Genomic DNA, 111,226 nt, shown 5'->3' on the forward strand with positions numbered 1-111,226 from the left:
TTTCCCCAATGGGGGGCTTTCCGATTAGCTGAAAAGTTGACTGGTGCGGTCAAGAAGACTCGAACTTCCACGGGCTTTCGCCCACAACGACCTCAACGTTGCGCGTCTACCAATTCCGCCATGACCGCACGTCATTCCGGGATGTTACGGTGATTGCCGTGCCGTCCCGTCGGGGTAGGAGCGGGCCCTTAGCAAAGGGTTGCCCCCCCCGCAAGCGCTCAAATGTCGCGCGCCGCCTTTTGCTGGCGAACTGGGCTTAGCGAGGCTTCCAATGCACCTCGGCGGCGGCGGCGCTGCGAGGCGCGCCAAAGATCGCGGTGTTCACCGTCTCGCTCTCACCGGGGGCCAGAACCGCCTTGGGTGGGGTGGCTTCCTGCGTGTAGACGATGCGATTCTGGGCATCGCGCAGCACGATCAACAGCGCGGGGACGCTTTGCCGGTCGGTGCCGATATTGGTGATGGTGCCACGAATGCTGAAATAGTCATTGCTGCCCGGCATTTGCTGTCGCTCGCGCCCGTTGGCGGGAAACTCCAGTTTCAGATTGGGTTCGGCCAGCGTGCCGCCGATCGGACCAAAAGGCAGGCCTGAGGGCAGGCCGAAATGCGCGACCAGCGCCATCGCGCTCAGCGCTGCGGCGGCAAACAGGATTGCCAGAATGGTCCACAACCGGGCCGGATTGCGACGCGGGCGGCGCGGGGCGTCTGCCTCTTCCTCGGCATAATCGGCATAGGGCTGGATGACATCGGAGGGATGTGTCTCCTCCATGGCGGCCAGCGCGGCGCGCGGCGCAGCCTCATCGGCCTGCGGCTGAGCGTTGATCGCGGTGACGGCCTGTTGCCACAGCGCGTCGGCCTGCGCCTGCACCTCGGCTTCCCGGCCGTTGGCGGTTTCATCAACCGCCGACAGGCGCGGCATCACCGGCGCATCATCCGGCGCCTCGACGGTCTGCGTCCAGTCCTCCTTTTCGGGCGTGCCATAAAGATAGGACTTGTAGGCGGTGCGCTGTGGTGCTGGCCCCTCGGGGGGGGCGACCATTTCGGGCGCGGGCGGTGACACCTCCACTGGCGGCGGCGCAGGCTCGGCCACTGGGGCGGCGGGGGCTTCCTCAGCCGCCTGTGGCGCCACCACGGGAGCTGCCGCCACAGGCGCGGACGCTTCTGCCACCGGCTGGGCCTCGGGCGTCACGGGTGCTGGCGGCGCAGGCTCGGCCCTTGCGGCGGCGGGGGGAAAGATTTCCGGTCCGTCCTGAAACCAGCTGTGCTTGCACTTGGCACAACGAACGGTCCGTCCTTCCACGCCGATGGCGCTATCGGGTACGGCATAGCGTGTTCCGCAGGCGGGGCAGGATATGATCATATGCCCATTGTAAAGCATATCGACAGGCCCCGCGCCAAGTGTTTGTTCATATTTACGTCAGCTTTGTCGCATTTTTCCACCGCCCTTTTGTCTGACGGAATTGCTGTCTATAGTGGGGGTGATGATCGAACGGGCGCTCTGGAAAGACGGTGGCGATGGCGCGGCTTTGGCCCGGGCCGTGTGGCGCGGTGGGCCGCGATGAGCGGGCCCGGCGGCGCGCCAGCCTATGGCGAAATCGCGCAGTTCGAGAATGTCGGCCTGCGCTATGGCCCTGATCGCGAAGTGCTGGCCGATGTGGCCTTCACGCTGTTTTCGGGCAGTTTCTATTTCCTGACCGGAGCCAGCGGCGCGGGGAAAAGCTCGCTGTTGCGGATGTTGTATCTGGCACAACGGCCCACGCGCGGGGCGATTCGCCTGTTTGGGCAGGACGCCATCACCCTCCCACGTGAAGGCTTGCCGGGGCTGCGTCGCCGCATTGGCGTGGTGTTTCAGGACTGCCGTCTGGTGCCGCACCTGTCGGCGTTTGACAATGTGGCGCTGCCGCTGCGTGTGGCGGGCGTGCCGGAAAAGGATATCGCCCGCCCCGTTGCCGACATGCTGGAATGGGTGGGGCTGGCCGACCGCATGGCGGATAAGCCCGCTTCGCTGTCGGGCGGTGAGCAGCAGCGGGTGGGCATTGCCCGCGCGGTGATCGGCCGCCCCGAACTGTTGGTCGCGGACGAGCCGACCGGCAACGTCGATCCCGACATGGCGATCAAGCTGCTCCGCCTGTTCGAGGCGTTGAACCGGCTGGGCACCACTGTGGTGGTTGCCACCCACGATGTGCATCTGCTGAAAAAAGTGCCCGATTCGTTGATCATGCGGCTGGATCGTGGGCGACTGTCCGATCCAACGGGCGCCTTGCGTTATCCCCCGCGCCGGTCTGGCGTGGCCCCTGCCGGAGGGCCTCATGGCGGATAGGGACGAATGGATGCGTGGCGGCCCCGCGCCCCATAACCCACAGGGAACCCCCGCGCCGCAGCGCCATGTGCCGCCCCCGCCGCCCGCCGGGCCTTTGCCGGGGTTGCGCGCGGACGAGGGCTTGCGCGCCTCGGGCGTGCCAAAGGGCGGCGTGCCGGGGGCCGGGCGGCTGTTGCGCTGGCGCGGGATCGGGCGGCTGGATGGCGGGCTGGTGCCACAGGCGCGGCTGTCGGGGCCAACGCCTTGGGTGATTGCGATCATGGTGGCGCTGACGGTGATCGCCGCCGCCATGGGGCTGGTGCTGCGCCATATCGCCGCAGAGGCCGCCGCCGAGCTGACCGGGGGCGTGACGATCCAGATCCTGGATGCCTCGCCCAGCGGGCGGCAGACGCAGGCAGAAGCGGCGCTGCGTGTGCTGCGGGCGCAGGCGGGCGTCGGGCAGGCGCGTCAGGTGCCCCAGGCCGAGGTCGACCGCCTGATCGCCCCTTGGCTGGGCGCGGACACGATGGCCGATCGCGGCGATCAGGACATTGTGCCGGTGCCCGCGCTGATCGACGTGCGGCTGGAGGGGGCGGTGGACGCGCCCCGGCTGAACACCTTGCGCGCGGCGTTGCAACAGGTGGCGCCTGCCGCACGCGTGGATGCTCAGTCCGACTGGCTGGGGCCGGTGTTTGGCGCGATTGAATCGCTGCAATGGCTGGCCGCCGCGGTTGTCGCGCTGTTGGCGTTGGCGCTGGCGGCGGCCGCCGTGCTGGCCACGCGCACAGCCTTGGGCGCGCACCGCGCCACGATCGAGGTCGTCCACCTGATGGGCGGCACCGACAGCCAGATCGCCCGGATCTTTGAGCGCTCCATCGGTTGGGACGCGGCGATTGGCGGCTTGCTGGGCTTTGGCTTTGCGGTGGGGGTGACGCTGTTTCTGGGGCGGGCCTTTGCCGCGCTGGGGGCTGGCTGGCTGGCGGTGGGCGCGTTGCAGTGGAACGACTGGCTGGTGCTGACGCTGGTGCCGATCGCGGCGGCGGTGATTACCATGCTGACCGCGCGCCTGTCGGTGATCGCTGCCTTGCGAAAGATCCTGTGACATGCTGCGCCGCGCTCTTGCGCTGATCCTGCTGGCGTGGGTGCTGGGCTTTGTGCTGTTTGCGGTGACATTGCCGCGCCCGGCGGACGAGCGCCGCACACAGGCGGTCGTCGTGCTGACCGGGGGCGAGGGGCGGATCAACCGCGGCGTTGAGGCATTGCAGCGCCATTGGGCCCGGCGGATGCTGATTTCGGGCGTCGATCCAGAGGTCAAGCCCGGCGAACTGGCGGCCCAGTACGAGGGTGCCGGGGCGTGGATGGGGTGCTGCATCACGCTGGGCTATGACTCGGTCGACACCCGCAGCAACGCGCGCGAAGTGGCTGATTGGGTGCGCGACAACCGCGTGACCTCGATCCGGCTGGTGACGTCCGACTGGCACATGCGCCGCGCCGCATGGGAATTGCGCCAGACATTGCCAGACAGCGTGACAGTGATAGAGGACGCCGTGCCGACGCATCCCAGCTTTGGCGTCCTGATGGGCGAATATGCCAAGCTGCTGGTGCGCCGCGTGTTGCGACTGGGAGGCAAGTAATGAATGGCAAGAGCGCGCCGATGGCGGCGCCCAGCGTGTCCGAACGGGCGCGCAGCATCGCCTTTGCGGTGGCGTTTTATGGTGTGACGGTGCTGATGGCGTTTCCCATCCCGCTGTTGTTGCTGTTCCCGCAGGGGGCGATCAAGTTCTGGTGCGAGGTTTGGTCTGGCGCACAGCGCTGGTGCCTGCGCTGGGTCATGGGCGTGCGCGTGGTGGTCGAGGGCGAATGGCCCGCCGGCCCGGTGCTGGTGGCGTGCAAGCACGAGGCGATGTTCGAGGCGGTGGATATGCCCACGCTGCTGGATTTCCCCGCGATTTTTGCCAAGGTCGAGCTGTTGAACATGCCGTTCTGGGGCAAGGCGGGGCGGGCCTATGGTCTGGTCCCGGTCGAGCGTGATCAGGGCGCCAAGGCGTTGCGCGCGATGGTTTCGGCGGCGCGGTCGTTTTCAGCATCGGGCCGCCCGCTGGTGATCTTTCCCGAAGGCACGCGCGTTACCCATGGCACGCGGCCCGAATTGCAGGCGGGCTTTGCCGGGTTGTACAAGCTGATCGGCTATCCGGTGGTGCCACTGGCGGTGGACAGCGGGCGGTTGCTGCGCGGCTTTTGGAAAAGGCGCGGGGTGGTGACCTATCGCTTTGGCGCGCCGATTGAGCCGGGCCTGCCGCGCGAGGTGATCGAGGCGCGCGTCCATGCCGCGATCAACGCGCTGAACACGAAAGATTAAACCGTCAGGCTGCCCTGTACGCAGGTGACACAGGCGCCGCCGATATGGACGGCGCCATCGGCCTCCACCCGCACCGCCACATGGCCATCGCGGCCCACGGCGCGCCCCTGACGGGCGGTGTAATCCGCGCCGGGGGCGGGCAATAACCCGCGCGCCGCGCGAAAGGCCGCGATGCTGCCATTGCCGCTGCCGCACACCGGGTCCTCGTCGACGCCACAGGACGGCGCAAAGGAGCGGACCTCGATACCGCCCGCGCCGTCATCGCCAAAAACGCTGATGCCGGTGGCGTGCAGGTGGCGTTCCAGCCGGGCGCAGCGGGCAAAATCGGGCGTCAGCGCCAGCACATCGGCGGCCGAATGCAGCGCCGCGACAATCCACACCGCGCCCACATCCACCCGCGCAGGCGCGATGCCGGGGGCCAGACGCGCGCCCAGCGCGCCCTCCAGCGCGGTGATATCGCCATCGGTCAGTCGTGTCAGCGTGGCGGCGGGCATGCGCAGCGACAGGCGGCGGTCGGCGCCCGTTCCGGTGACGCGGATTGGCACCAGACCTTGGCCGCATTCCTGCACCATCACGCCATCGCGCGGGGTGACGATACCGGCCTCCAGCACCGCATGGGCGCTGCCCAATGTCGGATGCCCGGCAAAGGGCAGTTCGGAGCGCGGTGTGAAAATGCGCAGACGATAATCGGCCCCATCCACGCTGGCGGGCAGGACAAAGGTGGTTTCCGACAAGTTGGTCCAGCGCGCGATGGCCTGCATCTGCGCGCTGTCCAGCCCGGCGGCGTCCAGCACCACCGCCACCGGATTACCCAGCAGCGGGCGGGCGGTGAACACATCCACCACCGTATAGGCGCGCGGCGTCATAGCCCGCTCAATCGCGGCCAAAGTTGGCTTGCGCCGTGTCCTGACCCATCTCGACAATGGAGCGGCGGATGGCGCGGGTGCGGGTGAAATGGTCGAACAGCGTCTCGCCATCGCCCTTGCGGATGGCCTTTTGCAACTCGGTCAGATCCTCGGTAAAGCGTTGCAGCATTTCCAGCACCGCTGTTCGGTTTGACAGGAACACATCGCGCCACATGGTGGGGTCGGACGCGGCAATGCGGGTGAAATCGCGGAAACCACCGGCCGAATATTTGATCACCTCGCTCTCGGTCACTTCCTCCAGATCGCGGGCGGTGCCCACGATGGTGTATGCGATCAAGTGCGGCAAATGGCTGGTGACGGCCAGAACGCGGTCGTGGTGGGCCGGATCCATGATCTCGACCCGCGCGCCAATGCCTTCCCACAGGGCGGACAGGCGGGCGACCTTGGCCGCGTCCTCGTCCTGCGCCGGGGTGATGATGCACCAGCGGCCTTGAAACAGGCTGGCAAAGCCCGCATCGGGGCCAGAGTTTTCCGTGCCCGCCACCGGATGTGCCGGGATGACGGTGTGGTTGGGCAGGGCCTCGGCCAAAGCCTTGGCCACCGCCACCTTTGACGAACCCACGTCAGAGATTATCGCCTCTGCCGACAGGCCGGGGGCACAGTCCATCGCGGCCTCGCCCATGGCGCCGGGTGGCACGCACAGGATCACCAGATCAGCGCCCGCTACGGCCTCTTCCGCGCTGTCGGCGACAGTCTGCACCAGACCGCGTTCGGCCGCGCGGCGGCGCGTGGCGCGGTTGCGGTCATAGCCGGTGGTGGCAACGCCGGGCAGATATTCCCCGATCGCCAGCCCGATCGACCCGCCCAGCAGGCCAAGGCCGATGATCGCCACCTTGTGAAACGGCGTGCTCATGCGCGTTCGGCCATCTGGCGGATGGCGGCGGCGATCTCGTCCATTTGGGCGGCGGTGCCGATGGTGATGCGCAGCCCATGCGGCAACCCCTGATTGGGCAGCCAGCGGGTGATATAGCCGTGCTCCATCAGCCCTTCATACACCGTCTGTGCGCTCAGCGCGCCTTCGAACAGGATCAGCACGAAATTGGCCTGCGAGGGCAGGGGGCGGATGCCGTGGTTGCCCATTGCCTCCAGCGCGGCGACAAAGCGGGTGCGCTGCTCCAGATTGTGGGTCCGGCTGGCCTCGACAAAGGCCTGATCGGCAACAGCGGCCAGCGCCATCGCCTGCGCCGTGTTCGACAGGTTGAACGGCCCACGAATACGGTTGAGCGCATCGATGATGTGATCGGCCCCCGTGCCCCAGCCGATCCGCTCACCCGCCAGACCATAGATCTTGGAGAATGTGCGCGTGACCAGCACATTGCCTGCACGTTCCGCCAGCGCCAGCGCGCCATCCTCGTCGGCGGGCGCGACATATTCGCCATAGGCCTGATCCACCACCAGCAGCACGTCCGATGGCAAAGCCGCATGCAGCCGCGCCAGATCGCCCGCAGGCAGGAAGGATCCGGTGGGGTTATTGGGATTGGCCACAAACACCACGCGGGTGCGATCCGTCACCAGCGCCAGCAAAGCATCGACATCGGTGCCATAATCGGCATCCGGCGCGACAATCGGTGTGGCGCCACAGCGGCGCGCGGCGATGTCGTAGACGCTAAAGCCATAGCGGACATAGATGATCTCGTCCCCCGGCCCGGCATAGGCTTGCGCCGCGATATGCAGGATCTCGTCGCTGCCGGTGCCCATGACGATGCGGGCGGCAGGCACACCATGCAGATCGCCCAGCGCCGCGCGCAGGGCGTTGCTGTCGGGATCGGGGTAGAGCGCCGGAGCGGCCGCATCAGCCCGCGCAGCCAAGGCCGCCGCGCTGGTGCCCAGCGGGTTTTCATTGGCCGACAGCTTGGTCAAGGGGCGGCCATCGGCCCCCTTGGACTTGCCAGGGACATAGGCGTGGATCGCGCTGATCCACGGCTTGGGCTGGGGAAAGGGCGTAAGATCGGTGGTGTTGTCCATGATGGCGCGCCATTAGCCCAGACCCGCGCCAATTGACAGAGGCGAGTTGCCCCAAGAAGCTGCGCCAAATCGCCGCAATCAACCGCCAAAACGGGCATGCCGGATTGACACGGGCACTGGCAAAGCCCAATTCGTGCGCCACATGGCCTCCGCTCTGTTCACTTCTGCCAGCCCTTGGCTGGAATTGCCGGACCCTTTGCCGCTGGATGGCGGGCAGAGTCTGGCGAATCTGCGCATCGCGTATGAGACCTATGGCACGCTGAACGCGGCGCGCGACAACGCGATTCTGGTGTGTCACGCCACCACCGGGGATCAGCATCTGGCCAGCCCGCACCCGATCACCGGCAAACCCGGCTGGTGGGACAAGATGGTCGGCCCCGGCAAACCCATCGACACCGACCGGTTCTATGTTTTGTGCCCCAATGTGCTGGGCTCTTGCATGGGCACCACCGGGCCCGGCTCTCTGGCCAGCGATGGCAAGCCCTATGGTCTGCGGTTCCCGGTCATCACCATCCGCGACATGGTGCGCGCCCATGTCGCACTGCTGGCGCAATTGGGGGTCGAGAGCCTGTACGCCGTGATCGGCGGCAGCATGGGGGGCATGCAGGCGCTGTCTTTGGCGGTGAACTGGCCGGGAATGGCGCAGCGGGTGCTGGCGATTGCCTGCACCGCCGCGATGCCGGTGCAGAACATCGCGTTCCAGGAGGTGGGGCGGCAGGCGATCATGGCCGATCCCGACTGGCAGGGCGGCAATTATTACGACAGCGGCCGCGCGCCTGATGCGGGGCTGGCGGTGGCGCGCATGGCCGCGCACATCACCTATCTGTCCGAGGAAACGCTGTCCGAGAAATTCGGCCGCCGGTTGCAGGACCGTTCGGCCAAAAGCTTTGGCTTTGGCGCGGATTTTCAGGTGGAAAGCTATCTGCGCTATCAGGGCAGCAGCTTTACCGGGCGGTTTGACGCCAATTCCTACCTCTATATCACCCGCGCGATGAGCTATTTTGACCTGACCGAGGCGCATGAGGGCCGCTTGGCCGATGTGTTCCGGGGGGTGACCTCGCGCTTCTGTCTGGTCTCGTTCGATACCGACTGGCTGTATCCCACCAGCGAATCGCGGCGGATCGCCCATGCGCTGAATGCCGCTGGCGCGCCGGTCTCGTTCATGGAACTGGCGGCCCCCTTTGGTCATGACAGTTTCCTGCTGGATGTGCCCGCGCTGGACCGGGTGATCGCCGGTTTCCTGTCGCGGTAAGGGGCCGATGATGAACAGTTTTTCCATGCCCTTGCGCCCCGATCTGGCCTTGATCGCCGCCCATGTCGCGCCCGGCTCGCGGGTGCTGGATGTGGGCTGTGGCGATGGTACGCTGATGGCGGCGCTGCGCGATGAACGCGGCTGTGACGCGCGCGGGCTGGAACTGGACGCGCATAATGTGGCCGAATGCGTCGGGCGCGGGCTGTCGGCCATTCAGGGCGATGCCGATACCGATCTGGAGCTGTATCCTGACGCCAGCTTCGATTACGCGATCCTGAGCCAGACGTTGCAGACCACCAAGCACCCCGACCGGGTGCTGGATGAATTGTTGCGCATTGGGCGCCGCGCCTTTGTCAGCTTTCCCAATTTTGCCCATTGGCGGGTGCGGTTGTCGCTGTTGCGGTACGGCCGCATGCCAGTGACCAAGCTGTTGCCGATGGAATGGTACGAAACGCCCAATATCCACCATCTGTCGGTGGCCGATTTCCGGGATTTCGTCGCCAAACGCGATATCCGGGTCGAAGGGGCGTGGTTCCTCTCCAAGGGCGTGCTGACATCGGAATCGCTGGCCAATATCCGCGCTGAACACGCGGTTTTTCTGTTGACGCGCGGCTGACTGGCCGCCGTTTGCCGCGATCGGTCGCATTTGGCGCCCTGATTGCGCGAACCCTGCGTATTTTGCCCCCATCCTAACTTGTCATTCAGGGGTGGCTTCCTAAATTGGTGCGTTGAAAGGACCCCCTTTGATGAACAACGACGACCAGCCCAACGGCACCCCCTGGATGAAGAGCCTGCTTGTATGGGGCGGCATCTTTCTGGCGCTGTTTTTCGTCGTGTCGCTGTACGGCAAGGGTGCCGATGTCGGCGCGCAAAAGATGACCTACTCGGACTTCCGGGCGCGCGTGGCCGATGGTCAGGTCGCCGAGGTCGAGGTGGGCGAACTGCGCATCACCGGCAAGCTGAAGAACAACGAGACGTTCAGCACGGTCCCTGTGCCCAATGACGTGACGTTGCAGCCGCTCTTGCAGCAGCATGGCGTGCGTTACGCGGGCAAGGCGCCCGATGAACCGAACCTGCTGCTGTATATTCTGGTCAATGCGCTGCCGTTTGTCTTGGTGCTGGGCGTGGCGTTCTTTGCCCTGCGTCAGGTGCAAAAGGGCGGCGGCGGCGGCGCCATGGGCTTTGGCAAGTCCAAGGCCAAGCTGTTGACCGAAAAGGCCGGCCGCGTGACCTTCAACGATGTCGCCGGCATCGACGAGGCGCGCGAGGAACTGGAGGAAATCGTTGAGTTTCTGAAGGACCCGGGCCGCTTCGCCAAGCTGGGCGGCCAGATCCCCAAGGGCGCGCTGCTGGTGGGCTCGCCCGGCACCGGCAAGACCTTGCTGGCCCGCGCCATCGCGGGTGAAGCGCAGGTGCCGTTCTTTACCATCAGCGGTTCCGACTTTGTCGAAATGTTCGTGGGCGTGGGCGCAAGCCGCGTGCGCGACATGTTCGAACAGGCCAAGAAGAACGCGCCCTGCATCGTCTTTATCGACGAAATCGACGCGGTGGGCCGCAGCCGTGGCCATGGTCTGGGCAATTCCAACGACGAGCGCGAGCAGACGCTGAACCAGTTGCTGGTGGAAATGGACGGTTTTGAGGCCAACGAGGGCATCATCATCATCGCCGCTACCAACCGCCCTGACGTGCTGGACCCGGCGCTGTTGCGCCCCGGCCGTTTCGACCGTCAGGTGGTCGTTCCCGTCCCCGATATCGAGGGCCGCGAAAAGATCCTGTCGGTGCACATGAAGAAGGTTCCGTTGGCCCCCGATGTCAACCCTCGGGTGATCGCGCGCGGCACGCCGGGCTTTTCGGGCGCGGATCTGGCCAATCTGGTGAACGAGGCCGCGCTGTTGGCCGCCCGCCGGAACAAGCGTCTGGTGGCGATGCAGGAGTTCGAGGACGCCAAGGACAAGGTGATGATGGGGGCGGAACGCCGCTCCATGGTCATGACCGAGGAAGAGAAGAAGATGACCGCCTATCACGAGGCGGGTCACGCGCTGGTTTCGGTCAACGAACCGGCCTCCGATCCCATCCACAAGGCGACGATTATCCCGCGTGGACGCGCGCTGGGCATGGTGATGCGCCTGCCCGAACGCGACAGCTATTCCTATCACCGTGACAAGATGCACGCCAACCTGTCGGTCGCGATGGGCGGCCGCGTGGCCGAAGAGCTGATCTTTGGCTATGACAAGGTGTCGAGCGGCGCGAGCGGCGACATCCAGTACGCCACTGGCCTTGCGCGCAACATGGTCACCAAATGGGGCATGAGCGACAAGCTGGGGCCGTTGCAGTACGAGGACCAGAACGAGGGCTATCTGGGCATGGGCGCCAGCCAGCGCACGTTCGCCTCGGATGAGACGAACAAGCTGATCGATGCCGAAATCCGCATTCTGGTCGACAACGCCCATGTGCGCGCGACCGACATCCTCAAGGCGCAGGAAGACAAGCTGCACGCGCTGGCGCAGGCGTTGCTGGAATATGAAACGCTGACCGGTGACGAGATCAAGCAGGTGGTCGACACCGGCAAGCTGGACCGTCCCGACGCGCCCAGCGGTGTGCCTTTGCCGGCGGCGATCACCGGCGGCAGCGTGCCGCGTGCGGGCCAACGTCCGGCAGGGAGCAGCCCCAGCGCGCTGGGGGTGTGATTACCTGCCATTGCTGATACACAGACGGCCTCGGAGGGGAACCTCCGGGGCCGTTTGGTTATGAGGCATTGGGGGGGGGCATATGGAGGTGTTTATCGCGCGGCCGTCGCGTTGGCGGACGGCGTTGCTGTTGCTGGGCGCGGCGGGCTTTGTCGCGCTGGGGGCGTGGATGCTGGGCGGGCTGGGGCCGGCGCCGGTGATCGAGAACGCCTCTGCGGGAAAGGTATGGTTGGTCAGTTGGGCCGCCGTGCTGTTTTTTGGCCTGTGCGCGGGGGCATTGGCGCGGCGTTTGTTTGACCAGCGCGATGTATTGCGGATTGACGCTGCGGGCATCCTCTATCCGGCATGGTCGGATGAGGTGATCGCGTGGGATGACATCACCGATGTGGGCGAATGGAGCCAACACCGTCAGAGGGTGATCGTCCTGCGCCTGCGTGATCCGGAACGCTATCCGGCCAGTCGCCCGCTGGCCCGCATGACGGCCGGGGTCAATCGCGGGATAATTGGCGGCGACATTGCGATCGGCCTGACCGGCAGCGATGCCAGCCCCGATGCGGCAATGGCGGCGATCTTGCGCCACATTGGATAGGGCGCAGCAAAAAGGGCGGGTTTGCGCCCGCCCTTTCGCATGTTCAGTGACAGGCCATGGGCCGATCAGCCGTCGTAGTCGCCACCCAGCGAGGTGTTGCGCACCGGCGCGGCAGCGGTGATCCGCAGCGCCTCGGCCGACTGCGACAGCGAGCCGATGTCATCGACTTCATCATCGTCATCGGGCAGGACGCGCTGCATCGAAACGATCAGCGATTCCTTGAGGATGCGGGGGACAACGGTTTCTTCGGCAATCTCGCGCAGGGCCACGACGGGGTTTTTATCCCGGTCACGGTCCAGCGTCAGTTCGGCGCCGCCGGAGATCTCACGCGCGCGCTGGGCAGCCAGCAGCACCAGATCAAAGCGGTTAGGCACCTTGTCGACACAATCTTCGACGGTTACGCGCGCCATTCGGGCACTCCGTTACAAATGCGAGGGATTCTCGGGAATGCGCCAGTTATGCACTCGCCCGCCCGATGTCAACCGGGCATGACCATTTCGGGCGCAGTGGCGCGCCGGATCAATCCCCGTCGTCATGGGCATAGGCGGCCAGTTCCTCGGGCGCCAGGTCGCTGAACTTGGTGATCTTGGCCTCAAAGCGCATCCGCACCTTGCCGGTGGAGCCATGACGCTGCTTGGCGATGATCAGTTCGGCCAGACCGAACACGCGCTCCATCTCCTCCTGCCATTTGGCATAGGCGTCGACGATGGGCTGTGGGTCGGTGGCGGTGGGCTGTTTTGGCTCGCGCGATTTGACGTAATAGTCTTCGCGGAACACGAACCAGACCATGTCGGCGTCCTGTTCGATCGAGCCCGATTCGCGCAAGTCCGAGAGCTGCGGGCGCTTGTCCTCGCGTTGTTCCACGGCACGTGAGAGCTGGGACAGGGCGATCACGGGGACATGCAGTTCCTTGGCCAAGGTCTTGAGCCCGCGCGAAATTTCCGAGATTTCGTTGACGCGGTTGTCGGTCGCCTTGCCGCTGCCCTGCAACAGTTGCAAATAGTCGACGATCACCAGCCCGATGCCATGGCGGCGCTGCAACCGGCGGGCACGGGCGCGCAGGCCGGCGATCGTCAGGCCCGGCGTGTCATCGATGAACAGCGGCAATTGCGCCAATCGCTGGCTGGCAAAGGAGAGTGATTGAAAATCCTCGCGGCTGATCTTGCCCATGCGCAGCGCGCTGGACGAGATGCCCGACTGTTCGGCCAGAATACGCGTTGCCAGCTGGTCGGCGCTCATTTCCAGACTGAAGAAGGCGACCCCCGCGCCAATCGACTTTTCGGGCGGCAGGCCCATGTCGCGGTCGGCCAACATGCGGTTGGCGGCATTGAACGCGATATTGGTCGCCAGCGAGGTTTTGCCCATGCCCGGACGCCCCGCCAGAATGATCAAGTCCGAATCATGCAAGCCGCCGATGCGCGCGTTGACACTGTCGAGGCCGGTCGTCTTGCCCGATACATGCCCGCCAGAATTGAACGCCTTTTCAATGCCCTGAATCGCTACGCGGGTGGCCGTGCCAAAGCTTTTGGCCTCGTTGGCCGCACCCGTGCCCTCGGCCACCTTGTACAGGGCCGCCTCGGCGTTCTCGATCTGCTTTTCCGGGTCCACCGCCTCGCTGGTGTCCATCGCGCCGGAAATCAGTTCGCGCCCGACACGCACCAGCTCGCGCAGCATGGCCAGTTCATAGATCTGTTCGGCCAGCACGCGCGGCGCCATCAGGCCCTGACCATCGGCGGTCAGCCGCGCCAGATAGGCCGGGCCGCCCAGCTCGCGCAGGGCCTCGTCCGCCTCGAAATAGGGGCGCAGCGTGACGGGCGTGACCACCGCCTTGCGGTCCATCAGTTGCAGGATCCGCTCGTAGATGCGGCCATGCACCGGCTCAAAGAAATGCGCCGGAGCCAGCGGTTGGCCCAATTCCTCGATCACGCGGTTGTCGATCAGCACCGCGCCCAGAAAAGCGGCCTCGGCCTCGATATTGGCGGGCAATTGCCGCCCGGTAACGCCATCATTGGCAGCAGGTGTGGGGGCGCCATTGCTGGCGGCGGGATGAAGCAAAATCTGTTCGGCCATCCCCCCATAATGCGCGTGCCGCCCCCCCGATGGCAATGGGCGACAGGGCGTGCCCCCCTGTGGATATCGGGGAGTGTTAACCCATCTCCTGCGCCAAACCGCCGCCGATGCGTGCCAAAACGGGCGTTTGCCCTCATCAAACTGCCCACTTGCGGTAGGGACGCGCATTTGCGACATGTGGCCGCCTCATGGCTGATTTGCGCATCTCTCACATCGAATTGGACGAGGCCACCATCCTGTGGCGCAATGCCGATATCGAACAGGAACGGCGCATCGCCATCTTTGACCTGATCGAGGAAAACAGCTTCAAGCCTGAGCGTGCCTTTGCCGCCGGGCATCAGGGGCCGTACCGGCTGCGGCTGTCGGTCAATGACGGGCGGCTGGTGCTGGAAGTGGCCGATGACGCGGGCGCGCCGCTGGAAACGCTGGTGCTGGGGCTGGGCCGGTTCCGCCGTCCGATCCGCGACTATTTCGCCATTTGCGACAGCTATTATCAGGCCATCCGCAAGGCGACGGCGCAGGAGATCGAGACGATCGACATGGCCCGGCGCGGGGTGCACAATGATGCCGCCACGCTGTTGCTGGAACGGCTGGAGGGCAAGGTGGAAACCGACTTTCCCACAGCCCGTCGGCTGTTCACCCTGATTTGCGTGCTGCATATCAAGGGGTAAGCGGCTAGGTCCGTGGGGTTGGCACAGGACGGACGCGACGATTCGGCCGATGCAACACGCAGGAAGGGTGCCTTGACGGGCAGGGCGGGCCGCAGGGTGCGCCCCGATCCTATGGGCACAGGCAGGCATCGCAATACCAGGCATGGCAAAACGGATTTCACGCAAGACGGGCAAAAGCCGATCCACCCGACGTCCCACCGCGCAGGGCGGGCGCAGCCGTGTGCTGGCGGGACTGGCGCTGGTGCTGATGGTGGGCGGGGTGTGGGGCTGGTGGCATCTGCACCACTGGACGCCTGACCGCGCGCGTTTCCCGGTGCAAGGCGTGGAGGTCGGTGCCGATGACGGCGAACTGGACTGGCCCGCGGTCAAGGCGGTTGGGGTGGATTTCGTCTATGTCGATGCCTCGGCAGGGGCGTTCACGCGTGATCCGGCGATGGTGGCCAATCTGGATGGCGCGCGGGGCGTGGGGCTGCAGGTGGGTGCGCTGCACACCTATGACCCGTGTCAGCCCGCCGACCGCCAATCGGCCAATTTCGTCACCGTGGTGCCGCGGGACCGGCGGATGTTGCCGCCGGCGGTCGAATTGGTGCGGTTGGGCGATGACTGCCCGGTCAAGGTGCTGGACGCCGCCGTCATCAGCGAATTGATCGCCTTTATCAACCAGATAGAGGCGCATGCCGGCAAGGCGGTGCTGTTGAAGGTGGGGCCGGCGTTTGAGGCGCGCTATCACATCGCCCGCGCGCTGCCCGAACGCAACCTGTGGCTGACGCGCGACCGGTTCGAGCCGGACTATGCGGGCCGCCCGTGGACCATCTGGACCGCCAACGCCGCGCTGTCCACCAAGGCTACCGACCGGCATTTGCGCTGGCTGGTGGTGCAACCCTGACCCTTGCGGGAGAATGCCCATGGATATCGACCGGGAATCGCTGATCATCGCCGCGCAGGAGGCTTCGGCGCGGGCCTATGCGCCCTATTCGCGGTTTCATGTGGGCGCGGCGCTGGCGTTTGACGATGGCACGGTGATCACCGCCGCCAATGTCGAAAACGCCTCCTATGGCCTGTCGCTATGTGCCGAAACGGTGGCGGTCAGCCAAGCCATGGCGCTGGGCTGGCGCGGGCAATTGGTGGCGGTGGCCGTGGTGGGCGGCACGCCCGATGATGGGGGCGTGGCGATCCCCGGCGCGGCGCCCGTCACGCCCTGCGGCCGCTGCCGTCAGGTGCTGAACGAACTGGCCGCGCTGGGCGGGACGGACCCGGTGATCCATTGCGTCGGGGCAGAGGAGGTGCTCGACTTGCGCCTGTCCGACCTGCTGCCCCGCGCGTTTGGGCCGGCGAATTTGGGATAGGGCCAATCTGGCGTAACCGGCTCAGGCCGGAGGCGTGAAATCCAGACTGCCGCGCCGTTCGACAAACAGCCAGCGCCCGCCTTCGCACACCAGCCGGTCGGCATAACTGCCCACCATCGGCGGTTTGGGCGATTGCGCCGGGATGCCGCCATCGGGCGCGGCGGTGCCGACAAACAACAGGATCTGGCTGGAGGCGGTGGCGCTCAACCCATCTTCGGCCACGTCCACCACGATATTGGCAACGATATGGCGCGCGGCGCGCGGCGGGCGGGCCTTGAAACTGGCGCGGATCGCCTCGCGCCCCTCAACCCAGTCATCGGGCGCGGTCGGGCGGTTCATCCGGCCGTGTTCGGCATAGGTATCAGCCAGTTCATCCCAGCGGTTGGCGTCATTGATCCCGACATAGCCGGTGATCAGGCGGGCGATGGCGTGTTCGGCCAACATGCGCTCGATGTCAGTCATCTTCTTCCCAAGCTTGCATAGGAAACGGGCCCCACCTTGTGGCAGGGCCCGCCTTGCTGTTCAACCTGTGCCTGCTGGCGTTCAGTCCTTGAACCCCTCACGCGCGCGGCTGTTGTCGCACACGATCGGCTGACCGGTCACCGGGTGGTTGTACGGGAAGGGCACGATGTCGGTCGCGGGCCACAGGCGCGGCTGGGGCGAGAGGATGTAGTCGGGGCCCAGCGGGTCTTCGGGGAAGCAGGTGCTGGGCGCGGGGATGAAGTCGATCGGCGTGTGCTGCCAGCCATCGTCAAAGCTGCCATGCCAGAACGGGAAATAGCCCAGACGCTGGATCTTCCACACGCCGTCCTCGCGGACATAGCGGTTGTCGTACAGGCCGCCTTCCCACCACGCGCGGGGGTTGCCTTCGGCGGTGTCGTGCAGGCCCGCCTGCATCATCGAGCGGCCACGCACCGTGGCGGTCGCGCGATCAGCGGCCACGTCGATCACCATCTGCAACTGCGGGTGGTCCAGCAACCAGCCATAGCGCGGGCCATTGTGGTTCTGGGTGAACGTCTTGCGGAAACGGTCGATATACAGGCGGCGCAGGCCTTCCTGGCCCTTGTACACCCCGCCCAGGAACCACACTTCGCCATCGTCGCTGAACAGGTCCAGCGTTTCCTGATACTGCGATTTGTCGATGAAATAGCCATAGGTGTATTGGATGCGGCGGATCTGGTGGATGTCCTGCTGGATGGCCAGCTCGTGCTCCACCTTGTCCAGACGCGCGGCCAGTTCGGCAACGGTCGGTTCAGACATTGATGCTCTCCCTTATGAGCGGCCCGGCGGGTTTGGCCCTGCCGCGACACGCGAATCCTGATTGCTAACAAGCGATAACGTGCCGCCCGGTAAAACCCAAGAAGAAATCAGGATGCCATACAAAATTGCCGCGCCTGTGTTGGCGGGCCATGCCGGGCGTGCCATGCTGGCGGCCGGGGCGAAATTGGCGGGGTCAGCGTTTCACCCCGTGCAATGCGGGCGCAATCGCGGGCGGCTTTGCCACTGCGCGATGATAGACCTGCGGGCAAAAGAGGATCTGAAGGGGACATACCTTTGCGCGCCATAGATTATTTCGATCGCGGCCATGACCGCGATCCCGCCCGCACGGCGATCATCGACGTGGATGCGGGCCTCTCGCTCAGCTTTGCCGAGGTCAAGGCCCTGACCGAGCGGATCGCTGCCGCCCTGCAACGCAACGGCTTTGCCAATCAGGACATGCTGGGGCTGTATGGGCCCAATGACGGGATGCTGCTGGTGGTGCTGTTGGCGCTGTGGCGGGCCAATGGGCAATGGATCCCGGTCAACACCCGCAACGCGCTGGACGCCAATGCGGGGTTCCTGAGCTATGTGCGGTGCAAATGGCTGGTCTACCACTCGTCAAAGGCGGACGAGGTGGCCCAGTTGCGCGCTGCCTGTCCGCATCTGACGCGGTTTGTCTGCCTGGACCGGGCGATGGGGGATGATCCGTCACTGGCCGATTTCATCGCCGATGTGACGCCCGCCGATTTTGTCGAACCGCCGATCAACGAATGGGCGAACAAGGACGAACTGGTGGGCGTGTTCGCCACCGGCGGCACCACCGGCCCGTCCAAGGGCGCCGAAATGCCCAATCTGGCATGGGGCACCATGATCGAGACCGCCAGCGACGCGATGGGCGGGCGCACCGATGATCCGATCGCGCTGGTCCCCGCGCCGATCACCCATGCGGCGGGCCCCATCGCGCTGGCCACCATGAGCTTTGGCGCAACGCAGGTTATCCTGCCCGGTTTTGACGCCGAACGGGTGCTGGCAACGATCGAGCAATACCGCATCAGTCACATGTATCTGCCGCCAACGGCCCTGTATCAATGCCTGTCCAGCCCGGCGATTGGGGCGCATGACTATTCGTCTTTGCGCATCTTCCTGCTGGCGGGCAGCCCGTGCAGCCCGGAAAAGCTGCGTCAGGCGGTGGGCGTATTCGGCCCGGCGATGTGTCAGTCATACGGACAGGTGGAATGCCCGATGATCGTCGCCTGGTTCCCACCCGAAGATGTCGCCCGCTGCGCCTTGCAAGCCCCGGAAAAACTGGCCGCCTGTGGCCGGATCAGCCGCTCGGTGCAGGTGGCGCTGCTGGATGACGAGGGCAACAAGGTGCCCTTGGGCGAGGCGGGCGAGATCTGTGTGCGCGGCGTCATGGTCACGCGTGGCTATTTCGAAAAACCGGCCGAAACCGCCGAGATCCGCAAGTTCGGCTGGCACCATACGGGCGACGTTGGGCGGTTTGATGCCGATGGCTATTTGTATATCGTCGACCGCAAGAAGGACATGGTCGTGACCGGCGGCTTCAACGTCTATACCGCCGAGGTTGAGGGGGCGATCACCGAAATGCCCAGCGTGCGCGAATGCGCGGTGATCGGTATCCCGCACGAGAAATGGGGTGAGGCCGTCCACGCGCTGGTGGTGGGCAGTGGCCTGACCGAGGCCGAGGTGATCGCCCACGCCAAGGCGCGGCTGGGCGGGGTAAAGGCGCCCAAATCGGTGGAATTCGTGCCCGAAATCCCCCGCACCGCCGCGGGCAAGATGGACAAGAAGGCGCTGAAGGCCCGCTATTGGGGAGACGCCGCCAGAATGGTCAACTGACGCATGGTCAATTAAGCCACCGCGCGGCGCGGAAATATGGGGGCGGGTGAGGGATCGCCCGCCCCCTTTTTGCGCCGGTCACACCTTCCAGCGCAAAAGGTGATCTGCCGCTTGGCTCACAACGCGCGGGTGATGTCGGCAATATCGTCCAGCAACGCATGCGGCTGTTGATCGGGGGGCAGGGTGGCCAGCGTCTCGTGCCGCATCAGCCCGGTGGTCAGCCCGATGCCGATCGCCCCACAGCCGCGCGCCATCGCCATTTCCAGCGCCGGGTCATCGCCCACCACCACCACATCCCCGGCCGCGTTCGCGTCCAGTCCCATCGCCGCCAGCGCGGTATCAAACGCGGCCTGCGACGGTTTGCCCAGCACGCGGGCGGGCACATCGGTCAGCGCGGTGATCATCGTGTTGATGGCAAAGGACGAGCCGATTCCGCGCCCATTGGCCGTGGCGAAAAAGGGGACGTGGCTGGCCGTGGTCAGCGCCGCGCCATTCCACACCGCCTCGCACCCTGCCTCCAGATCGGGGAAGGTAAAGCCGCGGAACCATGCGGTATAGACCGCGTCGACCTCGCCCTTGTCGGTGCCTGTCAGCACCTCCAGCCCGCGCGCGGTCAGCGGCTGTTCCACCCCCGGATCGCCCAGCACCCGCACGCGGGTCAGCCCTTGGCGTTCCAGCCAGATCGCGGCCGAGACGGAAGGGGTCATCATCTCGTCGTCAGCCAGATCAAACCCGGCATTGCGCAGCGAGGCGGCATAGGTGGCGGGCGGTTTGGCCGTGCCATTGGTGAACACCCGGAACGGCACCCCGCGCCGCCGCAATGTGGCCAGCAAGTCCACCGCGCCGGGCAGGGGCACATGGCCGCCGCTGGCCTTGTCACCCAGGGCAATCGTGCCATCCATGTCAAAGATGAAGCCGCGCGCCGACGCGATCCGTTCGGCCAAATTCTCAGGCAACATGAGCGCCTCCGTGCAGGGCAATGCGGACGCCGCCGCAATCAATGGCAATATCGCGCGCAGCCGGCCTTGCCGCCAATTCGCGCAGCAGTTTGAACAAGGGCGCCGCCGCCGGATTGTAATGCGATCCCGAAGGGCCAGCGGCGATCATCGCGTCCACCTGTTCCCCCGGCATGACGGCGCGCAGCAGGAATTCCTCTTCCGGCAGGTTCTCACCCCACTTTTTGCGAAGGTCCTTCAGCGTGGGAAAGGTCGGCTCGGCGGCGATTTCGCGGGCGCGGGGGCGGTCCAGAATGGCCGCCTCCACCGCCGGGTCCAGCGGGCTGGTCGGGCGGCCAAACTTGCCCATGACGTAACGCAACACCTCGTCCGAGACCTGTTGGTAGCGGCGCTTGCCGATGACGTTATACAGCGCCTGACTCATCACCATTTGCGGGAAAGGCGTGACCATGATCGGGTGGCCCAGTTCGGCGCGCACCCGTTCCGTCTCCAGCACCACCTCGTCAAAGCGGTGGGCAAGGCCCAGTTCCTCCAACTGACGGCGGGTGGTGGTCATCACCCCGCCCGCGATCTGGTGTTTCAGGAAGCTGGCGTCAAAGGCCTGCGGCGTGCCAGCGGGCAAGCCTTCGGCGCGGGCCAGCGCCCACCAATAGTCGCTCACCTGCTTCAGCGCCTTTTTGTCGGCCACCACACTATGCCCGGCGGCCTCCAGATTGGCGACCATGCGTGACGCTTCGGGCAGGGATGAGCCTTCGCCCAAGGGGCCGATGCCGACATGGACGCAATCGACAATCCCCAGATCGGCGGCGGCCAGACTGGCCAGCCCGCCCTGACCGATGGTGGTATGGGCGTGGATTTCCAGACGTTTGGCGCCAATCGCGGCCTTGACTGCCGGGGCCAGCGTGCGCACCCGCTCGGGGCTCATCAACCCGCCGGGGTCTTTGATATAGAAACAGTCGATGTCGGGGCTGGCCGCCAGTTTGCGCGCGAAATCGGCATAGAACTGATCGGTATGCACCGCCGACAGGGTAAAGGTCAGCGCCCCCATCACCTCGGCATTGCCCTCGCGCTTGACCAGCCGCGCCGCCTCGATCACCGCGTCGGCGTCATGCATCGGGTCCAGCATGATGAATTTGCCGATGCCATTGGCCTGCAACCGGCGATAGACGATCGCCATGAAATCGGGATCGGCCTGTTGCCATGCGATGAAACGCAGCCCGGTGGTGATGAATTGCAGCACCGTGTCGGGCATGGCCGCCCGCATCCGGCGCAGACGCTCCCACGGGTTGTTGCGGGCATAGCGCACCGCCACGGCCATATGCGTCGAACTGGTAAAATCGATCGCGCGAAAGCCGACCCGGTTCACCGCCCCGGCAATCGTCAGCATCTGCGCCGTGTTGAGGCCCGTGGCCCCCCACAGCGACTGGTTGCCATCGCGCATCGACACATCGGTCAGGGTGATTTCGGCCATCAGCGGGCCTCCTGTGTTGCGGCAAAGGCGTCGAAAAAGCGCGTGTCGACCCCGCCTGCGACAAAGCGCGGGTCGGCGGCGATGCGGGCGTGCAGCGGGGCGGTGGTGGCCAGCCCCTCGATCTGCAGCGCGCCCAGCGCCGCCTGCAACCGCGCAACAGCATCGGCGCGGGTGGCGCCATGGACGATCAGTTTGCCCATCAGCGAATCGTAATAGGGCGGGACCACGCCGCCGGTGGCGATATGGGTGTCCACCCGCACCCCCGGCCCGGCCGGCCATGCCGCGCGCCGCGCCGTGCCCGGCGAAGGGCGGAAATCGGCGTCAGCGTCCTCGGCGTTGATGCGCACCTCGATCGCGTGGCCGTGGGGCTGGATCGCGCCCTGTGTCAGCGACAGGCGCGCGCCGCCCGCGATCAGCAATTGCTGCTCGATCAGATCGACGCCGGTGATCGCCTCGGTCACGGGGTGTTCGACCTGAATGCGCGCGTTCATCTCCAGAAAGAAGAAGTCGCCCGTGTCGGCATCCACCAGAAATTCCACCGTCCCCGCCCCGCGATAGCGCAGGTGGCGGGTCAGCGCGACAGCGCTGGCCTCCAGCCCTGCGCGGGTGGCGTCCGGCAATAATGGCGCGGGGGCTTCCTCGACCAGTTTCTGGAACCGGCGCTGGATGCTGCAATCGCGGGTGCCCAGATGGATGGCGTCATGCCCATCGCCCAGCACCTGCACCTCGACATGGCGGCCTGATGCCACAAACCGTTCGACATAGATGCGCGGGTCGCCAAAGCTGGCCTGCGCCTCGGCCATGGCCATGGCGATCATCGCGGAGAGGTCTTCCTCGCGGTCAACCCGCTTCATCCCCTTGCCGCCGCCGCCCGATACCGCCTTCAGCAACACCGGAAACCCGGTCTCACGGGCGCGGGCCAGCGCGTCTTGCGGCGTTGCCGCCTCGCCACCCGGCACCACCGGCAGGCCTGCCTGCTGGCCCACTTGGCGCGCCATCAGCTTGTCGCCCATGGCCTCCAGACTGGACACATCCGGACCGACCAGCGTGATCCCAGCCGCGCTGAGCGCCCGCGAAAAACCCGCGTTCTCCGACAGAAAGCCATAGCCGGGATGGACCGCATCGGCCTTTGCCGCAATGGCGGCGGCCACCACCGCATCGACGTTCAGGTATGACAGCGGCGAAGGGGCGGGGCCGACCAACTGCACCTCGTCCGCCAAACGGGCGGGCAGGCTGGCGGCATCGGCTTCTGACACGCCAAGGATCGTGGTGATCCCCAGCCGTTTGGCCGTGCGCAGCACGCGCAAGGCTATCTCGCCGCGATTGGCGATGAAAAGGCGCCTGATCATGATGGGGGTTTACTCCGCGCGGATGTGCAGAAGCGGCTGTCCCGCCTCCACCATCATGGCATTGGGGGCAAGGATGGCGACCACCACCCCGGCAACACCGGCATGGACCGGGTTCATCAGCTTCATCGTTTCGACAATGCCCACCACCGTTTCCTCGGTCACGGTGTCGCCTTCGGTCACAAAGGGCGCGGCGCCCGGCGCGGGGGCGCGATAGAATGTGCCGGGCAGGGGGGCGGGCACGCCCGTCAGACCTTCGGGCACATCCTGCACCACTGCTGCCGGGGCAGGGGCGGCGGCAGCCGCCGCACCGCCATCGGCAAAGGCCCATTCCTGATGCCAGGGCGCGCCCTCGGCCTCGCCGTCACGCTCCACCCGCAGGCGGAAGGCGCGGGTGGCGATGTCGATCCGGCCATAGGGCGTGCCATCCAGAATGGCGACGATCTCGGCCACGTCGTCGGGGGTGAGTAATGTCTCGCTCATGGTGTCTCTCAGGCGTTCTGCAATTGGCGCTGCGCCAGCAGGGCGCGGGCCTTGGCAATGATCGCGTCGGCAAAGGCGGCATCGTTGAAATGCGCGTCCACCGTGTGGAAATCGACATTGGCGGGCATCACGCCCCGCGCATATTCGGCAAAGGGCGCCGGCAGCGAGGGATCGTGGATATGCCCGGTGGGGCTGTCATGGCTGGACAGGCCGTGCAGTGGGATGAACAGGCTGACCGGCCCCTGCGCCTGTGCGGTGATCGCGGCCAGATGGTCGGCCAGCTTTTTCAGGTCGTCCAGATTGGTGCGCACGGCGGTCAATTGCGGGTTATGCTTGTGATAGCGACGGCCGGGATATTGCGCCTGCGACACCTCGATCGGGCCGCCGATGATGAAATCGGCATTGCCCGGCGCCCAGATGGTGGGCACGCCCTTGGCCATGCCGGCCTTGCCCCGGTCGGGGCCGCCATCGGCCAGCCCGCCAAACAGGTGGTCGATGATTTCCGTGGTCGACAGGTCCAGCACCAAGGCGGGCACCCGGTCATCGGCAATCGCGTCCAGCGTCGGCCCGCCCGCGCCCGAGGAATGGAACACCATCACCTCGCAGCCATCGGCCTCCAACGCCTCGCGGATGCGGCGGGTGCCGGCCTCGGTGGTGCCCAGCGTGGTCATCAGCACCAGCGGCTTGTCATCCACCGCCCCGGCGTCATAGCCGCGCGCCATGCCTGCCACCGCCAGCGCCGCATTGCGATAGACGCCCCGGCTGATGGTGTTGACGCCCGCGATGTCGCACACCGCGTTCATCATGGCGATGTCCTTGACGCCCATGTACGGCTTGGTGAACCCGGACGCCATGGTCGACACGATCAGCTTGGGCAGGCCATAGGGAAAGGACTGCATCAGCGCGCCCGCCAGCGCCGTGCCCATCGAGCCGCCCACCGACAGAATGCCGCTGATCGGATGCTGCGCGGCATAGGCATGGGCGGCCGCGATCGAGCCACGGATCATCTGTTCGTGAATATGGCCCTCGTGGCCCAGCGCGCGGATCGCCTCGATCGTGGTGCCGGCGGCGGCGGCCACATCGTTCGGACCGATTTCCGCGCCGCCCAGATCGCGCCGCACGCTGGGGTCCAGGTGGACCACATCCACGCCCGCCCCTTCCAGCGTCTGGCGCAGGAAACGGGCCTCCACTTCCTTGGTATCCTGCGTGATGATCAGCAATACCCGTGGACGCGCGCCCGGGTTTGCAGCCTTGCTGCCTGTCATCTTGGCCATCCCCTCGTGAATTATGCTTATGCGTTGCGCATGAATTTGCGTTTATTCGTTGTGGGCTTATCTTTTTCATGCCCATCCGGGATTGCCTATCGCAAAACAGCAGGTAGATTTCACGCTGTGAAACCCGGACGCAGTTGCCAAAAACAATCGCTGCGCCAGTATCGCGTGAGGATAAAGGGAGAGGGCGCATGGAACATGCCCGCATGGATACGCCGCCGGCCGTCTTGGCCGAGGTGACGACGCCACGCGCCAGCGTGACGGGGACAACCGGCGCGCGGGTGAAACAGGTGCGCGCGCTGGAACGGGGGCTGGATGTGTTGCTGGCCTTGCGCGAGGCGCCGGGCCATGGGGTCAGCCTGAACGCGCTGCACGCCCGGCTGGGCCTGCCCAAGGCGACATTGCTGCGCCTGTTGCAGACGCTGAGCGCCAAGGGTCTGGTGTGGCGGCGGCTGGCCGATGGGGCGTGGCTGCCCAGCCTGCGCCACGCGCTGGCCCGGCCAGAGGACGCGCTGGTGTCCCTGGCCGAGATCGCCTCGCCGCTGCTGGTGGAATTGTCGAGCAAGGTGGTGTGGCCTTCGGTGATCGCCGTGCCGCGTTACGACCACATGGACATTATCGAGACGAACAGCCCGATGACGCGGTTCGATTTTGCCCATCTGGGGCCGGTGGGGGCCAAATTGTCCTATCTGCACACCGCGACAGGGCGCGCCTATCTGGCGGCCTGTGGCGATGTCGAGCGCGAGGCGATCATCGCCCGCCTGCGCCCGATTGACGCGGACGAGGAGGGGATGCGGATGCTGCACGCGATCATCGCCGACACGCGCGCGCGCGGCTATTCCAACCGTGAACCGCACCACCCATGGGCCGACCGCAACCGCCAGACGGTGCTGCGCGATGGCAAGAGTTCGATGGCGGTTCCGGTGTGCCTGCCCGGTAACGGCACGGGCTGGGGCGGGCGGGGTCAGCCGATCGCCGCGTTGAACATCACATGGCCCACCCGACGCGCCCGTGTGGAAGAGGTGGCCGCCCAACATTTGCAGGCATTGCAAGCCATTGCATCGCGCATCGGGGCCGCCGCATTGGCAGAAGGTTTCACCAGGTGAAACGCGGGGGGCTTGCACCAAGGGGGTGCTTGGCAGACGCTGCGATCTGACAAAGTGTCGCCTGTGGGGCCGATGGCCGGAAAAACAGGCAAAGGGGGAAGGCAATGAAGGCGTGGATCCTGCGCAAGGGCGCGGTTTCGCTCGATTCAATGGAACTGGTCGAGGTGGACACCCCCACCCCCGGCCCGGGCGAGATCCTGATTCGCGTGCGCGCCTGTTCGCTGAACTATCGCGATCAGGCGATCGTGCGCGGGGTCTATCTGGGCGGGCCGGTGGCGCAAGACATCGTGCCTTTGTCCGATGGCGCGGGTGATGTCGTGGCCGTGGGGCCGGGCGTCACGCGCTTTGCGGTGGGCGATCGGGCCTCGGGCATCTTTTTCCAGCATTTTTATGATGGGTTGCCCAATCCGGGCGTAGGGCCGGCGCTGGGCGCGGCAGGCGCGCCGGGGATGCTGGCCGAATATGTCGTCCTGCCCGAACAGGGCGCGGTGCATTGCGCCGCCAGCCTGACCTATGAGCAAGCCGCCTGTCTGCCTTGCGCCGGGGTCACGGCGTGGCACGCGCTGATGGCGGGGCCGCGCCCCGTGTCGGCGGGCGAACATGTGCTGGTGCTGGGCACCGGGGGCGTTTCGCTGTTGGCGCTACAGATTGCCAAGGCGGCGGGCGCCCATGTCATCGCCACCAGCGGCAGCGAGGACAAGCGCGCGCGCGTTGCCGCAATGGGCGCGGACGCGACGATCAATTACCGCGAGACGCCCGAATGGGGCGCAGAAGCGGCCCGCCTGTCGGGCAAGCCCGGCGTTGAACATGTGGTCGAGGTGGGCGGTGCGGGCACGCTGGCGCAATCCATCGCGGCGGTGGGCTTTGCCGGGGAAATCGCGCTGATCGGCGTGCTGACGCGCGAAGGCAACACCAATCCCCACGGCTTGATGTTCAAGGGCGCCAGCATCCGCGGCATCTTTGTCGGATCGCGCGCGATGGCACAGGCGCTGAACGATTTCATCGACATGCACGGCATCCAGCCGGTGGTCGACAAGACTTTCCCCATGGCCGACGCCAAGGCGGCATGGGCCTACCAATCCTCGCCCGACCTGTTCGGCAAGGTGGTGATCACACTGTGAGACACAGATTTTAGCGCCCGGACGGGGCGCATACATACAGGCGAGAGGGCGACAACAGCCCCCGCCGCATTTGGGAGATACAGGATGCAAGAGGCAAGCGTTCCGCTGGCCGATGGGACGCCGCTTGGCTTTGGCCAGCGGGTGGGGCAGGTGATCCAGATGGCCTATGTGGTCAAGGATATCCGCGCGGCGATCGACTGGTGGATCAAGGATGTGGGTGTGGGGCCGTGGTTCCTGCTGGACCATTTCTGGGCGCCCGATCAGGTCTATCGCGGCGCGCCGGCCACGGCCGATGTCACCATCGCCATGGCCTTTGCCGGCAATCTGTGCATCGAACTGATCCAGCCGCTGGATGACAAGCCTTCGGTGTACAAGGAGATCGCCGACAAGCGCGGCTATGGTTTCCACCATGTCGGGATTGGCGTGGCCGATGTTGATGCGGCGCTGCCGGACTATCTGGCGCGGGGCTATACGCTGGCTTTCCGCGCCAATGTGCCGACAGGCGGGGCGGTGGCCTATCTGGACAATGGGGTGAATGATCCGGGCATGCTGGAACTGATCCCGGCGACCAGCGGCATGGACGCGGCTTTCACCAAATTCTGGCAGGCCGGGCAGGGCTGGGACGGGTCTGACCCGATCCGGCCCTTCGTATAAGGAGGCGCGTGATGACCGCGAATTATCGTCGTTCGGGCGCCTATCAGGCCTGGGTGGTCGGGCTGCTCAGCCTGAATTTCGGGATTGTGTTCTTTGACCGCAACGCCCCCAGTTTCCTGATGCCCTTTATCCAGAAAGATCTGGGGTTTGATAATACCGCTGTTGGGCTGCTGTCCTCGGCGCTGTCGCTGACATGGGCGCTTTCGGGGCTGATTGTCGGCGGGCTGTCCGACAAATTGGGCAAGAAAAAGATCGTGGTGGTGGTTGCCTCGATCGCCTTCTGCCTGTGCTCGTTTGTGTCGGGCGCGGCGCATACCTTCCTGATCCTGCTGGCCTCGCGTCTGTTGATGGGCGTGGCCGAAGGCGGCATCATGCCCGTCAGCCACGCGATGATCGTCGCCGAGGTCGAGCCAAAATGGCGCGGCATGGCGATGGGGATTGGCCAGAATCTGGGCTCGAACCTGCTGGGCAGTTTTGTCGCGCCACTGGTGCTGGTGTGGATCGCGCTGACGTGGGACTGGCGCACGGGGTTCTATCTGGCGGCGCTGCCCGGTCTGGTGACGGCGGTGCTGATCTGGATCACGCTGCGCGAACCGCCGGCCGAGGCCGAGCATGAGGAGCATCCCAAGGTCAGCCTGAAGGAAGCTTTTGCCAATCGCAACGTGCTGTTGTGCTCGGCGATTGCGGTGCTGCTGGTGTCCTATCTGGTGGTGTGCTGGGCGTTCATGCCGCTGTTCCTGACCAAGGTGCGCGGGTTTGACGCGGGGACCATGGGCTGGCTGATGGCGACGCTGGGCCTGTCGGCGGGGCTGGGCAGCGCGCTGGTGCCCGCCATTTCCGATGCGGTGGGACGCAAGCCGGTGATGGTGTTCTTCTCGGTGCTGGGGCTGATCCTGCCGCTGGGGGCGATGTATTTCCACGGCAGCCTGTGGGTGCTGGCGGCAATCTTCTTCTTTGGCTGGGGGCTGAACGGGGTGTTCCCGATGTTCATGGCCACGATCCCGGCGGAATCGGTCGATCCCCGGCTGGCCGCGACGCTGACCGGCATGGTCATGGGCACGGGCGAAGTGCTGGGCGGGGTGCTCTCGCCCTTTATCGCGGGGGCGGCGGCGGACCATTACGGTTTGTCGGCACCGTTGTGGATCATGGCCGGGCTGACGACGGTGGCGGCGGTGCTGGCCTTTGGGCTGCGGGAATCGGCGCCAGCGGTATTGGCACGGCGCGCGCAATCGGCCGGTGGCGCTTTGGCCGCCGCGCAATGATGACGGGTTGAGACATGTGCGCCGCCCCGGTGTGGGCGGCGCGGGAGAGCAAAGCCATGAGTCAGATCGAACGCTTCTCTACCGCCGATGTGGCCGATTGTGATCGGCTGGATTTCTGGAACCGGTTGACCGACCAGACCTATCCGGGGACGCTGGTCGACCGGCGGCACGCCCATTTCGAGGCCGAGATGCTGCGCTGGACGCTGGGGGATCTGACGATGATCCGCCCGCGTTCGCGCAGCTCGCTGGTGACGCGCCGCCCGACCGGAGAGCGCAGCGAGCGGGTGGTGTTGCATTTCCAGCATTCCGGCCGGTCGCGCCATGAACAGTTTGGCCGTGCGGCCGAATTGAATGTGGGCGATTTTGTCCTGTCCAGCGCGGACGAGCCCTATCGCATCGACCTGCTGGACCACGAATTCCTGGTGGTGGAATTTCCGCGCGCCGGGCTGGCCGCGCGCCTGCCCAAGCTGGACGATGTGATGTCGCGCCGCATTCCGGGCAATGCGCCTTCCAGCCGGATGCTGCACAGTTTCATCCTGTCACTGTGGCAACAGGGCAACCAGACCCAGGCCGACCCCGAATGGCAGGCGGGCGTGTGCAATGTGTTTCTGGATCTGGTGTCGCTGGCGGTGCGGGGGATGGAGATGCACCAGCCCACCGCCGCCGCGCTGGGCCAGCGGGTGTTGCGCGTGATCGAGACGAAGCTGCATGACCCCACGCTGGGCACCGCCGAACTGGCCGCCGAGGCGGGGGTGTCGGTGCGCACGATCCAGAACCTGTTTGCCGGCATGGGCACCACGCCCAGCGCGTTCATCCTCTCGCGCCGGTTGGAACGCGCGGCCGAGATGCTGGTGGTCAATCCGGTGGCCAGCGTGACGGCCATCGCCTTTGATCTGGGTTTTTCCGATAGCGGGTATTTTGCGCGCTGTTTCCGTCAGCACTTTGGCCTGACGCCTACCCAATATCGCGCGCAGCACTGATGTAAACGCATCCTTATTGTCGTCATTGACAACAAAATACGTGCCGGTTTGTCCGGCGATTGCCAACAGGGCGCCGGTGTCAACGCATCGGCGCCCTGTTTTCATGGTCACAGCACTGTGGCCAGATTGCAGCATTGCCGCAGCAAATTCCATGCTGTGAAATATTGACGCGCCGTTTGCGCCTGTGTCCCACCCGCTTGCGCGCCAGTCCAAGCGGCGGGCCATTGCTCTCCGCTAACACCTGAAAAATCAGACGACACCGGCCCAACGCCGGGTGAATCGGAGAGGGAGAGTAAGAATGAGGACAAAGATTCTCGCTGCCACGGCCATGTCGGTGCTGTTCGCCAGCCCCGCCTTTGCGCAGGCGCAGGGCGGCGCGCCGGCCCCGGCACAAGGTGGCATCGCCGAAATCGTCGTGACCGCGCAAAAGCGTGCGGAAAGCGTGCAGAACGTGCCCATCGCCATTTCGGCCTTTACCGCTACGGCGTTGAAAGAACGCGCTGTTTCGGACGTGTCGGCACTGTCGGGCATTTCGCCCAATGTGACGCTGGACGCCTCGACGCCGTTCTCGGGCTCGACCGCGGTGCTGGGCGCCTCGATCCGTGGCGTGGGTTCTGCCGACTTTGCCTTCAACATCGACCCGGCGGTGGGCGTCTATCTGGATGGCGTCTATCTGGCCCGTTCGGTCGGCGCCAACCAGGACCTGCTGGACGTCGAGCGCATCGAAGTGCTGAAGGGCCCGCAGGGCACGCTGTTTGGCCGTAACACCATCGGTGGCGCGATCAGCATCGTCACGCATGAGCCGGGCAAGGAATTCAAGTTCCAGGGCGATGTCACCACCGGTTCGTTCCACCGCCTGCAGGCGCGCGGCATGATCGACATGCCGATCAACGACCAGCTCAGCTCGTCGGTGACCTTTGGCATCATGAACCGTGACGGCTATCAGCACCGCATTCCGTTCCGCAGTGCGACGCCCTATGTGACGGATGGCTTTACCTCTTTCCCGGCGGCCGGTTATTCGACCGGGTCGAACACGCAGGGCGGTGACAACAGCTGGTCGCTGCGTGGCAAGTTGAAGTGGGATAATGGCAACGGGCTGAAGGCGACCTTTACCGCCGACTATACCCATGTGAACCAGGATTCGACCCCGAACACCGTTCTGGCGACCACCGAAGGCGTTGCCGGGCCTTTTGCCGGTCTGGCTGCCAACAACATTCCGGGCACGGCGCTGGATGTGACCACCGGCTCGTCGGGCTGGCTGTTTGCGGGCCTGTACAACTTCTGTATTTCGGCCACGCCCTCGCAGATCGCGGCGCGCAACGCCGGCAATCTGTGCGGCCCGCGCAGCAGCGTCAACGGCTTTGGCACGCTGGGCGCGCTGGGCGGTGCGACCAACCGTCTGCCGTATAACATGTCGAACGCCTCGACCGGCAATATCGACACCACCTATGCCAACGGCAACAACTTCTCGCGCCTGAATCAGTGGGGTCTCTCGCTGGTGCTCGAAGGTGATGTCGGCATCGGCACGCTCAAGTCGATCAGCTCCTACCGCAAGGTGGACTTTGCCGCTGGCGTCGACCTCGACGGTTCGCCGCTCGAGATGCTGCAGACCAGCTTCCTGGTCAGCCAGTATCAGATGAGCGAGGAGCTGCAGCTGACCGGCACCGCGATGGACGGTCGCCTGAAATATGTGCTGGGCGCCTATGGCTTCAAGGAAGCGGGCGATCTGCATGACTATGTGACCTTTGCCGAGGGCCTGTTGCAGGTTGATGGTCCGGGCCGCGTCAAGACGGTGAACTATGCCGGTTACGGCCAGCTGGACTTCAAGGTCAGCGATCTGCTCAGCCTGACGCTGGGTGGCCGCTATACCCATGAAGACAAGGAATATTACGGCTTCCAGTCGGACGTGAACGGCTTCAACTACAAGCTGTTCAACTGTATGCCGGTGTCGGCCGCCTGCGCCTCGGCGCTGGGCTTCCCGAACCCGTCCTACTCGCTGTTCGATTATTACCCGACCACGCCCACCGCGCAGTCGTTCAACAACTTCAGCCCCAAGGCTGGCATCCAGTTGCGCCCCGCCCGCGATGTGATGATCTATGGCTCGTGGTCGCGCGGCTACAAGACCGGTGGCTGGACGACCCGTCTGTCGAACCCGCTGCCTCTGGCGCCCACCTTTGGCCCTGAACACGCCGAAACCTGGGAGCTGGGCATCAAGTCGACGCTGTTGAACCGCAAGTTGCAGATCAACGCGGCGATCTTCTCGACCAAGTATGACGGCATCCAGTTGAACCAGCAGCAGGGCGTCTCGCCGACGGTGGCCAACCTGGGCGACGCCAGCATCAAGGGCGCCGAACTGGAAGTGACCGCCGCCCCTGGTGGTGGCTTCACCATCCAGGGCAGCATCGCCTATCTGGACGCGCATTACACCTATATCTGCGGTCAGAGCGGCCTGCGCGCCTCGTGCAACAACAACACCGCGTTTGTGGCCAGCAACCCGTTGCAGGCCGGTATCGCGGTCGGTTCGGACCTGCCCAAGGCACCGCATTGGAAAATCAACGTTTCGCCGCGCTACGAAGTGCCGGTGGGCGATGGCAAGGTGGTGTTCCTGGCTGACTGGACCCACACCAGCGAGATGCGCAACGACACCGAAGGCACTTTCCTGCTGAACCGCAAGGCGACCGATATCATCAACGCCTCGGTCACGTGGAAGGCGCCGGGCGGCCGTTATGACATCACCGTGGGCGGCACCAACCTGACCAACGAGCGTTACCTCGTCACGGGTCAGGCGCAGGTGGCCGGCGGCCAGATCTACGGCACCTACAGCCGTCCGGCCGAATGGTATGCCCGCATCGGCGTCAAGTTCTAAGAACCCTGCCTGAACCGGGGCGGCCTGACGGGTCCGTCGCGCCCCGGTTCCCTTTTTCCTGACATTTGCGTGGAGGCCATGATGCCCGAAACCGCCCATTCCGAATTCTGGAAGGATATCAAGCCGGTCGAGAAGGTGTTCCGCGAGGGCGCTTTGCCCGAAGTGTACCACCACAAGATCGCCGAGGGCGACCCGCGCTATTGGGTGCCGATCTCCGAGACCGTCTCGTCCAAGCCTGTGTGGATCAGCCCGGCCAAGAACATGTGGGCCGACGTGCTGATGTGCACCGGTCCCGGCATCGTCAACCGCCACTATCACCCACACCCGATCTGGGCCTACACCATCAGCGGCAAGTGGGCCTATCTGGAGCATGACTGGACCGCGACCGCAGGCGATTTCATCTATGAAACGCCTGGCGAGAGCCACACGCTGGTCTGCTATGACCATCCCGATCCGATGAAGGTGTTCTTTGTCGTGTCCGGCCCGCTGATGTGGCTGGACGAGGATGGCAACACCACCGGCCATTACGATGTGTTCGATTATATCGCCGCCGCCCGCGCGCATTATGACGCGGTGGGTATCGGGGCGGATTATGTCGATACGCTGATCCGTTAAGCACTGACAGGAAAGGGCGCGATCATGGAGAGCTCGCACACGCCCCGCCTGACTGCCGCCGCAACGCCGGGGCGCTATTTGCGCAATGCGTGGTATGTGGCTGGTTGGGCATCGGATCTGGGCAATGATCCGTGGTCGCGCATTTTTCTGGAAGAGCCGGTGGCCCTGTTCCGCGATGCGGAGGGGGTGGCCCATGCGGTCGAGGGGCGCTGTCCGCACCGTTTTGCAGCCCTTGGGCGCGGGCGGGTGGTCGATGGGGCGCTGGAATGCCCCTATCATGGGCTGCGCTTTGACGGGCGGGGGGCCTGTGTCCACAACCCGCAGGGCGAAGGGCGGCTGCCGCACACCGGCTTGCGGTCCTATCCGCTGGTCGAGGCGCACGCGCTGTTGTGGATCTGGATGGGGGCGGCCGATCGCGCCGATCCGGCGCTGATCCCTGATTTTTCATGGCTGAATGACCCGCGCTGGGCGGTGGTGCGTGGCGCCACCCTGGCCGAAGGGCATTACGAGCTGTACACCGACAACATTCTGGACCTGTCCCACGCCAATTTCGTCCATCCGGCGTTGGTGGCCGATGCCTTTACCACCGGACAGCGGCGGTTCTGGCAGGAGGACGGCCAGGTGCATTCCGAATATGTCCAGCATAACGCGCCGCTCTCGGTGGGGTTGGCCCCGCTGTTTGACGCGGCCGGGCACGACATGGATTTCTATGGCCATGTCGAATGGCAGGCGCCGGCGGTCTTGTTCTTTGACTATCGCGCCGGGCGGCCGGGGACCCCGCGTGAGGACTGCCGTTCGCTGCCTTCGTTGCACGCGTTCACGCCCGCCACGGGTGATGAGACGCATTACATCTGGGCCACCGCGCGCGACTTTGCCGTGGACAACGCCGAGGTGAGCGCGGGCATGCTGGGCGCGTTGAAATACGCCTTTGAGGAAGAGGATCTGCCCATGATCCGCGAATGCCACCGCCTGATGAAGGGGCAGGATTTCTGGGCATTGCGGCCTTTGGTGCTGGAAGGCGATGGCGGTGGCGTGCGCGCCCGCCGTGCCTTGCAGCGCCTGATCGAGGCCGAGAACAACGATAACACGGCCGGAGCCGACCTCGCTTTGGCCGGACAACAGGAGGGTTAGCATGAGGAAGAGCGCGTGTGTCGCGCTGGGGCTGGGCGGGGCGGTGATCGCCGCGCTGGCCGCTGGCAGCGCTATGGCCGGGCAGGAGTTGGGGCAGCCGCTGCCGCAACGCGCGCCTGAAAAGGTGTATGCCAGCGTCTGCGGCTATTGCCACGGCACCAATGTCGGCCCGATCATTCTGGGCCGCAAACTGGCCCCCGCGCTGATCAAGACGATGGTGCGCAGCGGGATGAACGGGATGCCCTCGTTCCGCCCCAGCGAGATCAGCGATGCTGAACTGAATGATCTGGCCGTCTGGATTGAAAAGTCCAAGGCCAACCCGAAGGAGAAGGGCAAGTGAGCGGGATCGCAATGGACCGTCGCGGCCTGTTGGGCGCGGGTGTGATGGGCGCGGCGGCGGTGGCCGGCACGGCAATGGCCGGCCCCACTGGTGAGGGCGCGATGCTGGCGCCGGGCGTCTCGCGCGGGGATCTGGCGGGCGCGCTCAAGGCGATGCGCGCCGTGGTGGGCGACCAATGGGTGTCGGGCGATGCGATGGCCGTCCTGCCCTATGCCAAGAATTACCTGCCCGACCCCAGCGGCCGTCACCGTCCGGTGGGCGCGGTGTGCCCCGCCAGTGTTGAGGAAGTACAGGCGATCCTGAAAATCGCCAACCAGTACCGCCAGCCCGTCTGGCCGGTCTCCACCGGAAAGAACATGGGCTATGGCATGACCAGCACGGCGATGCCGGGGCAGGTGGTGCTGGACCTCAAACGGATGAACCGCATCCTGAACGTCGACCCCGAGCTGTGCACCGCGCTGGTCGAGCCGGGCGTGACGTACCAGCAGTTGAAAGACTATCTGGACGAGCACAACATCCCGCTGTGGATCGACGTGCCCACCGTTGGCCCGATCGTTTCGCCGGTGGGCAACACGCTGGACCGGGGCGTGGGCTATACGCCATATGGTGAGCATTTCATGGTCCAGTGCGGCATGGAAGTCGTTCTGGCCAATGGCGAAATCCTGAAAACGGGCATGGGCAGCACCAAGAATCCCAGCGCGTGGCAGGCCTTCAAATGGGGCTATGGTCCCTATCTGGACGGCATCTTCACCCAGTCGAATTTCGGCGTGGTGACCAAGATGGGCATGTGGCTGATGCCCAAGCCGCCGGTCTACAAACCCATGGTCGTGCGCCACAAGAAGGTCGAGGATCTGCCCCGCATCGTCGAGGCGATGCGCCCGATGCGGATCAACAACATCATCCCCAACGTGGTGCTGATGATGTCGGCGGCGTACCAGTTGGCGATGTTCCACCGCCGGAGTGAGGTGACGCAAAGCACCGCGCCCGTCTCGGACGCTGAAGTGGCCAAATTTGCCGCCGCGCATGATCTGGGCATGTGGAACACCTATTTCGCGCTGTACGGCACCGAAGGCATGATCGCCGAAAGCGAGAAGATCGTGCGCGGCGCCTTTGCCGCCATCGACGGCGAGGTGATGACGCAGGAGCAGATGCACGACAACCCGTGGTTCCACCACCACGCCACGCTGATGCAGGGCGGCCTTAGCCTGGAGGAAATCGGGTTGGCCAGGTGGAAGGGCAATGGCGGCGGTCTGGCGTGGTTCGCCCCTGTGGCCCCGGCCAAGGGCAGCGAGACTCAGGGCCAGATCGCATTGGCCAAGCAGATTCTGGGCAAATACGGGTTCGATTACACCAGCGCCTTTGCCATCGGCAGCCGCGAGTTGCACCACATCATCGCGCTGTTGTTCGACAAGTCCGACCCCGAGGAAGAGAAGCGCGCCGATGCCTGTTACCGCGAATTGGTGACCGGCTTTGGCGATCAGGGCTGGGCTTCGTACCGCACGGGCGTGCATGCGATGGATCTGGTGGCGCAGCAATATGGCGCGACCAACCGCGCGGTGAATGACGCGATCAAGGCGGCGCTGGACCCCAACCACATCCTTGCCCCCGGCAAGTCGGGGATCGCCTGATGCGCGCGCGCTGGTGGATGGCCGCGGCGGCGGCGGTGCTGGCGGGGATGCCGGTGGGCGGGGCGCTGGCCCAGCCCGCCCCGGCGGCCACCGTCGCCGCCCCGGTGCAGGCGCCGCTCAAGGTGGAGGTGCTGCGCACCTCGGCCGGCTCGCTCTATGCCAATATCGCGCTGATTTCGGGCGAAAGGGACGCGGTGCTGGTCGATGCGCCCTTCACCATGGCCGATGCGCATCGGGTGGTGGCCATGGTGCTGGACAGTGGCAAGCACCTGACTCACGTGTTTGTCACGCACGACCACCCGGACCATTTCTTTGCGATGGAGGTGATCCGGCAGGCGTTCCCCGATGTGCAGATCGTGGCCCATCCCGTGGTCGTGGCCGATATCTGGAAATCACTGCCGTACAAGGTCAAGCGCTGGAGCCCGATGCTGGGCCCCAACGGCCCGCGCAGCCCCAGCGCGCCCGCCGCGTTGACCAGCGACACGATCCTGCTGGAGGGGCGTGAGTTGAAAGTGATCGGCCCGATGGCGGGCGATCACACCCACGCCACCGCGCTGTGGGCGCCTTCGATCAAGGCGCTGTTTGCCGGCGATCTGGTGTATAACCAGATGTATTTGTGGATGGGCGAACACAGCGCCGCCGACATCGCCGCATGGGGCCGATCATTGGACCAACTGGCCGCGTTGCAGCCTGACATGGTGGTGGCCGGTCATGCCAAGCCGGGGTTGGCCAATGACATTTCGGGCCTGAATTTCAGCCGCGCCTATATCGCGGCGTGGCCGGGGCTGGTGGCCAAATCGCGCAATTCGGCCGAACTGCGCGCGGCGGTGGCCAAACAATTCCCTGATGCGATCGATATTCTGGGCGACTTCCTGCTGGGCAATTCGTCGCGCGTGGCCAAGGGCGAAACGCCGCCTTGGGCTGAATAAGCCATAACATAGAGGATGTTGAGAGATGATGCGCAGGTTTGAGGGCAAGGCCGTGCTGATCACGGGCGGCGCGACGGGCATCGGCCGGGCAACCGCCATCGCCTTTGCCGATGAGGGCGCGGCGGTGATGATCGGCGATGTGGACCCCCGCGCCGAGGAAACGGTGCAGATGATCCTGTCGGCCGGTGGGCAGGCCGCGTTCCGCCACACTGATGTGCGTGACCCGGCGGCGCTGGACGCGCTGGTGGCCGATTGCGTCGAACGCTTTGGACGGATGGATTGCGCGTTCAACAACGCGGGCGTGCTGCCGCCCCAGCGCCCCATCCACGAGGTGACGCAGGACGAGCTGGATCTGGCGATTGATGTTGATTTCAAGGGCGTGTTTTACGCCATGCAGGCCGAAATCCGCCACTTCCTGACCGTGGGCGGCGGGGCCATTGTCAACACCGCCAGCGTTGGCGCGCTGATCGCGGACCCGAACATGAGCGCCTATTGCGCGATGAAACACGCGGTCGCCGGCCTGACCAAGGCGGCGGCGGTGGAATATGCGCAAAAGGGTATCCGCACCAATTGCATCGCGCCCGGCTTTGTCGTGACACCTATGACGCAGCATTGGGCCGACAGCAACGAATTCACCAGCATGTTCTTTGCCAACAACATCTCTGGCCGCGCCGCGCAGCCGCAAGAGATGGCGGGGACCGTGCTGCATCTGTGTTCGGACGGGGCCAGCTTTGTCAACGGCGCGACTTTCGTGATCGATGGCGGGCAGACCGCGCACTGAGACCCCTGATCGGCGCTTGCCAAGTGCCCGATCCCATATATGTATTACTGACAGATTCATGACGCCGCGCCTCACACCCATTCCGCGCGGCAAAGCACTGAACAAATGGAGAGAATGTCATGGCCGTTATGACTGCACCGCCTTCGAGCAAGGCCGAGATCGTTGATGTGAAGTTCGCGCACAAGGCGCTGGTTGACCGGCTGAGCCCGGGTGGCCGCTATATCGACGCGCAGACCGACGTTGACAGCCCGTGGGTGCCTTTTGGCGAAGGCGCGGCGATCAAGCATCTGGCCTTTGACGTGCGTCAGGGGCTGTTTTCGAACATCCTGTGGGTCAAGGGCCCCGGCGTGGTCGGCACCCACCTGCATCGCGGCACGATCACCATGGTCTGCCTGGAGGGCAGCGTGCGCTATCTGGAATATGACTGGACCGCGACGCCGGGCGGTTTGATCCTGGAAGTGCCGGGCGAAAGCCACACGCTGGTCACCGAACACCCCGAGGGCTGCAAACTGTTCGGCTGGATGCAGGGCCCGATCGACTTTTTCGACGATCAGGCCAATTACGTCGAGACCTGCGACGTGTGGTGGTTCATCAACCATTACGAGACCTATTGCCGCGAAAACAACATCCCCATCAACCCCAAGCTGTACGTCTAAGGGGCGGGCGCGATGGGCGTTTTGAACCAATTCGACATCGCGGGTCGCAGCGCCATCGTCACCGGTGGCGCCAGCGGCATCGGCCTTGCCTATGTCGAGACGCTGGCCGAGGCGGGGGTGCGTGTCACGCTGACCGACGTCAACCCGGACGACGCCGCGCGCGAGGGTGAGCGGCTGAAGGGTGAGGGCTTTGACGTGCGCTGGGCGCGGCTGGACGTGTCCGACCGCGCCGAGACGGAAGCCGTCTTTGCCGCGCATGATGCGGCCTATGGCGGGCTGGACATCGCCTTTGCCAATGCGGGCGTGGGGCTGGGGCCGGGGTTCTGGACTCCGGCGGGCCATCGCGCGCCCGATGGCCAGATCGACACGTTCGATCCCGCTTTGTGGGACCGGACCGTGGCGATCAACCTGACCGGCGCCTATAACACCATCCGCTCGTCGGTGGCGCTGATGAAGCGCAACACGGGCGAAAATGGTGGGCGGCGGGGCGGATCGATCGTCTGCACCGCGTCAAACGCGGGGCTGGTGACCGAACCGATCGTGGGCATCCCCTATATGCCGACCAAGGCTGGCGTGCTGCACATGGTCCGCGCGCTGGGGCTGGAGCTGGCCGAATTCGGCATCCGCATCAATGCCATCGCGCCGGGGCCGTTTGTCACCAACATCGGCGGCGGCTGGGTGAAAAAGGACCCTGTCGCGCGCGCCGCGTGGGACGCCATCGTCCCGCTGGGCCGCATGGCCGAGACGGACCAGATCAAGCCTTTGGCCTTGCTGCTGGCGTCTGACGCGTCCAACTATATGACCGGTAGCCATGTCGTGATCGATGGCGGCATGATGCTGGGCCATTTCGGGTAATCAGTGCGGGGGCGCGGCTTGGGTCGCGCCCCCGCCACACAGGAGCTGTTTGTGACCACAACCGTTACCGCCGCCGTTTGCCGTTCGACCGATGCGCCCTTTACGCTGGAAACGCTGACGCTGGACGCGCCGCGCGCCGATGAAGTGCTGGTGAAAATCCACGGCAGCGGCATCTGTCACACCGATCTGGCGGTGCGCGACCGGCAATTGCCGACCCCGTTGCCGATCGTGCTGGGCCATGAGGGCGCCGGTGTGGTCGAGGCCGTTGGCGCCGATGTCACCCATGTCAAGGTGGGCGACCGCGTGCTGATGAGCTTTAACTCCTGCGGCACCTGCCCGTGCTGTCACGATCACAGCCCGACCTATTGCTACAACTTTTTCCCGCATAATTTCATGGGCGCGCGCGCCGATGGCAGCCCCACGCTGCACGCCGGGGACGAGGTGGTGCATGGCAATTTCTTTGGCCAGTCCAGCTTTGCCACCCATGCGCTGGCGACGGCGCGCAATGTGGTGAAAATCCCCGACAGCGCCGCCCATCTCCCACTGCACATGCTTTCGCCGCTGGGCTGTGGCATGATGACGGGCGCGGGCGCGGTGCTGCGCGCGATGCAGGTGCAGGCCGGCATGCCCATCGCCATCTTTGGCGCGGGGGCTGTGGGTCTGGCCGCGGTGATGGCGGCCAAGATCGCCGGGGCCAACCCGATCATCGCGGTCGATCTGCATGAAAACCGTCTGGCGCTGGCGCGTGAACTGGGGGCAACGCACACCTTCAACGGGCGCGAGGACCCGATTGCCCAGATCGCCGCGCTGTGCCCGCAGGGGCTGGCCTATGCCTTTGACAACACGGGCCTGGCCAGCATCATCGAGGGCGTGTTCCCGCTGATCGCGCCCAAGGGTATTCTGGGCATTGTCGGCGCTTCGGCACCCGACGCTATGCTCTCGTTCAACGAGAGTTCGCTGATGGGCGGCGGCAAGCGGGTGATCGGCATTCTGGGCGGCGATTCCGATCTGTTCGGCTTCCTGCCCGAACTGATCGAGCATCATCTGGCCGGGCGCTTCCCATATGACAAGCTGATCCGGGCGTTCCGTTTCGACGACATCAACGCGGCGATCCACGCGGGCGAAAGCGGCGAAGTGGTCAAGCCCGTGCTGATCATGGCGGAGGGCTGATCGGCCATGCGCGCCGTTGTTATGCCCCAAGGTGCGCAGTAATGCGCGCCGTAGTGATGCAAGGCCTGCACCGGCCGCTGACCGTTGACACCTTGCCCGATCCCACACCGGGCGAGGGCGAGGTGGTGGTCAGCGTTGGGCGCTGCGGCATCTGTGGTTCGGACCTGCACATGACCGAGGACCCGGCCTATGGCGCGGGGGCGGGCACGGTGCTGGGGCATGAATTCGCTGGTGAGGTGGTGGCGCTGGGGCGCGGGGTGGAGGGGCTGAAGCTGGGCGACCGGGTGGCCGTCAGCCCGCTCAAATCCTGCGGCCATTGCGACTATTGCCGGCGCGGAGAGGTGCAGTGGTGCGCCCATTTCGGCCTGCAGGGCGGGGGCTATGCCGAATATGCCACCACGCGCCCCAACCAATGCGTGCGCCTGCCCGACAGCGCCAGTCTGGATGACGGCGCGATTATCGAGCCGCTGGCCGTGGCGCTGCATGGGGTGAACCTGTCGGGGATGAAGGCGGGGGACAGGGTGCTGGTTCTGGGCGCCGGGCCGATTGGCCTTGCCGTGGCGTTCTGGGCGCGGCGGCGCGGCGCGCGGGCGGTGGTGGTGCAGGATCTGAGCCTGTATCAGCAGGAGCGTGCGCTGGCGATGGGCGCGACCGGCTATGTCGCCGATCGCGAAGACCCGGTGGGCGCGGCAATCCGCGCCATGGGCGGCCCGGCCGATGTGGTGTTTGAATGCGTGGGCGTACCGGGACTGATCCAGCAGGCGGTGGCGCAGGTGGCCAATCGCGGGCGCATTGTGTTGCTGGGCCTGTGCACGCGGCCCGACAGCCTGAACACCTTTGCCATGCTGCAAAAAGAGGTCACGCTGATCACCAGCGCGTTCTTCTTGCAACAGGAATATGAGGCGGCGCTGGACGCATTGGCCAGCGGCGCGGCGGAGCCCCGCCATCTGGTGACCGACACGATCAGTCTGGACGCCACGCCCGACCGGTTCGAGGCGCTGCGCAAACGCACACACGACTGCAAGGTGCTGATCGCACCGATGGCGTAAGACAGGGGGCGGGGCGCAACACCCGCCCGGCCCCGTTCTTCAATCCAAAGCAGGCATGGCCAACAGCGCGTCCACCGCCGCGCGGCGCGTGGCCTCGAACCGCACCCGCGCCTCGGGCACGGGATCGCCGCTGGCAAAGGCGCCCTCGAACGCGCGGTTGCGGGCGATCAGTTCGTCCAGAAATTCGCCATGCGTCAGGATATGCGGCGCGTTGGCGCGGATCGCGGCGACCACGCGGCGGCCCATGTCCAGCGGCTCCATCGCCACGCGCATGGCGTCCCACAGGGCGCGGATGAAATCGCCCTCTGGCCCTGTGGGCGCAGTGCTATTGTCATCGGGGATCGGCACCAGCGCGGTTTTTACCGCACCGGGATAGAGGCAGGACACGCCGATGCCATGGGGGGCAAGGCTCAGCCGCAGGCTTTCGGTCAGGCCCCGCACGGCATATTTGGCGGTGGAATAGGCGCCCAATCCGGGCAAAGGCACCACGCCTGCCATGCTGGCGGTGTTGACGATATGGCCGCCCGTGCCCTGTGCCTTGATGATCGGGGCAAAGATTTTGCACCCGTTCGCCACCCCGCCCAGATTGATCGAGAGCGCGCGGTCCCACGCCTCGAACTCATCCTCGTCCAGATTGCTGCCGCCGCCAACGCCCGCGTTGTTGCACAGCACATGCACCGCGCCAAAGGTGGCCAGCGCCTCATCGGCCGCGGCGCGCAGGGCGGCGCGGTCGGAGACGTCGACGCGGATGAAATGGGCCGCGTTCACGCCCTGCAACGCCGCACGCGCGCCGTCCAGATGGGCATCGGCATAGTCGGCGACGACCACACGCATCCCTTCCTCCAGAAACGCGCGCACCATGCCCAGCCCGATGCCGCTGGCCCCGCCGGTGACAAAGGCCACCTTGCCGGTAAAATTCTGCATGTTCCCGCCTCCGCTCAGAACTGGAAGTCAGCCTCGGGGACGCGGGCCATCATGGCGTCGAAACGGCGCTGCATCTGGTCACGGAAATTGCCGTGGGTGATGATGTAAAGCTCGTTGGCGATGATCGCGTCGGCCACCATCACGCCCACATCCTCTGGCTCCAGCCAGTTGGCGCCGATGTCGCCAAACTGACGGTGCGCCAGCTTTTCCTCGGACGCGGCCCAGCCCGACCCCTGCTTCAGATGTTCGGGGCGGTTCTGGTTGGCCTGATGGATGTTCGATTTGGTAAAGCCGGGGAGCAGGCAGCTCATGCCGATATTCTTGCTGTCCAGCACGGCGCGCATGTTTTCGCTGATGTTCAGCACGGCGGCCTTGGCCGCGCCATAGATGACGAAATATTCGGGCATCTGCACCACGGCCGCCAGCGACGCGGTGTTGACCACATGGCCGCCGCGCCCATGGGCGATCATCTGCGGCAACATCGCCTGCAACCCGTTGACCACGCCATTGACATTCACGCCCAGACCAAAGTCCCAGTCGGCATAGCCCGCCTCCAGAATGGGGCCTTCGCTGCCGACACCGGCGTTGTTGATCAGGATGTCGATGCCGCCATAATCGCGGCTCATCTGCTCGGCCACTTCGGCATAGCGCTGGCGGCTGGTGACGTCGATCTCCACGCTGGCCACCTGATTGGAGCGGCCTTCGCCGGCGAACTGTTCCATCGCGTGGGCAATGTGGTCGGGGCGCAGATCGGCGATCACCACCTGCGCGCCGCGTTCCACCAGCACCTTGGCAATGCCAAGGCCGATGCCGCTGGCGCCGCCGGTGATGAACGCAGTCTTTCCGTGGAAATCGGTGATGGCCATGGGTCTATCCTCTGTATCCGGGTTGGGGCGTCAAACGCCTGTTTTTCCGCACTATGGCGCATGGGCGGGCGGCGCGCCAGATGTATTCAATCCTGACGTTTCGTTTTCTTCACTTACGCGATGTGATCATGTATGGGAACGGCAGGCCAAAGCCCGCACGGGGGCGCCGGCCGCCTGTTTTTGGGAGAGTTTGATGACGCATATCGCCACGACCCATGTCGGTTCGATGCCACGCGGGGGTGAGTTGACGCAGCTGTTGATCGCGCGTGACCATGGCGATCCCTATGACGCGGACGAGTTTGACGCCAAGGTGGGCGCCGCCGTCAAGGAAGCGGTCAAGCACCAGGTGGAATGCGGCGTCGACATCGTCTCGGACGGTGAGATCGGCAAGATCGGCTATTCGACCTATATGATCGAGCGTCTGACCGGCTTTGGCGGACATGTCGACCGCAAGATGGCCGCCGATCTGGCCGAGCACCCCGATCTGGCGAAAAAGCTTTCGGCGATCATGGGCAGTCAGGAATTCACCCGCGCCAGCTGTGTCGGCCCGATCAAGCTGGTGAACCTGCAACCGCTGCACGACGACATCCGCCGTTTCCGCGCGGCGCTGGACGCACATGGCGCGCCCACGACGCAGGGCTTCATGAATGCCGCCTCGCCGGGGCTGATCACCGCGTTTCAGGTGAACAAATACTACCCCAGCCACGAGGCCTATCTGGCCGATCTGGCCGATGCCATGCGTGAGGAATACGAGACGATCGTCAACGCGGGCTTCCTGTTGCAGCTGGATTGCCCCGATCTGGCGATGAGCCGTCACACCGGCTATCAGGACGCGAGCGAGGAAGAGTTCCTGAAGATCGCCGCCGCCAATGTCGAGGCATTGAACGCCGCGACCGCCAATATCCCGCCCGAAAAGATGCGCATGCACATCTGCTGGGGCAATTACGAGGGGCCGCATGACCACGACATCCCGCTGGAGCGCGTGATCGACATCGTGCTGAACGCTCGCCCCGGCGTGGTGCTGTTCGAGGCCGCCAACCCCCGCCACGAGCATGAGTGGAAGGTGTGGGCCGACGCCAAGATCCCTGCCCACAAGGTGCTGGCGCCTGGCATGATCGACACCTGCTCGAACTATGTCGAGCATCCCGAGCTGATCGCCCAGCGGATCGAGCGTTTTGCCGGCATCGTTGGCGCTGATCGCGTGCAGGCCAGCACCGATTGCGGTTTTGGCACCTTTGCCGGTTATGGCAAGATCGACCCCGAGGTGACGTGGAAGAAGCTGCGCAATCTGCGCGCGGGCGCCGACATCGCCGCAACGCGGGTCTGATCCGCACATGGCCGAGCCCACCACATCGGGTGTTGCATCCGGTTCCAGCCACGTCAAATCGGCGATGCGGACGCTGGACATCATCGAGTATGTGGTGGCGCGCGGCGCGCCCGTGGTCGCGCAGGAGATCGCCAGCGCGCTGGTTATCCCGGTCTCCTCGCTGTCCTATCTGCTGGCGACGCTGGTTGAGCGGGGCTATCTGGCGCGTGAGGGGCGGACCTATGTGCCGGGGCCGGGGCTGACCCGGCTGCAGGCCCGCGCCGAGCCCACGATCGAGGACAAGGTCGCCCCGCTGGTCCGCGCGTTGCGGGTGCAGTTGAACGAAACGGCCAGCTTTTTCGTGCGCGAGGGGTGGGAACTGTTGACGCTGGTGACCGAAACCAGCGACCATGCGTTGCGCTATGCCATTGCGGTGGGATCGCGCGCGCCGCTGCACAGCATGGCGGCGGGCAAGGCAATTCTGGCCGCGCTCCCCCCGGCCGAGGTGGCGCGCTATCTGGCCGAGACCACGCGCGCCCGCTACACCGACACCACCATGGTTGAACCGGACGCCTTGCTGGCCGAGCTGGAGCGCATCCGCAAGACCGGCATTGCCCGCACCCGCAGCGAATATTCGATGGGGATCGAGGGCGTTGGCTGCGCCGTGGTGATGGACGGGGAAGTGACCGGCGCGTTCAGTGTGGCGATCCCTTCGGTACGGTTTGATGCGGGGGTGGAGCGCCGCGTGGGGGCCTTGCTGGGCAAGACGGCGGCGCTGCTGGACGCGGAATAGGTTTCAGGCGCCGTGGTGGGCGCGCGGGATGCGCTTGCCCTTGGTCCGGCTGGTCAGGTGATAGGCCCGGCACCGTTCACAGCCATAGGGGCGCAGGATGATGTCCGCCTCCAACGCCGCAGCCAAGGCTTCGGCATAGGTGGCGTAGCGGCGTTTGGACGCACAGATGCGGGCACGGGTGCGCATGGTTGCCTGCATGCGCGCTGGCGGCCTTTGGGGCAAGGGGGCTGGTGCGCGGCGGGGGTGGTGATAGGCTTCGCGCCATGACGCAGATGTTTCCCCAATTCGCCGCGCTGTGGACTCCGGTTGCCTTGGCAACAGAGGTGGTGGCGGGGCGGCCCTATGCCTTGGTGATCGCCGATACGCGGGTGGTGCTGTTCCGCGATGCGGCGGGCGATGTGGCCGCGCTGATTGACCGTTGCCCCCATCGCGGTGTGGCGCTGTCACTGGGCCGGGTGGAGGGCGGACAGATCGCCTGTCCTTTCCACGGATGGCGGTTCGATGGCGCGGGGGCGTGCACCCACGTGCCATGGAACCCCGATGCCAAACGCGGCGCGCTGTCGGCCACGGCGCTGCCGGTGCGGGTGGCGGGCGGGCTGGTGTGGGTTCACACCGCCCCCGGCGCGCCTGATGGCGAACCGTTCGTCCCCCCGGTGTTGTTGCGCGATGATGTGCGCGTGATGGCGCAGCATATGGTGTGGGACGTCCACTGGACGCGCGTCATGGAAAACATGCTGGACACGCCGCATTTGCCCTTTGTCCACGCGGGCACCATCGGCAAGGGGCTGCGCGGGCGGACCGATGCCGCCATGACGATGGCGTGGAACGAAACGCCCAGCGGCGCGCAGATCACCGCCACCCGCGCCGGAGAAGCGCCCAAGACCACGCTGGCCTACCACTTTCCCAATGTCATGGAGCTGTCGATTGATCCGGGCGGGCGGGTGTTGCGGATGCTGGCGGTGTGTTTGCCACAGGCCGATGGGCGGACGCGGCTGTCGATCTATTCCATCCGCAATTTCGCCAAATGGGCGCCGCTGGACCGGCTGTTTGCCCGGATGAACGCGCGCATCGCCGCCGAGGACAAGGCAATCATCGAAAGCAGCCAGCCCGCCACTGTGCCCCCTGCTGGCGAGGAGCGGTCCGTCCCGACCGATATCCCCACGCTGGCGTTCCGCAAGATCTGGTTCACCCGCATTCAGCCGCAGCGGATCGCGCCATAGCCAAAACGCAAAACGCCCCGCCGTTGCCAGCGGGGCGTCGCGTCAGGGCAAAGCGTGAGGGCGCTCTGCCTGATGTCAGGCGTTACGCCTTGCGGTTGCGCCAGCTGTCGGCATAGCCGTCACGCGCGACTTCCGAATAAGGCACCGGCGAGACAACAGCCTTGATCTCGGTCTGGACGTGGCGTTCGACGGTGGGCTTGCGCGTGCCGCCGTTGGGTTCGCCCCACAACAGCGTGACCTGCGTACCCGGCGTGGCGGCATCGGCTTCGACCATCGCCAGCGTCAGGAACTTGCCCTCGTTCGACGAATAGCCGATCCAGGTCGACAGGCCGACCATCTTGCCATCCATCAGCACCTGATCGAACGGGTGCATGGCATAGACGGCGCTGGGATATTCCATGAACTTGGCGCGGTCACCCTTGGACAGGGCGGACGACTGGACGCGCATCACGTCTTCGTTGTCCAGCGCCAGCGTCACCTTGGTGCGGTGCGGGCCAGCGGCCTTGGCTTCCAGCGCGGCGCGGCCGATGAACTCGTGGTCGAACTTGACGAACGGACCATAGCCCAGATCCCACGGGGTCAGGTAATAGCCCTCGATGCTGTCAGGCACATACGACCCACCGATCGAGCACTTGGCTTCATACGAATTGGCCGAGGCCCAAGCGCGGAATTCGGCGCTGCCGGCACCGGTATAGGTGGCGGGCAGCGGCGAGGGGATCCAGCCCGATTCCAGCGTGTTCGACGAATAGGTACGGCCGCCCGAGGGCAGGATGCCATACTGTTGACCAGCGGCCAGCAGCGCGTCGCGCACCTTGTCATAGTCGGCCCAGGGACCATACAGTTCATAGCCGGGCTGACCTGCCATGCCGTGACGCAGCGCGCCCACCTGGCAACCGGCGATCTCGACCGTGGTCATGTGGAAGAACTTGAGGTCAGGGGCGGTCTGGCCCATCGCGGCCGACAGGGTGGCCATCGCGTTGGGGCCCTGCAACTGGAAGCGATAGTTCTTGCGCTTGCCATCGGTGCGCATGGCCCAACGCTCGTCACGCTCGACGGTGACGTTCCACTTGCCGGTCTGGGCGTGGAATTCGACCCATTCGATCACGGGGGCGCGGCCAACCAGATTGAAGCGGCCTTCTTCCAGATAGAACAGGATCACGTCGCCGATCACGTAACCTTCTTCGGTCACGGGCACGAACTGCTTGGCGCGGTTGGGGACAAAGCCCTTGAAGCTGTTGATGCCGAGGTAGTTCAACATGGCGAAAGCGTCGGGGCCGGTGACTTCCAGATCGACCATGTGGAACGACTGGTTGAACAGGATCGCCGTCTTCGACCACGCCTGCTGCTCGTCGCGCCAGTTCGAATATTCAGCCGGAACGCCGGGGTACACGTTCGGGCCAACCTGCTGATTGCGCAGGAATTCAACAATGTCGCCAGCAGCGTTCAGCACGCTCTCCAGGCTCTGTTCAGTCATGCTCTCATACTCCAGTTTGGATCTGTGGATGGGTTGTGAAACAAGATATCAGGCGATGCGGTCCAGCCAAGCGGCGATCGCGGCGTTCAGCGCCTCGGGCTGTTCGGCGGGCAGGAAATGGCCAGCATTCGGCACGATCGTCAGGCTGGCGCCGGGAATGATGGCGGCCATTGCCTCGTGCTGGGCAGGCGGGCTCCACACATCCAGCGCGCCGGTGCAGGACAGCGTGGGGCAGGCAATGGTGGGCAGCAGGCTGTCGACCTCTGGCCGGTGCAGCAGGGCCTTGATCTGCGCCTCATAGGCGGGCAGCCCTTGGGCAATGCACATCGCGCGCATGGGGGCATACAGCCGTTCATGCGCGGGGGTGGCGATCATCGGCGGCAGCCATTTGTCCACCAGCGCGGCCATGCCCTGCATGCGGCCAATGTCGCGCAGGGCGTGGCGCTTGTCGGCCTCGCCATTGGCCACAGGATGCACGCCGGTCGACACCAGCGCCAGCGCGGCGACTCGGGCAGGGGCGATGCGAATCACTTCCAGCGCGACTCGCGCGCCCATCGAATGACCCAACAGGGCAAAACGGTCGGGCGCAGTGTCCAGCACGCGTTGCGCCATGGCGGTCAGGCTGTCGGTCTGCCCCCAGCCGGGCATGGCCGTTGCGCCGGGAAATGCAGCAATTTGCGCAGCAAATACGCGGTCATCGCAAATCAGGCCCGGTACCAGCAGCAGCGGGAAGTCGGCAGGCATTCACTCGTCCCTGTTTTCTAATCCGTGAAATTTTCATCTATACGAAATTATCACGGAGCGCTAGAGGGGGGCTGCACTTTGCGCGATCTTTTTGATAGTAAGTGTCGCATACAAATTTCGGACCCCGCGTCGGGTCATGGGAACAGGGTAGAGGACAATGGTATCGCCATCGCAGATTCATCCCAATTGGGAACGCGCGCCGGACGGGATCACCGACGGCTACTCGCTGGAAATCACCGCCAAGGACGTTGAGTCGCTGCGCAAGGCCGCGCCGGGCATTCCGCCCGCCACGCCCATTGCCGTGACCTTCCTGCCCGGTGAGGAAGCCCCGGCACGCATCGCCGCGGCCAAGGCCGTGCGCGACATGGGCTTTGAGCCGATGCCGCATTTTTCCGCGCGCCGCATCACCAGCCAGGCCGAGTTCGAGGACTACCTGAACGCTGTCGTCACGCAGGCTGATGTGAAGCGCTGCTTTGTCATCGCCGGTGACCCGGAGCAGGCCGCTGGCCCCTATAATGACTCGAGCGAGTTGATCGGCACCGGCCTGTTTGAAAAGGCCGGGATCAAGGCGATCGGCGTGGGCGGCCACCCCGAAGGCCACCCCAACATGACCGTGGATCAGTGCTGGGACGTGCTGGGCCGCAAATGCGCCGACATCGACGCGCGCGGCATGGCCCCGCTGGTGGTGACGCAGTTCGGCTTTGATCCCGATGCGGCGCTGGCATGGCTGGCCGAACTGCGCGCGCGCGGGATCGCCGCCCCGGTGCGCATCGGCGTGCCCGGCCCGGCCGGGATCAAGACGCTGCTGCGCTTTGCCGCGCGGTGCGGTGTGGGCGCCTCGGCCAGCGTGATGGCCAAGTACGGCATCTCGATCACGCAATTGCTGGGCAGCGCCGGCCCGGACAAGCTGGTCGACGCGCTGGCCCGCGGCATGGGCGAACCGCATGGCGCGGTCCGTCTGCACTTCTATCCCTTTGGCGGTCTGGAAAAGACGGTCGACTGGATCAAGGGCTACGCCGCCAAGTAAGCCGGAGGCCATGGCGTGCATGCTGCGCAGCATGCGCCCTGCCAACCATTGCAATTTACGGGCTTTTTGCGCCCAACCAAGATAACAACGCATGCCAAAGGCCCAGCCGGGCATGCGACAAGATAGCCGAAGGGGAATGAACGTGAGCCAAGTGTGTACGCTGAGCCTGTCCTGCGCCGACCAACCCGGTCTGGTCGCCAAGGTGGCAAGCTATCTGGCCGGTCGCGGCGGCAATATCCTTGACGCCCAGCAGTTCAATGACCGCATCACCGACCGCTTTTTCATGCGCGTCGTTTTCGCCCTGCCCGAAGGCGACACCGCCGATCAGTGGCGCGCGCATTTCTCCAGCCTGGCGGCCGAACACGCCATGGACTGGCGCCTGAACGTTCAGGGTGAGCGCAAGAAGGTCGTGCTGATGGTGTCGAAGTTCGACCACTGCCTGGGCGATCTGCTGTACCGCTGGCGCATTGGCGAACTGGAGATGGATGTGGTGGCGATCATCTGCAACCACGACCGCAAGTTCATCACCACCAGCCTGATTGGTGACGTGCCCTTCTATCACTTCCCGATCACCAAGGATTCCAAGCCGCAGCAGGAAGCCCAGATCAAGCAGGTTGTGACCGAGAGCGGCGCCGATCTGGTGGTGCTGGCGCGCTACATGCAGATCCTCTCGGACGATCTGGCCGCCTTCCTGTCGGGCCGCTGCATCAACATCCACCACTCGTTCCTGCCCGGCTTCAAGGGTGCCAAGCCCTATCACCAGGCCTATGCGCGCGGTGTCAAGATGATCGGCGCGACGGCGCATTACGTGACGGCCGATCTGGACGAAGGCCCGATCATCGCGCAGGATGTGGGCAACATCACCCACGCCCACGAGCCCGAGGATCTGGTGCGCAAGGGCCGCGACATCGAACGTCGCGTTCTGGCCGAAGCGGTCAAGGCGCATCTGGAAGACCGCGTGTTCATGAACGGTGCGCGCACCGTCGTGTTCCCCGGCTGATCGGACAGGGGGCAGGGGCCCATGGATACGCTTGCGCCCCTGCGCCCGGCGGTGACACAGGCCGCTTTGGCCTATGTCACCGATACGGTCGTGCGTCTGGATGGCTATCAGGTGATGGCCGCGGTGGGCATCAACCGCTGTGAAATCGGCCGCCGTCAGCCTTTGGTGCTGTGGGTCGAACTGGGGCTGGCGGTGGGTGACGGCGGGGTCACGCATCTGGATCAGACGGTGGACTACCGCAAGATCGGCGCCGCCGCGCAGGAACTGGCCGGTAGCCATATCGACCTGATCGAAACCTTTGGCCAACGGCTGGGGGCGATGTGCCTTTCCATGCCGGTGGAGGGGGGCTGTGTCGATTGGGCGCGCGTGCGCATTGATAAGCCCGAGGCGGTGGACAACGGTCTTGCCAGCGTCACGGTGACGGTGCGGCGCGCCTGAGTTAGCTTGGCGCGTCGATCCGCAGCGCGCTGGCGCGGCGGAACAGTTCCAGCACGATGGGGTCGCTTTCCTCGGCGCGGATGGCGGCCTGAAACTCCACCCCGCGCCCGGCGACCTGCCAGACCGGCGTCAGGCGGCCACTGGCCACGGCTTCGCGCGTCATGATTTCGGGCAGCAGCGCCACCCCGCGCCCCGCCGCGACGATATCGATCAATGTGCGCACATTGTTGCAGGTGCGGATGTCGGGGGCACTCAATGTGGTGGTGGCATCGCCCAGCGCCTGGATCATCACCTGATGCAGCGGCGAATGGCGCGGTAATGACCAGATCGGTGCGGGCGAGGCGGGGGCGCCGGTGATCCCTTGCGCGGCCATGCGCGCGGCGGTGGCGGGCGATGCCATCCAGCACAGCGACACCGTGCCGATCCCTGCCGTCTGGATCCCGGGCGCGGCCACCGGCCCGGCCAGAAACACCAGATCGGCGGTCGCGCCCAACAGGTCCTGCACCAGCCGCGCGGTCAGTTCGATGCTGATGTCCAGCGTCACGCCGGGCAGGGCGGTTTCAACATCCGCGACAAAGCCGGGCAGGCAGGTGGCGGCCGCGATCTCGCCCGCGCCGATGCGCACCACGCCGGTCGCGCCCGACAGGTTTCCGGCCGCCAGCGCCCGTTCCAGCGCGGCCCACAGCGGTTCGCAATCGCGCACCAATTGTCGCCCGCGCACGGTCAGCGCCATGCGCCGTCCTTCGCGCCGGAACAGGGCGTAGCCCAACTGGCCCTCCAGTTCGCGCACGCGGGCCGAGATAGTGGGCTGGGTGGTGTTCAGCCGCTCGGCGGCGGCGGCAAAAGTGCCCAGCCGCGCGATCCACAACAGCGTTTCCAGATGATAGAGGGCGATGCGATTCATGTGGCCTTTTCGCAGGGCTGCGCCCGCGAAATAGGCGACGCTCAGGCGCCGCGCGGGCTGTAAATCATAGATGCTGCCTATCAATACTCCAAAACAACTATCATTGGAATGGATGGATTGGCGCGGCTAGTGTGGTCCGGCAAAACGCGCCGGACAGCGGCGTGTGCAACCATCCCAAGAGAGGGAGAGGCATGGCCGGCAAGATTTATGAGAGTGCGCAGGCGGCTCTGGACGGGCTGTTGCGTGATGGCATGTTGATCGCCAGCGGGGGCTTTGGCCTTTGCGGCATTCCCGAACATCTGCTGGACGCGATTCAGGCTTCGGGCGTCAAGGATCTGACCTTTGCCAGCAACAACGCGGGCATCGACAACGAGGGCATCGGCAAGCTGCTGCGCACGCGGCAGGTCAAGAAGATGATCAGCTCGTATGTGGGCGAGAACAAGGAGTTCGAGCGCCAGTATCTGTCGGGCGAGCTGGAGGTGGAATTCACCCCGCAGGGTACGCTGGCCGAGCGTATGCGCGCGGGCGGCGCGGGCATCCCCGGTTTCTACACCAAGACGGGCGTTGGCACGCTGGTGGCCGAGGGCAAGGAAGTGAAGCAGTTTGGCGGCGAGGATTACATCCTTGAGGCCGGGATCTTTGCCGACCTGTCGATCGTCAAGGGCTGGAAGGCCGACACCACCGGCAATGTCATCTTCCGCAAGACGGCGCGCAACTTCAACGTGCCGGCCGCCACCTGTGGCAAGATCTGCGTGGTAGAGGTCGAGGAAATCGTCGAGCCGGGCCAGTTGCCCGCCGATGGCATCCACCTGCCGGGCGTCTATGTGCAGCGCTTGGTAAAGTGCAGCTATGACAAGAAGATCGAATTCCGCACCGTGCGCCAACGGGAGAACGCATGATGACCACCCATGACGGCATCAAGGCGGGCTGGACCCGCGACGAAATGGCCGCCCGCGCCGCGCGCGAGTTGCAGGATGGCTATTACGTCAATCTGGGCATCGGCATCCCCACGCTGGTGGCCAACCATGTGCCCACCGGCATGATGGTGACGTTGCAGTCGGAAAACGGCATGCTGGGCATCGGCCCGTTCCCCTATGAAGACGAGATCGACGCTGACCTGATCAACGCGGGCAAGCAGACGATCAGCGAATTGCCGCATTCGGCCTATTTCGACAGCGCGCAGTCGTTCGCCATGATCCGTGGCGGCCATATCGACCTGACCGTGCTGGGCGCGATGGAAGTGTCCGAGAATGGCGACATCGCCAACTGGATGATTCCGGGCAAGATGATCAAGGGCATGGGCGGCGCGATGGATCTGGTCGCGGGCGTCAAGAAGATCATCGTCGTGATGGAACATTGCGCCAAGGACGGCAGCGCCAAGTTCATCCCGGCCTGCACCTTGCCGCTGACGGGGCGCAATGTGGTGGACATGATCGTCACCGACATCGCCGTGTTCCAGCGTCCCGATCACAACAGCCCGTTCAAGCTGATCGAGACCGCTCCGGGCGTCACGCGCGAAGATGTGCGGGCCAAGACCACGGCGCATTACATCGACTGATCCGCGCATCCGCGTTGAATCGTAACAAAGGGGGCTGGCGGGCGACCGCTGGCCCCTTCTCCTTTGGTAGAATTGCGCCGCCCCAAACGACTTGGAGCCCCAAACGACTTGGAGGAGGTCGGGATCGCTCCCGCCTCCTCCTCTCTCCCAACCCTTGGGTGCCGGGCCACGCGCGGCGCGGGCCATCGGCCAAAACTGTCGGTGCGGACGTTATCGCTCCGCGCGCCCCACCGCAAGCCTTTTGCTACGCGGCGCCCTCAATCCGCCGCAACCGGTGGACCGCCCTGTGGCAGGGCGGGGCGGCGGCACAGCCACACCATGCCCAGCATCACCGCCGAACACACGCCGCTGATCCAGAACATGTCGATCGAGGCCAGCAGATAGGACTGGTTGATCAGGTCATGCACCATGGCGCCATGCACCTGCTGCGGGCTCATGCCGGTGGCCTGCAACGTATGGGTGGCGTGGGCATAGGCCGGGTTGGCATTGGTCGCCCAATCGGCCAGACGGCTCTGGTGCAGCGCTTCGCGCCGGTCCCATGCGGTGGTGACGATGGACGCTGCAAAGGCGCCCCCGGTGATGCGGGCGAAATTCGATATGCCCGTGGCCGAAGGGATGCGGTGCGGCGGCAGTCCATCCAGCGCGATGGTGGTCATCGACATGAAGAACATGCCCATCGCCGACCCCTGCACCAATGAAGGCACGACATAATGCCACAGATCGGTATCGGCCGAAAAATAGGTACGCATGAAATAGGCCGTGGTGAACGCCCCCAGCGAGAGTGTCGCCAGAATGCGGATGTCCATCTTGCCCGACAGGCGCGCCACCACCGGCGCCAGAAAGAACGCCACGACGCCGGCGGGCGCGGCCACCATGCCCGCCCATGTCGCGGTATAACCCTGTTGTTGCTGCAACCACAGCGGCATCAACAGGTTGTTGGCGAAAAAGAACGCATAGCCAAGGCAGAAGCCCAGCGTGGCAATGGCGAAATTCCGTCGCTTGAACAGCGAAAGGTCGACCGCCGGATGCTCATCGGTCAGTTCCCAGATGATCCACGCGACAAAGGCCACCGCCGCGGCTGCCGTCAAACCGCAGATCAGCGTCGAATGGAACCAGTCGGCATTCTTGCCCAGATCCAGCACCACCTGCAAAGACCCAACCCACACCGCCAACAACGTCATGCCCACCATGTCGATCGGCAGCTTTTGCGGGCGCGTGTTGTAGGGCAACAGTTTGGACAACAGCGCCATGACGGTAAAGATCCCCACCGGCACGTTGATTAGAAAAATCCAGCCCCAGTGGATGTGATCAGAGATATAGCCACCCATGATCGGTCCCAGCACCGGCCCGATCAGCGCCGTCATCGACCAGATCGACATCGCTAGCGCCCGCTTTTGCGGCGGGAACACGGCCAGCAACAGCGCCTGACTTCCCGGAATCATCGGGCCTGACACCGCGCCCTGGATCAGGCGGAACGCCACCAGACTGGGCATGCTCCACGCGATGCCGCACAGGAACGAGGCCAGCGTGAACAGCGCCACACTGGCGGTGAACGTGGTCACCACGCCAAAGCGCCGCATCAGCCAGCCCGTCAGCGGCACCGTGATGCCATTGGCCGCGGCAAAGGCGGTGATCACCCATGTGCCCGTCTCGTTGCTTTCGCCCAGATTGCCCGCGATCGTGGGCAGGGCGACATTGGCGATGGTCGAATCCAGCACCTGCATGAAACTGCCCAGCGCCAGCGCAATCGCGACAAAGGCCAGCGCCGCGCCATGCAGCGGCGGCGGGGCGGCGGTTGCGGCCCCGTTCGGGGCGCCACTCACCGGACGCGCCCGCCCGAATTGGCGGCGATGATCGCGTTGATCCGCGCCTCGACCTCTGGCGATACGGTGTCCAGCGGCTGGGCGGGCTGGATCTGCGCCGCCTTGGACATCACCGGCGCGCCCGCATGGTCACGCGTGTCCACGTCCACCGTCATCGACAGGCCCAGCCGCAGCGGGTTGGCGTTCAGTTCGGCCGGGTCCAGCGCGATGCGCACCGGTACGCGCTGGACGATCTTGATCCAGTTGCCGCTGGCGTTTTGCGCGGGCAACAGCGCAAAGGCGCTGCCCGACCCTGCATTCATGCCGATCACCCGGCCGTGGAACGTCACATCATCGCCATAGGCGTCCGAATGCAGCGTCACGGCCTGACCGATGCGGATATGGGCCAGTTGCGTCTCGCGGAAGTTGGCCTCGACCCACACCTTGTTCAGCGGGACCACCGCCATCAGCGGCGTGCCGGGGGCGACCTGTTGGCCCATCTGCACCGCGCGATTGGCCACCACGCCCGCGACCGGGGCGGTGATGTGCATGCGCGCGCGCAGGATCGCGGCGCGGCGCAGGGCGGCAACGGCGGCCATCACCTGCGGGTTGCCCGCGATGCCGGTGCCCGCAACAGCGCTTTCGGCCTCGACGCGGTGGCTGCGCGCCAGCGCCAGCGCGGCGGTGGCGGCGCGCACCGCGTCCGAGGCATGGGCTGCCTCCTCACCCGAAACAGCGCCCGCGGCCACGGCGGGTTGACGGCGCGACAGGTCGTTCTGGGCGGCGGACAGGCGGCTCTGCGCCTCGGCGATTTCGGCATCGGCAGTGTCGATCCGGCTAAAGCCCTGCCGCACGCCGCGCACCGCGCGGGCCAGTTCGGCCTCGGCGGCGGCAACGCCCGCATCGGCCAGCGCCGGGTCCAGATCCACCAGCGGCGCGCCCGCGTTCACCTGTTGCGTGCCCTCGGCATGGACGGCGATCACCGTCCCGCCTTCGCGCGCGGTGACCTGAACAATGTTGCCCGTGACATAGGCGTCATCGGTGCCTTCGTGCGTGTCGGCGGTCATCCAGGCATGGCCGCCCCATGCCGCCAGCCCCAGCACCACCGCGCCGCCCAGCAGCAACAGCGCCTTTTTGCGCGTGGCGCGGGCAGAGGAGCGGGCGGCGGTGTCGAGGTCGGACAAGGGGGTGGACCTTTCGCGGTCAGGATGAGAGGCGTGATCGTTCATGGCAAATTACCTTTGGCCGGGCGCGGCGGCAGGGATCGGGGTAAACCCGCCCCCCAGCGCGATCAGCAACTGAATGCGGCGGATCTGGCCATCGGCCGCGATGTCCACCGCGCCTTGGCGGGCGGCCAGCAGGCGTTCGCCCGCGTTCAAAACGTCCAGCCGCATGGCAAGGCCCGATTGCAGCCGCACATGGTCCAGCGCCACGGTGCGCTCCAGCCCGGCGATGACGGCGCGGGCCTGATCGGCATCACGCGCGTTGGTCTGGATGGCCGAGAGCGCATCGGCGGTATCGCGCACCGCGCCCACCACCGTTTCGTTATAGGTGGCGATCATCTGGTCGATCCCGGCGGTGGCGGCGCGATAGCGTGCGCGCAAGGCCCCCCCCTGAAACAGCGGCAGATGCACCGCCGGACCCGCGCCCGCCGTCAAGGCGCCGGGCGTGGCCAGCGATCCCAGCCCCAGCGCCGAGGCGCCGACAAAGGCGTGCAGATCGACATCGGGATAGAACGCCGCGCGGGCGACACGCTGGGCGGCACTGGCCATTTCGATGCGTTGGCGAGCGGCCTGTATATCGGCGCGGCGGGCCAGCAGATCGGCGGGCAGCACCTGCGGCACCACCATCGGCGTATCCAGCCGCAGCGTGGGGGCGGTGATCGTGGCATAGTAATCCGCCCCGCGCCCGGCCAGAGCGGCCAATGCATGGACCATCAGATCGCGCGCGCCCTCGGCCCGGACCTGCGCCTGACGCGCTTCGGCCAGCAGGGTTTGCGCGGCGGCCACGTCAATGCCGGTGGCCAGTTGCGCCTGCACGCGGGCCTGCACCACCTTCAACCCCGCCTCGCGCGAGGTCACAAAGTCGCGCGCCAGCCCGGCCTGCGCCTCTGCCCGCGCCAGATTGACATAGGTCTGGGCGATGCTGCCGGCCAAAGCCACCCGCGCCGCCTGTGTTTCCAGCCCGCTGGCGCGGACATGGGCGGCGGCGGCATCCACCATCGCCTTTTGCCGCCCGGCGATGTCCAGCGACCAGCTGACATCGCCGGTGGCGTTGCTCATCCAGTACCAGTTGCCGGCATAGGGCGGGGGATAGATCGATTTTTCCGAAAAGCGCTGATATTCCGTGCTGGCCCCGGCCGAAGCGCTGGGCAATTGCCGGGCGCGGGCGGTTTCGATCGCCGATTGCGCCGTGGCCAGCCGCGCCATCGCCTGTTGCAGGCCGGGGTTACCCTCCAGCGCGTCGGCGATGATGCGGTCCAGTTGCGGATCATTCAGTCCATGCCACCAGTCCGGCGCGACGATCACCGGCGGCGCGTCTGCGTTCAGGCCCATGCCCGCCGCGCTGGCCGCGTGCAGGCGCGGGGCATCGCGTGGCCCCCCATGCGGCACCGCCGCACAGCCCACCAAGAGCCCCGCGCCCAGCGCGCTCACCCCCAACAGCGCCGTGGTCCGTCCGGCGCGCCTGAAGGCGGAAGAAGAGGTTGTCTGCATGGATCGCAATACCAATACGTAAACGGTCAAAGCGGCATGACCCATGCGGGGCAGCCGCGACAAGGCCCCCAAAGGGCGCCGACACCGGGACACTATGCCCAAAGTGGAGGCAGGATTATCCGCCAATGGCGCATAATAGAAGTGACATTTTGCGCATAATGCGGCCGCCCTATCGTGGCGCGTTTAAAAAACCATCGCGCAGCACCAGCCGTTGGCGCAGGAAATCCAGCAGCACCCGCACCCGCGCGGGCCGCGCCCGGCCCGGCGGCGTCACCAGATACAGGGGGCCGGGCGGAGCGCTCCATTCGGGCAGCAGTTCGATCAGCCGCCCATCGCGCAGATGTTCCCAGACGAAATATTCCGCCATCAGCCCGATGCCGATCCCGCCCACCATCAACGGCACCATCGCTTCGGCGTAATTGGCGCGGAAACGGGCGGCCATGCGCACAGCGATGGGATCGGCATCGCCATCGCGGGCGAATTGCCATTCGTGGCTATTGGGGATGTGGCTGGGCAGGATCGCGGGATAGCGCGGCAGGTCCAGCGGGTGTTCGGGCATGCCCAGCCGTTCCAGCAGCGCGGGCGCCGCCACCAATGGCCGCCGCAGCGACGACAGCCGGACCGAGCGCAGCGTGCCGGACTCGCCCGCATGGCCCACCATGATCGCCGCGTCATAACCTTCGGCCACCACGTCCACCTGATTTTCGGTCAGCACCAGATCGATTTCAATATCGGGATAGGCGGCCATGAACTCTGGCAGGATGGGCGCCAATGCCTCCACCCCCACGGCCGCGATGCTGGCCAGCCGGATCAGCCCGCGCGGGGAGGCGGCCTCTTCGGCAATGTCGGCCTCGATCGCGGCGCCATCGGCCAGAATGCGGGTGGCCCGTTCCAGTGACAGCCGCCCGCTTTCGGTCAGGGACAGTTTGCGCGTGGTGCGGTGAAACAGGCTGGTGCGCATGCGCGTTTCCAGCCGGGTGACGGCCTTGGACACCGTCGTCTTGGCCAGCCCCAATTCATCGGCCGCACCGCTAAATGACCCACATTGTGCCACCTTGGCAAAGATGGCCCAAGCCTCCAAGTCTGGCAGATGCGGCATGGCGTGGGTTGTGGCGGATGCCGCAGGAAAAGAAAAGGGGGCGTTTTGCGCGCCCCCTTTGCCGGTGTTTACAGTTCTTCGGGCCAGTAGAGCCGCATCGGGTTGGTCACCAACAGCTTTTGCTGAAGTTCAGCCGTGGGGGCGATGCGGGGGATCATGTCGACGATGTGGCCATCGTCAGGAATCGCCTTTTCCATGTTGGGGTGCGGCCAATCGGTGCCCCAGATGCAGCGGTCGGGATAATCGGCCACCAGCGGCGCGACGGCGGCGGCAAAATTGTCCCACGGATCGCCCGCCGCCAGATCCAGACGGTCGGGGCAGGTGGGCTTGAACCAGATGTCTGGGCGGCTGTCCAGCAGGCTGCGGAACGCCTGCATGTCGGGGCCGTTGGGGCCTTGGGTCACATCGGGGCGGCCCATGTGGTCAATCACCACCAGACGCGGCAGCGCGGCGATGAAGGGGCGCATCTCCTCCAGAATGTCGGCTTCGAAATAGATCACGATGTGCCAGTCGGCGGGCAGGCGGTGGGCCACCTCCAGGAACTTGTCCTTGGGCGCGTCATCGACCAAACGCTTGAGAAAGTTGAAGCGGATGCCGCGAATGCCGCCTTCGTGCAGGGCGGCGATTTCCGCGTCGGTGATGGCCGGATCAACCACCGCCACACCGCGCGCCTTACCCCCGGACACGGCGATGCCGTTCAGCGTGGCGGCGTTGTTGGTGCCATGGCAGGACGCCTGCACGATCACATTGCGCGCAAAGCCCAGATGGTCGCGCAGGGCGAACAGCTTGTCCGGGCCGGCGTCTTCCGGCAGGTATTTGGCCTTGGGGCTGAACGGGAATTGCGCCATCGGGCCAAACACATGGCAATGCGCGTCAATCGCGCCCGGCGGCGGGGTATAGGCGGGCTTGGACGGGGCCGAGTGCCAGCTGGTGATACGATCAGTCATCGAAACGGTCCTTTATCCAAAAACCACGCCATCAAACAATTTGCGCGCCGTGCGCAGCAGGGCGGCGGTCTTCACGTCCCCGGCCGCATCGCATTCCAGCACACAGGTCATTTCGCCGGTGGGATGCTCGACCGAGAGCGTCTTGCGCGCGCCATCGGGGATCTGCGCCACCTCTGCCGCGGGCGATCCGGGCAGCAGACAGGCGGTAGCCACCGACACAGCGCCCAGCACGCCAATCGTGGCATGGGCGCGATGCGGGATGAACGAGCGCACCGTCACCGCGCCGCCGTTCTTGGGAGGCGCCACCAGCATCATCTTGGGGACGGATTTTTCCTTCACATCGCCCAGATTCATCCGTTCGCCCACGGCCAGACGGATCGCCTCGATGCGGGCTTTCAGCTCGGTATTGGCGTCCAGCCAGTCGCGGTCCTCATAGCCGGTGATGCCCACGTCCGCTGCCTTGAACACCACGCAGGGCATGCCATTGTCGATCAGCGTCACCGCCACGCCGTTCACCACATCCACGGCATTGCCGGTGGGCAACAATGCGCCACACGATGACCCCGCCGTGTCGCGGAATTCCAGCGGGACCGGAGCGTGGGCGCCGGGTACGCCATCAATCCGCGCCTCACCGGCATAGCTGACCACGCCGCCGGGCGTTTGCACCGTGGCAACGGCAACCTGCCCTGTGTTCTCCATGAAAATCGCCACCCGCGTTTCATCGCCCGTGGCCGCCACCAGCCCGCGCTCGATCGCAAAGGGGCCAACGCCCGCCAGAATATTGCCGCAGTTCTGCGCGTCGGTCACGATCGGCTGATCGACAAACACCTGCAGGAACAGGTAGTCGACATCGATGCCGGGGCGGGTGGATTTGGCTACCACCGCGACCTTGGCCGTCAGCGGATCGGCGCCGCCCAAACCATCGATCTGACGCGGATCGGGGCTGCCCATCACGCCCAGCAGGAACGCATCGCGCGTGGCCGTGTCGGCGGGCAGATCATCCTTCAGGAAATAGCCGCCCTTGGACGTGCCGCCGCGCATCCACATGCAGGGGGCCGAAAGGTTGGTGGTCATGGCGTTGTGTCCTTAAAAAGATAAGGCGGAAAGGCGAGGGACTGGTCCCTCGCGCTCCCATTAGTGTCGGCGTTGGGGTGGGGTTCGGCGGTGGCGCAATGACGCGGCGTTTGGCGGGGGAAGCCTGCGGCGCCAATCAGCGCAACATCGCCGCGCCGCAGGCCTTAAACCGATGCCTTCAAGGCTGCCCAGTGTCTTTCGCACCACCCCATTAATGGGATTGCCAAGGGACAAGTCCCTTGGCCCGCCGGAGGCCCTATATTCCCCTAAACCCCAACTCCCGATCAAACGTATTTCAGGCCTTCCTTCTCCAACCGCTCGCGCATGTTGTAGATGTCCAGACCCAGCACGCCGGCTGCCAGCTTTTCGCGCTTGGCGGCCTCGTTGGCCTCGCGGGCCTGCGCCTTGGCCAGCACGTCGGCGGCTTCCTCGCGGCGGACAACGCACACGCCGTCGTCATCGGCCACGATCACGTCGCCCGGATTTACCGCCTGATTGGCGCAGATGATGGGGACATTGACGCTGCCCAGCGTGTTCTTGACGGTGCCTTGGGCATAGACGGCCTTGGACCAGACGGGGAAGTTCATGTCGGTCAGGTCGCGCACGTCGCGCACGCCCGCGTCGATCACCAGCCCGCGACAGCCGCGCGCCTGGGCGCTGGTGGCCAGCAGGTCACCGAAATAGCCGTCCTCGCAAGGGGAGGTCGGGGCCAGCACCAGAATGTCGCCTGCCTTGAGCTGTTCGATGGCGACATGCACCATCCAGTTGTCGCCGGGGGCGGCGCTGATGGTCACGGCGTTGCCGGCCACGCGGGCGCGGGTATAGATGGGGCGCATATAGCTGGCCAGCAGGCCCTTGCGGCCCTGTGCCTCGTGCACGGTGGCCACGCCGCACTGGGCCAGGCCGTCGACCACGTCCATGGGCGTGCGCTCGATGTTCTGAACGACGATACCACTCATCTTAATCAGCCTTTCTGTCCTGTCCCCACAGGTGCCGTTGCGGCGCGGTGCCATCTTGTCCGGTGGTCCCGCAATGGGGGCACGATGATCCCATGCGCTGGATGACAGGTCGCCACAAATGCGAAGTTGTGGGGGTGCATAAATTTTTGCTAAGCATGGTGGCATGACTGACAGCTTTGGTGGTGATCTGGGCGAAGGTGAGGGTGAAGAACGCCCTCTGACCGAGCGCCTGTTGGGCGAAAAGCCGATGAATATCCGGCATTTTGCCGCTTTGGCCGCGACCGTGCGCCACGGCAGCCTGACTCGCGCCGCGCGCAGCGTCAATCTGACGCAGCCCGCGTTGACGCAGGCGATCGCCGGGCTGGAGGCTTCGATCGGGGTCAGCCTGTTCACCCGCAGCCCGCAGGGCATGGCCGCGACCGAGCCCGCGTTGCTGATGGCCCCGCGTGCCGAGGCCGCGATTGCCCATATCGGCAGCCCGCGCGTCACCGGCACGCAGTTGCGCGCGCTGCTGGCGCTGGCGCGGTCAGGCAGTTACGCCGGCGCGGCCGAGGCAACGGGCCTGTCCAGCGCGTCGCTGCACCGCGCGGTGGCCGATTTGCAGGTGGCGCTGGGGCAGCGGTTGGTCGACCGGCGTGGGCATCATGTGGCGCTGACGCCCGCCGGCGTGCGGCGCGCGCGTGGGTTCAGTCTGGCGGTGGCCGAATTGCGCGCGGGTCTGGACGAGGTGGCCGCTTGGGCGGGCAAGGCGGGCGGTCGGGTGATCGTGGGCGCGATGCCCCTGTGCCGCGCGCGCTGGTTGCCAGAGGCGCTGGCGGCCTTTGTTGCGGCGCATCCCACGGTGGATGTGGCCGTGGTCGAGGGTGGCCATGCCGAACTGGCCGGGCCGTTGCGCGATGGCGAGATTGACGTGATGCTGGGCGCCCTGCGCTCTGGCGCCGAGGCGGAAGGGTTGACGCAGGAGGCCGTGTTCGAGGACCGCCCCGCGCTGGTGATGCGCGCCGGGCATCCGCTGGCGGATTCTTGCGATCCGGCGCGGGACATGCTGGCCTATCCATGGGTGTTGCCGGGGGCGGAAACCCCGCTGCGCCGCCATTGGGAGGCGATGATCCGCGCCGCTGGCCATACTCCGCCACGGGTGGGGGTGGAGTGCGGTTCGACCATGGCGATCCGGCAATTGCTGATCAAGGGTGATGGCTTGACGCTGCTCTCGCCCGAGCAGGTGGCGGTGGAACTGGAGGCTGGCCTACTGGTGGCGCGGCCCTTGCCCTCGGCCTTTGCGCGCACGATCGGGTTTACCACGCGGGCCGATTGGCGGCCCACGGCGGCGCAGGCCGATTTCCTGCGCCTGTTGCGCGAATGCGGGCAACAGATCAACGCTGCCACGGTGGTGACTGATACGGTGCCGGCCGGCGCGGCGCTGGAGCGGGCGGAATAGGTGGCCAAAAAGCCCTCGCGCCAATTGTATTCGTGAAAAGTTATACGTGTTGCCCGCTTTCGATTGGCGCAAGTCGGACGCTTTTGGTTCAGCCGATCGGGCAAAATATGGCCCATGGTCCGGCAATGGCGTCGGACGGGCCGAAATGGGAAGACGACGCGCGTGGCAGGCACAATCGCCCTGATCGGTTATGGTGAGGCTGGCAGCACTTTTGCGCAGGCGGGTGCATGGGGTGAGCGCGCCGCCGCGTGGGACATCCGGCCCGAACGTATGGCCGCCGCCGCCGCCGATGGATTGCGCGGGGGCGATGACGCGGCGCAGGTGATGGCGGGCGCGGATCTGGTGCTTAGCTTGGTGACCGCCGACAGCGCCTTGCCCGCCGCGCAGGCCTATGCCGCGCATCTGGCCCCCGGCGCTGTCTGGTGCGATTGCAACTCTGTCGCGCCTGATACCAAGCGTGCCGCCGCAGCCGCCATTCAGGCCGCCGGTGGGCGCTATGTCGATGTGGCGGTGCTGGCGCCGGTGGACCCGGCCCGGCAAAAGGTGCCGCTGTTGCTGGCGGGGGAATATGCCGCGCAGGCCGAAACCCTGTTGCGGGACGCCGGTTTTACCAATGTCCGCGTGGTGGGCGACGAGATTGGTCGGGCCAGCGCGATCAAGATGATCCGCTCCGTCATGGTCAAGGGGTTGGAGGCGCTGACCGCCGAGATGATGCTGGCAGCCCAAGCCGCCGGTGTGGTGGACGAGGTGTTGTCCAGTCTGGACGCCAGCGAAAAGCCCAAGCCCTGGGCCGACAAGGCCGCCTATAACATCGAGCGCATGGTGACGCATGGTATCCGCCGCGCCGCCGAGATGGAAGAATCGTGCAAGACGCTGAGCAGCCTTGGCGTTGAACCGGAAATGACGCGCGGCACCGTTGCGCGGCAAAAGGATATGGCCGGTCGCCAAGACCGCCTCATCGAGGGAAAGGAGTAAGCCTCTCGTGACCATGATTATCGACTGTCACGGCCATTACACCGTGCTGCCCAAGGCCCATGACGCCTGGCGCGAGGAGCAGAAGGCCGCGTTCAAGGCTGGCGTGGAAGCGCCCGCCTATCCCGCCATCAGCGACGACGAAATCCGCGAGACGATCGAGGCCAACCAGCTGCGCCTGCTGCGCGAGCGTGGCGCCGACATGACCATCTTCAGCCCCCGCGCCAGCGCGATGGCCCCGCATGTGGGCGATCAGAGCGTGGCGGTAAAGTGGGCGCAGGTGTGCAACGACCTGATCGGTCGCGTTGCGGGCCTGTATCCGGAAACCTTTGTGCCGGTCTGCATGTTGCCCCAGTCGCCCGAGGCCGACATGAGCAGCTCCATCGCCGAGCTGGAGCGCTGTGTCACGCAGATGGGCTTTGTCGGCTGCAACCTGAACCCCGATCCCAGCGGCGGCAAGTTCAGCTTCCCGCCGATGACCGACGAATACTGGTTCCCCTTCTATGAGAAGATGTGCGAACTGGATGTGCCGGCGATGATCCACGTCTCGGGCTCGTGCAACCCGGCGATGCATGCCACGGGCGCCTATTACATCGCGGCCGACACGATTGCCTTCATGCAATTGCTGGAGGGCGATCTGTTCAGCCGCTTCCCCACGCTGCGCTTCATCATCCCGCATGGCGGCGGCGCGGTGCCCTATCACTGGGGCCGTTATCGCGGTCTGGCCGACATGCTGAAAAAGCCTGATCTGTCGACGCATCTGATGAACAACATCTTTTTCGACACCTGCGTCTATCACCAGCCGGGCATCAACCTGCTGGCCGATGTGATCGACAACAAGAACATCCTGTTCGGGTCGGAGATGGTGGGGGCTGTGCGCGGGATTGATCCGACCACCGGCTTCTATTTCGACGATACCAAGCGCTATGTCGACGCGCTGGACATCTCGGACGCGGAACGTCACGCCATTTTCGAAGGCAACGCCCGCCGCGTCTTCCCGCGTCTGGACGCCCAGCTCAAGGCGCGCGGCCTCTGACACCTTTCCCCCAAGGCGGGCGCAAATCCGCCTTGGGCCACGCAATTTGGGAGAAGTACCGTGGCTGAAAAACCGACCCAGAACATTCACGAATATCTGGCCGAATTCGAAGATATTCCGGGCACGCGCGTCTATACCGCCGTCCGCGCCCGCAAGGGCTATTGGATCAACCAGTTCGCCATGAGCATGATGCAGCCGGAAAACCGCGAGCGGTTCAAGGCTGACCAGCGCGCCTATCTGGACGAATGGGATATCTCCGAGGAGGCCAAGCAGGCCCTGCTGCGCCGCGATTACAACGCGCTGCTGGACATGGGCGGCAACGTCTATTTCCTGTCCAAGCTGTTTTCGGCTGACGGCATCCCCTTTGCCGAGGCGTGCAGCACCATGACCGACATGACCTGGCCCGAATATCGCCAGATGATGCTGGACGGTGGCCGCAGCCCCGAGGGCAACCGCTCGATCCGTGAAAACCTTGCCGCAGCGGCCGCTGCTGCCCAGAACAAAGCCTGAGGGAGCCTGAACATGGCCAAGATCACTGCCGGTGTCGGCTCATCCCACGTGCCCCTGTTGGGCGTTGCCGTCGATCAGGGCAAGGACCGCGACGACTATTTCGGCCCCATTTTCGCCGGGTACGACTGGACCCGCGAATGGGAAAAGAACGAGAAGCCCGATGTCGTCGTGCTGGTCTATAACGACCACGCCAGCTATTTCGACATGAACATCGTGCCCACCTTTGCCATTGGTTGCGCCGAACGTTTCGGCATCTGCGACGAAGGTTGGGGCCCGCGCCCGGTGCCCGACGTCGAAGGCCACCCCGATCTGGCATGGCACATCGCCCAGTCGCTGATTCTGGACGATTTCGACATGACCATCATCAACAAGATGGACGTCGACCACGGGTTGACCGTGCCGCTGAGCATGATGTTCGACAAGCCCGCCAAGTGGCCGTGCAAGGTCATCCCGCTGGCCGTCAATGTCGTGACCTATCCCGTGCCCTCGGGCAACCGCTGCTGGGCGCTGGGCGAGGCGATCAAGAAGGCGGTCGAGAGCTTCCCCGAGGATCTGAACGTCCAGATCTGGGGCACGGGCGGCATGTCGCACCAGTTGCAGGGCCCGCGCGCCGGTCTGCTGAACCGCGAATGGGACAACCGCTTCCTGGATATGCTGGAAAGCGACAATGACGATGTGCGCCACATCCAGCACATTGAATATCTGCGCGAAACCGGCAGCGAAGGCATCGAGATGGTGATGTGGCTGATCATGCGCGGCGCTTTGGGCAAGACGGTCAAGACGCTGCACCGCCACTACCACATCCCCTGCTCGAACACGGCCATCGGCCATATCGTGCTGGAACCGGCTGACTGACACCCACACCGGGGCCGCTGATCGCTTTGGCGGCCCCATTTCCCTGACCAAAAGGACTTCCTCACATGCGTATCGCACTCGCGGGCGCCGGCGCTTTCGGCGAAAAGCACCTCGACGGCCTGAAGAACATCGACGGCGTCGAAATCACCTCGATCATCAGCCGCCGGCTGGAGCAGGCCGAGGCCGTGGCCAAGAAGTATGGCGCCAAGCACTTTTCGGAAGATCTGGAAGACGCGCTGGCCCGTGACGATGTGGACGCGGTGATCTTGTGCACCCCCACGCAGATGCACGCCGCCCAAGCCATCGCCGCGATGAAGGCGGGCAAGCATGTGCAGGTCGAAATCCCGCTGGCCGACAGCTGGGCCGATGCGCAGGAAGTCGTGCGGGTGCAGCAGGAAACCGGCAAGGTGTGCATGGTTGGCCACACCCGCCGCTTCAACCCTTCGCACCAATACGTGCACAACAAGATCAAGGCGGGTGAGTTCAACATCCAGCAGATGGATGTGCAGACCTATTTCTTCCGCCGCACCAACATGAACGCCAAGGGCGAGGCCCGTTCGTGGACGGACCACCTGCTGTGGCACCACGCCGCGCATACGGTCGACCTGTTCGCCTATCAGGCAGGCAAGATCGTCGCCGCCAACGCGATCGAGGGGCCCTACCACCCCGATCTGGGCATCGCCATGGACATGTCGATCCAGCTCAAGGCCGAAAGCGGCGCGATCTGCACCCTCTCGCTCTCGTTCAACAACGATGGGCCGCTGGGCACCTTCTTCCGCTATATCGGCGACACCGGCACCTATATCGCGCGCTATGACGATCTGGTCGACGGTCGCGAAAACGCCATCGACGTGTCCAAGGTGGACGTGTCGATGAACGGCATCGAATTGCAGGACCGCGAATTCATCGCCGCCATCCGCGAAGGCCGCGAGCCGAACTCGAGCGTTGCCAAGGTGCTGGACTGCTATCGCGTGCTGGGTGAGCTGGAAGTTCAGCTGGAAGCGATGAAGAAGTAAGGGGCGGGAAGGGAGTGATGCGAGGGTCTAGACCCTCGCGCTCCCATTACTGTCTGCGTTGTGTGCCGGTTCGACCTAGGTTGAACGACGCAACCATGGAATTGAAAGCCTGCGGCGCAAAAGGGGGGAACCTCGCCGCGCCGCAGGCTTTTATACAATCTGCCCACTTCTCCAGTCCCCGCCCACCCGGTAACGGGATTGCAAAGGGACGCCTTTTGGCGGTCGCATTTCTCAAGAGAAATGCTTAGGTCCCTTTGCCCGCCGGAGGCATAAAGCCCGCCTTGAAAACGAGGAACTCTAAATGCCCATCACCCGCACCCTTGGCGGCCGCGCCCTCAACCCTGTGGGCTTGGGCTGCATGAACGTCAGCTGGGCCTATGCCGCCCCGCCGCCGCCCGAGCAGGCCGCCAAGCTGCTGCATCAGGCGCTGGATCTGGGTTACAGCCATCTGGACACCGCGCGGCTGTATGGCGGTGGCAAGAACGAGCTGTTGATCGGCGAAACGCTGAAGGCCCGCCGCGCCGAGTTCTATCTGGCCAGCAAGATGGGCATCTTTGCCGATGGTGACCGGCGCTATGTCGACTGCCGCCCAGAGATCATCCGCCAGGAGGTGGAGATCAGCCTGAAGGCGTTGCAGACCGATCATATCGACCTGTATTACATGCATCGCCGCGACTTCACTGTGCCGATCGAGGACAGCGCGGGCGCCTTTGCCGATCTGATCGCGGAAGGCAAATTGGGCGGCTATGGCCTGTCCGAGTTTTCGGCCGACACGCTGCGCCGCGCCCATGCGGTGTGCCCGGTGACCGCGGTGCAGACCGAATATTCGCTCTGGACCCGCAATTGCGAAATTGGCGTACTGCAGGCAACGCGCGAATTGGGCGTGGCGCTGGTGGCGTTCAGCCCTCTGGCGCGCGGGGTGCTGGCCAATGGCGTGCGCGATCCCGGCGCGCTGGAGCCCAAGGACCTGCGCCGCACCCATCCGCGTTTCAACGCCGACAATTGGCCCACCAATCTGGCGCTGGCCGATGCGTTCAACGCCATCGCGGCGCAGCAGGGCGTAACCCCGGCGCAATTGTCGCTGGCATGGGTGCTCTCGCGCGGCGACCACATCCATGTCATCCCCGGCACCACCAACCCCGACCATCTGGCCGAAAATATCGCCCGTGCCGATTGGCGCCCGGACGATGCCGTGCTGGCTTCGCTGGACGCGCTGATCAACCGCCATACGGTGGCCGGGCCGCGCTATCCGGCCGCGATGCAGGCGACCATGGATACCGAGGAATTCGCTGACTGATCGGGGCTGTTTGTTCCGATTACACTTGCACGTGCGTAGGCGGACACTAAAATCACGGGGCCGGAATGATCCGGCGCCGTGATTTGGGTGTACGCCATGTTCGATTTTCTTCGTAAACAGTTCATCGATGTCATCGAGTGGCTGGAAGAGCCGGGACAACTCGCATGGCGTGTGCCCTTTGCCGATCAGGAGATCCAGAACGGCGCGCAACTGACCGTGCGCGAATGGCAAAAGGCGGCCTTTTTCAACAAGGGCCAGCTGGCCGATGTGTTCAGCCCCGGCCTGCACCGGCTGACCACCGACAACCTGCCGATCCTGACCGACCTGATGAACTGGGACAAGGCGTTCAATTCGCCGTTCAAGTCCGACGTGGTGTTCTTTTCCGAACGAGAACGCCCCGGTATCAAGTGGGGCACGGCGCAGCCGCTGACCATCCGTGACGCGGAATTTGGCGCGTTGCGCCTGCGCAGTTTTGGCACCTTTTCGTACCGCATTGCCGATGTGAACACCTTTGCCAGCCGCCTGCTGGGCAGCCAGCTGGAAGTGACCGATGCCGCGATGGAGCCGCAATTGCGCTCGGCGATCATGACGGCGATGGCCACCGCGCTGGGCGGGTCGGGCGTGCCGTTTCTGGATCTGGCCAGCAATCAGCAAAAGCTGTCCGAGGTGATCAAGGCCGAGGTCGACCGCGCCTTTGCGCAATGGGGCCTTTCGTGCCTGTCCTTCTTTGTCGAGAACGTCAGCCTGCCCGAGGAGGTGCAGCAGCATCTGGACAAGGGCAGCAGCATGCGGGTGCTGGGCGATCTGAACAAATACACCCAGTTCCAGGCCGCCGAGGCGATCGAAATCGCCGCCGGGCAGGACGGTGGTCTGGCGGCGCTGGGCGCAGGGTTGGGGGCGGCGGCTACCATCGGCGGGGCGTTTGCCGGTGGCATTGCCGGGCAGGCGCTGCATGTGCCGGGCGCGGCGGCCCCTGCGGCCGAGGACCCGTTCGAATTGCTGGAAAAGCTGCACAAGCTGGTGACGATCGGCGCGCTGACGCAGGCCGAATTCGACGCCAAAAAGGCCGAGATTCTGGCGCGGGTCAAGTAAGCCGCTGATCGGGCGCGTGGGAGCCGGGACGGATCGGGCCGCCCGGCTGGTGGGCCTTGCGCCTTTGTCTGAGAGGCTTTTGGGGGGTCTATGTCGCCATTGTTGTGCCCGTCTTGCGGCGCGCCGGTTGCTCAACGCAGCGCGGCCATGCCCTATGCGGTGTGCCCCTATTGCCGGGGGGTGATCCGCTGGTCCTCGGCTGGCGCGGAAAGCGTTGGGCAGGCGGCCGAGCTGCCATTCGACGTTTCGCCCATCCAGATCGGCACCGGCGGGGCGCTGGACGGGGCGCGCTTTTCGGTGGTGGGCCGGGTGCGTTGGGCATGGGCCGATGGCGGGTGGAACGAATGGTTGCTGGCCATGGCCGATGGCACCCACCGCTGGCTGGCCGAGGCGATGGGGCAGTTCCAGATATTGGAAGAATGCCCGCAGGCCGACACCGCGCCAGAGCTGGCCGGCTTTGCCGCGGGGGGTGAACTGCCATTGGGCACATTGGTGACACTTAACGGCCTTTATTTTGTAGTCAGTGATAGCAAAATCATCACCTGCGTCGGGGCCGAGGGCGATCTGCCCTTTGCCACCCCCGCCGGATGGAAAATGCACAGCGTCGACTTCCGCGAGGGCGAGGGGCGTTCGCTGTCGGTCCAGCGGGACGAGGGCGGGATGGCGGCCTATTTGGGGCGCTATGTCGAACTGGCTGACCTGAATCCCACCAATTTGCGGGCGATTGAGGGTTGGGATATCCCCGAAGCCTTGCGCGGATCGGTGCGGGCAGGGGGGCGGGCGTGATGGTCAACGCATCCTCCGCCAAACCGCGCAGCGTCACCTGTCCGCAATGCGGTGGCGGCATCGACATCCGCGCGGCGGGCGTAACAATTTCCGTGGGTTGTCAATATTGTGGCGCCTTGCTGGACGTGGCCAATCCTGATGTCGCGCTGATCACGGCCTGGCATCAGGAGGTCGCCAAGCTGAAGCTGCCGCTGGGCAGCCGGGGCGTGATTGATGGCGTCACGTGGGAGGTGATCGGCTGGGTCGAGCGCAGCGCGCAGGGGTGGACCTGGGCGGAATACCTGTTGTTCAACCCCTATGCGGGCTATCGCTGGCTGGTGCGGTCGGGCGATGAATGGCAATTCGGCCGCATGCTGACCGAACGCCCACGCGAATTGCTGAACGCGGGGCAGGTGGACTGGCGCGGGCAGGCCTTTACCGCGGAGGAAGGGCCCGTCACCATCACCACCACCCGCGTTCTGGGCGAGTTTTATTGGCGCGTCAGGGCGGGTGAGGAATGGCAGGCGGTCAGCTTTTCGGCCGGGCCCCAATCGCTCTCGCGTGAGGCGGATGGCGACGAGGTGCAGTGGACCCATCTGGTCCCGGTCGCGCCGCAAGTCATTGAACGGTTTGTAAAACCTGTCAATTTCAACGCCTCGTCACCGCGCCATGCCAACCCTTCGGCCCCCCCGCCACAGCGCGGTTACAGCAGCGATACGTCCAGCACCTGGGCCAACCGGCCTTGGCGCGCGGATGGTGATCATTGGCGCATGTTCGCCTTTGCGGTGCTGACCAGCCTGCTGGCGATGATCGTGCTGGCGTTGGCCGGGATCAAGGGTAACGAGGCGGTGGGGCGCACGCAACTGGTGGTCGATGGGCCAGAGGTGCAGTTTTCCGCTGGCACCATCACCGTCACGCGCCCGCGCCAATTCGTCACTATCCGCGCCGCGACCGATACATTCGTCAACAAATGGGTCGATCTGGACTATGTGCTGGTGAACAAGGCGACCCAGCAGGGCGTGCCCGCCAGCGATGTGGTGGAATATTACGAAGGCACGGATTCTGATGGCCATTGGACCGAGGGCAGCCATCAAACCACCACCCTGATCGCCGAAGTGCCAGCCGGCAATTATGAGCTGATGGTGCAGGCGCAGGCCCATGCGTGGAACGGCGGCGGCAGCAGCACGACCAGCTCTGACACCCCCGCCGACCCGTGGGGGCTGGCCAGCGCGGGTGGGGCGAGCGCGGGTACGGGGGAGCAGGTATCGCTGGCAGTGTCAGCATCAACCGGCGGATTTCCTTGGGGATTGTTCTGGCTGGTGGTGGGCGGGGTGTTTGTCATCCCGATCATCATCATACTGTACCGCGCCAACAACAAGGATGACGAATGAGCAAGCGGCTGGTGGTCTTTGTCGGCTGGTGCGGTTTGATGCTGGCCTCGACCGTGTATTCCGCGCTGTTCGCGTGGTCGCCGTTTGGCACTTCGGCGCGCAGCCATCAGGGGCCAGATCGCACACAGCGCCACGGCACCCACGGCGGCGGCTGGTTCTATGGCGGCCACAAATGACGCGGGGCTTGGCGCCCACCTACAGGAGGATTGACCATGATCGATGCTGAACACCTGCTCGCCTCGGTGATCTATGCCGGGTTGGGCATTCTGGTGCTGTTTATCGCCTTTCTGCTGGTGGACCGGCTGACGCCGGGCGACATGTGGAAGGAGATTATCGAGAAGGAAAACAAAGCCGTAGCCATGTTGGCCGCCGCCGGGGCATTGGGCCTGTCGATCATCATTGCTGCGGCCATTCATGGCTGATACGCCAAAGGACGCGAATGCAGCCGCCGATAGCCCGCCGCCGTTGGTGGGCGGCAGCCGGGCGCATGCCGCGATCCTGCTGCTCTCGGTGCTGGTGGTGGCCACCTGCGGGCTGATCTACGAACTGCTGGCCAGCACGCTGGCGTCCTATCTGCTGGGCGACAGCGTCACGCAATTCTCTACGGTTATCGGCACTTACCTCTTTGCCATGGGGGTGGGATCGTACCTGTCGCGCTATGTCCGCGGGGACGAGATCGGCGTGTTCGTCCGGGTGGAGATCATGATTGCGGCCATCGGCGGGTGGTCGGCGGCGGGGCTGATGGTGGCGTTCCCGCTGGCCAGTGATTTCCGTGTGCTGCTCTATGCACTGGTGCTGATGATCGGGGCGCTGGTCGGGCTGGAAATTCCGTTGCTGATCCGCATCTTGCGCGGGCGCTTCGCCTTTCGCGAACTGGTCAGCAACGTGCTGACCTATGACTATGTCGGCGCGCTGATCGCCTCGTTGGCGTTCCCGCTGTTGCTGGTGCCGCAATTGGGGATGATCCGCACCGGGCTGGTGTTTGGCCTGTTGAACGTGGCCGTGGCGATGGCGCTGCTGGTGATGATCCGGGGCGCGCGGCGGGTGGGGCCGGATCTGGCCGTGGCGGTGATGGTGGCGCTCAGCCTGATCGCCGGCCTTGCCTATGCTGAACGCATCCAGCGCTGGAGCGAGGTGGCCTATTACGGCGAGGGGGTGATCCATGCCCGTTCGACGCCCTATCAGCGGATCGTGCTGGCCCGGCGGGGCGGGGATTTGCGGCTGTATCTGAACGGCAATCTGCAATTTTCCAGCCGCGACGAATATCGTTACCACGAAGCGCTGGTCTGGCCGGTGCTGGGCCGGGTGGAGCGTCCCGCGCGGGTGCTGATATTGGGCGGCGGCGATGGTCTGGCCGCGCGCGAGGTGTTGCGCGACCCTCGCGTGGGGCACATCGATCTGGTCGATCTGGACCCGGAGATGACTCATCTGTTCCGCGATGTGCCGCAATTGGCGGCGTTGAACCGGGGGGCTTTGGCCGATCACCGGCTGCGGGTGACCAATGCCGATGCTTTTCGTTGGGTCCGCGCGGCGCAGGGGCGATATGACGCGGTGCTGATCGATTTTCCCGATCCCACCGAATATTCGCTGGGCAAGCTCTATACCGAGAGTTTCTACCGCGAGGTGGCCCGTCTGTTGGCGCCGGGCGGGGTGATGGTGGTGCAATCGACCAGCCCGCTGGTCGCGCCGCGATCCTATTGGACGGTGGCGCAAACGCTGGAGGCGGCGGGGCTGGCGACGCGTGGCTATCACGCTATGGTGCCCAGCTTTGGCGAATGGGGCTTTACGCTGGCGGCGCATGATGATGCGGGCGGGCGGGCACGGCTGGGCGGAGCAGCGCAGTTGCCGGGGGGATTGCGGTTTTTGACAGCTTTGTCCGAACCGCTGATGTTTGATTTTCCGCCCGACATGGCGCGGCGGCCGGTGCCGGTCAATCGGCTGGACAATCAGGCGCTTGTCCGCAGCTTTGCCGAGGAATGGAACCATTATGAAGGCTGAGCCCGTGCTGACCCGGCGGGCCGCGCTGGCCGGCGCCGGGGCGGCCGGGGCGGCCATGGCGCTGGGGGGATGCGCGCAGGCCGATGCCGCGCCCTATCCCGGCGCCATGCTGGGGCCGGACATGGGGCGCGGGCATGCCTTGCGCGATGGGCGGATGGCGGCGGCGACCACCGGCCCCGATGTCCACACCGGCCTGTTGATCGCGGGCGGCGGGGTGGCCGGATTGGCGGCGGGCTGGCGGCTGAAACAGGCCGGGTTTGACGATTTCCTGTTGCTGGAACTGGAGGACGAGGCGGGCGGCAATGCCCGCGCCGGGGCCAATGCCTTCACCGCTTTTCCCTGGGGCGCGCATTACCTGCCGCTGCCCAACCGTGAAGGGCGGGCGTTGATTGCCATGTTGCGCCAGTTTGGCATGGTCACCGGGACGGGGCCGGATGGCGCGCCGATCTATGACCCCTTGCAGATCTGCGCCGATCTGGAGGAGCGGTTGTTGTGGAATGGCCAGTGGCAGGAGGGTCTCTACCCTGCCTCGGCGTTGGGCCGCGAGGACAGGCGTCAGCGCGATGCGTTCTTTGCCGCGATGGGCGCGTGGCGGCACAAGGTGGGGGCCGACGGCCGCCCGGCCTTTGCCTGCCCTATGGCCTATAGCAGCCGCGATCCCGCGATCCGCGCTCTGGACGGGATCAGCATGGCGGCGTGGATGGCGCGCAATGGCTATACCAGCGCGCCGCTGTTGGCCCATGTGCGCTATGCCTGCCGCGATGACTATGGTGCCGAGCCGGAGGCGGTGTCGGCTTGGGCGGGGTTGCATTATTTCGCCGGGCGGCGGGCGTTTGTGGCGGGGCACAGCGGGCGCTATGACGGCGACAATAGCGAACTGACCTGGCCAGAGGGCAATGCCCGGCTGACGCGGGCGATGGCGGGGGTGATCGGTGGCGCGATCCGCACCGGGCACAGCGCGCTGCATGTCGCGGCGCAGGGCGATGGCATAACAGCCCATGTGCTGGCCCATCGCCAGGCGCGGCGCTATAACGTCATGGCGCGCGGCGGCATTCTGGCCATGCCCGATTTCGTCGCTCGCCATGTCGCGCCCGGTGTCGCGCCGGTCGGGCGTTTTTCCTATGCGCCGTGGGTGGTGGCCAACATCACCGTCACCCGCCGCCCCGAAGGGCCGGGCGTGCCTTTGGCGTGGGACAATGTCTCGGCCGCCAGTGACCATCTGGGCTATGTCGTGGCCGACCACCAGACCAGCGCCGCCGCCGAAGGGCCCAGCGTGCTGACATGGTACACCGCGCTGTCGGCAGGCGATCCGGTGGCGCAGCGGCGCGGGTTGCAGGGGGCGTCCTTGCGCGACTGGCAACGCCTGATCGCCGATGACCTGTTGGCCATGCACCCCGACATGGAGGGCCATATTGCCCGCATCGACGTGTGGCGCTGGGGCCATGCGATGGTGCGCCCGACGCCCGGTTTCCTGAGCGATCCGGCGCGATTGGCGGCGCAGGCGGCCGATGGGCCGATCTGGCGCGCGCATTCCGACATTTCGGGCCTGTCGTTGTTCGAGGAAGCGCATTATCGCGGCTGTCTGGCGGCCGAGGCGGCGATGCGGCGGCTGGGTCATCCGTTTGAAAGTCTGCTGACATGAATCTGCAACCTGAAGCGGCCATCGGCCTGCATGTGATTGCCGATCTGGCCTGTGCGGGCGGTTTGTCCGATCTGCCTGCCATCGAGGACGCTTTGCGCGCCGGGGCGGCGGCCGGGCACGCCCGCGTGCTGGAGGTGCGGTTGCATCACTTTGGCCAGACCCCGCATGGTGCGGAGGGCGGCGTGACAGGGGTGGCGTTGTTGGCCGAATCACATATCTCGATCCATACGTGGCCCGAACATGGGCTGGTGGCGGTCGATATCTTCATGTGTGGCGGGAGGGCTGATCCCTTGGCCGCGCTGGACACGATCGCCGCGCGGATGGGGGCGCGGATCATCACGCAACAGGCGATCCCGCGTCTGGCGCATCCCGCCTTGGCGGGGCTGCGGGCATGAGCTGGCTGCGGCAGGCGCGGGCCTGGGCCGGGATTGCGGGCTTTCTGGCGGTGTCGGGGCCTTGGCTGTTGCTGCCCAATGGCGGGCGGCTGTGGCGCGGGGTGGCGCGATTGTGCTGGCGGGCGCTGCTGGGCGGGTTTGGCATCCGGGTGCGGGTGCATGGCACGCCGGTGGATCACGCGGGCACGCTGTTTGTCGCCAATCACATCAGCTGGACCGACATTCCGGTGCTGGGTCTGGTGCTGAACGCGGGCTTTGTCGCCAAGGGCGACATTCGGGGGTGGCCGCTGATCGGGCGGCTGACGGCGGCCTATGGCTGTCTGTTTGTCGAGCGCGAACGGCGCGGCAAGGCGGGCGATCAGGCCGCCGCGCTGGCCAGCCATCTGGAAGGCGACCGCGCGCTGGTGCTGTTTGCCGAGGGCACGACAGGGCTGGGCAATGATGTGCTGCCGTTCCGATCCAGCCTGTTTGCCATGGTGCCGGGGGTGGCCGACGGTTCGGCGCGGGTACAGCCGGTGACGATCCATTACGCGCGTACCGATGGCGGTCTGTTGTCGCCTGAAATGCAACGGCAGGTGGCGTGGATTGGCGACGATGGCCTTTTGTCGCATGTGCGCGGGCTGGCGCGGTTGGGCGGGATGCGCGCCGAGGTGTGGTTTGAGGAACCCGTGACCGCCACCGACCGCAAGGCGCTGGCCAAGGCCTGCGAGGCGGCGGTGTTGGCCCGATTACAGGTTTTGCGGGGCGGGGTAGGGGGCTGATCGCCAGCCCCCACTCCAAGCCCATTCAGCCGGCCGCGCCAAACCGCGCGGCCCTGTTCAGGCGGCCACGCTGAACCTTGCGGCATAGCGATCGGCGATCGCGTCCACCGGCATCACCACGCACACATCCACCGTGTTGAACGCATGGTCGATATAGGCCCCATCGCCAAAACTCGCACCCACCCGCAGATAGCCTTTGACCAGCGGGGGCAGTTGGAACAGCGCGCGGCGCTGGTCATAGCTGCCACGCGGCAGGCGTTCCATGCTGACGCCCTTGCCCGGCAGGACGCTGGGCGCGGTACCGGCAGGGGCCAGATGGTTGTGATAGAGGTAGGACAGGGCGGGCGCAAAGGCGTCCGGGTCCACCCCCGGAAAGCTGGCGCAGCCAAACAGCAGGCCAATGCGGTTGGCGCTGATATATTCGGCAATCCCGCGCCACAGCATCGAGATCGTCGCGCTGGTGCGGTATTCGGGCAGGACGCAGGAGCGGCCCAGCTCCAGCGCCTCGCGGCCATCGGCGCGGGTGGCCAGCAGCGGGTTCAGGTCAAATTCGCCCGCGCTGTAGAAACCGGCGTGGCGGCGCGCCACGCCCTCGCGCAGCAGGCGATAGGTGCCCACCACCGCCGCATCAGGGCCATCGCGCTCCAGCCGGTCCTGATCGATCACCAGCAGATGGTCGCACAGCGCGTCATAGGCGTCGCGGTCACAACGATCGCCCGCCAGCGCGGGATCGGCCGCCGCGCCCATTTCCTCGAAAAACACGCGCCAGCGCAAACGCTGCACCGATTGCAGATCGGCCTCGCAATGGGCCAGTCGGACGGTCAGGCGGCGGTTGGCGGCAATCGGCATCTGCGCGGTCATCTTGGGGTTCTCCTTCCCCTCTGAATAGCAGGCCGATGTGACAGGCAGGCGGCGATCCTATGACGGTTTGATAACAGCCGTCCGTGCCCCGCCCATGCAAAAGGGGGAGGACCGTTGCCGATCCTCCCCCCAAAGCTATGGCCCGATGGCCGCGATCAGAACTTGAGGCGGATGCCGAAGTTCAGGCCGTGGTTCTGATAGCTGCTGCGCATCGTGCCCTGATAGCCGACAAACAGCGCGCCCGCATCGTCAAACACCCAGTTGACGCCCGCATTGACGTCAAACTCGTTCTTGGAGGCGGCAAGGCCGGTCACCGTAAACGCGCTTTCGGTCTGGCCGTTCATATAGGCAGACACGGTGGTCGCCCCGGCGCTGCCCAGCGCGGTGCGATAGGCGGCGCGGATATAGGGACGGAACGAGCCTTCGGCGCGGGTCAGGCTGGCGCCGACCAACAGGTCGGTGCGGTCAGCGCTGATCGAGCTGACCGTCAGGTTGGCCGCCCCGGCGTTGGTTTCGGTAAAGCCGTTGATCTTGCCCTTTTGGAAGTCGATCGCCACGAAGGGCGAGGCGCGCCAGCCCTTGAACTTGGCATTGAAACCGACTTCGGCCTTGGCCTTCAACAGGTTTTCACCCGCGCTGGCGCTGGCGCTGCGCGAATAGGACCCGATGATGATGTCCTTGGTCGCGGTCAGCTTGCCCATGTTGTACTGCACCTGACCCGAGACATACAGCGGGCCGAACAGTTGCTGACCATACAACGCCACGCCAAAGTCGCGGTTGGTGCCGCTCAGCGTGGCGGGGGCATAGTGCAGCTTGTTCCACGACAGATGCAGCGCGCCGCCCCACGAATGGTGCGGGCCCGAGAAGTCATAGCCGCCGGTCACGCCAAACAGCTGATCGCGGGTGCGATAGCCGCCCACGGTCGAGGCGGTCGAGCTGAAGCTGCCCTGACCCGTGAAGTTCAGCCACCAGCCGTCTTCGGGGTGGTTGCTGTTCTGGTCATTCAGGCGCAGGTCGATCTGGCGGGCGAACAGGTTGGCCTGATCGCGCAGCGCCTGCGCATAGGCCAGATAGCCCTCGGGCGAGATCGAGGTCAGGAAGTTCTTGGCCTCGTCGGCGCTCAGCAGGTCAACATAGCCCAGGAACGTGGCCGCATCCGAGCTGGCATTGGCGCTGGCGGTCACCAGCAGCTTGTCCAGCGCGCTGGCGGTGGCCACCTGATTTGTGGTCGCGCCTTGCGCCGCCATGGTGCTGGCATAGGCGTTGTGCTGCGCGATAAAGCGGTACACCTGCTGCGTGCCGCTGGTGGTGACAATGCCCGCATCGACAAAGGTCACGAACAGCTGGCTGTTGCCCGACACGCTGGAGAAGCTGCCGGTGATGCCGCCGTCGGCCTTGATCACGTCATAGGTCGCGCCGGTCTTGTAAAAGCCGGAATAGACCTGCAGCACCAGACTGCCGCCGATCTGCGCGGTGCCGGTGGTGTACAGCTGGCTGTAGTTGGTGCCAGCGGCCACCGTCGCGGTGCCCGCCGGGCTGATCGCGATGTTCAGCGTGCCGGTCGAGCTTTGCACATAATTGCCGCTGATCGAGAGCAGCGCGGGTGACCCCTTGATGCCCACCCACAGCGCGCCATTGTTGGTCACGGTGGAATTGTACAGGCCCAGCGTGCCGATGGCGCTGCCCGAATACAGATACATCGTGCCGTTGTTGGTCAGGTTGGTCTGGTCACCGGTGGTCAGCACGCCGGTAAAGGTGCCCGCCGTGCCATTGGTGAAATTCACCGCCACGCTGCCATCGCTGCTGTTCAGCGCCTTGGCGGTCTGGATGAAGTTGCCGGTCCAGATGCCGTTGTTGACCAGGCTGACATTGCCGCTGGCCGTCACCGACCCGGTCAGGCCATAGGACGAGCTGTAGTTGTAGAAATAGGCGCGATCGGTGCCGGTGTTGGTGCCGAACACGATGTTGCCCGTGATCGCGGCGGCGGCCGAGGAATTGTTGATGAACGTGCCGCTGGTGCCAAAGCTGACGGCGGGCGTGCCGCTATAGGCGGTCAGCGTGCCGTTGTTGATCACGGTCGAATTGGCGCCCACCGAAATGCCGCCCGCGCCCGTCGACGAGCTGGACGAGGTGAGGGTGCCGTTGTTGGTGACCGAGGCGTTGTCACCCATTTGCACGCCATAGACGGTGCCGGTGTTGGTGATCGTGCCCGCATTGTTCAGCACCGAACCCGAAGCCGAGATGATCAGCGGCGCGGTCAGCGTCGAGCCCGAGTTGACCGTGGCGGTGACCGCTGTCGAACCCGAATAGGTATAGGCCGCCGAGGTGCCCGAGCAGGTCACGGTCGCTCCGCTGGCGGTGCAATCAGCCCATGCGGTGGCGGGCGCCAGCAGCGCCGAGGAGCCGAGTACGACGCCGGCAAGGCGACGCAGGCGCGGCGAGGTAAGGCTGGGCTGGCGAAGATGCGTGGTGTTGATGGACCGTGCCATGTCCGTATGCGTCCTTGTATGCTGGGGTCACTTACGGGTTATGGCGAGTGGCCCCCCGATGGTGAACGCCCGATGAATAAGGTCTTGGGTGGTGCGGTGCATGGAATATTGCTCGTTGGCAAGGGGGAATGCGCCGCGCCGTGACGGTAAACTTGTGGGTGGTCCCAATGGATCTGCCCTTGGCTGTGTACAGTTCCCCCGCCTTGCGACTTTGCCTTTACAGTCCAGCCTTGGCTCGCCAATGTTGCGGTCAGATTTCGTATGTATGGCATTGCATTTCGCGGTGCCTGCGCGCCATGTATATGCACAGAGGATGGGCTGAAATGACTTTGGAACAGGTAAGCGCGAACCGCAGTTTTGGCGGGACGCAGGGGGTCTATACCCATGTGTCGGCGGTGACCGGAACGCCGATGACCTTTTCGGTGTTTGTGCCCGATCACGCGCCGGGGGATCGGCTGCCGGTGCTGTGGTATCTGTCGGGCCTGACCTGCACCCACGCCAATGTCACCGAAAAGGGCGAGTTCCGCCGCGCCTGTGCCGAGGCTGGGATCATCTTTGTCGCGCCCGATACGTCCCCGCGCGGCGATGATGTGCCCGATGATGACGGGTACGACTTTGGCAAGGGCGCGGGGTTCTATGTGAACGCCACCCAAGCGCCCTGGGCCACCCATTTCCATATGCGCGACTATATCGAACAGGAGCTGCCCGAGGTGGTCGCCGCCAATTTCCCGGTCGACATGGCGCGGCAGGGGATCACCGGGCACAGCATGGGCGGCCATGGCGCGCTGACGATTGCGCTGCGCAATCCGGGGCGTTTCCGCTCGACCAGCGCGTTCGCCCCGATCGTTTCGCCGCTGAATTGCCCGTGGGGGGAAAAGGCGCTGACCGGCTATCTGGGCGAGGACCAGACGGCATGGGCCGAATATGACGCCTGCGCGCTGATTGCCGGGGGGGCGCGCCTGCCCGATCTGTTGGTCGATCAGGGCGAGGGCGACAATTTCCTTGAAGGCCAGCTGAAAACCCACCTGCTGGTAGAGGCCTGCGCTGCCGCCGGCCAGCCTGTCACCATCCGCATGCAGCCGGGCTATGACCATTCGTATTACTTCATCTCGACCTTCATGGCCGAACATGTCGCGTGGCATGCCGAGCGTTTGAAGGCGTAAGCCAGACGCAAAGGGCGCCGGGAGGATATCCCGGCGCCCTTTTTCGTGCCCGCTGTGGGGCGGATCAGTCCTTTTCGATCTGGCTGACGTCGCGCACCGCGCCGCGCGCGGCATTGGTCGCCATCGCGGCATAGGCGCGCAGCGCGGGCGAGACATTGCGCTTGCGGCCCAGCGGCTTCCACGCCTTGTTGCCACGCGCCAGCATCTCCTCGGTACGGCGGGCCAGTTCAGCCTCGTCCACGTCCAGCGTGATGCCGCGGTTGGGGATGTCTATCAGGATGCGGTCGCCCGTGTTGACCAGAGCGATCAGGCCACCCTCGGCCGCTTCGGGGCTGGCGTGGCCGATCGACAGGCCTGATGTGCCGCCGCTAAAGCGTCCATCGGTGATCAGCGCGCAGGCCTTGCCCAGCCCCTTGGACTTGAGATAGCTGGTGGGATACAGCATTTCCTGCATGCCGGGGCCGCCCTTGGGCCCTTCGTAACGGATGACGACCACGTCGCCGGCCACCACTTCATTGCCCAGAATGCCGGCCACCGCCGCGTCCTGCGATTCATAGACGCGGGCCGTGCCGGTGAAGGTCAGGATGGAATCGTCCACGCCCGCCGTCTTCACAATGCAGCCCTCTGGCGCCAGATTGCCGAACAGCACCGCCAGGCCACCGTCCTTGGAGAAGGGGTTTTCCGCATTGCGGATCACGCCGCCCACGCGGTCAGTGTCCAGTTCCTTCCAGCGGTTGGCCTGGCTGAAGGCCACCTGCGTCGGCACGCCGCCGGGGGCCGCCTTGAAGAACTCCTGCACCGCCGGATCATTGCTGCGGGCAATGTCCCAATGGGCGATGGCTTCGGACAGGGTGGCGCTGTGAACGGTGGGCAGGTCCGTGTTCAGCAGCCCGGCGCGCTCCAGCTCGCCCAGAATGGCATAGATGCCGCCCGCGCGGTGGACGTCTTCCATGTGGACGTCATTCTTGGCCGGGGCCACCTTGCACAGGCAGGGGACGCGGCGCGACAGGCGGTCGATGTCGGCCATGGTGAAGTCCACCCCGCCTTCGACGGCGGCGGCCAAAAGGTGCAGCACGGTGTTGGTCGACCCGCCCATGGCGATGTCCAGGCTCATCGCGTTTTCAAACGCGGCAAAGCTGGCGATCGAGCGCGGCAGGACGCTGGCGTCATCCTGCTCGTACCAGCGGCGGCAGAGGTCGACGATGCGGCGGCCCGCTTCCTTGAACAGGCGTTCGCGGTCGGCGTGGGTGGCCAGCGTGCTGCCATTGCCCGGCAGCGACAGGCCCAGCGCTTCGGTCAGGCAGTTCATCGAGTTGGCGGTGAACATGCCGCTGCACGACCCGCAGGTGGGGCAGGCCGAGCGTTCGATCTTGGCCACTTCCTCGTCCGAAACGGTGTCATCGGCGGCGACGATCATCGCGTCGATCAGGTCCAGCGCGTGTTCCTTGCCGTTGATGACGACCTTGCCGGCCTCCATCGGCCCGCCCGAGACAAAGATCACCGGGATGTTCAACCGCATCGCGGCCATCAGCATGCCCGGCGTGATCTTGTCGCAATTGCTGATGCAGACGATCGCGTCGGCGCAATGGGCGTTGACCATATATTCGACGCTGTCGGCGATCAGGTCACGGCTGGGCAGGCTATACAGCATGCCGTCATGGCCCATGGCGATGCCGTCATCGACCGCGATGGTGTTGAATTCCTTGGCCACGCCGCCGGCCGCCTCGATCTCGCGGGCGACCAGTTGGCCCAGATCCTTCAGGTGCACATGCCCCGGCACGAATTGGGTGAAGCTGTTGGCGATGGCGATGATCGGCTTGCCAAAGTCCTCGTCCTTCATGCCGGTGGCGCGCCACAGGCCGCGCGCGCCGGCCATGTTGCGGCCGTGAGTGCTGGTGCGTGAACGATAATGGGGCATGAGGCAGGTCCTTGATCGCAAAAACAGGGGCCGGACGCGGGAGTCCAAAAGTCAGCGCCAGCCCCTAAGCCGATTGCGCGCGCATGGGAAACATTTTGTGCTTTGGCAGGGCAAAGGCGCGTTGCGCGCGCGCCGTCCCCGGTGGGGAGGCGGTTTGCCGTCGATGTCTGGAAAACTGGAGCGGGCGAAGGGATTCGAACCCTTCAGCGCAGCCGCTTGCGGCGGAGCGCATCACAGACGAAAGAGGGTTCCCCGCAGGGAAGCGCGTTTGCGTTGATCTGTCGGAAAAAAACTGGAGCGGGCGAAGGGATTCGAACCCTCGACCCCAACCTTGGCAAGGTTGTGCTCTACCCCTGAGCTACGCCCGCTCGGGCTTTGATGACGCGCTGCGCCACCGGGTGAAACTGGAGCGGGCGAAGGGATTCGAACCCTCGACCCCAACCTTGGCAAGGTTGTGCTCTACCCCTGAGCTACGCCCGCTCGAAGCGTTTCGGCGAAGGTGCGTTGCCACACCGTCGCGGGGTGAGCGGCCCTCTAACGGCGCCTCTCGCATCCGGCAAGCGGAAAATGCACATCGGGTGAAAATGTTTTGCCAGAACGCTTTGTCGGGCAATGGCGGGCAGGGCGCCAAGCCTTGGAAATGTCACGATCCATAGCGCTTTGCCCGCAAGCCTTTGGGGGCAATGGCGCTTTGGCCCTTCACAAATGATCCAGATACGCCACATATGGAAGGCAGCCCCGCGGGGCGCCGGTGGCCGATGTGCCGCCCTTGGCGCCCGCTACCGCCGTTGAATGGAGTTAAACCCTTGGCAAGTCTTGGCCTGAGCATCGAAGAGAAGAAAGCCGTCGACCGTTTCCGCAGCGCGGTGGTCGAGCCTTCGATGGAATCGCTGGTGATTCTGGATTTCTGGGCGGAATGGTGCGGCCCGTGCAAGGCACTGACCCCCGTGCTGGAAAAGGTCGCCGCCGATTACGCCGACAAGGGCGTGGTGCTGGCCAAGATCAACGTGGACGAGGAAAGCTTTATCGCCAGCCAGTTCCGCGTGCAGTCGATCCCGACCGTTTACGCGATGTTCCAGGGGCAGCCGGTGGCGGACCTGACCAATGCGCGCGGCGAATCGCAGCTGAAGGCGATGCTGGACCAGTTGTTGAAGCAATTGCCGATCAAGGCCGGCGGACCGGGCGCGCCCGACATCGAGCCTTTGCTGGAGATGGGTGAGCAGGCGCTGGAGGGCGGTGACGCCGAGCAGGCCGTGGGCATCTTTGCCCAGATCATCGATCTGGTGCCCGATAGCGCGGCGGCCCATGCCGGGTTGATTCGCGCGCTGATCGCGCTGGGCCATGTCGAGGAGGCCGACGCGGCGCTGAACGAACTGGCGCCCGAACTGGCCAAGGATCCGGCGGTCGAGCGCGCCCGCGCCGCGCTGGCGCTGGCCAAGGACAAGCCCGAGGATGGCGAACTGGCCGCACTGCGCGCCGCTGCCGAGGCGCCTGAGGCCTCGATGGAGGCGCGGCTGGAATATGCCACCGCCGCCTTTGCCGCCGGGGAGCGTGATGCGGCGTCCGCCACGCTGCTGGCCATGGTGGCGCAGGACCGCGCCTGGAACGAGGGCGCCGCCCGCGCCAAATTGTTGCAGATTTTCGAGGCCGTTGGGCTGGAGGACACGTGGGTCGCGCGAGAGCGGCGCAAGCTCTCGACCATATTGTTCGGTTAAGGCTGGCGGATCAGGCAGGGACAGGCAATGCGGATCTCGATCTTTCCACTGACCGGGGCGATGCTCTATCCGGGGCTGCGCCTGCCGCTGCATATTTTCGAGCCGCGTTACCGGGCGATGGTGTCCGATTCACTCGCCCGTGACCGCCAGATTGGCATGATCCAGCCGCAACGGGCAGAGGAAGGCGCGCCGCTTTATGCCGTTGGCTGCCTGGGCCACATCGCCGAGGTGGAGGCATCGCCCGATGGCCGTTACAACATTCTGCTGGAAGGCGTGGCGCGGTTTCGCATCCGGCGCGAATTGACGGTGCAGACGCCATTCCGGCAGGTGGAGGCCGACATCATCCCCGATGTCGATCTGGAGGCGTTGAGCGCGATCGAGCGTGCCTTGTTCGAGCGCGAGGCCAAGGCTTTTGCCGACCGGCACGGCTATCGCGTCGATTGGGAAGAGGTGACGAGGCTGGACGATGTCGCGCTGATCAATGGCGTGGCGCAGATCGCGCCGTTTGATGCCGCCTCCAAACAGGCGCTGCTGGAGGCGGACGGATTACATGCCCGCTGTGACCTGTTGGTCCAGTTGATGCAGTTTTTTGGCGCGCGCGACAGCGACGATGGGGCCGCCACGCTGCAATAGCGCGGCGGCGACCTTTTCCGGGGGCAGACGGGCCAGAACCTCGGGCTTGACGCCTTCGGAGGCCAGCACGCCGCGCATGAACAGCATCGGCATCGCCGCTTCCATCTGGCCCGAAATGCGGGGCAGCAGGTCGTGCAACAGCTTGGCGTAACTGCCGTCGGGGATGATCCGGCGCGCGAAAGCGGCGTCAGGCCACGTCCTGCAACAGGGTCGCGATGGTGCCGTCTTCCTGCATCGCGGCCGTCAACAGCCAGCGTTGCCGCCCCTCGAGCACCAGCGCCGTCAGCCGGCCCGAGTTATAGGCCCCCGTGTCGATGCCGATGCGGTTGGCGCGCAATTCGGGCTGATCGCTGATCGAGTGACCATGCACCACCACCGCGCCATGATCGGCGGGGCTGGACAGGAACGGCTCGCGGATCCAGCGCATGTCGGCCACCTGCTGTTCGGGCAGGGGCACGCCCGGCCGCACGCCGGCATGGACAAAGGCATAGTCGCCCAATTGCACCATCGCGCCAAAACCACGGATGAAATCCAGCGTGGCGGGGGGGATCGCCTGCGCCAGAATGACCTGCAATTCCTCCCACGAAGCCTTGTTGTAATCTGCCTCCGAGACGCCAAACGAGAGGATCGTCTCCTTGCCGCCATGCTGGTTGAACTGGCGCAGCACGTCCATCCGTTCGGGCGCGTGCAGCAGCATTTCCTCGTGGTTGCCCATCAGGATGTGCACCGGCCGCCGCGCCTGCCATTCCTGCGCCAGCGCCAGCACGCCCGCGCTGTCGGGCCCACGGTCAATCAGATCGCCCAGCAGGATGACCTGTGTGTCGGCGGGGCCGCGCGCGGCGTCGTCCGCCTCGATCGCGCCGATCAGCGCGGTGAACAGATCCAGCCGCCCATGAATGTCCCCCACCGCATAGGCGCGCGTGCCCATCGGCAGGGCCGGGCCTGAACGATCAGCGGCAGGCGATGGTGAGGACGAGGAACCGAACAGTTTCCGCAGGACAGAAATCATAATGTCGAACAGGCCAATTTGCAGCGCGTTGATCAGCCTTACGGGGGGGGCGCAAAGTGGTCAAGCACGGTTCCGGCCGGCGGCTGATCGGTTCATTTCAGAATATAGCTGACGGTGGTCACCACACGCACTTTTTTGAACGGGGTGTCGGCATCGCCCCAACCCTCACTGGAATCGCCCGCGCGGGCGGTCACTTCGAAATAGCCCTGACTGGCGGTGCGAATCCCACCCAGATCCGAACCACTGTCGCGGGCAAATTGTTCGGCGGCGGCGCGGGCATCCTTGGTGGCCTGCGCCACCATCGCCGGCTTGATCTGGTTCAGCCGGGTATAGATAAACGTCGCCTTCGATCCGTCCTCCAGAAACACGCCCTTGCGCACCAGATCGAACTGGTGATGGACGGCATCGTCCACCCGCGCGATGTCGGTCGAGCGCAAGGTCAGGCGTTGGCGCACAACGTAACGCACCTGATGGTTCTCGGTCTCGCGCGCGACATTGACGCCGGTGGTCTGCAAGGCGTCATCGGCAAAGCCGCGCGATGTGAAAAAGGCCCGGATGGCGGCGGCGTTGCGGTCAACCTGTGCCTGTGCCGCGCCCAGATTGGCGGCATTTGCCGAAAACGACAGCGTCCACACCGCCTGATCGGCCATCACATCGCGTTCGGCCACGCCGCGCACCGTGACGGTGCGGTCCGACCGTTTGGCGCGGGGCAGCGCATCGCCCAGCAGATAGCCGCCCAACGCAACGCCGCCAGCCACGATCACCGCCACCACCACCCACGCCACATCGCGGCGCAGGCGGTTGGCCACCGACACTTTGGCCGCCAGCCTTGCGGCGCGCACGGCGGCCTTGATGGTGTTTTCGTCGGGCTGGGACTTGTTCTTGGCCATGGTGAGCGCACCTCTTCTCTGATCGCTTGGCCATGCCTATGTTATATGCAGGTTGTATGTCATTCCTGCGATCAGATGTGCGTGAATGACGATGAACGGAGTGAATGCGTGACCAAATTCCTGCACACGATGATCCGTGTGACCGATCCAGAGGCGACGCTGCGCTTTTTCGAACTGCTGGACGTGCGCGAGGTACGCCGGATGGAGAGCGAGAAGGGGCGGTTTACCCTGATTTTTCTGGCCGCCCCCGGCGAGGAAGGCGTGGCCGAGGTGGAACTGACCTACAACTGGCCAGCCGAAGACGGCAGCCCGGCCGAAACCTACGAAGGCGGACGCAATTTTGGCCATTTGGCCTATCGCGTCGACAATATTTACGCCACCTGTCAGCGTCTGATGGACGCAGGCGTGACGATCAACCGCCCGCCGCGCGATGGGCACATGGCCTTTGTCCGCACGCCCGATGGCATTTCGGTCGAGCTGCTGCAGGATGGCCATCTGGCCCCGGCCGAGCCTTGGGCCAGCATGCCCAATGTGGGTGTCTGGTAAGGGCTATGCCTGGCGGGTGGCGCGGGCCAGAACCAGTGCCCCCGCCACGCCCGACACCACCGATCCAGCCAGAATGCCCAGCCGCAGCGCATTGTCCTGATCGGGCGAGGGGGTAAAGGCCAGCCCGCCGATGAACAGGCTCATGGTAAAGCCGATGCCCGCCAGCATGCCGATGCCGACGATCTGACCGGCATTGGCGCCGCTGGGCCATTGGGCAAAGCCGGTGGCCCGCGCCGCCCAGCAGGCCAGCCCCACGCCGATCGGTTTCCCCAGCGCCAGACCCAGCCCGATCGCCAGCGGCAGCACGATGCCGTCGCCCGTTGCCAGTCGCGCGATGCTGGCCGCGTCCATGCTCACCCCGGCATTGGCCAGCCCGAACAGCGGCACGATGACATAACCGCTGATCGGCGCCAGCCGGTGCTCCAGCCGCAACAGGGGGCTGTCCTTGCGCGCGTCCAGCCCCAGAGGCACCGTCAGCGCGGCGGCCACACCCGCCACCGTTGCATGCACGCCCGAATGCAGCACGCACCACCACAGTACGCCCGCGCCCAGCACATAGGGCCACATCCGCTTTACCCCCAGCGCGTTGAGGCCCAGCAGCGCCATCCACACCGCCGCGCCCGCGCCCAGCCAGCCCGCGTCGACATGCGCGGTATAGCCCAGCGCGATGATGACCACCGCGCCCAGATCATCCACCACCGCCACCGTCAGCAGGAATAGCCGCAACGAGGCTGGCACCCGCCGCCCCAGCAATGCCATCACCCCCAGCGCAAAGGCGATGTCCGTGGCGGCCGGAATCGCCCAGCCGTGCATCAGAGCCGTGTCGCCGCCGCCAAGCCGCACGACCACTAGATAGACCAGCGCCGGGCAGGCCATGCCCGCCATCGCCGCCAGCACTGGCAGCCGCCGTTGCGTTGGTTCGGACAGGTTGCCGATCAGCGCCTCTCGTTTAATTTCCAGCCCGACATTCAGGAAAAACACCGCCATCAGCCCATTGCCGATCAGGTCGCGCAGGTTGGCCAGATGCGGCATCGGGCGGGCGGTCAGCGGTGCATCCAGCACGCCCTGCAACACCGGCCCTGCCGCCGTATTGGTCATAATAATCGCCGCCGCCGCGACCGCCATCAGCACCACACCCGCCAAAGCCGAGGAATCCTGCGCCTTCCAGTGTTTAATACGGGCGGCCAGAGTGCCCCATATCTGGACGGAATATTTCAACATGGATGTAATTTCCGATACTCTGTTGCAGCAGTTTTGCAGCCGTATTATGTGTTTACCCCTATGATGTAAGTGAAACGGCAGGAGGCGCCGCAAGGTGTCCATCGAAGGGGTGGAGCTGATCGAGACGATAGTCGAATGGCTCCAACTGGTCGAGCGTGAACTCCTGTTGTTCTCGTTGTTCTGGTTTGTGGTGGGCATGCTGGACGAACTGGCCATCGATCTGGTGTGGATCGCCCTGCGCGCCGACAAACGCTATCACACCAAACGCGTCATGCCCGCCGCTGCCACGCAGCCTTTGCAACAGCGGCTGGCAATCTTCATCGCCTGCTGGCGCGAGGATGCGGTGATCGGCCAGACCGTGGGCCACATGTTGCGGGTATGGCAACAGCGCGACTGCATGATTTATGTCGGCTGTTATTGCAACGATCCCGACACGATCGCGGCGGTGGTGGCGCATGCGGGGATGGATTCGCGCATCCGCGTGATCATCAATCCGCGCCCTGGCCCGACGACCAAGGCCGATTGTCTGAACCGCCTGTACCGCGCGCTACAGGATGACGAGGCGCGCGACGGGTTCCGTTTTGGCGGGGTAATCCTGCATGATTCCGAAGACATGGTGCATGGGCTGGAACTGCATGTGATCGACACCGGCCTGTCGCAGGTGGATTTTGTGCAATTGCCCGTGCGCGCTGAATTTCTGCCGGGAGCGCATTGGATCGCGGGGCATTATTGCGACGAATTCGTTGAATCGCATTGCAAAAGTCTGGTGGTACGCGATGCTTTGGGCGCAGGATTGCCGGCGGCGGGTGTGTCCTGCGGCTTTTCGCGCGACATGCTGGACCGCATCGCTGATCTGCGCCGGCAGGAAGGCGGCAACGGCCCCTTTGCCGAGGAATGCTTTACCGAGGACTATGAGCTGGGCCTGCTGATCAAGCGGATGGGCGGGCGCAGCCGGTTCCTGCGGCGGCGTGATATCGATGGCAATCTGATCGGCACACGCAGCTATTTTCCCGGCACGCTGAACGATGCCGTGCGGCAAAAGACTCGCTGGATTCATGGCATCGCCTTGCAGGGGTGGGACCGGCTGGGCTGGCAGGGGCGGTTTGTCGCCAATGGATGGCCGTGCGCGACCGCCGCGCGCCGTTGACGGCATTGGTGCTGGCCGCGGCCTATCTGCTGATCGTTGTGGAAGGCGTGCTGGGCATCATCTGGCTGTGGGGCGGGCCGGGTGGGCCGATGATGCCGCCGCATTCGCCATGGGTGTCATGGGCGATCAACCTGTGCATCTTTGGCCTGTTCTGGCGCTTGTTCTGGCGCATCGTCTTTACCGGGCGCGAATATGGCATCGCCGAAGGATTTTATTCGATCATTCGCATGCCCATTGCCAATATCGTCACGATCATGGCGGGTCGCCGGGCCTTTGTCGCCTATTGCCGCAGCCTGATGGGGGGCAAGGTGGTGTGGGACAAGACCGAGCACCGTGCCCACCCGCTGCTCACCACGACCACCACTGGCGGTTCATGACGCATCAGGCGCCCCCCACAAAGGTCAAACCGGCGCGCAAGCGGGGGGAGCCCTTGCTGGTGTTCCTGATGATCCTGCTGGTCTGGGCGTTTGGCCGGTCGGCCTTGTGGGAGCCGGTGGCTTGGGGGCAACACGCGGTTGGCGGGTTGAGCCTGCCCTCGCAGACGGTGGCTTATGGCGTGCCAATGGGGGTGCAGCGGCTGCGCTTGTTGCCGCCTGTTCGCCATGCTGTGCCAACGCTGCTGCGCCGTCCGGCGGTGCCCGGCCCTGGGTGGATGGCGGGCGGGGGGCTGCCGCACATGGCCCTGGCCGGGCATCCCCCCGCACAGGCGCCTCCCGCCATGCCGCCGCCGATGATGGTGATGCCGTCAGGTCCGCCCGCGCCGCTACCCACGGTCGAGGTGGCCCGGTTGGCGCTGCCCCGGCCCGAACCACCTGCCATCGCGTCGGCCCGATTGCCCATGGCCGCGCCGTTCTCCCGTCCCACCACGCTGGTGGAGGCGGGCTTTGTGGCGTCTGGTGCTGATGCGCGGGTCGAGGCCGTGCCCTCAAGCCCCGCGCCCTTGCCCGAGCCATCGGTGTCGGGGCGCAGGGCGTCGGGCGGGCGACACTGGTCGGGCGATGGCTGGGCGATGCTGCGCCCCGGCGGGCAGGGCGCGGGCAGCGCGGCGGGCAGTCTTACGCCCACCTATGGCGCCAGCCAGATCGGCGCGGTGCTGCGCTATCGGCTACAGCCCGATGATCCCAACCGGCTGGCGGTCTATGCGCGCGGCTATGGCGCGCTGAACGGCGGGGGCGAAAAGGAAGTCGCCGCTGGCATCTCGGTACGGCTGCATCGCAAGATCCCCGTGGCGATTATGGCCGAGGTGCGCGCGGGGCAGCCGCGTGCGGGCGTGTCGGCGCGGGTGCGTCCGGCGATGATGGCGGTGACCGAACTGCCGCCACAGGCGCTGCCTGGCGGGTTCCGGGCCGAAACCTATGTGCAGGCGGGCTATGTCGGGGGGGCGAACGAAACCGCCTTTGTTGACGGACAGGTGCGGGTGGATGCGCCGGTGGACGTGCAAGGGCGCGCCATGGTGCGGATCGGCGCGGGCGCATGGGGCGGCGCGCAGGACGGCGCGGCGCGGCTGGACATTGGGCCGACGCTGCGGGTGGCCTATGCGCATGGCGGCGTGGCGGGCCATGTCTCGGTGGATTGGCGGGTGCGGGTGGCGGGCAATGCCGCGCCTGTGGATGGTCCGGCGATCACCATCGCGGCCGGTTTCTGATCCAAAAGGCACGACAAAATCGCGGCGTGGTGGCTTTGCGCCCTTCCTTTGCGTGGCCAACCGGGCTAGCGTTGGGCGCAGCAATGGATGTCTATTTGCCCATAGCCAATCTGGCGGTGAACGGCCTGATCATTATCGGCCTTGGCGCGCTGACCGGCGTGCTGTCGGGGCTGTTTGGCGTGGGCGGCGGGTTCCTGACCACGCCCTTGCTGATTTTCTATGGCGTGCCACCCACGGTCGCTGCCGCCAGTGCGGCCAGCACGGTGACCGGCGCCAGCGTGTCGGGCGTGTTTGCCCATGGGCAACGCGGCGGGGTGGATTACCAGATGGGTGGCGTGCTGGTGGCTGGTGGTGTGTTGGGCACAGGTATTGGTGCGGTGCTGTTCAGCATCCTGCAACGGCTGGGTCAGATCGATACGGCGATCAACCTGCTCTATGTCCTGATGCTGGGCTCGATCGGGTCGTTGATGGCCAAGGAAAGCATCGAGACCATGCTGGCCGCGCGGCGCGGAGTGGCTCCGCCCGCGCGCAAGCGGCGGCATCACCCGCTGGTCGCGCTGTTGCCGCTGCGCTGGCGGTTCTATCGCTCGGGCCTGTATATTTCGCCGCTGGCGCCGCTGTTGCTGGGCGTGGTGGGCGGCATTCTGACGATGCTGCTGGGTATTGGCGGCGGGTTCATCATGGTGCCCGCGATGCTGTACATTCTGGGGATGAGCGCCAACGTGGTGGTGGGCACCTCGTTGTTCCAGATCCTGTTTGTCACCATCGCCACGACATTGATGCACGCGCTGACCACCCATGCGGTCGATCTGGTGCTGGGCTTTTTGCTGTTGGTGGGGTCGGTGTCGGGGGCGCAATTGGGCGCGCGCATCGGCCAGATCGCCAGTCCGGTGACGCTGCGCCTGATTCTGGCGCTGATCGTTTTGGCGGTGGGGTTGCGCATGGCGCTGGGGCTGACGTGGCAGCCGGGCGACATATTTACCGTGACGGTATTGTGAGGGTTCTGGCGGCCCTTTTGGCGTTTTTCGCGCTGATCGGGGCGGCCGATCCGATTCTGGTGCCCGATGTGTCACAACATCAGGTGCAGGTGCGGCAGGGCTTTACCGGCACGCAATTGCTGCTGTTTGGCGCGATCCTGACGCCAGAGGGCACCCGCGCGGGCCGCGATTACGATATCGTTGTCGTGCTGGAGGGGCCGGCGCGGCCTGTCGTCCTGCGCGAAAAGGAAAAGGTGGCGGGCGTGTGGGTCAATGCCCACAGCACCGTGTTCCGCTCGATGCCCAGCTTTTACGCGGTGGCTTCAGCCCGGCCGTTGCGCGACATTGTCGATGAACGCACCGCCGCCATTTACGAACTGGGGCTGGACTCGCTGCAATTGTCACCGGCGGCTTCGATCGATCCGGCGCAGCAGGCCCATTACGCGCAGGGGCTGGTCAGCCTGATGCGGGGCAAGGGGCTGTATCAGCAGGACGAACACGCCGTCACGGTCAAGGATCAGGTGCTGTATCAGGCGCGCATTTCGCTGCCATCGAATGTACAGACGGGGGTCTATACGGCGGAAACCTTTGCCATTCGCAATGGCCGCGTGGTGGCGTCCGCCATCAGCGAGGTCGAGGTGGTGAAGGTAGGGATGGAGCGCGGGATCGAGGACTTCTCGCGCCGCCGCGCTTTGTCCTATGGCCTGATGGCCGTGGCGATTTCGGTGCTGATGGGCTGGGCCGCCGGGCGGCTGTTCGCGCTGGTCTAGGGCAGGGCGCGTAAGGCGAAACTTAACCTGCCGTGCCTAATCCTGCGGCGATGACTTGCTCCTCTGTTTTCTCCGCCAATCGGGGCGCCGTGGTGCCCTGCGCGTGACCGACATGTCGCAGCCCGGCTTTATGCCTGATGATGGCGTCTGCGCCTCGCCGGGGGCCGCCAATAACGCGCAATTGCCGATTGGCGTGGTGCTGGAAGTGGCCGGGGCCGGGGCGTTGATCGCGCTGGACCCGCAACGGTTGCAGGAATGCGCGGGCGATGCCGATCCCACGGTGGCCTTGTCGGGGCAGGTGGGGTGCCAATTGCGGGTGCGGGCGGGCAACATGTGGTTGCTGGCCAGCGTGCGCGAGCAAAAGCAGGGGCGGCGCGATGGCGATGGCATCCTGACCCAGATCGATTTTCTGGGCGAAGGGGCCGAGCAGCGCCTGACCGGCGTGATGTATGATTTCCGGCGCGGTGTGACCAATTATCCGCTGCCCGGCGCGCTGGTCTATCCCACCAGCACGCGCGATCTGATGTCGGTCTATGCCGGTGACAGCCGGCCCGGCATCGAGATCGGCACCGTTCACCCCACCCGCGACATCCGCGCCAGCCTGTATGTCGACCCGTTTCTGGGCAAGCATTTCGCGCTGCTGGGATCGACCGGCACTGGTAAATCGACCGCTTTGGCGCTGATCCTGCACCGCATTTGTCAGGCCGCGCCTCAGGGCCATGTGTTGATGATCGACCCACATGGCGAATATGCCAGCGCGTTTCGCGATACCGGCGTCATTCTGGACGCCAGCAATCTGCAACTGCCCTATTGGCTGATGAATTTCGAGGAGCATTGCGAGATCCTGCTGTCGAGCCGGGGCGAGAACCGGCAGATTGACGCGGAAATTCTGGCGCGTTGCCTGTATCAGGCCCGGATCAAGCACCGGCTGGCCGAGAGCATGGGCGGGCGGATCACGGTCGATTCCCCCATCCCCTATCTGCTGTCCGATCTGGCCGTGATCCTGCAAAACGAAATGGGCAAGCTGGACAAGGCGACCACCACCGCGCCTTACACCCGGATCAAGACCCGGCTGGACGAGCTGAAGGCTGATCCGCGTTACAGCTTTCTGTTTTCGGGGATGCTGGTGGGCGACACCATGACCGAAGCGCTGGCCCGCATGTTCCGCCTGCCGGCCAATGGTCGCCCGATCGCCATCGTTGATGTCTCGGGCGTGCCCTCGGAGATCACCAGCACGGTGGTTGCGCTGCTTTCGCGGCTGGTGTTCGATTTTGCCATCTGGTCGCGGGGGGAAACGCCGCGCCCGGTGCTGCTGGTGTGCGAGGAGGCGCACCGCTATGTCCCGTCCGAGCGCAATGTCGAGACGTCCTCGGTCGGGCGCATCCTGTCGCGCATCGCCAAGGAAGGGCGTAAATATGGCGTGTCGCTGGGGCTGGTGACGCAGCGTCCGTCCGACCTTGCCGAAGGCGTGCTGTCACAGTTGGGCACGATCATCGCCATGCGCCTGAACAACGAGCGCGATCAGGCCTTTGTCCGGGCCGCCATGCCCGAAGGCGCGCGCGGGTTTCTGGATTCGATCCCCGCGTTGCGTAACCGTGAATGCATCATCTGTGGCGAAGGCGTCGCCCTGCCGATGCGCGTGGCCTTTGACGATCTGGAGGAAACCCGCCGTCCCGCATCGGCGGACCCGTCGTTCAGCGCATTGTGGCGCGAACAGGGCGGCGAGGACATGATGGTGGCGCGCACAGTCCAGCGTTGGCGCGCCCAGGGGCGGTAATCGGACGGGGCCTTAGTGCCCCATCATCTCGCCACCGCCCATATCGCTACCGGAGCGCATCTTGCTGCGGTCGATCTTGCGCCAGCCCTTGCGGTTATACAGCACCAGCGTCAGCCCCGCCGCCACCACCGATCCGAATGGATAGGACCACCAGATCGCTTCGGCCCCGATCTGCGTATGGGCGATATAGTAAAAGCCCAGGCGCGCCGGATAAAGTGAGATGAACATGATCACCAGCGGCATCAGCACCGCGCCATAGGCGCGCATCGTGCCGGTCAGGATCATCATCACGCCCATCAGCACGAACGACCATGTCACGATGCGCTGCATGTGTTCGGCCAAGGGCAGGGCGGCGCTCTGCGGCCCCAGAAACAGCCCCAGCAGCGGATGCGCGGCCACCACCAGCACCACCGCCAGCGTGCCCGTCAATGCCAGATTGGCGCCCAGACCCTGCCAGGTGATCTGGCTGACGCGGCGATGCTTGCCCGCGCCGACATTTTGCGCAACCATCGCCGATACCGCGCTGGAAATGGCAAAAGCGGGCATTTGCAGATAGTTCCACAATTGCAGTGACGCGCCATAGGCAGCGGCGGTCTCCATGCCCTCGGCGTTGACCAGGCTGATCATGATCAGGCCCGCGCTGGACACCAGCAACATTTGCGTGCCCATCGGCAGGCCTTTGGTGATGATAAAGCCCAATTCGCTGCGGCGCGGCACCAGATAGCCCAGTTCCGCCCCGCGCAGGCGCAGCGGCATGTCGCGCAGATACATCGCCGCGATCATGAAGGCGACGCCCGCAAAATTCGCAATGGCCGTCGATAGCGCCGACCCGGTGATCCCCATCGCCGGGATCGGGCCAACGCCACGGATCAACAACGGGTTGCACAGGATGTCGATGATGACCGTCAGGATCATGGCATAGAGCGGCGTTTTGGCATCGCCCGCCCCGCGCAGTCCCATCGACACCATCACCGACAGCGTGCCGAAAGGCATGGTGATGAACACCACACGCAGATATTCCAGCGCCTCGATCCGGCTGAGTTCGGGCGTGCCCAGCGCCGTCAGCAAGGCGGGCGAATAGACAAAGCCGATCAGCCCGACCACTATCGAGACCAGCGTGCAAAAGCCGATGCCGCTGCCAAAGGTGATCCGCGCCGCGTCGATCTTGCGCGCGCCAAAGTTTTGCCCGACCCGCACCGTGGTTGCCATGCCAAAGCCGAACACCGCGGCAAAGGTCAGGAACATCACGATATTGGCATTGGCCGTGGCCGCCAGCGCGCTTTCCCCGATCAGCCGCCCGACCCAGATCGAATTGATCGTGCCGTTCAGCGTTTGCAGCATGTTCGAGATCAGCGTCGGGATCGAGAACAGCATCAGCGTCTTGAGGATCGGCCCTTCGGTCAGATCCCCGCGCATCCGCCCCGCTGCCGGGTGCGGTTGATCCTGCGGGCTGTCGTCCGGCACGCTGCTGGCGGCATAGGTTTCGCTCATGTTCCCCTCGTGTCGCCGCTCAGATGAATATGCAAACGGTCGGTAAAGCAAAAGCCGTGTGTCGAACACAGTTCCGCCAGCCATATGGCCTTATCGCGTAAGGTTTGGCTATCCCGACCTTCGGGCATCAGGAAAATACGGTTGGCCGGGATGGCATAGACGCGTGCCAGCGCCACCACCTGATCCAGATCATCGGGCACGCCCAGCACGAATTTGAACCATGCGCGCGGGTCCTGCGCCCATGCGGTCAGCCGTTCGGGCACCAGTGCCAATTCGGCCGGATTACCCGAATGCGCCAGTTTGGGGCTGACGTTATATTGCGCCACCAGCGGGTCCAGCGCCGCATGCGGGGCGACAGAGCCATTGGTTTCGATCTCGACATGCCAGTCGCGCCCGTCCAGCATGTTCAGGTTGGTGATCATGCGGGCCAGCGCCGCACCCTGCAACAGCGGCTCACCCCCGGTGATCACCAGCCGGGGGAAGGGCAGATGCGCGCCCAGTTCGGCAATGGCCAGCGCGACCTTGGCCTCGTCCATGGTCAGTTGGTTCTGGCCCCGGTCATAGGCCACATCATCGGTGTGCGGCCGATTGTCTCCGGTAAACCGCCACGTATAGGCCGTGTCGCACCAGCGGCAGGCCAGATTGCAGCGGGACAGGCGGACAAAGACGCTGGGGCGTCCGATCGACGCCCCTTCGCCCTGCAGTGCGGCAAAGATCTCGGGCTTGCCCGGAGTGATCGTGGCCAGAGCCAGTGCCATTGCCGCGCGCGCCCGTGCTTAGCCCAACCGCGCCAGCGCGGCAGCCAGACGTTCGGCCTCGGCGGTGTGGTGGGCGTGGTCGGCGCGGGCCTTGTCGATCGCCTCGGGCTTGGCCTTCTCCACGAACGCCGGGTTGGACAGGCGCTTGTCCAGGCTGTCGCGCTCCTTCTGGCTGGCGGTCAAGGCCTTGGCCAGACGGGCTTTTTCGGCGGCGACGTCGATCAGGCCTTCGAGCGGGACGATCAGATTGGCATCGCCCGCGCCGATTTGCATCGCCGCGCCAGCCGGGGCGGGGGCAAAGTGGATCGCGTCCAGACGGGCCAGACGGTCGATCGCCACCGGGTTGCGCGCGATGATGCCCTGCGTTGCCGTGCTGGGATCGGGCAGATAGGCCGTCAGGCGCGAACCCGGCGCAAGGCCGAGTTCCACCTTGGCCCCGCGCAAATTGCCGATCAGCGCGATCAGCCACTCCACCTCAGCCTTGGCGGCGGCGTCGACCTGCGCCTGCGGGGCGGGCCATGCGGCGATGATCAGTTCGGTTTCGCGGGCGCCAAGAGCGTTCCACAATTCCTCGGTCACGAACGGCATGAAGGGGTGCAGCATCACCAGAATCTGGTCCAGCACCCAACCGGCCACGGCCTTGGTTTCGGCGTCAAAGGCGCCCTTGATCAGTTCGATGTACCAATCGCAGAAGCCGTCATAGACAAAGCGGTAGATGGCATGGGCGGCTGCATCGAAACGCAGCTCGGCCATCGCCTTGTCCAGCGCGGCGACCGTTTCCACCACTTCGCCGATGATCCATTTGTTCACCGCGCTGGTCGCGGCGGGCGCGGCAACGCTGGTGCTGGCGACAATGCCGTTCGACTGACAGAACCGCGCCGCGTTCCACAGCTTGGTGGCGAAATTGCGGTAACCCTCGACGCGCTTTTCGTCCATTTTGACGTCGCGGCCCTGGCTTTCCATCGCCGCCATGAAAAAGCGCAGCGCGTCCGCGCCATATTTGTCAATCAGGCCCAAGGGATCGACGACATTGCCCTTGGACTTGGACATTTTCGCGCCATCGGCGGCGCGGACCAACCCGTGCAGGTACAGGCGGCGCCACGGCACTTCGGGCAGGAAATGCATGCCCTGCATCGCCATGCGCGCATCCCAGAAGAACAGGATGTCAAAGCCCGAAACCAGCAGGTCGTTGGGGTAATGCTTTTGAAACAGCGGCGCGTTTTCATCCGGCCAGCCCAGCGTGGCGAACGGCCACAGCGCGGACGAAAACCACGTGTCGAGCACGTCGGGGTCGCGGGTCAACGCCACATCGGCGCCGGCCAGAGCTTGCGCCTCTTCCTCGGTCTCGGCGACAAACACGCGGCCATCGTCGGCATACCAAGCCGGGATGCGGTGGCCCCACCACAGTTGGCGGCTGATGCACCACGGCTGAATGCCTTCCATCCAGTGGAAGAAGGTCTTTTCCCAGCTCTTGGGGACGATTTCGATCGCGCCCGAACGCACCGCTTCCAGCGGCTTTTGCGCCAGCACGGCGGCGTTGACGTACCACTGATCGGTCAGCCACGGCTCGATCACCACGCCGCCACGGTCGCCATAGGGGGTCTGGATGGTGCGCGGTTCGGCGTCATGCTCAACCGCGTTGCCTTCCTTGTCCTTGGTGACGTGCGGGATCAGGCAGCCCAGCGCCTTCATCTCCTCGACGATCATCGCCCGCGCGGCAAAGCGTTCGACGCCCAGGAAACGCTCGGGGATCAGGCCATCGGCGGTCTGCACCACGTTCGCGTCCGCGTCGAACATGTTCAGCATGTCGTTGGCGGCGATCCCTGCGCGCTTGCCCACTTCAAAGTCGTTGAAGTCATGGCCCGGCGTGATCTTGACCGCGCCGCTGCCCAGTTCGGGATCGGCGTGTTCGTCGGCCACCACCTTGAACCGGCGGCCGGTGATCGGTTGCAGGATCTCCTTGCCGATGACGCTCTTGTAGCGCTCATCTTCGGGGTTCACCGCGACGGCCATATCGGCCAACATGGTTTCGGGGCGGGTGGTGGCGACCTCGATATAGTCCAGCCCGTCGGCGCGGGTAACGCCATCGGCCAGCGGATATTTGAAGTGCCAGAAGCCGCCCTGCACCTCGCGGGTTTCCACCTCAAGGTCGGAGATCGCGGTCTTCAGCTTGGGATCCCAGTTGACCAGACGCTTGTCGCGATAGATCAGGCCCTGGTTGAACAGGTCGACGAACACCTTTACCACCGCGCGGGTGAAGTGCGGGTCCATGGTGAACTGTTCGCGGCTCCAGTCCATCGAGCAGCCCAGACGGCGCAGCTGGCGCGTGATGGTGCCGCCGCTTTCGGCCTTCCATTCCCACACCTTGTCGATGAAATCCTCGCGGGTGTAGTTGGTGCGCTTGTCGCCCTTGGCTTCCATCTGGCGCTCGACCACCATCTGCGTGGCGATGCCGGCGTGGTCGGTGCCCACCACCCACAGCGCGTCCTTGCCACGCAGGCGTTCATAGCGGATCACCACATCCTGCAACGTGTTGTCCAGCGCGTGGCCGATATGCAGGCTGCCCGTGACGTTTGGCGGCGGGTTGACGATGGTGAACGGGGTCGCGTCTGGACGCTCGGGGCGGAACAGGTTGTTCGCCTCCCAATGGCCATACCACTTTGCCTCGATCGCGGCGGGATCAAAGGTCTTGTCGAGCGCCGGAGCGGACGCGGCGTTGCTGGATTCCTCGGTCATGCCAGCGCCTTTGCCAGCACCCCCGCGTGTGTGCAAGCGCGCGGGCGCGTCATTTGCCCGTGCTGGGTGCCATTTTTGGTCCAATGCGCAGCTTGCTTGGGGGGCGTTTTTCCCGCATGACCCATCGCATGACAGAGGGGGTCCCGTCTCAGACCTGTGCATTCACGGTGGAATATCCGGCGGATGGCGCGCAACCGGCGTCCGTGCGCGCGGTGCTGGCGGGGCCGTGGCTGGTCGGCACGGTCAGCGCGGTGGATGCCGATGTGCGCGCCGCCGCCAGCGATGTGCGGGCGATTGACGCATCGCGCGTGCACGAGATCGATACCGTGGGCGCATGGGTGATCGCCCGGTTGATGGCCGAAAGTGGCGCGGTGCTGATCGGCGCCAGCGACAAGGCGCAGCGTCTGATCGCCGCCGTGCAGGACGCCCGCCCGCAGGATGAACCACCCGCCCCGGCAAAGCCTTTGGCCGCGCGGATGGTCGCGCGTGTCGGGGAAAATGTGATCGGCGCGGGCGCGGGTGTTTTGGCGATACTCTCGTTTCTGGGGGCGCTGTTGTCGGCGTTGGGCGGCACGATTGCCCATCCGCGCCGGTTGCGCGGGCGCGCATTGATCCGCCAGATCGAACTGGTGGGCATTGATTCGCTGGGCATTATCGCCTTGATGAGCTTTCTGGTGGGGATCGTCATTGCCCAGCAGGGCGCGGTGCAGTTGCAGCAGTTCGGCGCCGAGATTTACACGGTGAACCTGACCGGGCGTCTGGCGTTCCGCGAATTGGGCGTGTTGATGACCGCAATCATGGTGGCGGGTCGTTCGGGCAGCGCCTTTGCCGCGCAGATCGGCACGATGAAACTGACCGAGGAAGTTGACGCAATGCGCACCATCGGCGTTTCCCCGACCGAGGCGTTGATCTTGCCGCGCGTCTTGGCGGCGGTGCTGATGATGCCGCTGCTGGGCTTTTATTCCTCGATCATCGCGATTGTCGGGGGCGCGGTGATTTCGGCGGTGACGCTGGACATCCCGTTCTGGAATTTCATCGCCCGCGTGCAGGAGGTGGTGCCGCTGCGCGACCTGTGGGTGGGCGTGGTCAAAGGGCCGGTGTTCGGGCTGATCATCGCCATGACCGGCTGTTATCAGGGCATGATGGTGTCCGGCAATTCCGAGGAGGTGGGCCATCGCACCACCAATGCCGTGGTGCAGGCGATCTTTGTGGTGATCGTGCTGGATGCGTTTTTTGCGGTGTTCTTTTCGGAAATCGGCTGGATATGAGCGGGCAGGGCACAGGCGGCGCGGCCAGCGAAGCGGCGATCACGATCGAGGGGTTGGACAACCGCTTTGGCGATCATGTCATCCACCACGACCTGTCGTTGCAGGTGCGCCGGGGGGAGATTCTGGGCGTGGTCGGCGGATCGGGCACGGGCAAATCGGTGCTGATGCGATCCATCATCGGGTTGCAGCGCCCGACGCAGGGACAGATCACCGTGCTGGGGCAGGATGTCGATGCTCCACCGCAACACGGCATGGGGGATATCCGCAGCCGTTGGGGCGTGCTGTTTCAGGGCGGGGCCTTGTTCTCCACCCTGACGGTGGCCGAAAATGTCGAGGTGCCGTTAAAGGAATTCTATCCTGACATGTCTGCCCGCCTGCGCCGCGAGATCGCGCGCTACAAGGTGATGCTGACCGGCCTGCCGCAAGAGGCGGCCGACAAGTTTCCTTCCGAACTGTCGGGCGGCATGAAAAAGCGTGCCGGATTGGCGCGGGCCTTGGCGCTCGACCCTGAACTGTTGTTTCTGGACGAGCCGACCGCCGGGCTGGACCCGATTGGCGCGGCCGCCTTTGACCGGCTGACGCTGGAGTTGCAGGACACGCTGGGGCTGACGGTGTTTCTGATCACGCATGATCTGGATACCCTGCACGAGATTTGCGACCGTGTGGCCGTGCTGGCCGATAAGCAGGTGATCGCCTGTGGCACCATCGCGCAACTGATGGCCAGCGACCATCCCTGGATTCAGGACTATTTCAACGGCCCGCGTGGACGGGCCGCCGCTGCCGGTCATCTGCCTGTGGGCGATGCGCTGGACTTTGGCGCGCAGACAAAGGCATAATGGGGCAATGGAGACAAGGGCCAATCATGTCTGGGTGGGGGCGGTTACGCTGGCGCTGCTGGTGCTGGCGGCCGGGGTGTTCGTCTGGGTGGCGCAACTGAACCGCGGCATCCAAAAGGACTATGACATCTATTTCACCCAATCGGTTGATGGTTTGGCGCGGGGCACGCCGGTGACCTATGCGGGCGTGCCGGCGGGACAGATCAAGGAGATCGAGATCTCGGACAATGATCCGGGGTTGGTGCGGGTGCGCATTGCGGTGAACGAACGCATCCCTGTGCTGGACGGGACAACGGCCTCGATTCAGGGCAGCTTTACCGGCGTGTCGAACATCCAGTTGAGCGGCGGGCGCAAGGATGCCAAGCCAATCACCGCGCTAGGTCCCGATGGCGCGCCGGTGATCCCGCCCAAGCGCAGCGGGCTGGGCGCGTTGTTGTCGAACGCCCCGCTGTTGATGGAGCGGCTGGCCACTCTGACCGACCGTCTGACGCTGATGCTGTCGGACAAGAATCAGAAGTCGATCGAGGGCATTCTGGTCAATACCGAGCGGTTGACCGGCCATCTGGCCGATGCCTCGCCGCAGGTGAAGACGGTGCTGAATGATCTGGACTCGACGCTGATGCAGGCGACGATCACGCTGGGTGAGTTCGAGAAGGTGGCGGGACGCGCCAATGCGATGTTGGATTCCAATGGCAATTCGCTGGCCAGTCAGTTGCAGGCGACACTGAAATCGGCGCAGGCGGCCGCCGACGCGCTGAAGCAGACCGCCGATGACACCCGGCCGGCCGCGCGGCAGTTGTCGGCCAATACCCTGCCCGAGGCGGAGGCGGCGCTGCGCGAATTGCGCGCTACCTCGCGCGCGCTGCGGGAACTGACGGAAAAGATTGATGCGCAGGGCATTTCGGGCGCGATGGGATCGCCGCCTGTCCCTACGTACAAGCCATGAAAAGGACTCACGCCATGACCGCCATGCCTTGCGCCCAACTGTGGGCGCGCTGGTCCGCCGGAACGCTGCTGGCCGGGGCGGCGCTGTTGTCGGGCTGTGTGACGGTGGGCAATGCCAAACCGCCCCAGCGCCTGTTGCATCTGACGTCCGAAGTCCTGGCGCCCGCCGGTGGAGCGGTGGTGGCCAGCCCCGGCAATGTGCTGGTGGTGGCTGAACCGCTGACCGACCGGGCGCTGTCGATCCCGCGTGTGGCGGTGCAGGTCAGCCCGTCAGAGATCGCCTATCTGGACGGCGCGGCATGGGTGGAGCGGCCCGCGCGCCAATTCCGCGCGCTGTTGGCCGAAACCTTGCGGGCGCAGGGGGGCGCGCTGGTGATCGAGGATGACGCCGATACCCCACGCGGCGCCACCCGGTTGGAGGGGCGCTTGCTGGCGATGGGCTATGACGCGCGGCAAAAAGCGGCGGTGGTGCGCTATGACGCGATCCGCCGCGGCGCCGATGGCACGGTCACCATGCGCCGGTTCGAGAGCGTCGAGACAGGCATCATGCCCAAGGTAGCAGCGGTGGCCCCGGTGCTGAACCGTTTGGCGAACAAGGTGGCCGCCGATGTGGCGGTGTGGATGGCCGCGCCCGTGAAGTAAGGGGGCACGGCCGCCCCGCTTATCCCTGTCGCGCCATTTCGGCAAAACGCAGAGATGTCAGGAAAGCCGTGCGCCGCTTTGCCCGGCGTTCCTCGGCCTCCTCATCGCGACCCCACAGATGGGCCTGCCACTCCTCTTCCAGACTGGCCGCGTCCCACAGCTTTTCCGCGTCCATGCCCGGCACCAACGCCTCCAGTGCAATGACCAGCGAGGCTGCCAGACTGGCCAGATTGCGCAGCGCTGCCAGCGTGAAATCGTCGGCGCGCTCCAATTCGGCCCGCAGATGGTCCAGCGTGGCGGCGGGCTGCGGGCGGTGCATGATGCCCGACACGCGCTCAAACCGTACTTCGCGCCGGGCTTCGGCGGCGGTCAGCACCGGCTCCCACACCTCGCGCTGGCGGTGGTACAATGCCTCGTCAGGATCCGCGCGATAGCACAGCGTGTCGGTTTCGGCATAAGGCAGCAGCCCCGCCACCGTTTCCGCCCGCTCATTGGCCACGACATCGATCGCGTAATCGGCCATGTCGCGCAGAATAAAGCGTGTGGGGTCGATCTCGGCGGGCTGGTCGGCCCATTCCTGTGCCATCGCGCTGGCCAATGCCTGCGAAGGTACCACCTGCGGGCGACCACCCACCGTCTTGATCTTGCGCCCGTCCAGCGCGACCGAAAACCCGCCGTCCACCGGAACGGCGGTCACGTCCTTGTAAAACCGCTTCATTTGTCCATTTTCTTCCAGCGGCGCGTCAACATCAGCGGGAACAGCACGACGTCAAACACGCCCATCAACAGGATCAACAGGCCGACAATTGGCGGCAACGCCACCTTGCCCGCCATGATCGCGGCGCCGATCAGCGCCAACAGCACGCCAAAAAAGCGTACCATCGTCAGCCGCTTGTGGCGGGCCTTGGCAAGTTCGGGGCTCATCGCAAAATCTCCAGCAATTCCTTTGCGCTGCGGGCCACTGCCACAGCGCCAGCCTGTGTCAACTCTGCCGCGCTGTGATAGCCCCAGGCGACACCAATCGGGCGCACGCCTGCGGCCACCGCCATCGCCATGTCAAAGCTGGTGTCGCCGATCATTACCGCATCCTGCGGCGTGGCCATGGCGGCATCCAGCGCCGCCTCCAGCATGGCGGGATGCGGCTTTGACGGGTGGCGGTCGGCGGTTTGCAGCGTGACGAAATGGTCGTTCAGCCCATGCGCGGTCAGGCAATGCAGCAGTCCACGGTCGCTTTTGCCTGTCGCCACGCCCAGATCCCAGCCATCGGCGCGCAAGGCATCCAGCGCCATGCGGATGCCGGGAAACAGGGGTTCGGCAATCCGGCCTGCGGTGCGGGCGGCGCGGAACGCCTGCTTGTACCCCTCGGTCAGCGCGGCCTGCAGATCGGCATCGGCATCGGGGGCCAGGCGCCGCATCGCCAGCGGCAGGCTGAGCCCCACGGTGCGCAGGATATCGCCGCGTTCGGGCGCGGGCAGGCCCAGTGTGGTAAAGGCCTCGACCATGGTCAGGCAGATGTCCGCCTGACCATCGACCAACGTGCCGTCACAATCAAACACCGCCAACCGCACCGCGCCCGCCGTCATCAGCCACGGCCCCGTGGCGTCGAAGGACGGCCAACTCCGCGCCCACCGGCGGGACGCGGCGCGCCACCTGCCGGTTTGCCTCCCGTTGGCTTGCCACCAGCGGGCCTACCACCAGCAGGCTTGCCACCAGTGGGTTTCGTCGGCTTGGGCGAGCCAAGCCCCTTTTTCACGCCGCCCTTTTTCGCTGGCGGAATGCGGCTGTCATTGCGGGTGCGGCCGGTTTCGGCGCGGCCACGGCGTTCACCCTTGCGCTCCTTGCGGTAATCCTTGGCATGGGCGCGGGCGGCGGCCTTGATTTCTTCGCGCGTGAGTTCGCCGCTGGGGTCGGGGATGTATTCGCCGTCGTTCTCGTCAAAGCCCAATTGCGCCAGACTGGCGGCAAAATGGTCGGGCAGGGCGGCCTCGACGTCCAGCATCGTGCCGTCCGGGTGATCGATGATCAGGCGGCGGGCGTGCAGATGCATCTTGCGGCTGATGCTGCCCGACAGGAAAGCGTCCTGACCGCCATATTTGCCGTCACCGATGATTGGGTGGCCGATGGCAGCCATATGCACGCGCAACTGGTGGGTACGCCCCGTCAGCGGTTGCAGCTCCACCCAGCAGGCGCGGTTGCCCGCCCGGTCCAGCACGCGATAGCGGCTGCGGCTGGGCTGCCCCTGTTCGGACTGGTCCACCATCATCTTTTCGCCGCCGGTGCCGGGCTGTTTGGCCAGTGGCAGGTCGATCAGGCCTTCCTCGATGCTGGGGACGCCCGCGACCAGCGCCCAATAAATCTTGCGCGCGCCACGGGTAGAGAATCGCTTGGAGAAGAAGGCCGCGCTGCCCGGCGTTGCCGCCACCAGCAGGACGCCACTGGTGTCCTTGTCCAGACGGTGGACCAGGCGCGGGCGCGGGCCATGCGTGGCATAGGCGTCCAGCAGGCCGTCGACATGCTCATGCGTGCCGCTGCCGCCCTGAGTCGCCAGACCCGGCGGTTTGTTGATGACGATGGCGGCCGGATCGCGGTGGATCACCATCGCGTCAGCCATCTCCAATTGCTCTTCGGTCAATGGTTTGCGCTGGCGGGCAGACTTGCCGGCGGCAGCGCCGCGCACATGGCTGTCACCCGGCGGCACGCGCAGGGTCTGGCCCTTGGTGATGCGGTCTTCTGGTGCGGCGCGCTTGCCATCCACGCGGATCTGGCCGGTGCGCGCCCAGCGCGAAATCGTGGCGAATCCCACCTGTGGCAGGTGGCGCTTGAACCAGCGGTCAAGGCGGATGCCATCATCGTCACCACCGACGATGAACTGGCGAACGTTATGCTCGGTCTTTTCGGTCATGGCGCGCCTTAGCCGATCATGCGCATCAGGTACAGACCGCCAAACAAGGCGGCAAAACCGGCCAGCAGCGAGGTCCCGACATAGATCGCCGCCAGCCCCAATTGGCCGCGCTGGACGAACAGGGCAAATTCCAGCGCAAAGGAGGAGAAGGTGGTGTAGCCGCCCAGAACGCCCACCGCCAGCAGCAGTCGCCAGCCTTCGCCCGCCGGACCGTGGCGCGCCAGCCAGCCGGTCAGCACCCCCATCAATGCCGCGCCCAGCACATTGGCGGTCAGTGTGGCCCATGGAAAAGCGCTGGCCGCGACCGGCCCGATCGCCGCGCTCCACAATCGTCCGGTGGCAAACCGCGCCCATGCGCCAAGCCCGCCGCCGCCGGCGACAAGGGCCGAGGCAAGCAGAAAGCTGGGGGGGGAGGGGGATGTGATGCTCATGATCCGGCCATAAACCGCCCTGGCGCCGCGCGAAAGGGTGCCAATCGCCCGATTTGCGCGCCTTGCCTGCTTTTGTGTCTGCTTTTGTTGGCGGTTATGGCCGCATTCGTGCTGGATGGTGGTCGTTGACTGGGGCGAATCCCTTGCCTTTGCCGGACGACTCTGCTAGCGGCCCCGAATTCCAGCCGGACCCACTGCAGGATTCGGCACTATCCGTGTTCCATATCCTGGGTGTTACCCCGCATATTCTGCGATTCGGGGTTCTCGCCGGCCAGATTTTTTGAGGTGGTTTTTCTTATGCAGATTCTCGTTCGGGACAACAATGTTGATCAAGCTCTTCGCGCGCTGAAGAAGAAGCTGCAGCGCGAGGGCGTGTACCGCGAGATGAAGCTGCGCCGCCACTTCGAGAAGCCGTCGGAAAAGCGCGCCCGTGAAAAGGCTGCCGCTGTCCGCCGCGCTCGCAAGCTGGAGCGCAAGCGCGCTGAGCGTGACGGCGCCAAGTAAGGCCCGTTAGGCAGGTTGTGCTGGCGGTAACGCCAGCCTGATCTGCGGCAAACGCTAAAGAATGGCCCGGCCCTGTAAGGGGTGCGGGCCTTCTTGCGTTTGGAGCGGGGCAGGGCTGTGGCCGCAGGGTGGCACCTGACACATTTGCCCATGTTCATCGCGCGATCAGGCGTTTTGCAGGGCTTGCCCCGCAGGGCGGCTTGCGCCAATAGGGCGCCAGAGATTCACGCGCGCGAGAGCGGGTGTGGCGGCGCGCCGTCCATTCCGATTGCCATGCCTGACAGGAAAGCCAGATGACCGAGATCACCCGCGTTCCCCTTCAGCCGATTGCCAAGGGTTCTGTGTCCAAGCTGTGGCTGGGCGTGATTGCCGCCGTTGTGGCCGGGGGCACCGTGGCTGCCGTTGCGCGCCCGCCGATGGTCTCGGTCGAGACGTTGGTGGCGGGCAAGGGGGCCCACCCCACCGCCAGCGACGTGGTGATGATCGCCTATCAGGGCCGTCTGAAGGATGGCACCGTGTTCGACCAGAATGAGCGCGCGCTGATGCCGATGGAGGGCGTGATCCCCGGCTTTATCAAGGCGATGTCGCAGACCCAGAAGGGTGGCAAATACGTCTTCCACATCCCTTCGTCGCAGGCCTATGGCGCCAAGGCGGTGGGGCCGATCCCGGCCAATTCCGACCTGACCTTCCAGGTTGAGGTCATGGACTTCATGAACCGCGCCGAACTGGAGCAGCGCCAGCGCATGATGGAGCAGATGATGCGTCAGGGCGGCGGTGCGCCTGGTGGTGCGGCTGGCGGCGCGCCGGTTCCTCCGCCGGTTCAGTAATCGCGGGGCAGGCGGGTTTTGCCCCGCCTCGCCGCTTGAAGCTGTGTCAGCGCGGTGCTAGCGCTGGAATACAGGCAGCCATGCCGCCCAGTGTCGGGGTTTCCCCGGCGCGGGCGGCATGATTGCATCTGGTTTTGTCTTTTCGAACAAAGGTAATTGCATGTCGGTCGATACCGCCACGGTGGCCAAGATCGCATCGCTGGCCCGCATCAAGGTAAGTGAGGCGGAAGTGCAGGCGATGGTGCCCGAGCTTAACGGCATTCTGGCCTGGGTTGAGCAATTGGGCGAAGTGAACGTCGCCGGCGTTGAGCCGATGACGGCCGTGATCCCCAATACGCTGCGTCTGCGCGCGGATGTGGTGAATGCCGATCCGCTGACGGGTGGAGATATCCGCGATGCGGTGCTGGCCAATGCGCCGGTGGCCGAACATGGCTTTTTCGGCGTGCCGAAAGTAATCGAGTGATTGGGGTGATCGAATAATGACCAATCTGACCGAACTGACGCTGGCGGAAATCCGCGGTGGCGTCGCTGCTGGCACGTTCAAGGCTGTTGAGGTGGCCGAGAGCTTTAATGCCGCCGTGGCCGATGCGCAGGCCGCGCTGAACGCTTTTATCGTCACTACGCCCGAGGCCGCGCTGGCCGCCGCCGCCAAGGTTGACGCCGACCGCGCCGCTGGCAAGCCGCTGGGCAAGATGGCGGGTGTGCCGATCGGCATGAAGGATCTGTTCGCCACCAAGGGCGTGCAGACCACCGCCGCGTCCAAGATCCTCGCAGGCTTCAAGCCCGAGTACGAATCGACCGTCAGCCAAAAGCTGTGGGATGCGGGCGCGGGCATGCTGGGCAAGTTGAACCTTGACCAGTTCGCCATGGGGTCGTCGAACGAAACCAGCGCTTTTGGCAATGTGATCAGCCCGTGGCGCCGCCCCGGCGACACCGCGCCGCTGGCGCCGGGTGGCTCGTCGGGTGGGTCTTCGGCGGCGATCGCGGCGCGTTTGTGCCCGGCTGCGACCGGCACCGACACCGGCGGCTCGATTCGTCAACCCGCGGCCTTTACCGGCATTTCCGGCATCAAGCCCACCTATGGCCGCTGCTCGCGCTGGGGTGTGGTGGCCTTTGCCAGCAGCCTGGATCAGGCCGGGCCGATGGCTCGCACCGTC

Annotated in this window: 110 protein-coding genes and 3 tRNA genes (1 of these 113 only partly in view); 70 read left to right on the forward strand and 43 right to left on the reverse strand. The window is 65.3% G+C overall.

The features are described from left to right. Positions 1–41: 41 nt before the first annotated feature. Together GTZ99_RS08915 and GTZ99_RS16805 are read right to left on the reverse strand one after the other, a co-directional pair. Positions 42–128 (reverse strand) — tRNA-Leu (locus tag GTZ99_RS08915). A gap of 128 nt (positions 129–256) precedes the next feature. After that, entirely contained in the window at positions 257–1,375 is a 1,119-nt protein-coding gene (locus GTZ99_RS16805) for an MJ0042-type zinc finger domain-containing protein (RefSeq protein WP_320076661.1), read from the reverse strand. Positions 1,376–1,555: 180 nt separating this feature from the next. Between GTZ99_RS16805 and ftsE the strand changes: the two genes are divergently transcribed. From ftsE to GTZ99_RS08940, 4 genes are read left to right on the forward strand one after another with little or no spacing between them, the layout of a single operon-like run. Further along, positions 1,556–2,317: a cell division ATP-binding protein FtsE gene (gene ftsE / locus GTZ99_RS08925; RefSeq protein WP_161717997.1), complete on the forward strand. Its 762-nt coding sequence runs from the start codon at positions 1,556–1,558 to the stop codon at positions 2,315–2,317. Continuing rightward, complete coding sequence (locus GTZ99_RS08930; protein ID WP_227711207.1) at positions 2,307–3,398, forward strand: cell division protein FtsX; 1,092 nt, start codon at positions 2,307–2,309, stop codon at positions 3,396–3,398. The genes ftsE and GTZ99_RS08930 overlap by 11 nt, the downstream gene beginning before the upstream one ends. Before the next feature lies 1 nt (position 3,399). After that, on the forward strand, positions 3,400–3,930 hold the full coding sequence (locus tag GTZ99_RS08935) for a YdcF family protein (RefSeq protein WP_161717999.1): 531 nt from the start codon (positions 3,400–3,402) through the stop codon (positions 3,928–3,930). Then, positions 3,930–4,655, forward strand: a complete 726-nt coding sequence (locus tag GTZ99_RS08940) for a lysophospholipid acyltransferase family protein (protein WP_161718001.1) — start codon at positions 3,930–3,932, stop codon at positions 4,653–4,655. Before GTZ99_RS08935 ends, GTZ99_RS08940 begins: the two co-directional genes overlap by 1 nt. On the opposite strand, the gene GTZ99_RS08945 is transcribed toward GTZ99_RS08940, so the two are convergent. The 3 genes from GTZ99_RS08945 to hisC are packed head-to-tail and all read right to left on the reverse strand — an operon-like array spanning position 4,652 to position 7,546. Further along, positions 4,652–5,542 (reverse strand): PhzF family phenazine biosynthesis protein, encoded by an 891-nt coding sequence (locus GTZ99_RS08945; RefSeq protein WP_227711208.1) that lies wholly within the window; start codon positions 5,540–5,542, stop codon positions 4,652–4,654. The genes GTZ99_RS08940 and GTZ99_RS08945 overlap by 4 nt on opposite strands. Next, complete coding sequence (locus GTZ99_RS08950; protein WP_161718003.1) at positions 5,529–6,434, reverse strand: prephenate/arogenate dehydrogenase family protein; 906 nt, start codon at positions 6,432–6,434, stop codon at positions 5,529–5,531. The genes GTZ99_RS08945 and GTZ99_RS08950 overlap by 14 nt, the downstream gene beginning before the upstream one ends. Next, complete coding sequence (gene hisC, locus GTZ99_RS08955; RefSeq protein ID WP_161718005.1) at positions 6,431–7,546, reverse strand: histidinol-phosphate transaminase; 1,116 nt, start codon at positions 7,544–7,546, stop codon at positions 6,431–6,433. The genes GTZ99_RS08950 and hisC overlap by 4 nt, the downstream gene beginning before the upstream one ends. A 142-nt stretch (positions 7,547–7,688) precedes the next feature. On the opposite strand from hisC, the gene metX reads away from it, so the two are divergent. The 4 genes from metX to GTZ99_RS08975 all read left to right on the forward strand — a co-directional run bounded on the left by metX (position 7,689) and on the right by GTZ99_RS08975 (position 12,074). Beyond that, entirely contained in the window at positions 7,689–8,798 is a 1,110-nt protein-coding gene (gene metX, locus GTZ99_RS08960; protein WP_161718007.1) for a homoserine O-acetyltransferase MetX, read from the forward strand. A 25-nt stretch (positions 8,799–8,823) separates the two neighbouring features. Beyond that, on the forward strand, positions 8,824–9,414 hold the full coding sequence (gene metW / locus GTZ99_RS08965; RefSeq protein ID WP_161718481.1) for a methionine biosynthesis protein MetW: 591 nt from the start codon (positions 8,824–8,826) through the stop codon (positions 9,412–9,414). Between the two features lie 130 nt (positions 9,415–9,544). Continuing rightward, positions 9,545–11,485, forward strand: a complete 1,941-nt coding sequence (ftsH, locus tag GTZ99_RS08970) for an ATP-dependent zinc metalloprotease FtsH (RefSeq protein ID WP_161718009.1) — start codon at positions 9,545–9,547, stop codon at positions 11,483–11,485. Between the two features lie 82 nt (positions 11,486–11,567). After that, positions 11,568–12,074, forward strand: a complete 507-nt coding sequence (locus tag GTZ99_RS08975) for an STM3941 family protein (RefSeq protein ID WP_161718011.1) — start codon at positions 11,568–11,570, stop codon at positions 12,072–12,074. Positions 12,075–12,139: 65 nt separating this feature from the next. On the opposite strand, the gene rpoZ is transcribed toward GTZ99_RS08975, so the two are convergent. Next, positions 12,140–12,484, reverse strand: coding sequence for a DNA-directed RNA polymerase subunit omega (gene rpoZ / locus GTZ99_RS08980; RefSeq protein ID WP_161718013.1), 345 nt, complete (start codon positions 12,482–12,484; stop codon positions 12,140–12,142). Between the two features lie 109 nt (positions 12,485–12,593). Continuing rightward, positions 12,594–14,144 carry a replicative DNA helicase gene (locus tag GTZ99_RS08985; RefSeq protein WP_161718015.1) on the reverse strand — a complete coding sequence of 517 codons (1,551 nt, stop codon included), beginning with the start codon at positions 14,142–14,144 and terminating at the stop codon, positions 12,594–12,596. A gap of 188 nt (positions 14,145–14,332) precedes the next feature. Here GTZ99_RS08985 and GTZ99_RS08990 point away from each other — a divergent pair, with 188 nt between their 5' ends. From GTZ99_RS08990 to GTZ99_RS09000, 3 genes are all read left to right on the forward strand, one after another. Further along, positions 14,333–14,815 (forward strand): UPF0262 family protein, encoded by a 483-nt coding sequence (locus GTZ99_RS08990; protein ID WP_161718017.1) that lies wholly within the window; start codon positions 14,333–14,335, stop codon positions 14,813–14,815. Positions 14,816–14,957: 142 nt separating this feature from the next. Further along, on the forward strand, positions 14,958–15,701 hold the full coding sequence (locus tag GTZ99_RS08995) for a glycoside hydrolase family 25 protein (RefSeq protein ID WP_161718019.1): 744 nt from the start codon (positions 14,958–14,960) through the stop codon (positions 15,699–15,701). A gap of 13 nt (positions 15,702–15,714) precedes the next feature. Next, the gene (locus tag GTZ99_RS09000) at positions 15,715–16,161 is read left to right on the forward strand and encodes a cytidine deaminase (RefSeq protein WP_161718021.1); all 447 of its coding nucleotides are present in this window, start codon (positions 15,715–15,717) and stop codon (positions 16,159–16,161) included. Between the two features lie 21 nt (positions 16,162–16,182). Here GTZ99_RS09000 and GTZ99_RS09005 read toward each other — a convergent pair whose 3' ends face one another. Continuing rightward, positions 16,183–16,623 (reverse strand): nuclear transport factor 2 family protein, encoded by a 441-nt coding sequence (locus GTZ99_RS09005; protein ID WP_161718023.1) that lies wholly within the window; start codon positions 16,621–16,623, stop codon positions 16,183–16,185. Positions 16,624–16,704: 81 nt separating this feature from the next. After that, a complete protein-coding gene (locus GTZ99_RS09010) occupies positions 16,705–17,421 on the reverse strand; it encodes a nuclear transport factor 2 family protein (protein WP_161718025.1) in 717 nt (238 codons plus the stop codon). A gap of 294 nt (positions 17,422–17,715) precedes the next feature. Here GTZ99_RS09010 and GTZ99_RS09015 point away from each other — a divergent pair, with 294 nt between their 5' ends. Beyond that, the gene (locus GTZ99_RS09015) at positions 17,716–19,281 is read left to right on the forward strand and encodes an AMP-binding protein (protein ID WP_161718027.1); all 1,566 of its coding nucleotides are present in this window, start codon (positions 17,716–17,718) and stop codon (positions 19,279–19,281) included. Between the two features lie 116 nt (positions 19,282–19,397). On the opposite strand, the gene GTZ99_RS09020 is transcribed toward GTZ99_RS09015, so the two are convergent. Genes GTZ99_RS09020 through GTZ99_RS09040 form a run of 5 tightly spaced genes read right to left on the reverse strand, consistent with a single transcriptional unit; the run spans position 19,398 to position 24,811 of the window. Further along, positions 19,398–20,240: an HAD-IIA family hydrolase gene (locus tag GTZ99_RS09020; RefSeq protein ID WP_161718029.1), complete on the reverse strand. Its 843-nt coding sequence runs from the start codon at positions 20,238–20,240 to the stop codon at positions 19,398–19,400. Beyond that, positions 20,230–21,708 (reverse strand): biotin carboxyl carrier protein, encoded by a 1,479-nt coding sequence (locus GTZ99_RS09025; RefSeq protein ID WP_161718031.1) that lies wholly within the window; start codon positions 21,706–21,708, stop codon positions 20,230–20,232. The genes GTZ99_RS09020 and GTZ99_RS09025 overlap by 11 nt, the downstream gene beginning before the upstream one ends. Next, positions 21,708–23,057, reverse strand: a complete 1,350-nt coding sequence (locus GTZ99_RS09030; RefSeq protein WP_161718033.1) for an acetyl-CoA carboxylase biotin carboxylase subunit — start codon at positions 23,055–23,057, stop codon at positions 21,708–21,710. Before GTZ99_RS09030 ends, GTZ99_RS09025 begins: the two co-directional genes overlap by 1 nt. Before the next feature lie 9 nt (positions 23,058–23,066). Next, complete coding sequence (locus tag GTZ99_RS09035; RefSeq protein WP_161718035.1) at positions 23,067–23,537, reverse strand: acetyl-CoA carboxylase biotin carboxyl carrier protein; 471 nt, start codon at positions 23,535–23,537, stop codon at positions 23,067–23,069. A gap of 8 nt (positions 23,538–23,545) precedes the next feature. After that, positions 23,546–24,811 (reverse strand): Tm-1-like ATP-binding domain-containing protein, encoded by a 1,266-nt coding sequence (locus tag GTZ99_RS09040; RefSeq protein ID WP_227711209.1) that lies wholly within the window; start codon positions 24,809–24,811, stop codon positions 23,546–23,548. Between the two features lie 188 nt (positions 24,812–24,999). On the opposite strand from GTZ99_RS09040, the gene GTZ99_RS09045 reads away from it, so the two are divergent. From GTZ99_RS09045 to GTZ99_RS09120, 16 genes are all read left to right on the forward strand, one after another. Further along, positions 25,000–25,914, forward strand: a complete 915-nt coding sequence (locus GTZ99_RS09045; protein WP_227711210.1) for a helix-turn-helix domain-containing protein — start codon at positions 25,000–25,002, stop codon at positions 25,912–25,914. A 104-nt stretch (positions 25,915–26,018) separates the two neighbouring features. Next, positions 26,019–27,035, forward strand: coding sequence for a zinc-dependent alcohol dehydrogenase family protein (locus GTZ99_RS09050; protein WP_161718036.1), 1,017 nt, complete (start codon positions 26,019–26,021; stop codon positions 27,033–27,035). Positions 27,036–27,119: 84 nt separating this feature from the next. Beyond that, entirely contained in the window at positions 27,120–27,689 is a 570-nt protein-coding gene (locus GTZ99_RS09055; protein ID WP_161718039.1) for a VOC family protein, read from the forward strand. An 11-nt stretch (positions 27,690–27,700) separates the two neighbouring features. Then, entirely contained in the window at positions 27,701–28,951 is a 1,251-nt protein-coding gene (locus GTZ99_RS09060) for an MFS transporter (protein ID WP_161718041.1), read from the forward strand. Positions 28,952–29,007: 56 nt separating this feature from the next. Beyond that, the gene (locus tag GTZ99_RS09065) at positions 29,008–29,931 is read left to right on the forward strand and encodes a helix-turn-helix domain-containing protein (protein ID WP_161718043.1); all 924 of its coding nucleotides are present in this window, start codon (positions 29,008–29,010) and stop codon (positions 29,929–29,931) included. Positions 29,932–30,229: 298 nt separating this feature from the next. After that, a complete protein-coding gene (locus GTZ99_RS09070) occupies positions 30,230–32,797 on the forward strand; it encodes a TonB-dependent receptor (protein ID WP_161718045.1) in 2,568 nt (855 codons plus the stop codon). A 78-nt stretch (positions 32,798–32,875) separates the two neighbouring features. Continuing rightward, entirely contained in the window at positions 32,876–33,412 is a 537-nt protein-coding gene (locus tag GTZ99_RS09075; RefSeq protein ID WP_227711211.1) for a 2,4'-dihydroxyacetophenone dioxygenase family protein, read from the forward strand. Between the two features lie 24 nt (positions 33,413–33,436). After that, entirely contained in the window at positions 33,437–34,543 is a 1,107-nt protein-coding gene (locus GTZ99_RS09080; protein WP_161718049.1) for an aromatic ring-hydroxylating dioxygenase subunit alpha, read from the forward strand. Position 34,544: 1 nt separating this feature from the next. Further along, positions 34,545–34,883 carry a c-type cytochrome gene (locus GTZ99_RS09085; RefSeq protein ID WP_161718050.1) on the forward strand — a complete coding sequence of 113 codons (339 nt, stop codon included), beginning with the start codon at positions 34,545–34,547 and terminating at the stop codon, positions 34,881–34,883. Then, positions 34,880–36,511: an FAD-binding oxidoreductase gene (locus tag GTZ99_RS09090; RefSeq protein ID WP_161718052.1), complete on the forward strand. Its 1,632-nt coding sequence runs from the start codon at positions 34,880–34,882 to the stop codon at positions 36,509–36,511. The genes GTZ99_RS09085 and GTZ99_RS09090 overlap by 4 nt, the downstream gene beginning before the upstream one ends. After that, complete coding sequence (locus tag GTZ99_RS09095; RefSeq protein WP_161718054.1) at positions 36,511–37,440, forward strand: MBL fold metallo-hydrolase; 930 nt, start codon at positions 36,511–36,513, stop codon at positions 37,438–37,440. Before GTZ99_RS09090 ends, GTZ99_RS09095 begins: the two co-directional genes overlap by 1 nt. Before the next feature lie 25 nt (positions 37,441–37,465). Beyond that, positions 37,466–38,221 carry an SDR family NAD(P)-dependent oxidoreductase gene (locus GTZ99_RS09100; protein ID WP_227711212.1) on the forward strand — a complete coding sequence of 252 codons (756 nt, stop codon included), beginning with the start codon at positions 37,466–37,468 and terminating at the stop codon, positions 38,219–38,221. 119 nt (positions 38,222–38,340) lie between these two features. Next, positions 38,341–38,877, forward strand: a complete 537-nt coding sequence (locus GTZ99_RS09105) for a 2,4'-dihydroxyacetophenone dioxygenase family protein (protein ID WP_161718056.1) — start codon at positions 38,341–38,343, stop codon at positions 38,875–38,877. Between the two features lie 12 nt (positions 38,878–38,889). Then, positions 38,890–39,732, forward strand: a complete 843-nt coding sequence (locus tag GTZ99_RS09110) for an SDR family NAD(P)-dependent oxidoreductase (protein ID WP_161718058.1) — start codon at positions 38,890–38,892, stop codon at positions 39,730–39,732. A 51-nt stretch (positions 39,733–39,783) separates the two neighbouring features. Further along, the gene (locus GTZ99_RS09115; protein WP_161718060.1) at positions 39,784–40,902 is read left to right on the forward strand and encodes an NAD(P)-dependent alcohol dehydrogenase; all 1,119 of its coding nucleotides are present in this window, start codon (positions 39,784–39,786) and stop codon (positions 40,900–40,902) included. Between the two features lie 41 nt (positions 40,903–40,943). After that, positions 40,944–41,951, forward strand: coding sequence for an alcohol dehydrogenase catalytic domain-containing protein (locus GTZ99_RS09120; protein ID WP_161718062.1), 1,008 nt, complete (start codon positions 40,944–40,946; stop codon positions 41,949–41,951). A gap of 39 nt (positions 41,952–41,990) precedes the next feature. Here GTZ99_RS09120 and GTZ99_RS09125 read toward each other — a convergent pair whose 3' ends face one another. Both GTZ99_RS09125 and GTZ99_RS09130 read right to left on the reverse strand, forming a co-directional pair. Continuing rightward, on the reverse strand, positions 41,991–42,875 hold the full coding sequence (locus GTZ99_RS09125) for an SDR family NAD(P)-dependent oxidoreductase (RefSeq protein WP_161718064.1): 885 nt from the start codon (positions 42,873–42,875) through the stop codon (positions 41,991–41,993). 14 nt (positions 42,876–42,889) lie between these two features. Further along, on the reverse strand, positions 42,890–43,741 hold the full coding sequence (locus GTZ99_RS09130) for an SDR family NAD(P)-dependent oxidoreductase (protein ID WP_161718066.1): 852 nt from the start codon (positions 43,739–43,741) through the stop codon (positions 42,890–42,892). Positions 43,742–43,934: 193 nt separating this feature from the next. Between GTZ99_RS09130 and GTZ99_RS09135 the strand changes: the two genes are divergently transcribed. Continuing rightward, positions 43,935–45,068 carry a cobalamin-independent methionine synthase II family protein gene (locus GTZ99_RS09135; RefSeq protein WP_161718068.1) on the forward strand — a complete coding sequence of 378 codons (1,134 nt, stop codon included), beginning with the start codon at positions 43,935–43,937 and terminating at the stop codon, positions 45,066–45,068. Between the two features lie 7 nt (positions 45,069–45,075). Then, positions 45,076–45,840 carry an IclR family transcriptional regulator gene (locus GTZ99_RS09140; RefSeq protein WP_227711213.1) on the forward strand — a complete coding sequence of 255 codons (765 nt, stop codon included), beginning with the start codon at positions 45,076–45,078 and terminating at the stop codon, positions 45,838–45,840. 3 nt (positions 45,841–45,843) lie between these two features. Here GTZ99_RS09140 and GTZ99_RS09145 read toward each other — a convergent pair whose 3' ends face one another. Beyond that, the gene (locus GTZ99_RS09145; protein ID WP_161718070.1) at positions 45,844–46,026 is read right to left on the reverse strand and encodes a hypothetical protein; all 183 of its coding nucleotides are present in this window, start codon (positions 46,024–46,026) and stop codon (positions 45,844–45,846) included. A gap of 77 nt (positions 46,027–46,103) precedes the next feature. Between GTZ99_RS09145 and GTZ99_RS09150 the strand changes: the two genes are divergently transcribed. Continuing rightward, complete coding sequence (locus tag GTZ99_RS09150; RefSeq protein WP_201742445.1) at positions 46,104–47,060, forward strand: aromatic ring-hydroxylating oxygenase subunit alpha; 957 nt, start codon at positions 46,104–46,106, stop codon at positions 47,058–47,060. Between the two features lie 82 nt (positions 47,061–47,142). On the opposite strand, the gene desA is transcribed toward GTZ99_RS09150, so the two are convergent. Both desA and GTZ99_RS09160 read right to left on the reverse strand, forming a co-directional pair. After that, positions 47,143–48,534, reverse strand: a complete 1,392-nt coding sequence (gene desA, locus GTZ99_RS09155) for a syringate O-demethylase (RefSeq protein WP_161718072.1) — start codon at positions 48,532–48,534, stop codon at positions 47,143–47,145. A gap of 48 nt (positions 48,535–48,582) precedes the next feature. After that, positions 48,583–49,278, reverse strand: coding sequence for an alpha/beta fold hydrolase (locus GTZ99_RS09160; RefSeq protein WP_161718074.1), 696 nt, complete (start codon positions 49,276–49,278; stop codon positions 48,583–48,585). A 157-nt stretch (positions 49,279–49,435) separates the two neighbouring features. On the opposite strand from GTZ99_RS09160, the gene GTZ99_RS09165 reads away from it, so the two are divergent. From GTZ99_RS09165 to GTZ99_RS09175, 3 genes are all read left to right on the forward strand, one after another. Further along, positions 49,436–50,305 (forward strand): methylenetetrahydrofolate reductase, encoded by an 870-nt coding sequence (locus tag GTZ99_RS09165; protein ID WP_161718075.1) that lies wholly within the window; start codon positions 49,436–49,438, stop codon positions 50,303–50,305. A 142-nt stretch (positions 50,306–50,447) separates the two neighbouring features. Then, a complete protein-coding gene (gene purU, locus GTZ99_RS09170) occupies positions 50,448–51,305 on the forward strand; it encodes a formyltetrahydrofolate deformylase (RefSeq protein ID WP_161718076.1) in 858 nt (285 codons plus the stop codon). 21 nt (positions 51,306–51,326) lie between these two features. Next, positions 51,327–51,743 (forward strand): dihydroneopterin aldolase, encoded by a 417-nt coding sequence (locus tag GTZ99_RS09175; RefSeq protein ID WP_161718078.1) that lies wholly within the window; start codon positions 51,327–51,329, stop codon positions 51,741–51,743. A gap of 1 nt (position 51,744) precedes the next feature. Here the strand turns inward: GTZ99_RS09175 and GTZ99_RS09180 are convergent, their stop codons facing one another. After that, positions 51,745–52,647 carry a LysR family transcriptional regulator gene (locus GTZ99_RS09180; protein WP_161718080.1) on the reverse strand — a complete coding sequence of 301 codons (903 nt, stop codon included), beginning with the start codon at positions 52,645–52,647 and terminating at the stop codon, positions 51,745–51,747. Positions 52,648–52,838: 191 nt separating this feature from the next. Here GTZ99_RS09180 and GTZ99_RS09185 point away from each other — a divergent pair, with 191 nt between their 5' ends. Together GTZ99_RS09185 and GTZ99_RS09190 are read left to right on the forward strand one after the other, a co-directional pair. Beyond that, positions 52,839–53,546 (forward strand): CoA transferase subunit A, encoded by a 708-nt coding sequence (locus tag GTZ99_RS09185; protein ID WP_161718082.1) that lies wholly within the window; start codon positions 52,839–52,841, stop codon positions 53,544–53,546. Continuing rightward, on the forward strand, positions 53,546–54,205 hold the full coding sequence (locus GTZ99_RS09190) for a CoA transferase subunit B (protein ID WP_161718493.1): 660 nt from the start codon (positions 53,546–53,548) through the stop codon (positions 54,203–54,205). The genes GTZ99_RS09185 and GTZ99_RS09190 overlap by 1 nt, the downstream gene beginning before the upstream one ends. A gap of 257 nt (positions 54,206–54,462) precedes the next feature. Here the strand turns inward: GTZ99_RS09190 and GTZ99_RS09195 are convergent, their stop codons facing one another. The 7 genes from GTZ99_RS09195 to ligK all read right to left on the reverse strand — a co-directional run bounded on the left by GTZ99_RS09195 (position 54,463) and on the right by ligK (position 62,800). Continuing rightward, the gene (locus GTZ99_RS09195) at positions 54,463–56,028 is read right to left on the reverse strand and encodes a DHA2 family efflux MFS transporter permease subunit (RefSeq protein WP_320076662.1); all 1,566 of its coding nucleotides are present in this window, start codon (positions 56,026–56,028) and stop codon (positions 54,463–54,465) included. Next, positions 56,025–57,236: an efflux RND transporter periplasmic adaptor subunit gene (locus tag GTZ99_RS09200; protein ID WP_161718084.1), complete on the reverse strand. Its 1,212-nt coding sequence runs from the start codon at positions 57,234–57,236 to the stop codon at positions 56,025–56,027. Before GTZ99_RS09200 ends, GTZ99_RS09195 begins: the two co-directional genes overlap by 4 nt. 6 nt (positions 57,237–57,242) lie before the next feature. Beyond that, positions 57,243–58,721, reverse strand: coding sequence for an efflux transporter outer membrane subunit (locus tag GTZ99_RS09205; protein WP_161718086.1), 1,479 nt, complete (start codon positions 58,719–58,721; stop codon positions 57,243–57,245). 169 nt (positions 58,722–58,890) lie between these two features. Beyond that, positions 58,891–59,820, reverse strand: coding sequence for a LysR family transcriptional regulator (locus tag GTZ99_RS09210; protein WP_161718088.1), 930 nt, complete (start codon positions 59,818–59,820; stop codon positions 58,891–58,893). 68 nt (positions 59,821–59,888) lie between these two features. Continuing rightward, positions 59,889–60,767: an amidohydrolase family protein gene (locus GTZ99_RS09215; protein WP_161718090.1), complete on the reverse strand. Its 879-nt coding sequence runs from the start codon at positions 60,765–60,767 to the stop codon at positions 59,889–59,891. Positions 60,768–60,779: 12 nt separating this feature from the next. Beyond that, complete coding sequence (locus tag GTZ99_RS09220; RefSeq protein ID WP_227711214.1) at positions 60,780–61,841, reverse strand: 4-oxalomesaconate tautomerase; 1,062 nt, start codon at positions 61,839–61,841, stop codon at positions 60,780–60,782. Between the two features lie 284 nt (positions 61,842–62,125). Further along, positions 62,126–62,800 (reverse strand): 4-carboxy-4-hydroxy-2-oxoadipate aldolase/oxaloacetate decarboxylase, encoded by a 675-nt coding sequence (gene ligK / locus GTZ99_RS09225; protein ID WP_161718092.1) that lies wholly within the window; start codon positions 62,798–62,800, stop codon positions 62,126–62,128. A gap of 247 nt (positions 62,801–63,047) precedes the next feature. Between ligK and GTZ99_RS09230 the strand changes: the two genes are divergently transcribed. From GTZ99_RS09230 to GTZ99_RS09305, 16 genes are all read left to right on the forward strand, one after another. Further along, positions 63,048–64,238: a LysR family transcriptional regulator gene (locus GTZ99_RS09230; protein WP_161718500.1), complete on the forward strand. Its 1,191-nt coding sequence runs from the start codon at positions 63,048–63,050 to the stop codon at positions 64,236–64,238. Between the two features lie 162 nt (positions 64,239–64,400). Continuing rightward, on the forward strand, positions 64,401–65,213 hold the full coding sequence (locus tag GTZ99_RS09235; protein WP_161718094.1) for an NAD(P)-dependent oxidoreductase: 813 nt from the start codon (positions 64,401–64,403) through the stop codon (positions 65,211–65,213). A 7-nt stretch (positions 65,214–65,220) separates the two neighbouring features. After that, positions 65,221–66,246 carry an amidohydrolase family protein gene (locus GTZ99_RS09240; RefSeq protein ID WP_161718096.1) on the forward strand — a complete coding sequence of 342 codons (1,026 nt, stop codon included), beginning with the start codon at positions 65,221–65,223 and terminating at the stop codon, positions 66,244–66,246. Between the two features lie 60 nt (positions 66,247–66,306). Continuing rightward, on the forward strand, positions 66,307–66,756 hold the full coding sequence (gene ligA / locus GTZ99_RS09245; protein ID WP_161718098.1) for a protocatechuate 4,5-dioxygenase subunit alpha: 450 nt from the start codon (positions 66,307–66,309) through the stop codon (positions 66,754–66,756). A gap of 12 nt (positions 66,757–66,768) precedes the next feature. Continuing rightward, positions 66,769–67,611 (forward strand): class III extradiol dioxygenase subunit beta, encoded by an 843-nt coding sequence (locus GTZ99_RS09250; protein ID WP_161718100.1) that lies wholly within the window; start codon positions 66,769–66,771, stop codon positions 67,609–67,611. A gap of 65 nt (positions 67,612–67,676) precedes the next feature. Continuing rightward, on the forward strand, positions 67,677–68,627 hold the full coding sequence (locus tag GTZ99_RS09255; RefSeq protein ID WP_161718102.1) for a Gfo/Idh/MocA family oxidoreductase: 951 nt from the start codon (positions 67,677–67,679) through the stop codon (positions 68,625–68,627). A gap of 301 nt (positions 68,628–68,928) precedes the next feature. Continuing rightward, complete coding sequence (locus GTZ99_RS09260; RefSeq protein WP_161718104.1) at positions 68,929–69,924, forward strand: aldo/keto reductase; 996 nt, start codon at positions 68,929–68,931, stop codon at positions 69,922–69,924. A gap of 96 nt (positions 69,925–70,020) precedes the next feature. Continuing rightward, a complete protein-coding gene (locus GTZ99_RS09265; protein ID WP_161718106.1) occupies positions 70,021–71,016 on the forward strand; it encodes an SPFH domain-containing protein in 996 nt (331 codons plus the stop codon). Between the two features lie 90 nt (positions 71,017–71,106). Continuing rightward, on the forward strand, positions 71,107–71,802 hold the full coding sequence (locus GTZ99_RS09270) for a DUF4178 domain-containing protein (RefSeq protein ID WP_161718108.1): 696 nt from the start codon (positions 71,107–71,109) through the stop codon (positions 71,800–71,802). Further along, entirely contained in the window at positions 71,802–73,172 is a 1,371-nt protein-coding gene (locus tag GTZ99_RS09275) for a DUF4178 domain-containing protein (protein WP_161718110.1), read from the forward strand. The genes GTZ99_RS09270 and GTZ99_RS09275 overlap by 1 nt, the downstream gene beginning before the upstream one ends. Then, on the forward strand, positions 73,169–73,348 hold the full coding sequence (locus GTZ99_RS09280) for a hypothetical protein (protein WP_161718112.1): 180 nt from the start codon (positions 73,169–73,171) through the stop codon (positions 73,346–73,348). The genes GTZ99_RS09275 and GTZ99_RS09280 overlap by 4 nt, the downstream gene beginning before the upstream one ends. 36 nt (positions 73,349–73,384) lie before the next feature. Beyond that, entirely contained in the window at positions 73,385–73,594 is a 210-nt protein-coding gene (locus tag GTZ99_RS09285) for a DUF350 domain-containing protein (protein ID WP_161718114.1), read from the forward strand. Further along, on the forward strand, positions 73,587–75,170 hold the full coding sequence (locus tag GTZ99_RS09290) for a polyamine aminopropyltransferase (RefSeq protein WP_161718116.1): 1,584 nt from the start codon (positions 73,587–73,589) through the stop codon (positions 75,168–75,170). The genes GTZ99_RS09285 and GTZ99_RS09290 overlap by 8 nt, the downstream gene beginning before the upstream one ends. Further along, on the forward strand, positions 75,160–76,812 hold the full coding sequence (locus GTZ99_RS09295) for an NAD(P)-binding protein (protein WP_161718118.1): 1,653 nt from the start codon (positions 75,160–75,162) through the stop codon (positions 76,810–76,812). The genes GTZ99_RS09290 and GTZ99_RS09295 overlap by 11 nt, the downstream gene beginning before the upstream one ends. Then, positions 76,809–77,207 (forward strand): adenosylmethionine decarboxylase, encoded by a 399-nt coding sequence (gene speD / locus GTZ99_RS09300; RefSeq protein WP_161718119.1) that lies wholly within the window; start codon positions 76,809–76,811, stop codon positions 77,205–77,207. The genes GTZ99_RS09295 and speD overlap by 4 nt, the downstream gene beginning before the upstream one ends. Then, positions 77,204–77,968, forward strand: coding sequence for a lysophospholipid acyltransferase family protein (locus GTZ99_RS09305; protein ID WP_161718120.1), 765 nt, complete (start codon positions 77,204–77,206; stop codon positions 77,966–77,968). The genes speD and GTZ99_RS09305 overlap by 4 nt, the downstream gene beginning before the upstream one ends. Before the next feature lie 57 nt (positions 77,969–78,025). Here the strand turns inward: GTZ99_RS09305 and GTZ99_RS09310 are convergent, their stop codons facing one another. Continuing rightward, positions 78,026–78,829 (reverse strand): GNAT family N-acetyltransferase, encoded by an 804-nt coding sequence (locus GTZ99_RS09310; RefSeq protein ID WP_161718122.1) that lies wholly within the window; start codon positions 78,827–78,829, stop codon positions 78,026–78,028. 155 nt (positions 78,830–78,984) lie between these two features. Beyond that, on the reverse strand, positions 78,985–81,318 hold the full coding sequence (locus GTZ99_RS09315) for an autotransporter outer membrane beta-barrel domain-containing protein (protein WP_161718124.1): 2,334 nt from the start codon (positions 81,316–81,318) through the stop codon (positions 78,985–78,987). A 323-nt stretch (positions 81,319–81,641) separates the two neighbouring features. On the opposite strand from GTZ99_RS09315, the gene fghA reads away from it, so the two are divergent. Next, the gene (fghA, locus tag GTZ99_RS09320; protein WP_161718126.1) at positions 81,642–82,481 is read left to right on the forward strand and encodes an S-formylglutathione hydrolase; all 840 of its coding nucleotides are present in this window, start codon (positions 81,642–81,644) and stop codon (positions 82,479–82,481) included. A 64-nt stretch (positions 82,482–82,545) separates the two neighbouring features. Here fghA and ilvD read toward each other — a convergent pair whose 3' ends face one another. The 3 genes from ilvD to GTZ99_RS09335 all read right to left on the reverse strand — a co-directional run bounded on the left by ilvD (position 82,546) and on the right by GTZ99_RS09335 (position 84,879). Next, entirely contained in the window at positions 82,546–84,399 is a 1,854-nt protein-coding gene (gene ilvD, locus GTZ99_RS09325; protein ID WP_161718128.1) for a dihydroxy-acid dehydratase, read from the reverse strand. A 293-nt stretch (positions 84,400–84,692) separates the two neighbouring features. Next, a tRNA-Gly gene (locus GTZ99_RS09330) sits at positions 84,693–84,767 on the reverse strand. A 37-nt stretch (positions 84,768–84,804) separates the two neighbouring features. Beyond that, a tRNA-Gly gene (locus GTZ99_RS09335) sits at positions 84,805–84,879 on the reverse strand. Between the two features lie 326 nt (positions 84,880–85,205). Between GTZ99_RS09335 and GTZ99_RS09340 the strand changes: the two genes are divergently transcribed. Further along, on the forward strand, positions 85,206–86,114 hold the full coding sequence (locus tag GTZ99_RS09340) for a tetratricopeptide repeat protein (protein ID WP_227711215.1): 909 nt from the start codon (positions 85,206–85,208) through the stop codon (positions 86,112–86,114). Between the two features lie 27 nt (positions 86,115–86,141). Next, positions 86,142–86,747 (forward strand): LON peptidase substrate-binding domain-containing protein, encoded by a 606-nt coding sequence (locus tag GTZ99_RS09345; protein ID WP_161718132.1) that lies wholly within the window; start codon positions 86,142–86,144, stop codon positions 86,745–86,747. A 187-nt stretch (positions 86,748–86,934) separates the two neighbouring features. Here GTZ99_RS09345 and GTZ99_RS09350 read toward each other — a convergent pair whose 3' ends face one another. Next, positions 86,935–87,756 carry a metallophosphoesterase family protein gene (locus tag GTZ99_RS09350; RefSeq protein WP_161718134.1) on the reverse strand — a complete coding sequence of 274 codons (822 nt, stop codon included), beginning with the start codon at positions 87,754–87,756 and terminating at the stop codon, positions 86,935–86,937. A 92-nt stretch (positions 87,757–87,848) separates the two neighbouring features. Beyond that, positions 87,849–88,646, reverse strand: a complete 798-nt coding sequence (locus GTZ99_RS09355; protein ID WP_161718136.1) for an SIMPL domain-containing protein — start codon at positions 88,644–88,646, stop codon at positions 87,849–87,851. A 108-nt stretch (positions 88,647–88,754) separates the two neighbouring features. On the opposite strand from GTZ99_RS09355, the gene GTZ99_RS09360 reads away from it, so the two are divergent. Further along, positions 88,755–89,192: a VOC family protein gene (locus tag GTZ99_RS09360; protein ID WP_161718138.1), complete on the forward strand. Its 438-nt coding sequence runs from the start codon at positions 88,755–88,757 to the stop codon at positions 89,190–89,192. A gap of 3 nt (positions 89,193–89,195) precedes the next feature. Here GTZ99_RS09360 and nhaA read toward each other — a convergent pair whose 3' ends face one another. After that, the gene (nhaA, locus tag GTZ99_RS09365; RefSeq protein WP_161718140.1) at positions 89,196–90,413 is read right to left on the reverse strand and encodes a Na+/H+ antiporter NhaA; all 1,218 of its coding nucleotides are present in this window, start codon (positions 90,411–90,413) and stop codon (positions 89,196–89,198) included. Between the two features lie 94 nt (positions 90,414–90,507). Between nhaA and GTZ99_RS09370 the strand changes: the two genes are divergently transcribed. From GTZ99_RS09370 to GTZ99_RS09390, 6 genes are all read left to right on the forward strand, one after another. Further along, complete coding sequence (locus GTZ99_RS09370; RefSeq protein WP_320076663.1) at positions 90,508–91,560, forward strand: glycosyltransferase; 1,053 nt, start codon at positions 90,508–90,510, stop codon at positions 91,558–91,560. Next, complete coding sequence (locus GTZ99_RS16810; protein ID WP_227711216.1) at positions 91,530–91,937, forward strand: glycosyltransferase family protein; 408 nt, start codon at positions 91,530–91,532, stop codon at positions 91,935–91,937. The genes GTZ99_RS09370 and GTZ99_RS16810 overlap by 31 nt, the downstream gene beginning before the upstream one ends. Continuing rightward, the gene (locus tag GTZ99_RS09375; protein WP_161718142.1) at positions 91,934–93,205 is read left to right on the forward strand and encodes a hypothetical protein; all 1,272 of its coding nucleotides are present in this window, start codon (positions 91,934–91,936) and stop codon (positions 93,203–93,205) included. Before GTZ99_RS16810 ends, GTZ99_RS09375 begins: the two co-directional genes overlap by 4 nt. A gap of 83 nt (positions 93,206–93,288) precedes the next feature. Beyond that, on the forward strand, positions 93,289–94,203 hold the full coding sequence (locus GTZ99_RS09380) for a sulfite exporter TauE/SafE family protein (RefSeq protein ID WP_161718144.1): 915 nt from the start codon (positions 93,289–93,291) through the stop codon (positions 94,201–94,203). Beyond that, a complete protein-coding gene (locus GTZ99_RS09385) occupies positions 94,200–94,952 on the forward strand; it encodes a TIGR02186 family protein (protein ID WP_161718146.1) in 753 nt (250 codons plus the stop codon). Before GTZ99_RS09380 ends, GTZ99_RS09385 begins: the two co-directional genes overlap by 4 nt. Positions 94,953–95,082: 130 nt before the next feature. Then, the gene (locus tag GTZ99_RS09390; RefSeq protein WP_227711249.1) at positions 95,083–96,729 is read left to right on the forward strand and encodes an ATP-binding protein; all 1,647 of its coding nucleotides are present in this window, start codon (positions 95,083–95,085) and stop codon (positions 96,727–96,729) included. Positions 96,730–96,741: 12 nt separating this feature from the next. On the opposite strand, the gene GTZ99_RS09395 is transcribed toward GTZ99_RS09390, so the two are convergent. Genes GTZ99_RS09395 through GTZ99_RS09405 form a run of 3 tightly spaced genes read right to left on the reverse strand, consistent with a single transcriptional unit; the run spans position 96,742 to position 101,714 of the window. After that, complete coding sequence (locus GTZ99_RS09395; RefSeq protein ID WP_161718148.1) at positions 96,742–98,220, reverse strand: MATE family efflux transporter; 1,479 nt, start codon at positions 98,218–98,220, stop codon at positions 96,742–96,744. Then, the gene (locus tag GTZ99_RS09400) at positions 98,217–98,978 is read right to left on the reverse strand and encodes a 7-carboxy-7-deazaguanine synthase QueE (protein WP_161718150.1); all 762 of its coding nucleotides are present in this window, start codon (positions 98,976–98,978) and stop codon (positions 98,217–98,219) included. The genes GTZ99_RS09395 and GTZ99_RS09400 overlap by 4 nt, the downstream gene beginning before the upstream one ends. Positions 98,979–98,996: 18 nt before the next feature. Further along, positions 98,997–101,714, reverse strand: coding sequence for a valine--tRNA ligase (locus GTZ99_RS09405; RefSeq protein WP_161718152.1), 2,718 nt, complete (start codon positions 101,712–101,714; stop codon positions 98,997–98,999). 128 nt (positions 101,715–101,842) lie between these two features. On the opposite strand from GTZ99_RS09405, the gene GTZ99_RS09410 reads away from it, so the two are divergent. The 4 genes from GTZ99_RS09410 to GTZ99_RS09425 are packed head-to-tail and all read left to right on the forward strand — an operon-like array spanning position 101,843 to position 105,405. Further along, positions 101,843–102,982, forward strand: a complete 1,140-nt coding sequence (locus GTZ99_RS09410) for an MlaE family ABC transporter permease (protein ID WP_161718154.1) — start codon at positions 101,843–101,845, stop codon at positions 102,980–102,982. Further along, the gene (locus tag GTZ99_RS09415; RefSeq protein WP_161718157.1) at positions 102,979–103,818 is read left to right on the forward strand and encodes an ABC transporter ATP-binding protein; all 840 of its coding nucleotides are present in this window, start codon (positions 102,979–102,981) and stop codon (positions 103,816–103,818) included. Before GTZ99_RS09410 ends, GTZ99_RS09415 begins: the two co-directional genes overlap by 4 nt. Before the next feature lie 7 nt (positions 103,819–103,825). Beyond that, positions 103,826–104,764, forward strand: coding sequence for an MlaD family protein (locus tag GTZ99_RS09420; RefSeq protein WP_161718159.1), 939 nt, complete (start codon positions 103,826–103,828; stop codon positions 104,762–104,764). A gap of 14 nt (positions 104,765–104,778) precedes the next feature. Further along, a complete protein-coding gene (locus GTZ99_RS09425; RefSeq protein WP_227711217.1) occupies positions 104,779–105,405 on the forward strand; it encodes an ABC-type transport auxiliary lipoprotein family protein in 627 nt (208 codons plus the stop codon). Positions 105,406–105,424: 19 nt separating this feature from the next. Here GTZ99_RS09425 and GTZ99_RS09430 read toward each other — a convergent pair whose 3' ends face one another. From GTZ99_RS09430 to GTZ99_RS09450, 5 genes are read right to left on the reverse strand one after another with little or no spacing between them, the layout of a single operon-like run. Further along, on the reverse strand, positions 105,425–106,123 hold the full coding sequence (locus GTZ99_RS09430) for an ATP12 family chaperone protein (protein WP_161718161.1): 699 nt from the start codon (positions 106,121–106,123) through the stop codon (positions 105,425–105,427). Beyond that, positions 106,120–106,329 carry a hypothetical protein gene (locus GTZ99_RS09435; RefSeq protein ID WP_161718163.1) on the reverse strand — a complete coding sequence of 70 codons (210 nt, stop codon included), beginning with the start codon at positions 106,327–106,329 and terminating at the stop codon, positions 106,120–106,122. The genes GTZ99_RS09430 and GTZ99_RS09435 overlap by 4 nt, the downstream gene beginning before the upstream one ends. Further along, positions 106,326–106,988 carry an HAD-IA family hydrolase gene (locus tag GTZ99_RS09440; RefSeq protein ID WP_161718165.1) on the reverse strand — a complete coding sequence of 221 codons (663 nt, stop codon included), beginning with the start codon at positions 106,986–106,988 and terminating at the stop codon, positions 106,326–106,328. Before GTZ99_RS09440 ends, GTZ99_RS09435 begins: the two co-directional genes overlap by 4 nt. Beyond that, a complete protein-coding gene (locus tag GTZ99_RS09445) occupies positions 106,988–108,307 on the reverse strand; it encodes an RluA family pseudouridine synthase (protein WP_161718167.1) in 1,320 nt (439 codons plus the stop codon). Before GTZ99_RS09445 ends, GTZ99_RS09440 begins: the two co-directional genes overlap by 1 nt. Positions 108,308–108,315: 8 nt before the next feature. Further along, a complete protein-coding gene (locus GTZ99_RS09450; RefSeq protein ID WP_161718169.1) occupies positions 108,316–108,738 on the reverse strand; it encodes a fluoride efflux transporter FluC in 423 nt (140 codons plus the stop codon). Positions 108,739–109,035: 297 nt separating this feature from the next. Here GTZ99_RS09450 and rpsU point away from each other — a divergent pair, with 297 nt between their 5' ends. From rpsU to gatA, 4 genes are all read left to right on the forward strand, one after another. Next, a complete protein-coding gene (gene rpsU / locus GTZ99_RS09455; protein ID WP_008995590.1) occupies positions 109,036–109,242 on the forward strand; it encodes a 30S ribosomal protein S21 in 207 nt (68 codons plus the stop codon). Between the two features lie 293 nt (positions 109,243–109,535). Then, a complete protein-coding gene (locus tag GTZ99_RS09460; RefSeq protein WP_161718171.1) occupies positions 109,536–110,069 on the forward strand; it encodes an FKBP-type peptidyl-prolyl cis-trans isomerase in 534 nt (177 codons plus the stop codon). A 160-nt stretch (positions 110,070–110,229) separates the two neighbouring features. Then, positions 110,230–110,532 carry an Asp-tRNA(Asn)/Glu-tRNA(Gln) amidotransferase subunit GatC gene (gene gatC / locus GTZ99_RS09465; protein WP_161718173.1) on the forward strand — a complete coding sequence of 101 codons (303 nt, stop codon included), beginning with the start codon at positions 110,230–110,232 and terminating at the stop codon, positions 110,530–110,532. Between the two features lie 16 nt (positions 110,533–110,548). Continuing rightward, positions 110,549–111,226: the start of an Asp-tRNA(Asn)/Glu-tRNA(Gln) amidotransferase subunit GatA gene (gatA, locus tag GTZ99_RS09470; protein ID WP_161718175.1), read on the forward strand. 807 nt of this gene lie beyond the right edge of the window; 678 of the gene's 1,485 nt are visible here — the first part of the coding sequence; its start codon is at positions 110,549–110,551; its stop codon lies beyond the right edge, outside the window.

Source organism: Novosphingobium ovatum, assembly GCF_009909235.1.
In the GTDB taxonomy this organism is placed as follows: Bacteria; Pseudomonadota; Alphaproteobacteria; order Sphingomonadales; family Sphingomonadaceae; genus Novosphingobium; species Novosphingobium ovatum.

Excerpts from the sequence above, each read along its gene's own strand:
- GTZ99_RS16805 (WP_320076661.1), bottom strand. The coding sequence starts at position 1,375 with ATGCTTTACAATGGGCATATGATCATATCCTGCCCCGCCTGCGGAACA.
- ftsE (WP_161717997.1), top strand. The coding sequence starts at position 1,556 with ATGAGCGGGCCCGGCGGCGCGCCAGCCTATGGCGAAATCGCGCAGTTC.
- GTZ99_RS08930 (WP_227711207.1), top strand. The coding sequence starts at position 2,307 with ATGGCGGATAGGGACGAATGGATGCGTGGCGGCCCCGCGCCCCATAAC.
- GTZ99_RS08935 (WP_161717999.1), top strand. The coding sequence starts at position 3,400 with ATGCTGCGCCGCGCTCTTGCGCTGATCCTGCTGGCGTGGGTGCTGGGC.
- GTZ99_RS08940 (WP_161718001.1), top strand. The coding sequence starts at position 3,930 with ATGAATGGCAAGAGCGCGCCGATGGCGGCGCCCAGCGTGTCCGAACGG.
- GTZ99_RS08950 (WP_161718003.1), bottom strand. The coding sequence starts at position 6,434 with ATGAGCACGCCGTTTCACAAGGTGGCGATCATCGGCCTTGGCCTGCTG.
- hisC (WP_161718005.1), bottom strand. The coding sequence starts at position 7,546 with ATGGACAACACCACCGATCTTACGCCCTTTCCCCAGCCCAAGCCGTGG.
- metX (WP_161718007.1), top strand. The coding sequence starts at position 7,689 with ATGGCCTCCGCTCTGTTCACTTCTGCCAGCCCTTGGCTGGAATTGCCG.
- metW (WP_161718481.1), top strand. The coding sequence starts at position 8,824 with ATGCCCTTGCGCCCCGATCTGGCCTTGATCGCCGCCCATGTCGCGCCC.
- ftsH (WP_161718009.1), top strand. The coding sequence starts at position 9,545 with ATGAACAACGACGACCAGCCCAACGGCACCCCCTGGATGAAGAGCCTG.
- GTZ99_RS08975 (WP_161718011.1), top strand. The coding sequence starts at position 11,568 with ATGGAGGTGTTTATCGCGCGGCCGTCGCGTTGGCGGACGGCGTTGCTG.
- rpoZ (WP_161718013.1), bottom strand. The coding sequence starts at position 12,484 with ATGGCGCGCGTAACCGTCGAAGATTGTGTCGACAAGGTGCCTAACCGC.
- GTZ99_RS08985 (WP_161718015.1), bottom strand. The coding sequence starts at position 14,144 with ATGGCCGAACAGATTTTGCTTCATCCCGCCGCCAGCAATGGCGCCCCC.
- GTZ99_RS08990 (WP_161718017.1), top strand. The coding sequence starts at position 14,333 with ATGGCTGATTTGCGCATCTCTCACATCGAATTGGACGAGGCCACCATC.
- GTZ99_RS08995 (WP_161718019.1), top strand. The coding sequence starts at position 14,958 with ATGGCAAAACGGATTTCACGCAAGACGGGCAAAAGCCGATCCACCCGA.
- GTZ99_RS09000 (WP_161718021.1), top strand. The coding sequence starts at position 15,715 with ATGCCCATGGATATCGACCGGGAATCGCTGATCATCGCCGCGCAGGAG.
- GTZ99_RS09005 (WP_161718023.1), bottom strand. The coding sequence starts at position 16,623 with ATGACTGACATCGAGCGCATGTTGGCCGAACACGCCATCGCCCGCCTG.
- GTZ99_RS09010 (WP_161718025.1), bottom strand. The coding sequence starts at position 17,421 with ATGTCTGAACCGACCGTTGCCGAACTGGCCGCGCGTCTGGACAAGGTG.
- GTZ99_RS09020 (WP_161718029.1), bottom strand. The coding sequence starts at position 20,240 with ATGTTGCCTGAGAATTTGGCCGAACGGATCGCGTCGGCGCGCGGCTTC.
- GTZ99_RS09025 (WP_161718031.1), bottom strand. The coding sequence starts at position 21,708 with ATGGCCGAAATCACCCTGACCGATGTGTCGATGCGCGATGGCAACCAG.
- GTZ99_RS09030 (WP_161718033.1), bottom strand. The coding sequence starts at position 23,057 with ATGATCAGGCGCCTTTTCATCGCCAATCGCGGCGAGATAGCCTTGCGC.
- GTZ99_RS09035 (WP_161718035.1), bottom strand. The coding sequence starts at position 23,537 with ATGAGCGAGACATTACTCACCCCCGACGACGTGGCCGAGATCGTCGCC.
- GTZ99_RS09040 (WP_227711209.1), bottom strand. The coding sequence starts at position 24,811 with ATGGCCAAGATGACAGGCAGCAAGGCTGCAAACCCGGGCGCGCGTCCA.
- GTZ99_RS09045 (WP_227711210.1), top strand. The coding sequence starts at position 25,000 with ATGGAACATGCCCGCATGGATACGCCGCCGGCCGTCTTGGCCGAGGTG.
- GTZ99_RS09050 (WP_161718036.1), top strand. The coding sequence starts at position 26,019 with ATGAAGGCGTGGATCCTGCGCAAGGGCGCGGTTTCGCTCGATTCAATG.
- GTZ99_RS09055 (WP_161718039.1), top strand. The coding sequence starts at position 27,120 with ATGCAAGAGGCAAGCGTTCCGCTGGCCGATGGGACGCCGCTTGGCTTT.
- GTZ99_RS09060 (WP_161718041.1), top strand. The coding sequence starts at position 27,701 with ATGACCGCGAATTATCGTCGTTCGGGCGCCTATCAGGCCTGGGTGGTC.
- GTZ99_RS09065 (WP_161718043.1), top strand. The coding sequence starts at position 29,008 with ATGAGTCAGATCGAACGCTTCTCTACCGCCGATGTGGCCGATTGTGAT.
- GTZ99_RS09070 (WP_161718045.1), top strand. The coding sequence starts at position 30,230 with ATGAGGACAAAGATTCTCGCTGCCACGGCCATGTCGGTGCTGTTCGCC.
- GTZ99_RS09075 (WP_227711211.1), top strand. The coding sequence starts at position 32,876 with ATGATGCCCGAAACCGCCCATTCCGAATTCTGGAAGGATATCAAGCCG.
- GTZ99_RS09080 (WP_161718049.1), top strand. The coding sequence starts at position 33,437 with ATGGAGAGCTCGCACACGCCCCGCCTGACTGCCGCCGCAACGCCGGGG.
- GTZ99_RS09085 (WP_161718050.1), top strand. The coding sequence starts at position 34,545 with ATGAGGAAGAGCGCGTGTGTCGCGCTGGGGCTGGGCGGGGCGGTGATC.
- GTZ99_RS09095 (WP_161718054.1), top strand. The coding sequence starts at position 36,511 with ATGCGCGCGCGCTGGTGGATGGCCGCGGCGGCGGCGGTGCTGGCGGGG.
- GTZ99_RS09100 (WP_227711212.1), top strand. The coding sequence starts at position 37,466 with ATGATGCGCAGGTTTGAGGGCAAGGCCGTGCTGATCACGGGCGGCGCG.
- GTZ99_RS09105 (WP_161718056.1), top strand. The coding sequence starts at position 38,341 with ATGGCCGTTATGACTGCACCGCCTTCGAGCAAGGCCGAGATCGTTGAT.
- GTZ99_RS09110 (WP_161718058.1), top strand. The coding sequence starts at position 38,890 with ATGGGCGTTTTGAACCAATTCGACATCGCGGGTCGCAGCGCCATCGTC.
- GTZ99_RS09120 (WP_161718062.1), top strand. The coding sequence starts at position 40,944 with ATGCGCGCCGTAGTGATGCAAGGCCTGCACCGGCCGCTGACCGTTGAC.
- GTZ99_RS09125 (WP_161718064.1), bottom strand. The coding sequence starts at position 42,875 with ATGCAGAATTTTACCGGCAAGGTGGCCTTTGTCACCGGCGGGGCCAGC.
- GTZ99_RS09130 (WP_161718066.1), bottom strand. The coding sequence starts at position 43,741 with ATGGCCATCACCGATTTCCACGGAAAGACTGCGTTCATCACCGGCGGC.
- GTZ99_RS09135 (WP_161718068.1), top strand. The coding sequence starts at position 43,935 with ATGACGCATATCGCCACGACCCATGTCGGTTCGATGCCACGCGGGGGT.
- GTZ99_RS09140 (WP_227711213.1), top strand. The coding sequence starts at position 45,076 with ATGGCCGAGCCCACCACATCGGGTGTTGCATCCGGTTCCAGCCACGTC.
- GTZ99_RS09145 (WP_161718070.1), bottom strand. The coding sequence starts at position 46,026 with ATGCGCACCCGTGCCCGCATCTGTGCGTCCAAACGCCGCTACGCCACC.
- GTZ99_RS09150 (WP_201742445.1), top strand. The coding sequence starts at position 46,104 with ATGACGCAGATGTTTCCCCAATTCGCCGCGCTGTGGACTCCGGTTGCC.
- desA (WP_161718072.1), bottom strand. The coding sequence starts at position 48,534 with ATGACTGAACAGAGCCTGGAGAGCGTGCTGAACGCTGCTGGCGACATT.
- GTZ99_RS09160 (WP_161718074.1), bottom strand. The coding sequence starts at position 49,278 with ATGCCTGCCGACTTCCCGCTGCTGCTGGTACCGGGCCTGATTTGCGAT.
- GTZ99_RS09165 (WP_161718075.1), top strand. The coding sequence starts at position 49,436 with ATGGTATCGCCATCGCAGATTCATCCCAATTGGGAACGCGCGCCGGAC.
- GTZ99_RS09175 (WP_161718078.1), top strand. The coding sequence starts at position 51,327 with ATGGATACGCTTGCGCCCCTGCGCCCGGCGGTGACACAGGCCGCTTTG.
- GTZ99_RS09180 (WP_161718080.1), bottom strand. The coding sequence starts at position 52,647 with ATGAATCGCATCGCCCTCTATCATCTGGAAACGCTGTTGTGGATCGCG.
- GTZ99_RS09185 (WP_161718082.1), top strand. The coding sequence starts at position 52,839 with ATGGCCGGCAAGATTTATGAGAGTGCGCAGGCGGCTCTGGACGGGCTG.
- GTZ99_RS09190 (WP_161718493.1), top strand. The coding sequence starts at position 53,546 with ATGACCACCCATGACGGCATCAAGGCGGGCTGGACCCGCGACGAAATG.
- GTZ99_RS09200 (WP_161718084.1), bottom strand. The coding sequence starts at position 57,236 with ATGAACGATCACGCCTCTCATCCTGACCGCGAAAGGTCCACCCCCTTG.
- GTZ99_RS09205 (WP_161718086.1), bottom strand. The coding sequence starts at position 58,721 with ATGCAGACAACCTCTTCTTCCGCCTTCAGGCGCGCCGGACGGACCACG.
- GTZ99_RS09210 (WP_161718088.1), bottom strand. The coding sequence starts at position 59,820 with ATGCCGCATCTGCCAGACTTGGAGGCTTGGGCCATCTTTGCCAAGGTG.
- GTZ99_RS09215 (WP_161718090.1), bottom strand. The coding sequence starts at position 60,767 with ATGACTGATCGTATCACCAGCTGGCACTCGGCCCCGTCCAAGCCCGCC.
- GTZ99_RS09220 (WP_227711214.1), bottom strand. The coding sequence starts at position 61,841 with ATGACCACCAACCTTTCGGCCCCCTGCATGTGGATGCGCGGCGGCACG.
- ligK (WP_161718092.1), bottom strand. The coding sequence starts at position 62,800 with ATGAGTGGTATCGTCGTTCAGAACATCGAGCGCACGCCCATGGACGTG.
- GTZ99_RS09230 (WP_161718500.1), top strand. The coding sequence starts at position 63,048 with ATGAATATCCGGCATTTTGCCGCTTTGGCCGCGACCGTGCGCCACGGC.
- GTZ99_RS09250 (WP_161718100.1), top strand. The coding sequence starts at position 66,769 with ATGGCCAAGATCACTGCCGGTGTCGGCTCATCCCACGTGCCCCTGTTG.
- GTZ99_RS09255 (WP_161718102.1), top strand. The coding sequence starts at position 67,677 with ATGCGTATCGCACTCGCGGGCGCCGGCGCTTTCGGCGAAAAGCACCTC.
- GTZ99_RS09260 (WP_161718104.1), top strand. The coding sequence starts at position 68,929 with ATGCCCATCACCCGCACCCTTGGCGGCCGCGCCCTCAACCCTGTGGGC.
- GTZ99_RS09265 (WP_161718106.1), top strand. The coding sequence starts at position 70,021 with ATGTTCGATTTTCTTCGTAAACAGTTCATCGATGTCATCGAGTGGCTG.
- GTZ99_RS09270 (WP_161718108.1), top strand. The coding sequence starts at position 71,107 with ATGTCGCCATTGTTGTGCCCGTCTTGCGGCGCGCCGGTTGCTCAACGC.
- GTZ99_RS09275 (WP_161718110.1), top strand. The coding sequence starts at position 71,802 with ATGGTCAACGCATCCTCCGCCAAACCGCGCAGCGTCACCTGTCCGCAA.
- GTZ99_RS09280 (WP_161718112.1), top strand. The coding sequence starts at position 73,169 with ATGAGCAAGCGGCTGGTGGTCTTTGTCGGCTGGTGCGGTTTGATGCTG.
- GTZ99_RS09285 (WP_161718114.1), top strand. The coding sequence starts at position 73,385 with ATGATCGATGCTGAACACCTGCTCGCCTCGGTGATCTATGCCGGGTTG.
- GTZ99_RS09290 (WP_161718116.1), top strand. The coding sequence starts at position 73,587 with ATGGCTGATACGCCAAAGGACGCGAATGCAGCCGCCGATAGCCCGCCG.
- GTZ99_RS09295 (WP_161718118.1), top strand. The coding sequence starts at position 75,160 with ATGAAGGCTGAGCCCGTGCTGACCCGGCGGGCCGCGCTGGCCGGCGCC.
- speD (WP_161718119.1), top strand. The coding sequence starts at position 76,809 with ATGAATCTGCAACCTGAAGCGGCCATCGGCCTGCATGTGATTGCCGAT.
- GTZ99_RS09305 (WP_161718120.1), top strand. The coding sequence starts at position 77,204 with ATGAGCTGGCTGCGGCAGGCGCGGGCCTGGGCCGGGATTGCGGGCTTT.
- GTZ99_RS09310 (WP_161718122.1), bottom strand. The coding sequence starts at position 78,829 with ATGACCGCGCAGATGCCGATTGCCGCCAACCGCCGCCTGACCGTCCGA.
- GTZ99_RS09315 (WP_161718124.1), bottom strand. The coding sequence starts at position 81,318 with ATGGCACGGTCCATCAACACCACGCATCTTCGCCAGCCCAGCCTTACC.
- fghA (WP_161718126.1), top strand. The coding sequence starts at position 81,642 with ATGACTTTGGAACAGGTAAGCGCGAACCGCAGTTTTGGCGGGACGCAG.
- ilvD (WP_161718128.1), bottom strand. The coding sequence starts at position 84,399 with ATGCCCCATTATCGTTCACGCACCAGCACTCACGGCCGCAACATGGCC.
- GTZ99_RS09345 (WP_161718132.1), top strand. The coding sequence starts at position 86,142 with ATGCGGATCTCGATCTTTCCACTGACCGGGGCGATGCTCTATCCGGGG.
- GTZ99_RS09350 (WP_161718134.1), bottom strand. The coding sequence starts at position 87,756 with ATGATTTCTGTCCTGCGGAAACTGTTCGGTTCCTCGTCCTCACCATCG.
- GTZ99_RS09355 (WP_161718136.1), bottom strand. The coding sequence starts at position 88,646 with ATGGCCAAGAACAAGTCCCAGCCCGACGAAAACACCATCAAGGCCGCC.
- nhaA (WP_161718140.1), bottom strand. The coding sequence starts at position 90,413 with ATGTTGAAATATTCCGTCCAGATATGGGGCACTCTGGCCGCCCGTATT.
- GTZ99_RS16810 (WP_227711216.1), top strand. The coding sequence starts at position 91,530 with ATGGCCGTGCGCGACCGCCGCGCGCCGTTGACGGCATTGGTGCTGGCC.
- GTZ99_RS09375 (WP_161718142.1), top strand. The coding sequence starts at position 91,934 with ATGACGCATCAGGCGCCCCCCACAAAGGTCAAACCGGCGCGCAAGCGG.
- GTZ99_RS09380 (WP_161718144.1), top strand. The coding sequence starts at position 93,289 with ATGGATGTCTATTTGCCCATAGCCAATCTGGCGGTGAACGGCCTGATC.
- GTZ99_RS09390 (WP_227711249.1), top strand. The coding sequence starts at position 95,083 with ATGCCTGATGATGGCGTCTGCGCCTCGCCGGGGGCCGCCAATAACGCG.
- GTZ99_RS09395 (WP_161718148.1), bottom strand. The coding sequence starts at position 98,220 with ATGAGCGAAACCTATGCCGCCAGCAGCGTGCCGGACGACAGCCCGCAG.
- GTZ99_RS09400 (WP_161718150.1), bottom strand. The coding sequence starts at position 98,978 with ATGGCACTGGCTCTGGCCACGATCACTCCGGGCAAGCCCGAGATCTTT.
- GTZ99_RS09405 (WP_161718152.1), bottom strand. The coding sequence starts at position 101,714 with ATGACCGAGGAATCCAGCAACGCCGCGTCCGCTCCGGCGCTCGACAAG.
- GTZ99_RS09410 (WP_161718154.1), top strand. The coding sequence starts at position 101,843 with ATGACAGAGGGGGTCCCGTCTCAGACCTGTGCATTCACGGTGGAATAT.
- GTZ99_RS09415 (WP_161718157.1), top strand. The coding sequence starts at position 102,979 with ATGAGCGGGCAGGGCACAGGCGGCGCGGCCAGCGAAGCGGCGATCACG.
- GTZ99_RS09420 (WP_161718159.1), top strand. The coding sequence starts at position 103,826 with ATGGAGACAAGGGCCAATCATGTCTGGGTGGGGGCGGTTACGCTGGCG.
- GTZ99_RS09425 (WP_227711217.1), top strand. The coding sequence starts at position 104,779 with ATGACCGCCATGCCTTGCGCCCAACTGTGGGCGCGCTGGTCCGCCGGA.
- GTZ99_RS09430 (WP_161718161.1), bottom strand. The coding sequence starts at position 106,123 with ATGAAGCGGTTTTACAAGGACGTGACCGCCGTTCCGGTGGACGGCGGG.
- GTZ99_RS09435 (WP_161718163.1), bottom strand. The coding sequence starts at position 106,329 with ATGAGCCCCGAACTTGCCAAGGCCCGCCACAAGCGGCTGACGATGGTA.
- GTZ99_RS09440 (WP_161718165.1), bottom strand. The coding sequence starts at position 106,988 with ATGACGGCGGGCGCGGTGCGGTTGGCGGTGTTTGATTGTGACGGCACG.
- GTZ99_RS09445 (WP_161718167.1), bottom strand. The coding sequence starts at position 108,307 with ATGACCGAAAAGACCGAGCATAACGTTCGCCAGTTCATCGTCGGTGGT.
- GTZ99_RS09450 (WP_161718169.1), bottom strand. The coding sequence starts at position 108,738 with ATGAGCATCACATCCCCCTCCCCCCCCAGCTTTCTGCTTGCCTCGGCC.
- rpsU (WP_008995590.1), top strand. The coding sequence starts at position 109,036 with ATGCAGATTCTCGTTCGGGACAACAATGTTGATCAAGCTCTTCGCGCG.
- GTZ99_RS09460 (WP_161718171.1), top strand. The coding sequence starts at position 109,536 with ATGACCGAGATCACCCGCGTTCCCCTTCAGCCGATTGCCAAGGGTTCT.
- gatC (WP_161718173.1), top strand. The coding sequence starts at position 110,230 with ATGTCGGTCGATACCGCCACGGTGGCCAAGATCGCATCGCTGGCCCGC.